The organism is Cardiobacterium hominis (genome assembly GCF_900637305.1).
Classification (GTDB): domain Bacteria; phylum Pseudomonadota; class Gammaproteobacteria; order Cardiobacteriales; family Cardiobacteriaceae; genus Cardiobacterium; species Cardiobacterium hominis.
The window spans coordinates 2,224,508-2,339,850 of record NZ_LR134365.1; the positions used below are offsets into that span (position 1 = coordinate 2,224,508).

Annotated in this window: 81 protein-coding genes (2 of these 81 running past the window's edge); 45 read left to right on the forward strand and 36 right to left on the reverse strand. The window is 58.7% G+C overall.

Annotated elements, in window-relative coordinates; translation table 11 throughout:
* Positions 1 to 316: the end of an excinuclease ABC subunit UvrB gene (uvrB, locus tag EL199_RS10840; protein ID WP_048716926.1), read on the forward strand. It extends 1,685 nt beyond the left edge of the window; the window shows 316 of its 2,001 coding nt (coding positions 1,686–2,001); its start codon lies off the left edge, out of view; its stop codon occupies positions 314 to 316.
* A 299-nt stretch (positions 317 to 615) separates the two neighbouring features.
* Here the strand turns inward: uvrB and EL199_RS10845 are convergent, their stop codons facing one another.
* From EL199_RS10845 to rpsB, 15 genes are all read right to left on the reverse strand, one after another.
* Positions 616 to 2,091, reverse strand: coding sequence for a DASS family sodium-coupled anion symporter (locus EL199_RS10845; RefSeq protein ID WP_004141400.1), 1,476 nt, complete (start codon positions 2,089 to 2,091; stop codon positions 616 to 618).
* A 453-nt stretch (positions 2,092 to 2,544) separates the two neighbouring features.
* Positions 2,545 to 4,368, reverse strand: a complete 1,824-nt coding sequence (typA, locus tag EL199_RS10850) for a translational GTPase TypA (protein WP_004141397.1) — start codon at positions 4,366 to 4,368, stop codon at positions 2,545 to 2,547.
* An 87-nt stretch (positions 4,369 to 4,455) separates the two neighbouring features.
* Positions 4,456 to 5,886 (reverse strand): Asp-tRNA(Asn)/Glu-tRNA(Gln) amidotransferase subunit GatB, encoded by a 1,431-nt coding sequence (gene gatB / locus EL199_RS10855; RefSeq protein ID WP_004141395.1) that lies wholly within the window; start codon positions 5,884 to 5,886, stop codon positions 4,456 to 4,458.
* A 68-nt stretch (positions 5,887 to 5,954) separates the two neighbouring features.
* Positions 5,955 to 8,201 carry a type IV pilus secretin PilQ gene (locus EL199_RS10860; protein ID WP_079539998.1) on the reverse strand — a complete coding sequence of 749 codons (2,247 nt, stop codon included), beginning with the start codon at positions 8,199 to 8,201 and terminating at the stop codon, positions 5,955 to 5,957.
* 24 nt (positions 8,202 to 8,225) lie between these two features.
* Positions 8,226 to 8,804: a pilus assembly protein PilP gene (locus EL199_RS10865; protein ID WP_160312203.1), complete on the reverse strand. Its 579-nt coding sequence runs from the start codon at positions 8,802 to 8,804 to the stop codon at positions 8,226 to 8,228.
* On the reverse strand, positions 8,791 to 9,447 hold the full coding sequence (gene pilO, locus EL199_RS10870) for a type IV pilus inner membrane component PilO (protein ID WP_004141389.1): 657 nt from the start codon (positions 9,445 to 9,447) through the stop codon (positions 8,791 to 8,793). Before pilO ends, EL199_RS10865 begins: the two co-directional genes overlap by 14 nt.
* Positions 9,444 to 10,034, reverse strand: a complete 591-nt coding sequence (locus EL199_RS10875; RefSeq protein WP_004141387.1) for a PilN domain-containing protein — start codon at positions 10,032 to 10,034, stop codon at positions 9,444 to 9,446. Before EL199_RS10875 ends, pilO begins: the two co-directional genes overlap by 4 nt.
* On the reverse strand, positions 10,034 to 11,071 hold the full coding sequence (gene pilM / locus EL199_RS10880) for a type IV pilus assembly protein PilM (RefSeq protein WP_004141385.1): 1,038 nt from the start codon (positions 11,069 to 11,071) through the stop codon (positions 10,034 to 10,036). Before pilM ends, EL199_RS10875 begins: the two co-directional genes overlap by 1 nt.
* A gap of 363 nt (positions 11,072 to 11,434) precedes the next feature.
* On the reverse strand, positions 11,435 to 12,790 hold the full coding sequence (rseP, locus tag EL199_RS10885; RefSeq protein ID WP_004141383.1) for an RIP metalloprotease RseP: 1,356 nt from the start codon (positions 12,788 to 12,790) through the stop codon (positions 11,435 to 11,437).
* 29 nt (positions 12,791 to 12,819) lie between these two features.
* Positions 12,820 to 13,653, reverse strand: coding sequence for a phosphatidate cytidylyltransferase (locus EL199_RS10890; protein WP_004141381.1), 834 nt, complete (start codon positions 13,651 to 13,653; stop codon positions 12,820 to 12,822).
* A 15-nt stretch (positions 13,654 to 13,668) separates the two neighbouring features.
* Positions 13,669 to 14,388: a polyprenyl diphosphate synthase gene (uppS, locus tag EL199_RS10895; RefSeq protein WP_004141380.1), complete on the reverse strand. Its 720-nt coding sequence runs from the start codon at positions 14,386 to 14,388 to the stop codon at positions 13,669 to 13,671.
* Complete coding sequence (gene frr, locus EL199_RS10900; RefSeq protein WP_004141378.1) at positions 14,388 to 14,945, reverse strand: ribosome recycling factor; 558 nt, start codon at positions 14,943 to 14,945, stop codon at positions 14,388 to 14,390. The genes uppS and frr overlap by 1 nt, the downstream gene beginning before the upstream one ends.
* A gap of 12 nt (positions 14,946 to 14,957) precedes the next feature.
* Complete coding sequence (gene pyrH / locus EL199_RS10905; protein ID WP_004141377.1) at positions 14,958 to 15,683, reverse strand: UMP kinase; 726 nt, start codon at positions 15,681 to 15,683, stop codon at positions 14,958 to 14,960.
* A gap of 108 nt (positions 15,684 to 15,791) precedes the next feature.
* Entirely contained in the window at positions 15,792 to 16,694 is a 903-nt protein-coding gene (gene tsf / locus EL199_RS10910) for a translation elongation factor Ts (RefSeq protein ID WP_004141376.1), read from the reverse strand.
* 68 nt (positions 16,695 to 16,762) lie between these two features.
* A complete protein-coding gene (rpsB, locus tag EL199_RS10915) occupies positions 16,763 to 17,542 on the reverse strand; it encodes a 30S ribosomal protein S2 (RefSeq protein ID WP_004141375.1) in 780 nt (259 codons plus the stop codon).
* Between the two features lie 152 nt (positions 17,543 to 17,694).
* Between rpsB and map the strand changes: the two genes are divergently transcribed.
* The 6 genes from map to EL199_RS10945 all read left to right on the forward strand — a co-directional run bounded on the left by map (position 17,695) and on the right by EL199_RS10945 (position 24,996).
* Positions 17,695 to 18,492, forward strand: a complete 798-nt coding sequence (gene map / locus EL199_RS10920; RefSeq protein ID WP_004141374.1) for a type I methionyl aminopeptidase — start codon at positions 17,695 to 17,697, stop codon at positions 18,490 to 18,492.
* A gap of 52 nt (positions 18,493 to 18,544) precedes the next feature.
* Positions 18,545 to 18,988, forward strand: coding sequence for a hypothetical protein (locus EL199_RS10925; protein WP_004141373.1), 444 nt, complete (start codon positions 18,545 to 18,547; stop codon positions 18,986 to 18,988).
* Entirely contained in the window at positions 18,988 to 21,903 is a 2,916-nt protein-coding gene (gene glnD, locus EL199_RS10930; protein ID WP_004141371.1) for a [protein-PII] uridylyltransferase, read from the forward strand. Before EL199_RS10925 ends, glnD begins: the two co-directional genes overlap by 1 nt.
* A 102-nt stretch (positions 21,904 to 22,005) precedes the next feature.
* On the forward strand, positions 22,006 to 22,575 hold the full coding sequence (locus EL199_RS10935; RefSeq protein ID WP_004141369.1) for a PAS domain-containing protein: 570 nt from the start codon (positions 22,006 to 22,008) through the stop codon (positions 22,573 to 22,575).
* A gap of 53 nt (positions 22,576 to 22,628) precedes the next feature.
* Positions 22,629 to 23,492 carry an HlyC/CorC family transporter gene (locus EL199_RS10940; RefSeq protein WP_004141367.1) on the forward strand — a complete coding sequence of 288 codons (864 nt, stop codon included), beginning with the start codon at positions 22,629 to 22,631 and terminating at the stop codon, positions 23,490 to 23,492.
* Between the two features lie 94 nt (positions 23,493 to 23,586).
* Positions 23,587 to 24,996 (forward strand): tetratricopeptide repeat protein, encoded by a 1,410-nt coding sequence (locus EL199_RS10945; protein ID WP_004141365.1) that lies wholly within the window; start codon positions 23,587 to 23,589, stop codon positions 24,994 to 24,996.
* A 240-nt stretch (positions 24,997 to 25,236) separates the two neighbouring features.
* Here EL199_RS10945 and EL199_RS10950 read toward each other — a convergent pair whose 3' ends face one another.
* Positions 25,237 to 26,109, reverse strand: a complete 873-nt coding sequence (locus tag EL199_RS10950; RefSeq protein ID WP_004141363.1) for a DMT family transporter — start codon at positions 26,107 to 26,109, stop codon at positions 25,237 to 25,239.
* A 120-nt stretch (positions 26,110 to 26,229) separates the two neighbouring features.
* Here EL199_RS10950 and EL199_RS10955 point away from each other — a divergent pair, with 120 nt between their 5' ends.
* A complete protein-coding gene (locus EL199_RS10955; RefSeq protein WP_040355690.1) occupies positions 26,230 to 26,904 on the forward strand; it encodes an OmpA family protein in 675 nt (224 codons plus the stop codon).
* A gap of 57 nt (positions 26,905 to 26,961) precedes the next feature.
* Here EL199_RS10955 and EL199_RS10960 read toward each other — a convergent pair whose 3' ends face one another.
* Both EL199_RS10960 and glmU read right to left on the reverse strand, forming a co-directional pair.
* Complete coding sequence (locus tag EL199_RS10960) at positions 26,962 to 28,464, reverse strand: amino acid permease (protein ID WP_079540642.1); 1,503 nt, start codon at positions 28,462 to 28,464, stop codon at positions 26,962 to 26,964.
* A 150-nt stretch (positions 28,465 to 28,614) separates the two neighbouring features.
* Positions 28,615 to 29,988 (reverse strand): bifunctional UDP-N-acetylglucosamine diphosphorylase/glucosamine-1-phosphate N-acetyltransferase GlmU, encoded by a 1,374-nt coding sequence (gene glmU, locus EL199_RS10965; protein ID WP_004141357.1) that lies wholly within the window; start codon positions 29,986 to 29,988, stop codon positions 28,615 to 28,617.
* Between the two features lie 172 nt (positions 29,989 to 30,160).
* Between glmU and EL199_RS10970 the strand changes: the two genes are divergently transcribed.
* Complete coding sequence (locus EL199_RS10970; RefSeq protein ID WP_040355454.1) at positions 30,161 to 31,717, forward strand: glycerol-3-phosphate dehydrogenase/oxidase; 1,557 nt, start codon at positions 30,161 to 30,163, stop codon at positions 31,715 to 31,717.
* A 457-nt stretch (positions 31,718 to 32,174) separates the two neighbouring features.
* Here EL199_RS10970 and EL199_RS10975 read toward each other — a convergent pair whose 3' ends face one another.
* The 6 genes from EL199_RS10975 to EL199_RS11000 form a co-directional block, all read right to left on the reverse strand.
* Positions 32,175 to 32,678, reverse strand: a complete 504-nt coding sequence (locus tag EL199_RS10975; RefSeq protein WP_004141351.1) for a MarR family winged helix-turn-helix transcriptional regulator — start codon at positions 32,676 to 32,678, stop codon at positions 32,175 to 32,177.
* 325 nt (positions 32,679 to 33,003) lie between these two features.
* On the reverse strand, positions 33,004 to 34,203 hold the full coding sequence (locus EL199_RS10980) for a glycerophosphodiester phosphodiesterase family protein (protein WP_004141347.1): 1,200 nt from the start codon (positions 34,201 to 34,203) through the stop codon (positions 33,004 to 33,006).
* A gap of 182 nt (positions 34,204 to 34,385) precedes the next feature.
* Positions 34,386 to 35,849, reverse strand: a complete 1,464-nt coding sequence (gene glpT, locus EL199_RS10985) for a glycerol-3-phosphate transporter (protein ID WP_004141345.1) — start codon at positions 35,847 to 35,849, stop codon at positions 34,386 to 34,388.
* Between the two features lie 371 nt (positions 35,850 to 36,220).
* Positions 36,221 to 37,384, reverse strand: a complete 1,164-nt coding sequence (locus tag EL199_RS10990) for a cytochrome-c peroxidase (RefSeq protein WP_004141343.1) — start codon at positions 37,382 to 37,384, stop codon at positions 36,221 to 36,223.
* 302 nt (positions 37,385 to 37,686) lie between these two features.
* Entirely contained in the window at positions 37,687 to 40,167 is a 2,481-nt protein-coding gene (locus tag EL199_RS10995; protein ID WP_004141341.1) for a molybdopterin guanine dinucleotide-containing S/N-oxide reductase, read from the reverse strand.
* Entirely contained in the window at positions 40,164 to 41,309 is a 1,146-nt protein-coding gene (locus EL199_RS11000) for a NapC/NirT family cytochrome c (protein ID WP_040355452.1), read from the reverse strand. The genes EL199_RS10995 and EL199_RS11000 overlap by 4 nt, the downstream gene beginning before the upstream one ends.
* Before the next feature lie 258 nt (positions 41,310 to 41,567).
* Between EL199_RS11000 and moeA the strand changes: the two genes are divergently transcribed.
* From moeA to epmA, 17 genes are all read left to right on the forward strand, one after another.
* Positions 41,568 to 42,764, forward strand: a complete 1,197-nt coding sequence (gene moeA, locus EL199_RS11005) for a molybdopterin molybdotransferase MoeA (RefSeq protein ID WP_004141336.1) — start codon at positions 41,568 to 41,570, stop codon at positions 42,762 to 42,764.
* Entirely contained in the window at positions 42,764 to 43,735 is a 972-nt protein-coding gene (moaA, locus tag EL199_RS11010) for a GTP 3',8-cyclase MoaA (protein ID WP_004141335.1), read from the forward strand. Before moeA ends, moaA begins: the two co-directional genes overlap by 1 nt.
* A gap of 73 nt (positions 43,736 to 43,808) precedes the next feature.
* Positions 43,809 to 44,342 (forward strand): molybdenum cofactor biosynthesis protein B, encoded by a 534-nt coding sequence (gene moaB / locus EL199_RS11015; protein ID WP_004141334.1) that lies wholly within the window; start codon positions 43,809 to 43,811, stop codon positions 44,340 to 44,342.
* Positions 44,343 to 44,361: 19 nt separating this feature from the next.
* Entirely contained in the window at positions 44,362 to 45,756 is a 1,395-nt protein-coding gene (locus EL199_RS11020) for a pentapeptide repeat-containing protein (RefSeq protein WP_004141333.1), read from the forward strand.
* The gene (mobA, locus tag EL199_RS11025; protein ID WP_004141332.1) at positions 45,749 to 46,336 is read left to right on the forward strand and encodes a molybdenum cofactor guanylyltransferase; all 588 of its coding nucleotides are present in this window, start codon (positions 45,749 to 45,751) and stop codon (positions 46,334 to 46,336) included. Before EL199_RS11020 ends, mobA begins: the two co-directional genes overlap by 8 nt.
* The gene (gene moaC, locus EL199_RS11030; RefSeq protein WP_004141331.1) at positions 46,317 to 46,808 is read left to right on the forward strand and encodes a cyclic pyranopterin monophosphate synthase MoaC; all 492 of its coding nucleotides are present in this window, start codon (positions 46,317 to 46,319) and stop codon (positions 46,806 to 46,808) included. Before mobA ends, moaC begins: the two co-directional genes overlap by 20 nt.
* Positions 46,805 to 47,044 (forward strand): MoaD/ThiS family protein, encoded by a 240-nt coding sequence (locus EL199_RS11035; RefSeq protein ID WP_004141329.1) that lies wholly within the window; start codon positions 46,805 to 46,807, stop codon positions 47,042 to 47,044. The genes moaC and EL199_RS11035 overlap by 4 nt, the downstream gene beginning before the upstream one ends.
* A gap of 3 nt (positions 47,045 to 47,047) precedes the next feature.
* On the forward strand, positions 47,048 to 47,470 hold the full coding sequence (locus tag EL199_RS11040; protein WP_004141327.1) for a molybdenum cofactor biosynthesis protein MoaE: 423 nt from the start codon (positions 47,048 to 47,050) through the stop codon (positions 47,468 to 47,470).
* A 2-nt stretch (positions 47,471 to 47,472) separates the two neighbouring features.
* Entirely contained in the window at positions 47,473 to 48,510 is a 1,038-nt protein-coding gene (locus tag EL199_RS11045) for a HesA/MoeB/ThiF family protein (protein ID WP_004141325.1), read from the forward strand.
* 37 nt (positions 48,511 to 48,547) lie between these two features.
* On the forward strand, positions 48,548 to 49,225 hold the full coding sequence (gene modB / locus EL199_RS11050) for a molybdate ABC transporter permease subunit (RefSeq protein ID WP_004141323.1): 678 nt from the start codon (positions 48,548 to 48,550) through the stop codon (positions 49,223 to 49,225).
* The gene (locus EL199_RS11055) at positions 49,222 to 50,640 is read left to right on the forward strand and encodes a TOBE domain-containing protein (protein ID WP_004141322.1); all 1,419 of its coding nucleotides are present in this window, start codon (positions 49,222 to 49,224) and stop codon (positions 50,638 to 50,640) included. The genes modB and EL199_RS11055 overlap by 4 nt, the downstream gene beginning before the upstream one ends.
* A gap of 38 nt (positions 50,641 to 50,678) precedes the next feature.
* A complete protein-coding gene (gene modA, locus EL199_RS11060) occupies positions 50,679 to 51,431 on the forward strand; it encodes a molybdate ABC transporter substrate-binding protein (RefSeq protein ID WP_004141320.1) in 753 nt (250 codons plus the stop codon).
* 228 nt (positions 51,432 to 51,659) lie between these two features.
* Positions 51,660 to 53,414: a biosynthetic-type acetolactate synthase large subunit gene (gene ilvB, locus EL199_RS11065; RefSeq protein WP_004141318.1), complete on the forward strand. Its 1,755-nt coding sequence runs from the start codon at positions 51,660 to 51,662 to the stop codon at positions 53,412 to 53,414.
* Positions 53,411 to 53,917 carry an acetolactate synthase small subunit gene (gene ilvN, locus EL199_RS11070; RefSeq protein ID WP_004141316.1) on the forward strand — a complete coding sequence of 169 codons (507 nt, stop codon included), beginning with the start codon at positions 53,411 to 53,413 and terminating at the stop codon, positions 53,915 to 53,917. Before ilvB ends, ilvN begins: the two co-directional genes overlap by 4 nt.
* Positions 53,917 to 54,930, forward strand: a complete 1,014-nt coding sequence (locus tag EL199_RS11075) for a PDDEXK nuclease domain-containing protein (protein ID WP_004141314.1) — start codon at positions 53,917 to 53,919, stop codon at positions 54,928 to 54,930. The genes ilvN and EL199_RS11075 overlap by 1 nt, the downstream gene beginning before the upstream one ends.
* 31 nt (positions 54,931 to 54,961) lie before the next feature.
* The gene (gene ilvC / locus EL199_RS11080) at positions 54,962 to 55,975 is read left to right on the forward strand and encodes a ketol-acid reductoisomerase (protein WP_004141313.1); all 1,014 of its coding nucleotides are present in this window, start codon (positions 54,962 to 54,964) and stop codon (positions 55,973 to 55,975) included.
* A gap of 56 nt (positions 55,976 to 56,031) precedes the next feature.
* The gene (gene epmA, locus EL199_RS11085; RefSeq protein WP_126316080.1) at positions 56,032 to 56,931 is read left to right on the forward strand and encodes an EF-P lysine aminoacylase EpmA; all 900 of its coding nucleotides are present in this window, start codon (positions 56,032 to 56,034) and stop codon (positions 56,929 to 56,931) included.
* 427 nt (positions 56,932 to 57,358) lie between these two features.
* On the opposite strand, the gene EL199_RS12860 is transcribed toward epmA, so the two are convergent.
* The 9 genes from EL199_RS12860 to EL199_RS11150 all read right to left on the reverse strand — a co-directional run bounded on the left by EL199_RS12860 (position 57,359) and on the right by EL199_RS11150 (position 94,606).
* Positions 57,359 to 64,828 (reverse strand): glycosyl hydrolase, encoded by a 7,470-nt coding sequence (locus EL199_RS12860; RefSeq protein ID WP_170166216.1) that lies wholly within the window; start codon positions 64,826 to 64,828, stop codon positions 57,359 to 57,361.
* Positions 64,829 to 65,248: 420 nt separating this feature from the next.
* Complete coding sequence (locus tag EL199_RS11110) at positions 65,249 to 76,237, reverse strand: Ig-like domain-containing protein (protein WP_126316081.1); 10,989 nt, start codon at positions 76,235 to 76,237, stop codon at positions 65,249 to 65,251.
* A 91-nt stretch (positions 76,238 to 76,328) separates the two neighbouring features.
* Complete coding sequence (locus EL199_RS11115) at positions 76,329 to 85,913, reverse strand: hypothetical protein (RefSeq protein ID WP_126316082.1); 9,585 nt, start codon at positions 85,911 to 85,913, stop codon at positions 76,329 to 76,331.
* An 87-nt stretch (positions 85,914 to 86,000) separates the two neighbouring features.
* Positions 86,001 to 87,998 (reverse strand): Ig-like domain-containing protein, encoded by a 1,998-nt coding sequence (locus EL199_RS11120; protein ID WP_050768137.1) that lies wholly within the window; start codon positions 87,996 to 87,998, stop codon positions 86,001 to 86,003.
* Positions 87,999 to 88,094: 96 nt separating this feature from the next.
* Positions 88,095 to 89,156, reverse strand: a complete 1,062-nt coding sequence (gene dinB / locus EL199_RS11125) for a DNA polymerase IV (protein WP_004143322.1) — start codon at positions 89,154 to 89,156, stop codon at positions 88,095 to 88,097.
* 369 nt (positions 89,157 to 89,525) lie between these two features.
* On the reverse strand, positions 89,526 to 91,928 hold the full coding sequence (gene gyrB, locus EL199_RS11135; RefSeq protein WP_004143321.1) for a DNA topoisomerase (ATP-hydrolyzing) subunit B: 2,403 nt from the start codon (positions 91,926 to 91,928) through the stop codon (positions 89,526 to 89,528).
* A gap of 148 nt (positions 91,929 to 92,076) precedes the next feature.
* A complete protein-coding gene (locus EL199_RS11140) occupies positions 92,077 to 93,450 on the reverse strand; it encodes an anaerobic C4-dicarboxylate transporter (RefSeq protein ID WP_004143320.1) in 1,374 nt (457 codons plus the stop codon).
* A gap of 90 nt (positions 93,451 to 93,540) precedes the next feature.
* The gene (locus EL199_RS11145; RefSeq protein ID WP_004143319.1) at positions 93,541 to 93,831 is read right to left on the reverse strand and encodes a hypothetical protein; all 291 of its coding nucleotides are present in this window, start codon (positions 93,829 to 93,831) and stop codon (positions 93,541 to 93,543) included.
* A gap of 169 nt (positions 93,832 to 94,000) precedes the next feature.
* Positions 94,001 to 94,606, reverse strand: coding sequence for an RNA pyrophosphohydrolase (locus EL199_RS11150; protein ID WP_004143318.1), 606 nt, complete (start codon positions 94,604 to 94,606; stop codon positions 94,001 to 94,003).
* A 116-nt stretch (positions 94,607 to 94,722) separates the two neighbouring features.
* Between EL199_RS11150 and EL199_RS11155 the strand changes: the two genes are divergently transcribed.
* On the forward strand, positions 94,723 to 94,908 hold the full coding sequence (locus tag EL199_RS11155; protein ID WP_004143316.1) for a (2Fe-2S)-binding protein: 186 nt from the start codon (positions 94,723 to 94,725) through the stop codon (positions 94,906 to 94,908).
* Between the two features lie 45 nt (positions 94,909 to 94,953).
* Here the strand turns inward: EL199_RS11155 and plsY are convergent, their stop codons facing one another.
* Positions 94,954 to 95,613, reverse strand: coding sequence for a glycerol-3-phosphate 1-O-acyltransferase PlsY (gene plsY / locus EL199_RS11160; RefSeq protein WP_004143314.1), 660 nt, complete (start codon positions 95,611 to 95,613; stop codon positions 94,954 to 94,956).
* A 44-nt stretch (positions 95,614 to 95,657) separates the two neighbouring features.
* Between plsY and EL199_RS11165 the strand changes: the two genes are divergently transcribed.
* From EL199_RS11165 to EL199_RS11250, 18 genes are all read left to right on the forward strand, one after another.
* The gene (locus EL199_RS11165) at positions 95,658 to 96,020 is read left to right on the forward strand and encodes a dihydroneopterin aldolase (protein WP_004143312.1); all 363 of its coding nucleotides are present in this window, start codon (positions 95,658 to 95,660) and stop codon (positions 96,018 to 96,020) included.
* Between the two features lie 9 nt (positions 96,021 to 96,029).
* Positions 96,030 to 96,368 carry a hypothetical protein gene (locus EL199_RS11170; RefSeq protein ID WP_004143310.1) on the forward strand — a complete coding sequence of 113 codons (339 nt, stop codon included), beginning with the start codon at positions 96,030 to 96,032 and terminating at the stop codon, positions 96,366 to 96,368.
* Entirely contained in the window at positions 96,326 to 98,122 is a 1,797-nt protein-coding gene (gene aspS / locus EL199_RS11175) for an aspartate--tRNA ligase (protein WP_040356123.1), read from the forward strand. Before EL199_RS11170 ends, aspS begins: the two co-directional genes overlap by 43 nt.
* 51 nt (positions 98,123 to 98,173) lie before the next feature.
* Positions 98,174 to 99,844: a coiled-coil domain-containing protein gene (locus tag EL199_RS12865; protein WP_004143307.1), complete on the forward strand. Its 1,671-nt coding sequence runs from the start codon at positions 98,174 to 98,176 to the stop codon at positions 99,842 to 99,844.
* A gap of 15 nt (positions 99,845 to 99,859) precedes the next feature.
* A complete protein-coding gene (locus EL199_RS11185; protein ID WP_004143305.1) occupies positions 99,860 to 100,231 on the forward strand; it encodes a hypothetical protein in 372 nt (123 codons plus the stop codon).
* A 139-nt stretch (positions 100,232 to 100,370) separates the two neighbouring features.
* Positions 100,371 to 100,820: a tetratricopeptide repeat protein gene (locus EL199_RS11190; RefSeq protein ID WP_004143303.1), complete on the forward strand. Its 450-nt coding sequence runs from the start codon at positions 100,371 to 100,373 to the stop codon at positions 100,818 to 100,820.
* A 9-nt stretch (positions 100,821 to 100,829) separates the two neighbouring features.
* Entirely contained in the window at positions 100,830 to 101,543 is a 714-nt protein-coding gene (dnaQ, locus tag EL199_RS11195; RefSeq protein ID WP_040356118.1) for a DNA polymerase III subunit epsilon, read from the forward strand.
* A gap of 2 nt (positions 101,544 to 101,545) precedes the next feature.
* Entirely contained in the window at positions 101,546 to 102,223 is a 678-nt protein-coding gene (locus tag EL199_RS11200; RefSeq protein WP_004143299.1) for a hypothetical protein, read from the forward strand.
* Positions 102,224 to 102,354: 131 nt separating this feature from the next.
* Positions 102,355 to 103,215: a 5-bromo-4-chloroindolyl phosphate hydrolysis family protein gene (locus EL199_RS11205; protein WP_004143297.1), complete on the forward strand. Its 861-nt coding sequence runs from the start codon at positions 102,355 to 102,357 to the stop codon at positions 103,213 to 103,215.
* Positions 103,212 to 104,321, forward strand: a complete 1,110-nt coding sequence (locus EL199_RS11210; RefSeq protein WP_004143296.1) for a toxic anion resistance protein — start codon at positions 103,212 to 103,214, stop codon at positions 104,319 to 104,321. The genes EL199_RS11205 and EL199_RS11210 overlap by 4 nt, the downstream gene beginning before the upstream one ends.
* Positions 104,318 to 105,238, forward strand: a complete 921-nt coding sequence (locus EL199_RS11215; protein ID WP_004143294.1) for an SPFH domain-containing protein — start codon at positions 104,318 to 104,320, stop codon at positions 105,236 to 105,238. Before EL199_RS11210 ends, EL199_RS11215 begins: the two co-directional genes overlap by 4 nt.
* A 223-nt stretch (positions 105,239 to 105,461) precedes the next feature.
* Entirely contained in the window at positions 105,462 to 107,180 is a 1,719-nt protein-coding gene (locus tag EL199_RS11220) for a lytic transglycosylase domain-containing protein (RefSeq protein ID WP_232008300.1), read from the forward strand.
* Between the two features lie 65 nt (positions 107,181 to 107,245).
* A complete protein-coding gene (locus tag EL199_RS11225; protein WP_004143291.1) occupies positions 107,246 to 108,085 on the forward strand; it encodes a lytic transglycosylase domain-containing protein in 840 nt (279 codons plus the stop codon).
* 7 nt (positions 108,086 to 108,092) lie between these two features.
* A complete protein-coding gene (locus EL199_RS11230) occupies positions 108,093 to 109,961 on the forward strand; it encodes a transglycosylase SLT domain-containing protein (protein WP_004143290.1) in 1,869 nt (622 codons plus the stop codon).
* 55 nt (positions 109,962 to 110,016) lie between these two features.
* Complete coding sequence (locus EL199_RS11235) at positions 110,017 to 110,907, forward strand: hypothetical protein (RefSeq protein ID WP_004143289.1); 891 nt, start codon at positions 110,017 to 110,019, stop codon at positions 110,905 to 110,907.
* Positions 110,904 to 111,218, forward strand: a complete 315-nt coding sequence (locus tag EL199_RS11240; protein ID WP_004143288.1) for a hypothetical protein — start codon at positions 110,904 to 110,906, stop codon at positions 111,216 to 111,218. Before EL199_RS11235 ends, EL199_RS11240 begins: the two co-directional genes overlap by 4 nt.
* A gap of 72 nt (positions 111,219 to 111,290) precedes the next feature.
* The gene (locus EL199_RS11245) at positions 111,291 to 111,692 is read left to right on the forward strand and encodes an MliC family protein (protein ID WP_004143287.1); all 402 of its coding nucleotides are present in this window, start codon (positions 111,291 to 111,293) and stop codon (positions 111,690 to 111,692) included.
* A 320-nt stretch (positions 111,693 to 112,012) separates the two neighbouring features.
* Complete coding sequence (locus EL199_RS11250) at positions 112,013 to 113,236, forward strand: DUF711 family protein (RefSeq protein ID WP_004143286.1); 1,224 nt, start codon at positions 112,013 to 112,015, stop codon at positions 113,234 to 113,236.
* 44 nt (positions 113,237 to 113,280) lie between these two features.
* On the opposite strand, the gene EL199_RS11255 is transcribed toward EL199_RS11250, so the two are convergent.
* Complete coding sequence (locus EL199_RS11255) at positions 113,281 to 114,348, reverse strand: ADP-ribosylglycohydrolase family protein (RefSeq protein ID WP_004143284.1); 1,068 nt, start codon at positions 114,346 to 114,348, stop codon at positions 113,281 to 113,283.
* A 357-nt stretch (positions 114,349 to 114,705) separates the two neighbouring features.
* Positions 114,706 to 115,343, reverse strand: partial view of an ATP-binding protein gene (locus EL199_RS11260; RefSeq protein WP_004143279.1) — the 3' end only. The gene runs 1,702 nt beyond the window's last position; 638 of the gene's 2,340 nt are visible here — the last part of the coding sequence; its start codon lies off the right edge, out of view; the stop codon is at positions 114,706 to 114,708.

The window sequence follows — 115,343 nt, forward strand, 5'->3', positions numbered from 1 at the left end:
AGCGATGGACGAGACCGCGCGCCGCCGCGAAAAACAACAACAATACAACGAAGCGCACGGCATCACCCCGCAGACCATCCGCAAAAAAATCACCGATGTCATGGAAGGCGCGCACGTCGCCATCAAGGCGAAAAAAGCGCACCGCGAACGCGAGCGCGAAGAAATGCCGGCAGACCCGAAAGCGGCGGCGAAACTCATCAAACAGCTGGAAAAACAAATGTTGGAGCACGCGAAAAACCTCGAATTCGAGGCCGCCGCCGCCCTGCGCGACCGCATCAAGCATATTGAGCAGAGCGCCTATATCGACAATGCCTGAACATATTAACCATCCGCTTGGGGCGTGTTTACAACTGGTCGTAACACGATAATTTCATCCGTAGGTTGGGTTAGCGGGGTACGCGCGTGACCCAACCCACAAAGCCTCACGGCTAGCCCCGAAAGCCTCATACGGTGTTGCGCCGTCTCGCCGTACAACCGCTTACTGTCTTCGACCGCGCGCCTTGTCTGAGGCTTTCGGTGTATCGCTATATAACCCGCCGCCCGTTTGCAGCGCGGGTTTGCGTGACCACACGCACAAAAAAGCCGGGACAATCCCGGCTTTTTCGCATCCTACCATCAGTAATAGCCCATAACCTTCCACCAGACGAGGCCGACGGCGATCCACACGGTGAAATTGACGATGCTGGTGACAAAGCCCGCCTTCCACCATTCGCCGAGGGTGGCGTAGTTGGAGCTGAAGATGACTGGCGCGGTACCGGTGGCATAGTGGGTCAGGCTCATCATCAGGTTGCCAGCGGCGGCGAGAATGAGGCCAAAGAGCAGCGGCGGCGCGCCGAGGGCGATGCCCGCACCATAGAAAGCGACGAGCATGGCGGAGATGTGCGCGGTGGTGCTGGCGAAGAAGTAATGCGCGTAGAGGTAGATGAGCGCGAGCAGAATCATCGCGGTGTAGCCGCCAAGGCCAAGGGTGGCGATGCCTCCCTGGATCTGATTGGCGAAGTAGCCGATGACGCCGAGCTTGTTGAGAAATTCGGCCATCATCACCAGCGCGCCGAACCAGATGAGCGTATCCCACGAGCTTTTTTCACTGGTGACGTCGCCCCAGTCGAGCACGCCGCTGATGAGGAGGATGGCGACGCCGAGGAAGGCAGTGCTGGTCGGGTTCAGTTTCAACGCTGCCACACCGCTGAGGCGGAAGGGAATATCCGCCCAGAGTGCGAGCAGGAGGATGAAGACGCCGATCATCCACCATTCATCGCGCCGCACCTTGCCGAGTGCAGCAAGTTTTTCGCGGGCGAAGCGGGCCGCGTCCGGCGTTTCCTTGATTTCCGGCGGAAAGAAAAGGTAGAGCAGCAGCGGCATCAGCAGGATGCAGGCCATGCCGGGGATGAACATGGCAACCGCCCAGGTGGTCCAGTCCATGTGGAAATGGGTACCCATGACGTCATTGATGGCGCTGACCACCAGCGGGTTCGGCGCAGTGGCGGTGATAAACATCCCGGAGGTAATGGGGTTGGAGTTGAAGTTCACCAGCGCGAGATAGCGGCCGATTTTGCCCTGCGTGCCTTTTTCTGGCGTGGAATCGAAGGCGGTGGCGATGGACTTCATGATGGGGTGGATGATGCCGCCGCCGCGCGCGGTGTTGGAGGGGGTTATTGGTGCTAGCACCGTTTCGGAAAGTGCGAGGGCGTAGGCGATACCAAGGGTGCGTTTGCCAAAGAGGGCGATGAAGTAATAGCCGATGCGCTCGCCAAGACCGGTCTTAATAACGCCACGCGCAATCAGGATGGAGATGACGATCAGCCAGATGAGCGGGTTGGAGAAGGACGATAGCGCATCCTTGATCGCTTGGTTGGCGGGTTTGGCGGCGTCTGGAGCGACAGTCACGCCGGTAATGGCGACTAGCGCCACGGCGATGATGGAAACCGCGCCAAGCGGCAGCGCCTTGCCGATAATAGCGGCGATGGTGCCGACGAACAACGCCAGCAGATGCCAGCCACCGGGATCAATGCCTTCCGGTACTGGCACAGCGAACCAGATAATGAGGGTGAGGGCGATCGCGGTCAGGGACGGGACGGGTTTGACAGCCATGGTGATTCTCCGGTAGATGAAGAAAACGCATCATAGCAGCTTGTCCAAGGGGGAGGTAAGCGCCGCTCCCGCCGCTTTTGTCATCGCCCTGAACTGTTACCAGGGTGACCGTTACTGGCATTACCGCGCCGCCCACCAAAGCATTAAGCGCATCCGGCATCATTTTTTCGCAAACAATTTGAGGCAGTACACCCCCATTTGCCGACGGGTAGGCGGCCGCCGTCGTGCAAGAAGCGGAAGACGAATGGACAATCTGCCTCATCGGCCATGGTGGTGTAGCCATGCTCAAACCGGAACGCTCCGGCGTCTTAATGGGGCGCACTTACGCGCATCGGTACCGCAAACAGATCATCCAGGCAACGAAATTGGCTATATGGGCTGGGATGACACCGTAATGCCCTCCCCTATACCTAAAATGGCGGGATTGCCCGCCATTGTCGTTTTCTGTTTTCGTTATTTTTTCGCTCGCTTGCGCTCGTTTTCCGTCAGGTATTTTTTGCGGATACGGATGGATTTGGGCGTGACTTCGACCAGTTCGTCGTCGTCAATGAATTCCAGCGCCTGCTCCAGGGTGTTGCGAATCGGCGGGGTGAGGATGAGGTTTTCGTCACTGCCTGCGGCGCGGATGTTGGTCAGCTGTTTGGCTTTGAGCGGGTTGACGGTGAGGTCGTTGTCGCGGCTGTGGATGCCAATGACCATGCCTTCGTATACTTCGTCGCCGTGGCCGATAAAGAGGCGGCCGCGGTCTTGCAGGTTAAAGAGCGCGTAGGCGAGCGCCTTGCCGGTTGCCATCGAGACGAGAACGCCGTTGTGCCGCGTTTTGCCGAGGCCGTCTTTTTTCGGGCCGTAGTGGTCGAAGGTCTGGAATTTGAGGCCACTGCCGGAGGTGAGCGTCATGAATTCAGTTTGGAAGCCGATGAGGCCGCGCGTCGGGATGAGGTATTCGAGGCGGATGCGGCCTTTGCCGTCCGGCACCATGTTGCGCAGTTCGCCTTTGCGCTCGCCCATGCGCTCCATCACCGCCCCTTGGTGTTGTTCGTCCAGATCCAGGACGACGAGTTCGTAGGGTTCATGCGTTTCGCCATCGACTTCTTTGTAGATGACTTCGGGGCGCGAGACGCCCAGTTCGTAGCCTTCGCGCCGCATGGTTTCGATGAGGACAGAGAGGTGCAGTTCGCCGCGGCCGCTGACTTTGAATTTGTCCGGGTCGTCCATTTCTTCGACGCGCAACGCGACGTTGTGGATGAGTTCGCGGTCAAGGCGCTCCTTGATTTGGCGGCTGGTGACGTATTTGCCTTCGCGTCCGGCAAAGGGCGAGTTGTTTACCTGGAAGGTCATGCTCATCGTCGGCTCATCAACGGAGAGGCTTGGCAGCGCTTCGACGTGGTTCGGGTCGCAGAGGGTGTCGGAGATGTAGAGCGGGTCAATGCCGGTGAAGGAGATGATGTCGCCGGCGGCAGCGTTATCGACTTCGACTTTTTCCAGACCAAGGAATTTGAAGATTTGCAGGACGCGACCGCTGCGCACCGCGCCGTCACGGCCGATGATTTTTACCGGGGTGTTGCTGCTGATGCTGCCGCGTTCGATACGGCCGATGCCGATGACACCGGTGTAGCTGGAGTAGTCCAGCGAGGAGATTTGCATGCGGAAGGGCGCGTCGCGGTTCACACTCGGCGGCGGTACGTGCGCCACGATGGCTTCAAAGAGCGGGGTCATGTCGCCCGTGCGGATGTCGGGGTTGTCGCCGGCGTAGCCGTTCAGGCCGGAGGCGTAAACGATGGGGAAATCGAGCTGTTCGTCGGTGGCGCCGAGGCGGTCAAAGAGGTCAAAGGTTTCGTTCAGTACCCAGTCGGCACGCGCGCCGGGGCGGTCGATTTTGTTGATGACGACGATGGGATGCAGTCCCATGTCGAAGGCTTTTTGGGTGACGAAGCGGGTTTGTGGCATCGGGCCGTCCATGGCGTCCACCAGCAGGAGAACGCTGTCAACCATGGAGAGAACGCGCTCGACTTCGCCGCCGAAGTCGGCGTGTCCGGGGGTATCAACGATGTTGATTTGGTAGTCTTTCCAGCGGATGGCGGTGTTTTTCGCCATGATAGTGATGCCGCGTTCGCGTTCGAGGTCCATGGAGTCCATCATGCGTTCGTACACTTCGGCGCGCTCGGCGAGGGTGTCGGATTGGCGGAAGAGTTGGTCAACCAGGGTGGTTTTGCCATGGTCTACGTGGGCGACGATGGCGATGTTGCGGATTTTTTTGACGTCGTGGATATCTGTCACGGTTCACCTTGTTGTGTTCTGTTTTTTGGGCATAAAGAACGCCGCATGGCGCGGCGTGGTATGGCGCGAATTATACGCGCGCGCAGCTTATTGGGCGAGTTTTTCTTGCAAAAGCGCGTTCACCGTTTTCGGGTTGGCCTGGCCTTGCGAACGCTTCAGCACCTGGCCGGTGAGGAAGCCGAGCATTTTCGTCTGCCCGTCGCGGTAGGCGGCGACTTGCTGCGGATGGGCGGCAATAACTTCATCCACCCAGGCGGCAATTTGGCTGTCATCGTTCACTTGTTGCAAGCCTTGCGCAGCGATGAGCGCGTCGGCCGTTTCCGTGCTTTCCCACAGTTGCGGCAGCAGTTTTTTGCCAGCGGCGGCGGAGATGGTGTTGTCCTTGATGCGCAATAGCAGCCCGGCAAAACGCTCGGCGGACAGCGGGATGTCCTGCACGTTGCCGCCGAACTCGTTGTAAAGGCGGGCGAATTCGCCTTGCAGCCAGTTCGCTGCCAGTTTTCCGTCGCCACAGGCAGCGGTCAGCGCGTCGTAATAGTCTGCCATTTCGCGCGTTTGCAGGATGAATTGCGTCGCCTCCGCATCCAGCCCATAGCTTTCCTGATAGCGGGTGGCGCGCGCCTGCGGCAGCTCCGGCAGGGTTTGACGGATTTCCGCAATCCACTCCGGCGCGAGATCAAGCGGCAGCAGGTCAGGGTCGGGAAAATAGCGATAATCGTTGGCCTCTTCCTTGCTGCGCATGGTGCGTGTTTCCATGCGGTCGGGGTCAAAAAGGCGGGTTTCCTGCTCAACCGTGCCGCCGCTTTCCATGATGTCGCTCTGCCGCTCGATTTCGAGGTTGATGGCCTGCTCAACAAAGCGGAAGGAGTTGATGTTTTTCAGCTCAACCCGCGGATTCAGCCCATCGCTGCCCTGCTCGCGGATAGAAACGTTGGCATCGCAACGGAAGGAGCCTTCCTGCATATTACCGTCGCTGATGCCGAGATAACGCACCAAATGGTGTAGTTGCCGCATATAAGCAACCGCCTCGGCGGCAGAACGCAAATCCGGCTCGGAAACCAGCTCAATCAACGGCACGCCAGCGCGGTTCAAGTCAATGCCGGTACGGTCGGAAAACGCATCATGCACCGACTTGCCTGCGTCCTCTTCCAGCTGACCACGGTTAATGCGCACCTCACGCACACCCGCCGCTGTTTCCACGACAATTTTGCCGCCACGAATAATAGCATCATCCAGCTGGCTAATCTGATAACCCTTGGGCAGATCAGGATAAAAGTAGTTCTTGCGCATGAAGAAGGCGTGCGGATTAATCTCCGCGCCAATCGCCAGGCCAAACAGCGTTGCGAACCGTACCGCCTGCGCATTGAGCACCGGCAGCACCCCCGGATAGCCCAGATCAATTTCATTCACGTGGGCATTAGGCTCGGCACCGAAAGCCGCCGAAGATGACGAAAACAGCTTGCTCGCGGTCGCCAGCTGAATGTGCAGCTCCAGACCAATCACGGCTTCATAACGCATACGGGTATCCTCATAAAGAAAGCCCCACCAAGGTGGGGCAAAAATGACATGGAAATTATAAGCACTGACTACCTGTCTCGCAAGCTGGAGAACTTGTCGTTATCTACCAGCTGTTTGTCCACAATACGCGGCGTGACGAAGATTAGCATTTCGTTCTTCTCAAAGGCGCGTGTATTCTTTTTGAAGGCATTGCCAATAACTGGAATATCACCCAAGAGCGGAACTTTTTCTGTCTTGGCAGTTTGTCTTTGTTTATACACACCACCCAAAACAATGGTCTCTCCATTATCCACCAGAACATTGGTTTTCACCCCACTGGTATTTTTGGTGAATGACGTTTGACCAGCAACAGAAACGTTATTACCCAATTCATCATTGTTAATATTCAGTTCCATATCAACCATGTTGTTCGGTGCAATACGCGGTGTCACACTTAAGCGCAGCGCAGCAGTAACTGTTTCCAAGGTCGTAGAGCTGCTGCTGGAAGTGCCATTAGTAGAGTTCTCATTTCGCGTAACGATAGGCACTTCTACACCAGACCAAATTTCTGCTGGCGCGCCATCTTGCGTTACAACACGTGGGCTGGAAACAATTTCTACGCGTCCTTCTGTTTGCAGGGCAGACAATTCAAGATCCACCAAGAAATCACCACTCAAGATGGAAAGACCGTAGCTTGCCGGATTTCCAGAAGTACCACCGATAACAGGCATATTAACACCCAAGCGGTTAGTTAAATCCGGAACAGTTAACGGACGCTCACCATTTACAACACTTTGAGCAAGCACTGATGAAGCAACACTATTACCACTACCTGTAACCAGCTTACTGCTAGAACGATTAATGAATGAAACACCGAAGCGAGAACCCAAATCGCGAGCGTAATTGTCTTCTGTCAACACAATACGAGAATCAATAAGCACCTGTTTAACTGGCTTATCTAGCTCGGCAACCAGATCACGTACTGCCTGAATTTTTTCTGGGATATCATTGACAATCAGAGTATTTGTTCTTTCATCAACTGAGACAGAGCCCTTTTCAGAAAGAATAGAGTCCACATTAGTAGATAATCCATTTGCTGTCGTAGAACGAACATTATTCTTTGCTTCATCAATCAATTTTTTCAGATCGGTAGCACGTGCAAATTGTACTTGAATGCGGTCAATACGCGTCGGAGTCAATTGCTTTTTCTCTTCTAATGTACGAAGAATAGTCAGTTCAGAAGTTCTTAACTCTTCTAGTGTGGCGACATAAATAACATCACCGCTCTGCCGCTTATCCAGACCCTTCGTTTTCATAATAATATCCAAGGCCTGATCCCAAGGTACATTATCCAGACGAAGCGTAATATTACCCGTAACACCATCACTAACGACAATATTATTACGTGTAAATTCTGCAATAATTTGCAATACCGCACGAACCTCAATATCCTGGAAATTTAAAGAAAGGGGTTCACCTTTATAGTGCTTACCGCTGCCAAAACCTAACATTTCTTGTACTTTACGGTCCTGAGCACTTTGTGCAGGCTTCATAATTTCAATCGTATAAGTATTGCCACTCTGATAGCTGACAAATTCAAAAGGATTTCCTGCCATGTTTAGAGAAACCGTAGCTCCACCATTTCCTTTCTTAATTTCAGCATAACTTACTGGCGTATTGTAATCGGTAACATCAAGACGTTTTTGTTCACTATTAGCAATCGTAATACCACGAACATCTGCAACTACTTTATTACCATCCTTACGGATATTAACTACCGTATCCGGAGAAGGGAGATTAAAGGTAAAAGCAGCACGACCATTGGAAGTCCTCTTAAATTCTGGAGAAAGCGCGCCTACGGTATTGACTCCCTTGCCAATCGTTGCCGTACCCTTACCAACATTTACCATCTGTGGATTAACAGCACCACGGAATCCTGCTGCAGGCGCAGCCGCTTTTCCAACAGGCGCCTTCATAGCACCTTTTGCGCCCGGCGTCACACTTACAATGACATCTTGCCCCTGCAAACTAACATTGTAATTCATCGGTGATGACAGATTAATAACGGCACGTGTGCGTCCCTGTCCCGGAATGACATCAACATTGTAAATGCCATTAGACGCTACATCTACACCACGAGATTTCATGGATGATGTCGTATTGGGGAAATCCAGAACAATAGAAGAGTCCGTATTAAAAGCAGCAGGTTTGACACCAGCATTCTTGAATACTAATTGATAACCACCAGCTGCACTACCATGTTCTACACCACTGATACTGGCCGCATACAAGCCTGAGGATAACAGCAACAGGCTGCCTGTAATAATGTGTTTCATAATTCCATAACCTCTAATTAAAAATTAATACGTAAAGAGCTCTAAAATAGCCATTCGGTTCTGCCATCCACGCGGAACCCTATATTTTTCACGAACCATAACGTGATCAGGTTTGATAGAAATAATCAGACCATTATTTTTACCTATATATTCACCTTGAACCGTATTCACGACTCCAGCATCCGGTGTTTGAATAAGTGCAGCACGTCTCTGGTTTTTATTCAGAATTGTTCCCACCATCCATAACTGGCTCAAATCATAATTTTCCAAAAAATATTTGGTATGAGGTACTGGCGCACCATCCCCACAGCTATCATCAGCACAGGCATTCTGACTGGAATCTTCAGGAAGTTTCGCATCCACGACAAAAGACTTTAGTTCAAATGGATCTGCTTTATCTGCTGTATATACATAAGGTTTGTATTCCTTATTTGCAGGTAACGGCCCAAGATCCAGGTTCGGAGTTGGTTGGGTCGTCCTGGCCGTATTCTCCATAAACTCAGTAGCCTCCGTCTCAGGATTACTGCCTATAAATCCCATAGAAAGACATGCAACAAATGGTAATATAGCTGCCTTCCGAGGAATGGAATTATTTTTCAACATCGACATTCTCCTTTTTCGCATGTTCCTGCAGAGACTTTAAATCCATTTTTAAGAACTTATCAATATCTTCATTATAGACATAAGTCTGTAATTGGCTATCTACACTCAGCTTATTAGGATCTTTCTCTGCAATTTTGATGGACATATCCGAAACATTCAAAATACGCTGTAAAGCAGAGATTCTTCCTGTGAACAACGCAAAATTTGTGTATTTTGTATCTGTCTTTAATTTTATTGGCTTAACATCATAATAATTTTGCTTAATATCTTTCTCTGGCTGAAAAGTATCAAAAATAATACCATTATCAACACCAGAAATATATACACTATCAATCAGATCAGGCATTTCATCATTAGAAGGAAGATAGTCTAGCAAAGATCTTAATACTCCTACCAATTCTTCAGAACGCTCTTTATATTTTGGCAAATCTTGTTGGTATTGATACAATTCACTATATTCACTCTTTAGTTGAGTAATCTTCATATTATGTGCATCTTGCTGCTCAACCAATGGCTCTCTTACAAATTTATTGTAAAGAAAAGCCGCCACCCCTACGATAACAACCCAACATAAAATTTTGTAGTAAATCGGCCAAGTACCAGGATTACTAGTATCTAACTGTCCAGGCGATACAAATTTCATTTTTGTCCTCCTTCAGAATTGGGGTCACGCTTTACCTCCATATTGATAGTAAATTCCTTAACTTCACTACCTTCTGGAACTTTAAAACTATTATTCCCTTTCGCTGCCGTGATACTATCCACGGATGCCGTTGAAAAATACTGGAATCTTTCCATATTTCGCATAAACTGTGCTACACCGCTATCATTACTAGCAACGCCCGTAATGATGACTTTCCCCGATTTATAATCGATAGAACTTAAAAATACGGTTTCCGGCGTATTCTGCGCAATGTAGTCAAGCATTTCTGTGGCCAAACCGCGCTCGGCTTGAAGTTTTTGGATAACTTCAATTTGTAGATTGACCTGTTTATTGAGCTCTTTTAATCGGTCAACTTCCTGTTTGGCAACAGATAGCTTGGCTTTACCAGCTTCCAAGTTACTGATTGCCGCTTCTTGTTGCTCAATATAACGGTTTTGCAGCCAATAATCAGCGCCCAAGGCTGCCGCACACAGGAGCACAATGCCTACTGTTGCGTAAGCAAAACCCTTTTTCTGCTCTTCGCGGCGTTGTTCGCGCCACGGTTGTAGGTTAAATTTTCTAGCCATTAGTTTGTGCCTTCCATCGCCAAGCCTATTGCCAAGGCATGATTGATTCCAGACTGCAACGCGTCATCAGAGCGCTGAGATCCTGACAATTTGATGTAAGGAGCGAGATTCAGCAATCTGATATTGTGAGATACGTTTGCAGCACCCAATGCATCTACAAAGCCACTGAGTCGTGCGCCACCGCCAGTCAGGTAAATGACTTTGATCGGTTCAGGATTTTCGGTGACGTTGTTGGCTTCATAGAAATCCAGCGCCAGATGCAGCTGTTCGGTGAATGTTTGTACGTAAGGCGTCAGTACCAAGTCTTTATATTCGTCGCCAAAGCTGTGACCAATCTTGCGGTTTTCGGCGGATTCGGCGTCAATGTCAAAGACGTCCATAATAATTTCATTTACGGTATTGCCGCCAATTTGTTGCTCACGGCTAAACAGTAGTTCGCTGCCTTTGCAAACGTAGAAGCGGCTACGGCTGAAGCCGATATCAATCAGCATGATGCGATCATTCTTGCCGACGTCGCTCTTGCTGACGTATTTCAGTACGCGTGTGAACGCAAAGGCATCCACATCTACTTGTGGTTTGCTGAAAGTCTTGGGCAGATTGTTCAGCAATGCGGTTTTTTCATCCGCAACATCGCGGCGCACGACAACTGCCAAGCGCGTTCCTTTTTTGCTGGGTACTTCGTCGAAATCGAAATAGACTTGATCCATGCCGAACGGTATGGCGTCATTCAGTTCGAGTTCTATTGCGCCTTCCAGTTCGTTACCGCGCAAAGAAGCATCTACGTTGACTTCACGCATGATGACGTCGCCGGTATTGACGTGCAAGACGACCTGCCCTTTGTTCACTTTCTGTTTTTTCAGGGTGGCGGCAACGATTTTGCTCAAGGTTACGCGATCGCGCTGCAGGCGGACTTCCGGCGGAATCACTTCGTAAGCGAGGTGGTTCGCTGTAAAGGCTTTGCCTGATTGCTTGATCTGGGCGACCTTGATGCTGTATTGCCCAATATCTACCCCGATAATCTCAGGTTTTCCCAACATATATTTAACTCCTTTTAAGTCTGCCAGAGGCGTTTACCGCGGGAGGCGGGCCGTGCTTCGCGACAGTCTTCAAACGTTCTTATCGAAATCCCATGCTCAATTTAGCCGCTTTCTGAACAAAAATCAATATTCGGTTAGCCTTTTCTTAAGTATTTTGCAATGTAGCCATAATAGCCTTTGAAAATACTGGAAAAACATCGCGTGTCCAGAAAACAACAAATTTTGCGATTGCGCTATTGTAACACAAATTTCATGTTTGTCTGCTTTGCAAGCCTGGCTTTTTCTGCCGTTGCAACGTTTTTGCCCGCACGAAGGCGGGCAAAAGATTAACATTAGGGAAAGATTGAGTATTATCGTCTGTTTTTACAGAAGATATTTCCAGAAGTCTTTGAGAACGACGAACAGCATCAGCGCATAGACCAACGTCGCACCGACGCGTAACGCCCATTTCATCGTCGTTACGGAGAGTGGTTTGCCGCGCACGGTTTCCAGCGCATAGAAGAGCATGTGGCCGCCGTCCAGCATCGGCACCGGCAACAGGTTGATGGCGGCAAGCGAGAGGCTTACGACGCCAAGGAAGTTAAGGAAGATGTCCCAACCATAGCTGAGTGTTTTTCCTGCCGCATCGCCGATAGTGAGCGGCCCGCCGATGTTGTCGAGCGAGATTTTGCCTGCGAACATGCGGCCAAACATGTTGTAGGTCAGGCGGACGTAATAGACGACTTTATCCCAACCGTGGCCAAGCGACGCCCAGAAGCCGTAGCGCTCAACGCTCTGGTAAGCGGAGACGTCCACCCGCTGCCATTTGACGCCGAGGAAGCCGTGTGTTTTGCCTTTTTTGTCTGTGCGCGAGCCGAGCTGCCCATGCAGGGTTTGTTCGCTGTCCGCGCGCATAACGGTAATGCTGATGGTATCGCCGGGCTTTCCTGCCGCGATAACTTTGCCAATGCGAATGAGGTCTTGTGCTTCGCCATTAACGGCGGTGATGCGGTCGCCCTTTTGGATGCCCATCGCTGCTGCCGGACTGTCCGGCACGGTTTCGGCGACTTCGGCAGGCAGCCATTCATCCACAAGGTAGAGGCCGGTTGCTTCGTCCATTTTCAGTTCGTCGCCTGCACGCAAACTGCTGAGATCAAGCACGAGGATGCGTTCTTCTCCGTCGCGCTGGATGACGATATTGACGTCACTGCGGCGCGGCGCGCCCACGAGGGAGATGTGCGCATCGCTGCTCAGTGGGGTGTCTTTGCCTTCGATGGCGCGAATTTGGTCGCCAACTTGTAAGCCCGCGCGGGCAGCGAGACTGTCCGGGGCGACGCGCGCCACTTCCGGGCGCAGGCCTTGTACGCCGTAGAGGTAGAGGGCGGCGAAGGCGAGTACGGCGAAAAGCAGGTTTACCGCTGGCCCGGCAAAGGCGATGAGGAAACGTTGCCAGGCTTTTTTTGCCTGAAAGGTGCGGTGTTTTTCGGCAGCATCGACCGCTTCGTCGCTGCTCTCGCCTAGCATTTGCACGAAGCCGCCGAGTGGAATGGGCGCAAGGGTGTAGAGCGTACCGTCTTTTTTGCCGCGCCAGGTGAGGAACGGTTTACCGAAGCCGAGCGAGAAGCGGAGGATTTTGACGTCAAAGCGGCGCGCCACCCAGAAATGTCCCCATTCGTGGATGGTGACGAGGATGCCGATGGTTATGATGAAGCCGAGTATTCCCCAGAGCATGGGTAGCATGCCTGCGCCTCCTTGTTGCAGTTGATGTTTTAGAAGATATTGGCGTAGAGAAAGCCCGCTGCCCACAGCACCATCGCCGAGAGCCAGCTGTCGATGCGGTCAAGGATGCCACCGTGACCGGGCAGGATGTTGCTGCTGTCCTTGATACCGGCGCGGCGCTTGAGCACGCTTTCCCAGAGGTCGCCGATGGCGGCGTAGATGACCACCACAGCGGTCAGCGGCAGGAAGGCGCAAAGGCTGAGCGGCAGTTTGACGCAAAATGACAGTACCACCGCTGCCAGCATTGCCGCCAGGAAGCCGCCAAGGAAGCCTTCCACGGTTTTTTTCGGGCTGATTTTTTCCGCCAGTTTGCGTTTGCCAAAGCGGCGACCGGCGAAATAGGCGCCGATGTCGCTGCACCAGACGATGATAAAGAGACCGAGCAGACCGCTCCCGCCAATCATGCGCTGGATGGCGACAGTCGCCCAGACGAAGGCCAGCAGCATTATTGAGCCGGCGACGGCAAGCAGGCTGTCAGGCAGGTTCAAACGCTGGTCGCGGCCATAGCGGTAAAGCGCATAGGGAACGGCGAACAGCCAGAGCAGCGCCGCTGCGGCGAGGATGTAAAAGAGCAAACGGCTTTTGGCGACGCCACCCAGGCCGTATTCGAGCAGGAGCAGGCCGAGGGCGGCAATACCCGCATTGATGAGGGCATATTTCCATTGACGGCGCGGCGGCCAGCGCAGCAGACCGCCCCATTCACGTGCGGCGAGCGCCACCAGCGCCAGCCAAAAAAGGTTAAACCAGGCGTCGCTGGCATAGAGGTTTACCCAGAAAAAGAGCGGGGCGATGACCAGCACGGTCAGGATGCGGTAGAGCAGCATGGCGTCTCCTTGCCGTTAAGGTTGCGACAGCGCGCCGAAGCGGCGGTCGCGGTGATGATAGGCGGCAAAGGCCGCGTCCAGTTGTGCCTCGCCGAAGTCCGGCCAGAGCACGTCGGTGAACCACAGTTCGGCGTAGGCGAGTTCCCACAGGTGGAAGTTGCTCAGGCGCATTTCGCCGCTGCTGCGGATGAGCAGGTCGACTGGCGGTAAATCGGGCATCGGGCGGTGTGCGCTGAAGGCGGCTTCGTCAATGGCATCTGCCTGTAATGTGCCGTCTGCGACTGCTTGCGCCAGGCGGCGTGCGGTCTCGCATAACGCCCATTGACCGCTGTAGTTGATGGCAAGGACGACGTCCATGCGTGAGCCGCTGGCAGTCAGCGCTTCGGCATCGTCGATGGCGCTGCGTAGCGAGGCAGAGAGTGCGGTGCGGTCGCCGAGAACACGCAGACGGATGTCGTTTTTCCGCATTTTTTCCGCTTCTTCGCGCAGTGCCGTTTCAATCAGCTCCATCAGGATTTTGACTTCATGCGGCGGACGGCGCCAATTCTCGGTGCTAAAGGCGTAGAGGCTGAGCATTTTCACCCCCGCTTTGGCGCAGGCGGTGACGACACGATCGACTGCCACCCGCCCGGCCTTGTGCCCAAAAGCACGCGGGCGCAGGTGTTGCTGCGCCCAGCGACCATTGCCATCCATGATGATGGCGACGTGAGCAGGCGGGGTACGCGCGGCGCTCATCAAACTTCCATCAATTCCTTTTCTTTTTCGGCAAGGACTTTGTCCACCTGCTCAACGTATTTGTCGGTCAGTTTCTGGATTTCTGCCTCGGCGCGACGTTCGTCGTCTTCGGAGGCCTGTTTGTCGGTGACGAGCTGTTTGACGCTTTGGTTGGCGTCGCGGCGCACATTGCGAATGGCGACTTTCGCCTGTTCGCCTTCGTTACGCACGATTTTCACCAAGTCTTTGCGGCGTTCTTCGGTGAGCGGCGGCAGGTTGATGTGGATGTTTTGTCCGGCGGTGTTCGGCGTCAGGCCAAGGTCGGAGTTAATCAGCGCTTTTTCGATGACGGCGACCATGTTGCGCTCCCACACCTGGATGGTGAGACTGCGGTAGTCGGTGACGGTGACGTTCGCCGCCTGCGACAGCGGCACCATCGAGCCGTAGTATTCGACCTGCACGTGGTCAAGCAGGCTGACGTTCGCCCGCCCGGTGCGGATTTTGCTCAACTCGTGTTCAAGCGACTTGACGGATTTTTCCATGCGCGCAGCGGCGTCTTTCTGGATTGACTGCATCATTAAAAAGGCTCCTTATGCGTGTATCACTGTGCCAACGCCATCGTCGAAGACGGCACGCACGATTTCATCGGGTTTGGTCATGTCAAATACCACCATCGGCATGTCGTTGTCGCGGCACATCACGACGGAGGTCGCGTCCATGACATTGAGGTTTTCGGTGAGTACCTGACGGTAGCTGAGGGCGTCGTATTTTACCGCATCATCAAAGCGTTTGGGGTCTTTGGAATAGACGCCATCGACCTTCGTCGCCTTGAACATCGCGTCCACTTCCAGCTCAATCGCACGCAGACTGGCGGCGCTGTCTGTCGTGAAAAACGGATTGCCGGTACCGGCGGCGCAGATGACCACCCTGCCCTTTTCCAGGTGGCGGATGGCGCGGCGGCGGATGAACGGCTCGCAGACCTGGTCGATAATCAGCGCCGACATCACCCGCACCGGCACGTCAATCTGCTCCAGCGCGTCTTGAATGGCGAGTGCATTCATTAGCGTCGCCAGCATGCCCATGTGGTCGCCGGTAACGCGCTCCATGCCGAGCGCTGCCAGTTGCGCACCGCGGAAAAGGTTGCCGCCGCCGACGACGATGGCGACTTCCACACCCGCATCGACAAGCTGGCGGATTTCGCTGGCGATGCGGCGCACCACTTTGGCATCCAGACCGAAGGCCTGGTCGCCCATCAGCGCCTCGCCGCTCATCTTCAGCAGAATTCTTTTGTATTTAGGGGTTTTGCTTGTGCTCATGTGTGTGTTCTCCGGTAATTGTTATTGGGCGCGCATTATAGTCGCGCCGCCCCGCTTGCGGGCATAAAAAACCGCCGACAAGCGGCGGTTTTGTGGGGCGGTCAGCGCTTAAACGCCTTTGGCCTGCGCCATGACTTCGGCAACGAAATCGGATTCTTCTTTTTCAATGCCTTCGCCCAGCTCGAAGCGGGTGAATTGCACGACGTCAGCGCCTTTTTCTTTCAGCAGCTGCTCAACGGTGATATCCGGGTTCTTGACGAAAGACTGGCCTTTCAGCGTTACTTCACCAAACAGTTTTTTCATCGCACCTTCGACCATTTTCATCGCACCTTCGACCATCTTCTCGATGATGTTCGCCGGTTTGCCACTTTGCTCGGCTTTGGCACGGTGAATTTCGTTTTCCTTGTCGAGGAAATCCTGCGGCAGGGAGGCAGCATCCAGGGAAATCGGATTGCTGGCGGCGATGTGCATGGCGATATCTTTGGCGAGTTCAACGTCGCCAGTGGTGATTTCCACCAGCACGCCGATTTTCTGTCCGTGCAGATAATGGCCGATGACACCGCTACCGGCGGTCAGGGTTACAAAACGGCGGATGGTCATGTTTTCGCCGATTTTTGCTACCAGTTCGCGGCGGCGCTCGTCAGCGGTAACACCCGGTGCGACTTCAGCGGCGTTCAGCGCGTCAATGTCGGCGAGTTTTTGCGTGCGCGCCACTTCGGCAAGGCGGTTGGCAAAACCACGGAACTCGTCACCCATGGCAACGAAGTCGGTTTCGCAGTTGGCTTCGAGGATGGTTGCTTCTTTGGCGTCGTCGCTGATAGAGACGACCAGCGCACCTTCAGCAGCCACGCGGCCGGCTTTCTTGTCGGCCTTGGCCAGACCGGTTTTGCGCATATATTCAACAGCGGCTTCAATATCGCCATTGGTTTCGAGCAGTGCTTTCTTGCACTCCATCATGCCTGCGCCGGTACGTTCGCGCAGCTCTTTCACTAATTGGGCGGAAATGGACATATTCAACTCCTGAAACAAGGACGGCTGCGGTCACGCCGCAGCCTCAATTCATTCAAAAACCGGACAAATTACTCGGCGTCGCCGCTTTCAGCCGGAGTAGCCGGCTCATCAACCGCGACCGCTTCTTCCAGCGCTTTTTCCGCGTTCTCGCCACCACGGGCGGTAACAGAAGCCTTGGCTTCCTCAATGGCGCTGGCGACAGCATCAACGTAGAGGCGGATGGCGCGCACGGAGTCGTCGTTACCCGGAATGATGTAATCAACGCCTTCCAGCTGACTGTTGGTATCTACCACGCCAACGACCGGAATGCCGAGTTTCTTCGCTTCCTGAATGGCGATGTGCTCATGCCCTACGTCAATAACGAACAGTACGTCCGGCAGACGGCGCATATTGCGGATACCGGTGAGCGAGCGGGCGAGCTTGTCGCGTTCACGACCGAGGACGATAACCTCTTTCTTCACCAGCTTCTGGAACGTGCCATCTTCGGCCATGCGTTCAATCGCTTCCAGGCGGTTAATGGACTGGCGGATGGTCTTGAAGTTGGTCATCATCCCGCCGAGCCAACGGAAATTCACATACGGCATGCCACAGCGTGCAGCGGCTTCGCCGACCGCTTCAGAAGCGCTGCGCTTGGTGCCGACGAACATCACACTGCCGCCATTGGCGACGACGGTGCCGACAAAATTCAGGGCGTCATTCAACATCGGTACCGTTTTTTCCAGGTTGATGATGTGAATATCGCCGCGCTTGCCGTAAATATAAGGAGCCATCTTGGGGTTCCAGAAACGGGTACGGTGCCCGAAGTGCGCGCCGGCTTCAAACAGCTCGCGCATGCTTACTTTACTCATTGTTTTTACTCCATAAAGGGTTAGGCCTCCAAACGCGCAAACGCTCCAACCCGCAGGCACCCGGAGCGTCGAAAACAGCGTTTGTGTGATTTAGTTGCCAGAAAGGCGCGCGCTTTATACCATAGCCCGTCATTTTTACCAAACAGAAATCCATGACCATCACCCTGAAAAGCGAGGCCGACCTCGCCAAAATGCGCGTCGCCGGGCGCCTGGCGGCGGACGTGCTTGACATGATTGCTCCTTACATCGTTCCCGGCGTCAGCACCGCCGAACTGGACCGCCGCTGTCACGACTACATCACCAACGTCCAACAGGCCATCCCCGCCTGCCTCAACTACGGCAGCCCGCCCTTCCCTGCCTCGACCTGTATCTCGGTCAATCACGTCATCTGCCACGGCATCCCCTCGGACAAAACCCTGAAAAACGGCGACATCGTCAATATAGACGTCACCGTTATCAAAGACGGCTGGCACGGCGACACCAACCGCACCTACCTCGTTGGCGACGTCGGCGTTCTCGGCCGCCGCCTGGTGGACGTTACCTACGAAGCGATGTGGCGCGGCATCCGCATGGTGCGCCCCGGTGCGACCCTCGGCGACATCGGCCACGCCATCCAGAGCTACGCCGAAGCCGAACGTTTTTCCGTCGTGCGCGAATTCTGCGGGCACGGCATCGGCCGTGGCTTCCACGAAGACCCGCAAGTCGTGCATTTTGGCCAACCGGGCAAAGGCCTCGTCCTCGAAAAAGGCATGACCTTCACCATCGAGCCGATGATAAACGCGGGCAAGCGCGAGCTCAAAGTCCTCGGCGACGGCTGGACCGTCGTCACCCGCGACCGCTCGCTGTCCGCGCAATGGGAACACACCCTCGCCGTCACCGACGACGGCTACGAAATCTTCACCCTCGGCGCCGCCGAACGCGAACACATCTCCCCCATCGGAAAACCATAAAAACCGCATTTACATACAGGGTAGCGACTACCCTGTATGTAAAGACACCCCCATGCCGCGCAAACACATCACCTTCCCGCCGCCCCGATACCCTGAAATAACCAAAGCCGACGACTCCCTACTGCGTCGCATCAGCACTACTGCCGACAGCGGCGACGAAGCCACACGCTACCTGGCCGCCTTGCGCCAAATCATGCAAACACAAAACGGCTACCTCTCCAGCGCCCACCACCAAGACTACTACCCCGGCGACGCCATCGAACTTTGCGCCGAACGCGCCAATGACAACGCCGCAGCCTTTACTCTCTGCCACCTCATCATCATCCAAAGCGCCCTCGCACAAACCTGCCCCTTCACCCTTAGCTACTACTGGGAGCACTACCGGACACAACGCGCACAACTACCACCCCGCCTCCAGGACCAACTCGACACCGCCTACCAACACGCGCACAAACACGGCCTGATCGACGACACCTTCCGTCCCCCCTCACCCTAATGCTCGCCCTCCCACCCGACTGGCAACCCGCCGCCCCTGCCCTTTCGCCGCTCGCAGAAGCCGCGCGCGCCCGCGACTACCTGCGCGAACTGCGCCACGGCCTTGCCGCGCACATCCGCGGGCGCGACTACGACGTACACCGCCTCATCGTGCATTACACCGCGCAGATTGACCGCATCCTCGGCTACCTCTACCAGCGCACCATCGCCAACCCGCGCATCCGCCTCTATGCCATCGGCGGCTACGGCCGCGGCGAACTCTTCCCCGCCTCCGACATCGACCTCCTGCTCCTCACCCCGGACAACCTCACCAACCGCGACACCATCGAAACCTTCATCCAGACACTCTGGCAACTCGGTCTGGACATCGCGCAGCACGTCCACGCTGACCGCGACCTCGCCCCTGCCGCCACCGCCGACATAGACCTCCTCACCAGCCTGCTGGAAAACCGCCAACTGGCGGGCGAGCCGCACCCCATCGACCCCGCCCGTCCGCCGCTCATTGCCAAAACTGCCTACATCCGCCACAAACAACAAGAACAACGCGCGCGCGACGCCAAACAAGAACGCCTCGGCCAACTCGAACCCAACCTGAAAAACAGCAGCGGCGGCCTGCGCGACGAACACATGATTACCTGGCTTTCCGCCTACTGCTACCACGACCGCAGCCACGCCAGCCTCATCGCCAAAAACCTCATGACCCCCGGCGAATCCGCGGGACTGCACGAAAGCCGCGACGCCCTCTGGCGCATCCGCTTCGCCCTGCACCTGGGCGGCGCGCGACAAAAAAACACCCTGGATTTCGAACAACAAAAACGGCTCGCCGCCACCTTCGGCTACCGCGACCAGCGGCACAACCTCGCCATCGAACAACTGATGCAGCACTACTACCAGCACAGCATGCGCATCCGCCGCATCAACCAGCGCGTCGTGAGCCACATCGAAGCCGACCACCAGCCGCCGCAGCCCGCCGTACCGCTAACCCGCGACTACGCCAGCCAGCACGGCAAACTCACCCTGCGCGACCCGGCCAGCTTCACCCAAAACCCCAACCAGCCGTGGGAACTCTTCCAATACCTCCAACAAAACCCGACCATCCGCGAACCGCACCCCGACCTCGTGCGCCACATCCGCCGCCACCGCGACAGCCTCACCAACATCGCGCGCCGCCGCGACGCCGACAACCGCCGCGCCTTCCTCGCCCTGCTCGCCCAACCCGGCAACGTCCACCCCCAACTGGCGCGCATCCACCAATACGGCCTGCTCTACCGCTACATCCCCGCCTTCGCCCACATCACCGGACGGATGCAATACGACCTCTTCCACCAATACACCGTGGACCAGCACACCCTCAAACTCATCGAAACCCTCGACCGCCTCGTCCGTCCCGACCCCGCCTACCCCGAAGCCGCCGAAACCCTGACCCGCCTGAAAAACCCGGCCATCCTCTACCTTGCCGCCCTCTTTCACGACATCGGCAAAGGCTACGACGGCGACCACAGCCAGACCGGCGCACAAATCGCCGACCTCTATGCGCGCGAAAACGACGCCATCCCCCCCGAAGACCGCGCCCTGCTCACCTGGCTCGTCGCCCACCACCTCGACCACAGCCTGACCGCGCAAAAAAAAGACCTCACCGACCCCGACACCATCGCCGCCTACGCCGCGACCATCCCCAGCGCCGAACACCTCGACCACCTCTACCTGCTGACCCTCGCCGACATCAGCGCCACCAACCCCAGCCTCTGGAACACCTGGCGCGCCAGCCTCCTCTACGACCTCTACCAACAAACCCGGCACCAACTCGAACACCACCAGGACAGCCTGCACGCCCGCGAACACCGCGCGCGCGAACAAGCCAAAGCCCAACTCGCCAGCGACGCGCAAACCCTCGAACACCTTTGGGCGCAACTCCCCGAAGCCTACTTTCGCGGCGAAACCGCCGCCGCCATCGCCGCCAAAACCCGCCACCTGCTCGCACGTGCCGACAACACAGAATCCCCTCCCCTGCAAAGCGGGGAAGGGTTGGGGAGGGGATGTGAAAATCGCGAAGCAACCACATCCGAAACCTGCCAGCAAACAGCACCCTCCCCCGTGGGGGAGGGCTGGGGTGGGGGCAGCAAACCATCCGCGCCAGCGACCACATCCGAAGCACGTGCCGACAACACAGCCCCCCCTCCTCTGCGAAGCGGGGAAGGGTTGGGGAGAGTGTGTGAAAATCGCGAAACAACCACATCCGAAACCTGCCAGCAAACAGCACCCTCCCCCGTGGGGGAGGGCTGGGGTGGGGGCAGCAAACCATCCGCGCCAGCGACCTCATCCGAAGCAAACGAACCGCTCCCTCCGCAACCCGGCAAACAACACGCCGTCAGCCTCATTCAGGAACACCCGCCGCGCCTGTTCATCACCAGCCCCAACCCGCCGGACATCCTCCTCGTGCGCATCACCCACTACCTCGAACAACACAACCACAACATCCACGAAGCGCGCCTCTACACCACCGCCGACCACCGCCTCACCCTGCAAGAATACACCCTGAGCGAAAACCCGCCGCCCGCGCCCGAACTCGCCCACGAACTCGAACAACACATCGCCGACAAACAGCCACCACCGCCGCTCGCCCGCCGCCTGCCACGCGAACGCCTCAAACACTTCACCACCCACACCCGCGTCCACATCCAGCCGGAAGGCGACCACACCACCCTCGAACTCACCTGCAAAGACCGGCACGGCCTGCTCTCGCTGATAAGCCGCATCCTGCTCGCGCATGGCGTCCACATCAGCCACGCCAAAATCGGCACCTACGGCGAAAAAGTCGAAGACAGCTTCCACCTCACCGACGCCCGCCACCGTCCGCTCACCGACGCGGCAACCCTTGCCGCCCTGAAACAGGCGCTGCTGGAAGCACTGCAATAAACCGCCCAAACTGGCACAACCGCAGGGCGCAGCCTATAATATGAACAACCCGCAACCACCCGGCAACCCGCCCCTCCGGCAGACAGTTAAAAGGACAGAACGATGCACAGCCCACTCCCCAACATGGCCAAACCCAGCGGCAAATCCACCCGCCACGAAATGGAGTATTACGACGGACACCGCCGCATCGTCTATACCGTGGACGAAGGCTACAGCCAAAACGACGGCACCATCCTCATCTCGCGCACTGATGCCAACGGCATCATCACCCACGCCAACCGCGTATTCGTAGAAGTCAGCGGCTACAGCCAACGCGAACTCATCGGCGCGCCGCACTACATCATCCGCCACCCCGACATGCCCAAAGCCGCCTTCAAAGACCTGTGGGACACCATCCTCAAAGGCGAAGAATGGCACGGCTACGTGAAAAACCTGCGCAAAGACGGACGCTACTACTGGGTGTACGCCACCGCCGCGCCGATTATCAGCAACGGCATGTTCGTCGGCAGCACCTCGGTGCGGCGCAAAGTCGATGACCAAACCATCGCCCAATACGAAGCGCAATACCGCGAAATGCGCAAACACGAAGAACTCTTTGGCTTTGAACCCGAAGAAGAAAAAGCCGCGGCGGGCGTCGGCCTGCTCGGCAAACTGTTCGCCAAGAAAAAATAACCCGCCCCCGCAAAGCCATTACAATACCGGCTCCCTCCACATCCCCAACCACCATGAGCGAAGAACACCCAGAACCCAAGCCCTCGCTCCTTGGCCGCCTGACCGCGCTATGGAGCAACAACGAAGAACCTGACTTTCACGACGCCTTCCACGAACTCATCGCACAGGCGTGTACCAACGGCGACATCGGCGAAGAAACCGCGCAAATGCTCGAACGCCTCACCACCCTGGACGACACCCGCGTGCGCGACATCATGATCCCGCGCGGCCAAATCCTGCTCATCGAAGAAGACTGGAGCCTTGAACAAATCTTCAACGTCATCATCGAATCCGGCCACTCGCGCTACCCCGTCGTCGATGAAACCCACGAACAAATCCGTGGCATCCTCCTCTCCAAAGACCTGCTTCCCTACGCCTTCCGCCAACAACTGCCGAGAGACATCAGTACCCTCCTGCGTCCGGCGACCATCGTCCCCGAAAGCAAACCGCTGGACGCGATGCTGCGCGACTTCAAGACCAACCGCAACCACATGGCGCTCGTCATCGACGAATACGGCAACCTCTCCGGCCTTGTCACCATCGAAGACGTCATCGAAGAGATCGTCGGCGAAATCGATGACGAACACGACGAAATCGCCGACGCCCCCATCAGCGCCAACAGCGACGGCAGCTACCAGGTAAGCGCCCTCACCCCCATCCCCGCCTTCAATGAAGCCTTCGACATGGCGCTCTCCGATGAAGAAGCCGACACCATCGGCGGCTACATCCAGCACATCCTCGGCAAAATGCCGGAAATCGGCGAAACCGCCGCGCTTGGCGACTGGCAGGCAACCGTCAGCAAGGCCAACCAGCGCCAGCTCATCAGCCTGCACCTGCGTCCCCGCCCGACAGAACCGCCATCGGTGCCGGAAGACTGATTCTCCCGCCCCTCCCCGGCGGGGAGCGCATCAGGGCGGTTAAACGCTTGCGGCGTAACCGCCCGATTTTTTTACCACCACTACCCCAACCGCCATGAACGAAAACCTCAACAAACTCAAACGCGCCATCCGCTTTCTTTTCCGCCCCGGCAACGCGCTCTACTGGGGCATCCTCGCCGTCGTCCTCTGCCTGGAAGGCCTGGAAACCCTGAAACACCTCCACACCATGAAAGAAATCTTCCAGGCGCACGGCGTTGCCCTCGACTGCGACCTGAACGAAGTACGCTGCTTCACCGCGATGATGGAAACCTCCAAAGCCATTCCCGCCAACTACGGCATGATCGCGCTGAAAATCATCGCCGGCTTCCTCTTCCTCTGCAAAATGTTCGACGGCATCCTCCGCCTCTCCGAAGGCCTGGAAGACGAACCCGTGCCTTTCGCACCGGTCAGCCTCGTTCCCTTCCTCACCCCGCTCAAATACATCGCCGGCAGCATCCTGCTCGCGCTTGCCACCCTGCCGATCGCCTTCCTGTTTGGCCTGAAAAGCTGGCAACTCTGCCTCATCCTCATCAACAGCCTCTTCATGCCGGCGATGGTGATGAACCTCGTCGGCAACGACAGCATCCTCAGTATGATTAGCCCGCGCGCCTGGATCATCACCATCAACAACATGGGACTGAAAAACTACCTCGCCCTGCTCTTCTTCCCGTTCCTCGTTGCCTTCTCGCTAGCCTTCCTCCTCGGCATCCTGGCCGCCTTGGCGCGCAACGATGGCCTGATTATCATCGGCATGGAAATCGTCGCCGTCCTTGCCGCTGCCCTCGTCTATATGTACATCGGCTACTTCATGCGCGCCGACGTCCCGCAAGGACTGAGCGAAGCCGAACAGCGCGCCCTCTACGAAGCCGACACCTACCGCATGGACGACGACACCAAAAAACAATTCGCGCAAGACCTGCTCGCCGCCGACACCCTGCGCAACGAAGGCGGCTTCGACCAAATGGAAGCCCTGCTCCTGCCCTACGCCACGGCGCAGCACAACATCGCCCAATACTTCCCCGCCTACCGCCGCCTCTACGAACACTACAGCGTGCACCGCCGCCATGACGCGCTGCAAACCCTCGAACAGCGTCTGCTTGAAGCGGCCGCACAAGGCAACGAACGTTGCTACCTCCTCGTGCGCAAAGCGGTAGAAAACATGGCGCTGGACGACCCGGCGCGCCTGCCCGCCGACTGGATACAGCCGCTGGCGCGCATGGCGATTGAGCATAACGACTACGACATCGTTCTCGCGCTCACCCGCAACTTCGCCCAGCGCCACCCCGGCCACAAACACATCCTCGAAAACTACTACTGCGCCGCCCGCGCGCTGGACAAAAAAGGCCAACGCGACAAATCGCTGCACCTCCTGCAACAACTCATCGACCACTACCCCGACCACCCGAAAATCGCGCAAGTGCGCCGCAGCTACGAACTGCTGCAAAAACAGGCGGGACAACCCTAAACCAAAGGCCGGCAATGCCGGCCTTTCTCTTTAAGAACCCGTTTAGAATCATAGAGAAATCACTTTTTCTGCGACCCATGATAGTGAACAGAAGCGAGGCAAACCGCCGATATGCTCCCTCTCCCTGTGGGGGAGGGTTGGGGTGGGGGCAGCAAATGTGAAAAACCGGAATTTCGACTCATCAACAACATCACCCATCCCCTGCCCTTCCCGCTTTTACCCTCAGACTCCAAACAGGTTCTACCGCCTACCGCCCGCCGCTTGCGCGTTGATGCTGAGAATCCCCGCGCCGATGATGACGGCGATGCCTGCAATCTCCTGCCAACTTAGCGTCTCGCCGAAGCGGAAATGGCCAAAGAGGACGGAATAAACCACGGTGAGATAAGACATCGCGGCAATGGTGAATTTCTGCCCGACGGCGTAAGCGCGGGTGATGGCAATCTGCGCGGTGAGGCCGCTCGCGCCGATGCCGAGCAGATACGGCAGGGCGCGCAGCTCGATGCCGTGCCAGCCTTGATAAGTGGCAATCAGCGCGCTCATCAGGGTGCTGACCAGCGAAAAATAAAACACGATGCGCCAGGCGGGTTCGCCGGTGGCGCTCATTTCGCGCAGTTGCAGGTGGGCAAGCCCGGTCGCGGCGGCGCCGACGAGACCGCAGGACAGTCCCCACGCCTGGCCGCTGTTAAAACCGGGGCGCAGCAGGATGGCAACGCCAGAAAGACCAATTACCAGCACGGCGATTGTGCGGCGGGTGATGCGCTCGCGCAGCAGCAGGAAGGAAAAGAGCGCGATGAAAATGGCGGAGCTGTAGCCGAGGGTAACGGCGGTGGCCAGCGGCAGAATAGTCAGCGTATAGAACTGGATGAGGCTCGCGCTTGCGCCGGAGACACTGCGCACCACATGCGCGCGCAGCAATTGGGTGGAAAAACGCTGGCGGCGCAGCAGGGCGTAAGCGCCGAGGGCAAAGACGGCGGGCAGGTTGCGCCAGGTGGCGAGTTCGTTCGACTGGTAGGCGAACAGACGCGCGCTTTCTTTGGTAAGCACGCCCATCAGCGCGAAATTAAAAGTGGCGAACAGCGCCCAGAGGACGCCGCGGGCGGCAGGAGTGAGCATAGGTTTGACGGAAACGTTGGAAAAGCCCGGCATTATAGCGCTGCGCGTGAATGAGCTTTAATGAAGGGGTCGGCGGGAATCGCTATCATGCCGCGGTCGCAATCCAACGGAGAAAAAACCATGAAAAAAAGCAATCTTGGCCTTGTTGCAGGCCTGTCCGCGATGATGATCGCCGGCTGTGAGACCGCTGGCGGCGGTTTCGGCGGCATGGCGAACCAGTCCACCGCGATGGGTACTGCTATCGGCGCACTCGCCGGCGGCGTCGTCGGTCATCAAATTGACGACGACAAAGGCCGCTACATCGGCGCGGTCGCAGGTGCCTTGGCAGGGGCTGCCATCGGTAACTACATGGACCGCCAGCAGGAACAACTGCAACAACAAGTCGCCAACAGCGGCGTGCAGGTTCAGCGCGTCAACGAAAGCACCATCCAGCTCAACATCCAGAGCGAAGTGCTGTTTGACGTTGATAAAGCGGTCATCAAGCCGAACTTCTACCAACCGCTCGGCAGCATCGCGCAAACACTGCAACAATACCCGGAAACCGTCGTCCACGTATACGGCTTCACCGACGGCAGCGGCAGCCCGCAGCACAACCTGCAGCTGTCACAACGCCGTGCGCAGTCCGTCGCGCAATACCTCGCGCAACAGGGCATCAACTCGCAGCGCTTCGTCGTGCAAGGCTACGGCGAACAATACGCCAGCGCCGAGAACAACCCGCAAGACCGCCGCGTCGCCATCTACATCAAGGCGATCGACCAAGCCAACCCACAAGCCGCTTACACCCCGGTGTTCTGATTTCTCACCGCTTGCAAGAAAAAACCCGCCATCCGGCGGGTTTTTTGTGGGCGGTTTTTACTCCGCATCACGACGCAGGTCGATGTCCTGCAACGGGATTTTGTGCGTGCGGTAGCGCAGCTTGTGGTAGAGGTAGAAGGCGAGGAAGACCGGAATGCCCATATAGGTTACGGCGAGACGTTTCCAGTCGAGATCGCCTTTCAGCACCAGGTCGGTGTCCTGGCCGATGATGACCAGCACGCACAGGGTGAGCGCCAAGAGTGGGCCGAAGGGGAACCATTTGGCGCGGTAGCTCAGTTCACTTAACGAGCGGCCTTGTGCGATAAAGGCGCGGCGGAAGCGGTAATGGCTGACGGCGATGCCGAGCCAGGCGATAAAACCAGTCAAGCCAGAGGCGGCGATGATGTATTGGTCAAAAAGGTCTTTGCCGATTCCTTCGTTCAGTTGCAGCAAAAAGAGGGCGAAGATGACGGCGGCAGTGGCGGCAAGGGCAAGCAGAGGCACGCCGCTACTGCGGCTGGTGCGCGCAAATACCGGCCAGGCGAGGCCGTCTTTGCCCATGGCGTAGAGCATGCGCACCGAGGCGTACATGCCGGAGTTACCGGCGGAAAGTACCGAGCTCAAGATGACGGCGTTCATCACGGCAGCGGCAAAGGCAAAGCCGGCGCGCTCAAAAACGAGGGTAAAGGGCGATTTGGCGATGTTTTCCGCACCGGCACCGATGTCCGCGCCCAGCAGTTCTTCACTGGTGTGCGGTATGAGCAGGCCGATGACGAGGATGGCGAGGATGTAGAAGATGAGGATGCGCCAGAAGATTTGCTTGACCGCTTTCGGGATGCTTTTTTCCGGGTTTTCCGTTTCGCCGGCGGTCACGCCGATGAGTTCTGTCCCCTGGAAGGAGAAACCGGCGATGAGGAAGACGCCGAGGATGGTGAGGAAATGCCCGCCCGCGCCGTTGCCGAGGAAGGGGCCGTCGCCCGCGGTGAAGTTGCTGAAACCGACGTACGCGCCGCCCATGATGCCGAAGATGGTGAGCGTGCCGATGCAGAGGAAGATGATGACGGTGATGACTTTAATCAGCGCAAACCAGTATTCGGATTCGCCGTAGGCGCGCACGGAAAAGGCATTGAGCGCGCAGATGATGCCAAAGAAGGTGAGGCTCCAGCCCCAGGCGGGCATGAGCGCGCGCAATGGCTCCCAGTAGGTGATGACGACAGCAGCGATGGAGATATCGACCGCGACGGTGATAACCCAGTTAAACCAGTAGTTCCAGCCGAGGGCAAAGCCGAGCGAGGGGTCAACGTAGCGCGAGGCGTAGGTGGCAAATGAGCCGGAGGTGGGCAGCCAGGTCGCCATTTCGCCGAGCGAGGTCATGAGGAAGTACACCATCAGGCCGATGGCGGCATAGGCGACGAGCGCGCCGCCGGGACCCGCGCTGTGGATGGCGGTGCCGCTGGCCATGAAAAGGCCGGTGCCGATGCAGCCGCCGATGGCAATCATCGACAGGTGGCGGGTTTTCAGGTGGCGTTTCACCTGAGTACTGGGGGAGGGTGTTGTCATGGTGTCCTTCTTTGAAGTGGATGAAATTTACATACACCACGAGCGCTCAGGTGTATGTAAACGGGGTCGTGGAATGTCATTCGGATTCATGCGGGCGCGGATGCCCGAAGTCCCGCTGAACGGCGCCCTCCTCCTGTGGGGGAGGGGGGCTCAATGCCCTTTCTTCACCGGCCGTTGCCAGCCGCTGATGGTTTTCTGCTCGCTACGGGAGAGCGCCAGTTGCTCGTCCGGCACGTCGCGGGTGATGACCGAACCGGCGCCGATGGTCGCGCCATCGCCGATTCTCACCGGGGCAACCAGCGCGCTGTTGGAGCCGATAAAGACGCGGTCGCCGAGGATGGTCTGGTGTTTGTTGGCGCCGTCGTAGTTGCAGGTAATCGTCCCCGCGCCGATATTGACCGCGCTGCCGAGGGTGGCGTCGCCGATGTAGCTTAGATGATTGATTTTGCTGCCACGGCCGACGTGCGCCGCTTTGGTTTCGACGAAATTGCCGATGCGTACGCCTTCGGCGAGTACCGTTTTCGGCCGCAGTCGCGCGAATGGCCCGACCTGCGCGTTCGCGCCCACCTCGCAATGCTCCAGACGCGAATGGCTGTAGATGCGCGCGCCGCTGGCGATGGTGCAATTATCGAGCACGCAGCCGCTTTCAATATAGACGTTGTCGCCGAGGCGCACCGTGCCTTTCAACACAACATTCGCCTCAATCACCACATCGTGCCCGGCGCTGACCGTGCCATGCACATCAATGCGCGCCGGATCAATCAGGGTAACGCCCGCTGCCAGCAGCGCCTGCGCCTGCCGCTGCCGCCACACCGCTTCCGCCTGCGCCTGTTGCGCGCGGGTGTTGATGCCCAGCGTTTCTGCGGTGTCAGTGGCGGGGACGGTCACCACGCGCCAACCAGCGGCGACGTGCAGGGCGATGACATCCGTCAGATAAAACTCGCCGGCGGCATTGTCGTCCTGCAACTGCGGCAAATAGCGGGCGAGGTACTCGTTTTTCACCGCCATCATGCCGGTATTGATTTCGCGGATGGCGCGCTCAGCATCGCTCGCGTCCTTTTCCTCGACGATAGCGGTCATCTCGCCCGCCGCATCGCGCACGATGCGCCCATAGCCGAAGGGGTTATCAGCGACAGCAGTCAAAAGCGCGAAGCCATTGTGCCGCGCCGCATCGAGCAGACGTTGCAGCGTTTCCGCGCGCACCAGCGGCGTATCGCCATAAAGAATCAGCACCAGCTCGGCCTGGGCAATCTCATCCAGCGCCATGCGCACCGCGTGCCCGGTGCCGCGTTGCTCGGTCTGGGCAATCCAGCGCAACTGCGGCCAGGCGGGGGCAATGCAGGCGCGCAACTGCTCGCCCTGATGGCCGTAAATCACCGCGCTGCGCGTCGGCGCGAGCGTTTGCAGCGTCTCCAACAGATGCACAATCATCGCCTTGCCACCGACTGGCTGCAAAACCTTCGGCTGGGCGGAATGCATGCGTTTGCCTTGACCGGCGGCGAGAATGAGCGCGAGCGTTTTCATGTGAATTCCTTGTGGATGCGTTGAAGGGCGCTATTGTAGCGAAAGCGTCTTCATTGTGGCGTTTTAGCCGCCAATTTTTACTTTCTCCGTGATGAATGTGAATGTGAGTGTTAAAATGCACACAGCCCCAGTGATTTTCTGGTGATTTAACTGTTAAATGGAGACTGCTTTTATGAAAAGACAAGAGAATCTCGAACGCGCCAAAAGTTCAGAAACATGGGACGTCGTCGTCATCGGCGGCGGCGCGACCGGCCTTGGCATCGCGGTAGATGCCGCCACGCGCGGATTCTCGACCCTGCTGCTGGAACGCCGCGATTTCGCCAAAGGCACCTCCAGCCGCAGCACCAAACTCGTCCACGGTGGCGTGCGCTACCTCGCCCAAGGCTACGTGGACCTCGTGCGCGAAGCCCTGCGCGAACGCGGACGGCTCGCGAAAAACGCGCCGCACCTCTTCAAAAGCGAAGCCTTTATCATCCCTGGCGAAAAATGGTGGACGGCGCCTTACTACACCTTCGGCCTCTGGCTCTATGACCGCCTCGCCGGCAAACTCGGCATCGGCCACACCCGCTACCTCGGCAAGGGCGAAGCCAACAAACTGCTTCAAGGCGTCAAGCCGGAAAAACTGCGCAACGGCGTCTGCTACTACGACGGCCAGTTCGACGACTCCCGCCTCGCGGTAAACCTCGCACAAACCGCCATCGAACACGGCGCCGCCGTGGTGAACTACTGCGAAGTCATCGGTCTGGAAAAAAACGAAGCGGGCAAAATTTGCGGCGTCAAAATCCGCGACAACCTCGGCGGTGACGAATTTACGGCGAAAGCGCGCTGCGTCGTCAATGCGACCGGGGTGTTTGCCAACGAAATCAACAAAATGGACGACCCGAACGCGCTGGACGGCATCGTGCCGAGCCAGGGCGTACACATCGTCATCGACCGCAAATTCCTGCCGGGCGACTCCGCGCTGATGGTGCCGAAAACCTCTGACGGCCGCGTGCTGTTCGCCGTACCGTGGCACGACAAACTCGTCGTCGGCACCACCGACACCCTCGTCAAAGACGCCGAATACGAACCGCGCCCGCTGGAGCAGGAAGTCGAATTCATCCTGAACACCGCCAAAGACTACCTCGTCAAAGCGCCGACCCGCGCAGATATCCGCAGCGTCTTCGTCGGCCTGCGTCCGCTCGCCGCGCCCAAAGACAGCGGCAAAAGCACCAAAGAAGTCTCACGCAGCCACAAAGTGCACGTCACCCCGTCCGGCATGGTGGACATCATCGGCGGCAAATGGACGACCTACCGGCAAATGGCTGAAGACGCGGTTGATGCCGCTATCAAAGACAAAACCCTGCCGGAAAAACCCTGCCAGACCACCGAACTCAAAATCCACGGCCACGCACCCGCGGACATGAGCCACCACCTCGGCTACTACGGCAGCGACCGCCCGGCGATAGAAGCACTTGCCCAGGCAGACGCCAAAGCGGGCAGCAAAATCCACCCTGACCACCCCTTCCTCTACGCCGAAGCGCTATGGGCGGTGCGCGAAGAAATGGCACAGACGCTGGAAGACGTACTCGCCCGCCGCATCCGCCTGCTCTTCCTCGATGCCCGCGCCGCAGCCGAAGTAGCGGAAGACGTCGCGCGCTACATCGCCGCCGAGCTGGGCAAAGACGAAAACTGGGTACGCGAACAAACGGAAGACTTCCGCAAACTCTGCGCGCAGTATCACTTCTAAACCAACATGCCCTAAAAAAACCGCGCTTCGGCGCGGTTTTTTGCATCTGTAGTAATCAAGAAATTGGTGTCGTCTCTTATGACAATATTTCTAAAATATCCAACAACCCGTCTCATAAAAACGGTACACATTTGTATAGCAATCCTCCGAAAACCTCATATGGTGTTTCATTGCTAGGGGTCATAGAGTTCGCCTCGCGCACCATTGATACGAAACAATATTTCCACGACAGTGCACCGAGGCGCACCCTATGGTGTTGTTTTCGGCGGCGTACCTTGTCTGATGCTCTCGGTGTATCGCTATACAATACAGAGAAAAGAAACAACGCCTATCAATCTTAAGTTCACGCATTAGCATAATTATTATAAGCGACCTGTTTATAAACAATAAAATTCACAGCATCACTATAATAATTATCACGCCATACTATTTCCGTCATCGCAGAAAATAGCGACAATCACGATACATTAATATGATTGAGTATTTTCCCGAGTAGCTTGCGCAACTCGGCATATTCTTCTTCATTCAAAGCATGAATAAATTGGCGTTCAATTTCCAGATGCGTGGGCGCTACTTCCTTAAGCAACTCCAAGCCGGTAGATGTTAATTTTACCAACAGGCTCCGTCGGTCATTGGGATTGGGTGAGCGCTCAATAAGCCCTTTCTTTTCCAGTTGATCGATACGGTTAGTCAATCCTCCCGATGAAATCAGGATAAGGTCTTGCAGTTGTTTCGGCGTTAATTCCTGTTTTTTCTCGCGCGCCAATGCCGCCAGCACATCAAATTCTCCAACCGTCATTTGAAAACGGTCCAGATTTTTATCAACGCTACGCCCGACTATTGAACTTATTCTAACAATACGCCCAATAATTTCTGTTCCTGAGGTATCCAATTGTGGATCAAATTGATGCCACTGATTGATAATATATTGCACCAAGTCAGCGTGTTTTTTGTGAGTCATATAATTTAAAACTCTTCATTGGTAATGAGAAGAACAATATACACCAATTTTTCTGCAATTCAAATCTTACAAAAATATTTTTAGCGAGATATTTTATATATGAAATTCCACAAGGCGACATGAGGATTTCACACAAATATGGCCGTAAACACTCAACCATAAATGACCACATTATTTAAACAATCCATTGTAAATCAATAGAATTTAAAAAAGTGCAATTGTCATGCACGTTCTTTATGAGGAATCTTCCTCATCATAAACGAATGGGAAATAATGCAATAAAAAATCCCCGCGTGATGCGGGGATTTTTGGGGGAGGTTATCGCTTACAGCCCTTTGCAGTTGGCGTAGTAGGTGACGGTTGCCGGCCAGTCGCTGAAGATGCCGCTGATGCCGACGTCTTTGGCGAGCACGTCCAAGTATTTGTAGGTGTCGCCGTCTTTTTTCGCGTGGTTTTCGATACCAGTGAAGTACCAGCCGCCACCGCGGGCAAGCGGGCCGGAGCGTTCCAGCGTCCAGGTGATGAGTTTGAAGCCGTTGTCTTTCGCCGCTTTGGCGTAGTCAGATGGCACCAGTTTGCCGCCCTCGTCTTTCACCAGCATCGGCATCGCCGGCGAGAGGTAGTTCAGCCCGGCTTTTCGCCATTCCGGCATTTCTTTGATGCGCGGGGCGGTATCCAGGGTTTCATCGAGGAAGACGGCCTGTTTGGCGAATTCGCCGCCGTTTTTCAGCCAGTAGCGGATGACTTCCGGCTGGAAGGATTGCGGGTAAACGTCGCTGGCGGGGACGCCGGCGGCAGTGTAGTCGTCCAGCATTTTTTGCGCGTAGTCTTCGAGGGTGAAGCCGTCAAACGGCATCGGCACGACCGGCTCTTTCAGTTCCGGCGTCATTTTCACGCCGAGCTGTTTGAACAGCTCGATGCTTTCTTTGTGCGTCATCAGTTCGCCGTTTTGTGCGTAGAGGTTGGTGCGCCAGTCGGGCGTGCCGTTCATGTATTCCTCCACCGTGCGCGCTTCTTTGTTGCCGCCGTCCATTTTGCCTTTCAGGCTTTTGAATTCGGCAAGGGTGATGTCGGTGGTGCGGCATTCGACTTCGGCTTCTTTTACCAGTTTGCCGTCGGCATCGAATTCTGCCGGTTTGAACGGCACGCTGCATTTGGCGGCAAGCGGCGTGGCGAGGATGTTGGTGGTGTTGTGCAGGTCGTTTTGTGCGTGGCGGCAGACGAGTTCTTTGTCTTTGGTGAAGGCAACGTCGCATTCGAGGATGCCCGCACCTTCACGCGCGCCGGCGAGGTAGGAATCGCGGGTGTGTTCCGGGAACATCAGCGCCGCGCCCCGGTGGCCAATGGCAAATTCGGTTTTTTTCGGCGTTTGTTGCGCACAGGCGAGCAGCTCTTGTTTGAGGGCGCTGTCTTCGAGGTTGTCGATGAGGTAAAAGGGGCGGACACCGTAGGTCAGCGGCTGTTGCTCGGCGTGCGCGCTGGCAGCGAGGGCGGCAAGGATGGTGAGGGTCAGGGTGCGTTTCATGGGTTCTCCCGTGTGTGAATTTCACGGGTATTTTACGGGAATTTTTACGGTTCATGCGGTGAAAAATGTGTTTTATTCACCGTTTTTCACCGTGATTGCCGATTTACATACAGGGTAGCGACTATCGTGTATGTAAAAAAGGGAAGCCGCATGGCTTCCCTTTAAGCGTTGGCGCGTGGTGTTTATTTCACCAGGCGCTCCTGTTCAGGGATTTTCGCTTTGTGCTTGGCTTCTTCCAGCGTGGTAATCAGCAGCAGGATGACAGCGATGATGCTGCCAGCAATCATCACGTAGAAACCATAGTCCCAACCATAGCGCTCAGCGGTGCGGCCGATGACGTAGGAAGCAGCAACGGTACCGCCAAGGTAGCCGAAGAGGCCAGTGAAGCCCGCCGCAGTACCCGCGGCTTTTTTCGGCGCGAGTTCCAGCGCGTGCAGGCCGATGAGCATCACCGGGCCGTAGATAAGGAAACCGACGGTGGTCATCAGGACGAAGTCCATGAGTTGGTAGGGGTTTTTGTACCAGACAACACCTGCGTATTCGGCAACGATATTGCCTTGCGCATCGACCGGGGTCGCCGGGTTCATCCACAGGGCAACGACCGCAAGCGTGGTCAGTATCATGAAAATCACACCGGTGATACCGCGCTTGCCCTTGAAGATTTTGTCCGATACCCAGCCGCACAGCAAGGTGCCGGGAATGGCAGCGAGTTCGTAGATGGTGTAGGCAATCGCGGTACCTTTGAAGTCGAAGTGCTTGACTTCACTCAGATAAACTGGAGACCACTTCAGCACGCCGTAGCGGATGAGGTACACGAAAACGTTGGCAACGGCGATGTACCACAGCAGGCGGTTTTTCAGGACGTAGGTAACGAAGATTTCCTTGGTACTGAGGTTTTTCTCGGCGGTTTTTTCGTCGTAGTCATCGGGGTAGTCGTTTTTCCATTGCTCAATCGGCGGCAGGCCGCAGGATTGCGGGGTGTCTTTCATCGCGAACACGATGAACACGGCAGCGACCATCGCGGCAATGCCAGGGTAATACAGCGCTTGTTGCCAGATGTCTTTGTTGGTCGCCTCAACGCCGTGAGTGCGCGCCCAAATCATGCCTGCCAGCAGCACCAGCGCGCCGGGCGCCATGCCGCCGACGTTGTGCGCGCAGTTCCAGATGGAAACGATGGTGCCGCGTTCGCTTTTTGACCACCAATGCACCATGGTTTTACCACAGGGCGGCCAGCCCATACCTTGGAACCAGCCGTTGAGGAAAATCATGATGAAGGCGATGGTCACGCCGGAGGTTGCCCACGGCGCAAGCCCCATGATGGTCATGCACAGACCGGAGAGGAACAGGCCGCAAGGCAGGAAGTATTTGGGGTTGGCGCGGTCGGAGATGGACGCCATCAAAAATTTGGAAATACCATAGGCGAGGCCGGCAGCGGCGCCGACTTTACCCAAATCCTCTTTGTTGAAAAGACCGGCATCAATCAGGCCTTTTTGCGCGAGGTCAAAGTTGCCACGAGTAAAGTAATAGGCAGCATAGCCGAGGAAGATGCCAATGAATACCTGCCAGCGCAGGCGGCGATAGGTAGGATCAATTTTGTCGGCCGGAAGGCGAGGAATCTCCGGCGACGGTTTGAATATTCCAATCATGGGTGCTCCATTTTATTGAGTTACGATTTTTCGTGCGGCTCACCACAGCCATCCTCCGCACATTCCATAAAGTCTGTATGGAATGCACGGAAATAAGCAGCCATGTTGTGAATCCACATGCGAATTTTAGCCTATTCTCACAGAATATGTGAAGTTCTTTACTATTTCCGTGTGGAGTTTGTGTGGATTGTTGTGGGTAATGACTGTTTTTCAAACAGCATGAGTACGGCAGTTCAGTCAAACTATGTACGATAATTCAAGAAAATAGCAACAAACTGCTTTTCCCAACAAATGCCGTGAGGTCAGAATATAAAAAACGGGATATGTCCTGGTTCTCGTATGATTTATTAAATGTCGTGGCGATAGCGATACTATTGTTGATTCATGCCCGCTGGCGGCAATAGTGATTCGTAGCGGGCGTCAGTGAGTGTGCGCAGGAAGGCTTCCAGCGCGTCAAGGTCGGTATCTGTAAGTGGCGGCGCTTGCAGGCGGACGCTATCAACGGTTTCCGCGACTTCCGGCGCGTCCCAGTTTTTGCCGGTGGCGGGGTTGGTGCGCGCTTGGTTGTAGTGGTCAAAGAAGTGCAGTACGCCGCGCAGGTCGGGGATGACGCCGTTGTGCATGTAGGGCGCGGTGACAGCGATGTTGCGCAGGGTCGGGGTGCGGAATTTGCCATCCAGGCTGGCGTTGCCATCGGTGCGCGGGTTCGCCATCAGGCCGTGGTCGATGTAGTCGGCGGCGCGGCCTGCAAGGCGGATGAGTTCGGGATTGCGCGGCACGCCGATGTTGTAATAGTAGTAGTTGCTGAAGGGTTCTTCGGTGCTGCCCGGCGCTTTGCCGAGGTGGCAACTGGCGCAGTTGCTGCACGCGGGGTCGAAGAAGATTTGTCGCCCGCGTTCTTCCTGCGGGGTGAGCGTCGCTTGGCCTTGCAGGTAGCGGTCGTATTTGCTGTCGTAGCTGCGCAGCGCCGGGCTGCGTTCGTAAGCGGCGATGGTGTTTTGGAGTTCGCTAAAGGCGCGCGCCGTCTGGTAGCCGAGGCCGGGTTTGCCGACGGTGTTGAAGACGGCGCTGCCGTACAGGGCTTTGAGGTTGTAGGCGTACTGTGCGTTTTTTTCGAGGCGGGCGGTAACGGCTAATGCATCCGGCATGTTCATTTCGAAGCTGGTAAAGAGCGGGCCGGTGATTTGTTCTTCAAGGTCGCTCGCGCGGCCGTCCCAGAATTGACCACCGCGATAGAGGCCGCTGTCGGCGTCGTAGTGGAAGCGCGGGCTGTTAGCGGCGTAGGTAACGGGCGGAGCGTTGCGGATGCCGTAGTGCATGCCGCCGCTACCGAGCGACACCATGCCCTTGCCCGCGTTCTGCCGTGGGTCGGCGAAGGCATAAGCGGGCTGGTGGCAGGTGAAACAACCGATGTCCTGCGCTTGTGAGAGGCTGGGGTCAAAGAAGAAGAGTTGTCCCAATTCTTCCGGGGTGAGCAGGGTGGCGGCGGTCGCGCTGGTGGTGATGAGTGCGCTTGCCCAGAGGAGGCGGTTCATGTTGCGGCGGGGTTTTGGGATGTGGTGCGCCGCAGCGCACCTGGGTGTTTTTACGGGTTTCGCTGTTGGGCTAGGGGATGTTGACAATTGAGACGTCCCCCTCCCCTGCAGAGCGAAGCTCGCAGCGGGAGAGGGTCGGGGAGGGGGTGAGCAATCATTGATAAACCAAGATTCCTGTTTTTCAATCGATTGCTACCCTCTCCCCAATCCCTCTCCTAGAGGGACAAGCTTTGCTCGCGTAGCGAGAGAGGGACTCGTTCACCGGATTGTCAACGCTCTAGCTCCTCCATTCATGCAGCGGTTTATATTTCCGCCATTTTCGGCGGGGTGAAGGCGGTGAGCGTTGGCGCGTCGCCCATGTATTTTTCGACGTTCACGACTGCGGTGTAGCCGGTGTTGCCTTGGGCGAGGCGCGAGGTGCCGCGGTCGATGGCAAGGACGTTGCCGCAGCCGTTTTTGCAGAGCGCATTCGGGCTGCCGTCGGCGGGGTCGTACCACGCGCCTTCGTGCAGGGCGACGATGTTTTTTTTGATGCGCTCGCTGATGACGGCGCCTGCCAGTACTTGGCCGCGGCCGTTATAGACGCGCACGAGGTCACCGGTCTGGATGCCGCGCGCGGCGGCGTCTTCCGGGTGTATCCATAGTGGTTCACGGTCGGCGACGGCGTATTGTTCGCGTAGGCTGGTTTGGTTGAGTTGGGAGTGCAGGCGGTAGTGGCTGTGCGGGGTGACGAGTTGTAGCGGGTATTCGGCAGGCGCGTTGCCGAGGTATTCAACGGGTGGCAGCCAGCTCGCGTGCGGCAGGCAGTCGTCGTAGTGCATGGCTTCGATGGTTTTTGAGTAGAGTTCGATTTTGCCAGACGGGGTGCCGAGCGGGTTCAGAATGGGGTCTTCGCGGTAGTCGGCGTAGCGCACGTAGCGGTCGGCTTTGGGGTCACGCGGGTTTTCGTACACTTTGTTTTCTTCCCAGAATTGTTGGAAGAGCGGCATGGCGATGCGCTGTTGGCGCGCGCTTTGTTGGGCTTCGTCGTAGAAGCTTTTGAGCCATTGCATTTCGGTTTTGCCTTCGCTGTAGGCGGCGTCCACGCCGAAGCGTTTGGCGAGGTCGTGGAAGATGTCGTAGTCGTTTTTGGCTTCGCCCTGCGGTTCGACGAGTTTTTTCATCGGCACGATGTGCATGTTGGAGTAGTCGCCGGTCATGGTGAGGTCGTTGCGTTCGTAGCTGGTGGTCGCGGGCAGGACGATGTCGGCGTGTTTGGCGGTCGCGGTCCAGTAGGGTTCGTTGACGATGATGATTTCGGGTTTTTGCCAACCGGCGCGCAGGCGGTTCAGGTCTTGGTGGTGGTGGTAGGGGTTGCCACCGCACCACCAGATCATGCGGATGTGCGGGTAGTTGCGGGTTTGGCCGTTGTAGGCGTATTCGCCGCCGGGGTTGTGCAGGGCGTCGGCGATGCGTGCAACCGGGATGGCGAGTTTGCTCGCGCCGCTTTCGAGCCAGTCGGTGCCGCTGCCTGCCTGGGCGGGTGTGTTGCCGATGTTGGGCAGGATGCCTGAACGGCGAGTGGGCGCGCCGCCGTTGGAGTAGTGGTAGGAGAAGCCGAAACCGCCACCGGGCAGGCCGATTTGCCCGAGGATGGCGCAGAGGGTGACGATCATCCAGTGTACTTGTTCACCGTGATGCTGGCGCTGGATACCCCAGCCCGCCATGATCATGGTGCGGTTTTCGTGGAAGAGTCGCGCCAGCTCGCGGATTTTTTCGGCGGGTACGCCGGTGATGGGCGCCGCCCATTCGGGGGTTTTAGGCATGCCGTCTTTGTCGCCGAATACGTATGCGCGCACGGCGTCATAGCCGACGGTGTATTTTTTGAGGAATTCGGTGTCGTGCCGGTTCTGGCGGATGAGTTCGTGGCAGATGGCGAGCATGAGCGGCACGTCGCTGCTGGGGTTGGTCGGTATCCATTCGCAGCGGTCTTTGCCGAGGAAGTCGGCGGTTTCGGTCCAGGTGGGGTCGATATTGAGGACTTTGATGTCCGGGCGTTCTTTGAGTTTTTTGAGGTAGAGGCGGGCTTGGCCGTCCGAGGCTGACCAGGCGATTTGTGAGCTGTTGTAGAGGTTCATGCCCCAGAGGACGACGACTTTGCTTTCGTCGAGCACGACTTCCCAGCTGGTTTGTTGTTCGTAAACTTCGAGTGTTCCCAGGACGTGCGGCAGGATGACTTGCGCCGCGCCGGTCGAGTAGTCGCCAAGGTGGCCGACGTAGCCGCCCGCGAGGTTCAGGAAGCGCTGCATCAGGGTGTAGGCTTTGTGCAGCACGCCCGCCGAGCGCCAGCCGTAGGAGCCGGCGAAGATGCTTTGCGAGCCGTAGCTGGCGTAGATGCGGCGCAGTTGTTGTTCGATGATGTCGTAGGCGCGCTCCCAGCTGACGGGGACAAAGGCGTCGTCGCCGCGTTTGCCGTCGGGTTGGGTGATGTTGTCGAGGTTATCGAGGAATCCTTTACGGATCATCGGTTGTGTGATGCGGACTTTGTTATAGACCTGGTCGGCGACGACGGTTTGCAGCGGGTTGTCGCCGAGGTCTTCGATGGCGGGCGCGGATGATTGGATTTTGCCGTCTTTGACGACGACAGCGAGCGGCCCCCAGTGCGCGGCGGTGATGATGGTCTGCCCGTCTTTGACGGTTTCGGCGAAGACGCGCGCGCTGAAGGCGGGGGCGACGAGTACGCCGCCAATGGTTGCGCCGGTTTTGAGGAAGTTGCGGCGGCTGGTGCGGTATGTTGTGGTCATGGTTGGCCTCCCTTGACGTCTTTGGCGTGGTTTTGCAGATAGTAGGTGAGCATCAGTTTGCCCGCGTCGTCCATGGAGGTGCGGCTGACCATGCCGTTGACGATGGACGGCCATTGGTTCGCGGTGAAATGTCCGGCGGGGACGACGGCGTGGCAGCCGCCGCAGTAGGCGTTATTAAGCGCGTTGCCGTAATCCCAGAGCGGCTGCGCGTCGGCAAGCAGGTTGGCGTTTTCCACCCAGGCGGTGAGGGTGACGGGTCGCCACTGGCTGCCCGTCTCGGCATCAGTGCTGTATTCGCCGTTCTTCAGGCGGTCGATGGCGTCTTCGGCGACAATCGCGCTGATGATGCGCTTGCCGCTTTGCGCGTAGATGACCTGCGCCGCGCCTTCCTGCTGATAACCGCTGATGGTGACGGCGCGCATATTGCCGTCCGCGCCGGTCACCTGCATCGCGGCGGTCGGCAGAATATTGGCAATTTCCACCGCCTTGTCCTTGTCGGCATAAAGCGGCAGGCGCGCGACCGGATAAAGCGCCTTCGCATCCGTCGGGGTGTGTGCCGCGAGCTCGCTGAGGTGCTTGGCCGCTTCATTCGCGCCTTCAGTAAATTCCGGCGGGAAGTGGGCGATACCACGGTGGCAGTCGATACACGTCTCGCCGCTTTCGCGCGCCGCGCGGTGGCGTTCCGCCGCCTTCTCGCTTTGCGCAAACAAATCCATCGCGCCCGGCGTGTGGCATTGACGGCAAGTCGCCGAATCATCGGCCTTCATCCGCGCCCACACCTGTTTTGCCAACTCGCCGCGTTTCGCCTCGAAAGCGGCCTTGTCCGGCATCCCGCCGCGCATCTCGGCAACCACATCCTGCAGGCCGGTAGTTGCTTTCGTCCAGGCGTAGTTCCAATCGCTATCGTGCGGGATATGACAATCGGCGCAGCCCGCCTGAATACCGTACTTATTGGAAAAATGCTTGCTGCCCTGCCACTCCAGCTTCGGCTGCTCCATCGAATGACAGCTCACACAAAAGCCGGTGGTACTGGTCGCACGCAACGACCAATGCCCGCCATACAACGCGCCCGCACCGAGCAGAATGCCAACCACGAGGATTTTTAACCCCCGCCGTTTACCGGATACAGATTTCTGTGCCATTTTCTTGCCTCATATCAATTATTATCAATTTTCCCCAGTATAAAACGTGACATTCCTCAAGACAAATCCTAAAAAAACGATAAAAAAGGACTGCAACCATCTGATTTCACAAAATAGCTGGTAAAACAAAAACGCACACAAAAACCACATGCGGGCGGTTACAATGCCGCGCCATGCGATACTCCCAGCAAACCGCTTCCCTGCGAAATATCGCGTAACGACAGTCGACTCAAAACCACCACGCATTCAAGGAACCCCATGCAAACCCTCGACGAACTAAACGCGCAAATCGCCGCCACACTCGCACCCATCGCCCGCACCGAAACCGTCGCGCTGGATGACGCCTGCGGCCGCGTCCTCGCCGAAGCCATCACCTCAAACATCGAACTGCCCGTCGCCGACGTCTCCGCGATGGACGGCTACGCCTTCACCGCAAACAGCGGCGACACCCTCACCCTCATCGGCGAATCCATCGCTGGCCGTCCCTTTGCCGGCACCGTCGGCGCGGGCGAATGCGTGCGCATCATGACCGGCGCCGTCGTGCCCACAGGCGCGAACACCGTCGAAATGCAAGAAAACACCACACGCGACGGCGGCCGCATCACCCTCACCCGCCCTACCCCGCCGCGCGCCAACATCCGCTACCGCGGCGAAGAACTACAGCTGGGCGAAACCGTGCTGCAACCCGGCAAAATCCTCAGCGCCGCGGACGTCTTGCTCCTCGCCGCGCTCGGCTGCGCGCGTATCCGCGTTACCGCACCGCTCACCGTCGCCCTGCTTTCCAGCGGTGACGAACTCGTCGCCCCCGGCGAAGCGCTCACCGAAAGCGGGCAAATCTACGACAGCAACCGCGCCCTGCTGAAAGCACTGCTCAAAAGCCTGCCGGTGCGCGTGCACGACCTCGGCATCATCCGCGACGACCCCGCCGCCATCGAAGCCGCCCTACAACAAGCGGCAAACAGCGACGCCATCATCACCAGCGGCGGCGTCTCCGTCGGCGACTACGACTACCTCAAAACCGCCGTCGCCAAACTCGGCAGCGTCCAGGCCTACAAAATCAAAATGAAACCGGGCAAACCCTTCGTCTTCGGCAACATCGGCACAGCCGCCTACTTCGGCCTGCCCGGCAACCCCGTCTCCAGCTTCGTCGGCTTCAGCCAAATCGTCCGCCCGGCGCTGTGGCAGTTGGCGGGCGCAAACCCCTTGCCCGCACCGCTCACCCTGACCGTACCGCTCGCAGCCCCCGTGCGCAAAGCTGTCGGCCGCCGCGACTTCCAGCGCGGCATTCTGGAAAACGGCAGCGTCCGCCCACAAGGCGGGCAAGACTCGCACCGCGTTTACGGCCTTGCCCGCGCCAACTGCCTCATCGACCTGCCTGCCGACAGCGGCGACCAGCCCGCGGGCGCAACCGTTACCGTCTGGCCGTTCCTTGCCAGCCATCGCGGGGGCGACTGATGCTGATAGACCCCTACGCGCGCCGCATCGCCTACCTCCGCCTCTCCGTTACTGACTTCTGCAACTACCGCTGCGTCTACTGCCTGCCGGACGGCTACCAAGGCTGCGGCAGCGCGGACGAACTCAGTCTTGCCGAAATCCGCACCCTTGTCGCCGCCTTTGCCGCCTGCGGCACCGAAAAAATCCGTCTCACCGGCGGCGAACCCACCCTGCGCGCCGACATCGCCGACATCATCCGCATCTGCGCCAGCACCCCCGGCATCCAAAAAGTCGCGCTCACCACCAACGGCCACCGCCTCGCCGAGCACTACCCGGCGCTGCTGGATGCCGGCCTCGACCAAATCAACCTCTCCGTGGACAGTTTCCGCGCTGCCACCTTCCAGCGCCTCACCGGCAAAAACCACCTGCCCGCGCTGCTTGCTACCATCGACGCCCTGCTCGCGCGCGGCTACCACCACCTCAAACTCAACGCCCTGCTGATGCGCGACAGCGCCACCGAACTCTACGAAGACACCCTCGCCTACCTCAAAACCCGCCCGCTAACCATGCGCTACATCGAACTCATGCAAACCGGCGACAACGCCGCGCTCTACCAACGCGCGCACATCAGCGCTGCGCACATCACCGCGCGGCTGCTTGCCGATGGCTGGCAAGAGCGCGAGCGTAGCCCGCTTGCCGGCCCCGCGCGCGAATACCACCACCCCGACTACGCCGGACGCATCGGCATCATCGCCCCCTACGAAAAAACCTTCTGCACAAAATGCAACCGCCTGCGCGTCACCGCACGCGGACAAATGCACCTCTGCCTGTTCGACAGCCTCAACTACGACCTGCGCTCGTGGCTGCGCGCGGGCGACACCGAAGGACTCATCGCCCAACTACACCAACTCATCGCCCACAAACCCGAACGCCACCACCTGCACGAACAAAACCCCGGCATCATGCGCCACCTCGCGCAGATAGGAGGATGACCGCGCAGATTGAGTTAGCGCACAGCGCGTAACCCAACAAACCATAGCTTTTACCACCCAACCGGAAACCCTCATGAGCCACAAAGCCCCCAAACCTTTCTACCCGCTGAACATCGCCATCCTCACCGTCTCCGACACCCGCACGCTCGCTGAAGACACCTCCGGCCAATACCTCGAAGACGCCGTGCGCGCCGCCGGACACCACCTCGCCGCGCGCACCCTGCTCACCGACGACAAATACCACATCCGCGCGCAAGTCGCCGCCTGGATAGCAGATACCAACATCCAAGTCGTGCTGATTACCGGCGGCACCGGCTTCTATGGCCGCGACAACACCCCGGAAGCCGTCGCCGTCCTCTTTGACAAAACCATCGACGGCTTCGGCGAAGCCTTCCGCGCCGCTTCCATCGCCGACATCGGCATGAGCACCCTGCAATCCCGCGCCCTCGCCGGCATGGCAAACCGCACCGCCGTCTTCTGCATGCCCGGCTCAACCGGCGCCTGTAAAACCGCCTGGGAATACGTCCTGAAAGACCAGCTCGACTCCCGCACCCGCCCGTGCAACTTCTATCCGCATCTGACGCGCAGCGATGACAATCAATTATGAACTTACATTTGGAGCGCTAATGAAAGAAAAAAAACGAATAGTCTCTTTATTGAGCATATTTATTATTTTATTATTTTGCTTAATATTTAAATACAATCTAATATTTGATGAATGCAATCGCATATGGAATTGGATTTTATTGCCTATTATTTTGCTTGTTACTCTAATAATTTTTAATTCTCACAACAAAATTAGACCCGTTATTATATTATTAACATCAGGCCTAACAATATTAACTCTATATTTAATAGTAAAATATGGATTCCCACAATTTATAGAGACCAATGTAGAAAAAATTATAGGAGCAAACGGGATATGGACTTTTATGGCATTAATAGTTTCCGCCCCTACTGCATTTGCTATATGGCATTTTAGAGATTCTAATAATATTCAGCAGATAGAAAATGATAGAAAAGATGTAAATTTAAAAGAATTTCAGAAAATTGTAGAATGGGTTGGAAATATAGACTCTAATACTGACACATCTTCTCCTTTGATTGTTTCTTCTGTTTATAACTTACTTCCATTTCTCCGAGGCGATAGAGGAGAAGATTTTATTAGTCCTGCCTTAAACTTGTTGATTTCTGCTTGGTACAAATTACAAGAAAAAAATATTCGGGCAGTGCGAAATCTAAAATTTGATAGTCATTATTTTCCTTTAAAAACAGACCATGGAAACTCACTTGAAGAACTATATGATTTACTAAATAATATTAAAAGCACTAGAGATACCTTTCTAGCCAAAGCAATAACGAAGGTTTTGCTATCAGATGGTGGTGATAATTTAAAAAGAGACCCTAAGATATTTAATAGTTTATGTCTTATTGGAATGGATTTTAATCTGTATGGCTTAGAACATAATAAACTAAAGAATCTATTTGTAAATATAGAAGGAAATTTAGATAACCTAGAGTTACAGGGATGCAACTTAGATAAATTTAATTTCCGTGGCTCAGAGTTAAGACGAGTTTATTTATTAGGCGCTTCATTAAGGGAAGCTATTTTTCAAGATTGTTCAATATTCTTAGATAACCTAATTGGAGCAGATATATCTGGATCAAATTTGATTGACACAACATTTGATCAAGTGATTTTAGGTAAACCATGTACACTTGATCCCCCTAATGATAGGTGGCAAGTAATATGCTATGGAGCATTTATGCTTCATGAAAATTATAACGAAGATAAGTTTTCTTTAGATATGGAAGATATGAAAGGTAGCGGCATTATTTTCCTTAATGCAAAAAGGCAATGGATTCCTAAAAAACACAAAATATATATTGCAAGAAATGTGGGTTCTATCGAAAGATATAGCAATACCTTACAAAGATATACTGTAAACAATAAACTCACTAATGAAAATAATGCTTGTTGGGAAGTAAACCCTAATTGGTGGACACCATACGATGACTGACACCCTCACCCTCCTCTGCGGCGGGCAGTCGCAGCGCATGGGGCGCGACAAAGCCCTGCTCGAATACCACGGCGAAACCCTGCTTGCCCGCCATCTGCGCCTTGCCGACGCGGCAGGCATGTGCGTTTACCTTGCCAGCGGCGGCACCGCTTACCCGCATCCGCCCGCGGTGCAGACGGTCGCCGATGCGCTACCTGAACGTGCCGGGCCGCTATCGGCGCTCGCGGGCGCGCTTACCGCGATTGCAGCGGCAGGCGGCACGGAAACGCTGCTGTTGCCGGTCGATACCTTGGTCACACCCACGATGCTGCGCGATGCGCTCGCCGGCGCGCCGCCCGCGCCGTTCGTCTGCATCGTGCAGGATGGCCAACCGCAGCCGCTTTTCGCCCGTGTATCTACCACGCTGTTGCCGCGCCTGCACGAATGGCTCGAAAGCGGTCTGCGCCGCATGATGCCGCTTGCCGCGCTATCCGGCGTGCGCTACGTCGTCATGCCTGCCGACTGGCCGCAGCCCATCAACTTCAACACCCTCGAAGACTGGCAAACCTTGGAGAACAGCGATGCCCTTCACCCATCTTGACCGCGACGGCAACGCACACATGGTGGACGTTGGCGACAAAAGCGCCAGCCGCCGCGAAGCCACCGCCAGCGCGCGCGTTTCCTTCCCGGCGGACGTCTATGCCGCGCTGCGCGAGAGCGGCGGCGAGACGCGCAAAGGCTCTATAACCGCCACCGCGCAAATCGCGGGCATCATGGCTGCGAAACAGACCGCCAACCTCATCCCGCTCTGCCACCCGCTGCCGCTCGACAAAGTCGCGCTTGAATTCGCCTACGATGACACCGCCTGCGCGCTCGACATTCGCGCCACCTGCCGCGTGACCCACAAAACCGGCGTAGAAATGGAAGCGCTCACCGCTGCCAGCGTCGCCGCGCTCACCATCTACGACATGTGCAAGGCGCTGAGCCACGACATCATCATCGAAAGCGTCCGCCTGCAAGGCAAAAGCGGCGGCAAACGCGACTTCAACCGCGAAACCGGAGCACAGCCATGACCCTCACCATCCTTTATTTCGCCCAACTCGCCGAAGAACGCGGCGCGGCGCAAGAACGCCTCACAGGCGACTATGCCGACCTTGCTGCCCTCTATAACGCCCTGCACGCACAATATCACTTCAGCCTGGCGCAAAACCAACTGCGCGTCGCCCGCAACCAGATGTTTGCCGAGTGGACAGACGCGCCGCAAGACGGCGACGAAATCGCCTTCATCCCGCCGGTATCGGGGGGCTAAACCATGATCTTCCACATCACCGAAACCCCCATCGACACCGCCGCCGCCCGCCTTGCCCTCTGCCAGCCACAATCTGGCGGCTACGTCAGCTTTGAAGGCTGGGTGCGCGACCATCACGCGGGCAAAGCCGTCTCCCACCTCATTTACAGCGCCTATCTCGGCATGGCAGAGCGCGAAGGCACGCGCATCATCAGCGAAGCCAAAGCACAATTCGACATTGACGCCGCTGCCTGCATGCACCGCATCGGCGCCTTGCAAATTGGCGAACTGGCGGTGTGGGTCGGCGTTGCCGCCGGACACCGCGGCGATGCCTTTGCTGCCTGCCGCTACATCATCGACCGCATCAAAGAAACCGTCCCCATCTGGAAAGACGAGTATTACAGCGACGGCAGTCGCGCCTGGGTGCTGAACCACCACTGCGGCTAACCATGCACCCCCCCGATTTCTCCCGCCAGCTCAAAGTCGCCGGCATGACCTCCGCCGCGCAGGAAGCGCTTGCCCGCGCGCGCGTCATCATCTTCGGCGCGGGCGGACTGGCGGCAACTGCCGCGCCCTGGCTTGCTGCCGCCGGCGTCGGACATCTCACCATCGTCGATGCCGACACCATCGCCGCCAGCAACCTGCACCGGCAAACGCCCTACACCTACGCCGACCTCGGCGCAAAAAAAGCGACAACACTCGCCGCTTACTGCCAGGCACGGATGGCAGACGGCGCACAATGCGAGGCCATCGCGCAGACGCTTGACGGCGAGGTGCTGCTTGCCGCCTTGCGCGCGCACGACCTCGCGCTGGATTGCACCGACAGCCGCCACTTCGCCTACCAACTAAACGACGCTGCGCTCATCACCGCCACGCCCGTCGTCTATGCCAACGCCGCCGCGCTCGGCGGGCAACTGTTCACCCTGCACCCATCACGTGATGCGCCCTGCTGGCGTTGCCTCTGGCCGGAAGACATCGCCCCCGGCGGCAACTGCGACGCACTCGGCGTGCTCGGCCCCGTGCCTGCCACCCTCGGCCTATGGCAGGCGCTGGAAGCGCTGAAAATCCTCACCGGCTTTGCCGCGCCACTCGCGGGCGAAGTGCTGCAATACGACTTCGCCAGCATGCGGCAAACCCGCATCCGCGTACCGCGCCGCGCTGCTTGCAACCACCAGCCGCAAACATTCGCCGCCCCCATCCACGCCGAACTCACCACCGCCTTGGCGCAACACTGGCGCATCATCGACATCCGCAGCGCCGCCGAACGCGCCGCCCTCGCCCCGCCCTTTGCCAGCGAGCATATCCCCATGCCGCAACTGCTCGCCGCTCCCGCCGCCTACCTCGACGCAGGCGCGCCCGTGCTGCTCATCTGCGCCAGCGGCCAACGCGCGCAAAACACCGCCCGCACCCTGCGCGCGCAAGGCTACGCGCAGGTTTACGCCTACGGCAAGGCGTGGGCGGAGGCAACAACGCAGGGCGGGTCTTGAGCCACCAAAACCCGCAATCCAGTAGAAACACCAAACCATGCACCCCGTCCTCACCCCGCTTCTGCTCTCGCTCAAAGTTGCCGTCTGCGCCGTCGCCATCAGCCTCGTCCTCGGCGTGCTGTGCGGCTTCCTCCTCGCGCGCTGCCGCTTCCCCGGCCGCGAACTGCTCGATACCCTCCTCACCCTGCCGATGGTGATGCCGCCGACCGTGCTCGGTTTTTATTTGCTTGTCCTCTTTGGCCGCCGCAGCGCCATCGGCGGCTGGTTGAACAGCATCGGCATTGAGCTTGTCTTCACCTGGCAGGGCGCAGTCGTTGCCGCGGCGGTAGTCGCCTTCCCGCTGATTTTCAAACCGGCGCGGGCAGCGTTTGAACAAGTTGAGCCGCAACTGGAAGCGGCGGCACGTTGCCTCGGTCTGTCGTCTGCCGCCGTTTTCTGGCGCGTTACCCTGCCGCTTGCCTGGCGCGGCATTCTTGCGGGAACGCTACTTGCCTTCGCTCGCGCTCTCGGCGAATTCGGCGCGACGCTGATGCTCGCCGGCAGCATCCCCGGCAAGACGCAAACCCTCTCCATCGCCATTTACGAGGCGGTTCAAGCCGGACGCGATAGCGATGCCAACGGCATGGTGCTGCTCATTTCCGCCGTTTGCGTGGCGGTATTGCTCGCCGTCGGCACCCTTGCCAGCGGCAAAATTCCGCGCGGAGGGGTGAAATGAGCCGCTTCGACATCCGCGTGCAAAAATCCCTGCCTGGCGTCCGCCTTGACGCCCATCTGCAAACGGATGCCGCGCGCGTCGTCATCATCGGCGGCAGCGGCAGCGGCAAAACGCTGTTTATGCAGGCCGTCGCCGGCTTGTACCGCCCCGATGGCGGGCATATCCGCATCGGCGAGCGCGTTTTCTACGACGGCACGACCAACCTGCCTACCGCGCGGCGCAACGTCGCCTATCTCTTTCAGGATTACGCCCTCTTTCCGCATCTCACCGTCGCGCAGAACATCGCCTTCGGCCTGCACAGCGGCTGGCGCAACCCCGGCCGCCGCCAACCGCGCGGCGAAGTCGCGGCATGGCTGGAACGGCTGCACATCGCCCACATTGCCAACGCCTACCCGGCGCAACTCTCCGGCGGACAAAAACAGCGCACTGCCCTCGCCCGCGCGCTCATCCGCCGCCCAACGCTGCTCCTGCTTGACGAACCCTTCTCGGCGCTCGATACCGGACTGCGCGCGCAAATGCGGGCGCTCGTCGGCGAATTGCAGCGCGAATACAACGTGCCGCTGCTGCTCATCACCCACGACCCCGCCGACGCCGAAGCGCTTGGCGATGTGGTGTACCAAATGAACCGCCACGGCGAGGAAGCGGGCCTGCAAGCGGTAAGCGCGCCGCCCGTTAGCGCGCCTGCGGCAGAAATCCGCGTGAACGGCATCCCGCTTGCCGAGCCGCACAGCCTGCAACTGCTCGCCGCACTGGCAGAAACCCCTGCCCTTACAACCGTCTGCCAGCGCCTCCATATCCCTGTGAAGCGCGCGCAGGACACCCTGGACGGGCTCAACAACCTCGCCGGCGCCGCCCTCACCCGCTGCGACGGCGACAAAACGCACCTCACCGCAGACGGCCACGCCTGGCTCGCCCGCGTGCGGACACAGGCGGAAACCTTCCGCCAATTCCTTGCAACCCATAACATAAACCCAACGGAGTTACTCGCCATGCACTTTAATATCTCAACCCGCAACCAGCTCAAAGGCACCATCAGCGCCGTGCAGGAAGGCGCGGTCAATAGCGAAATCGCCATCAGCATCGGCGCGCACCCATTAACCGCCATCATCACCCGCGCGAGCGCCGAACGCCTCGGCCTGAAAGCGGGCGTAGAAGCCTATGCGCTCATCAAAGCCAGCGACGTCATGATTGGCAGCGCCGACATCGCCGCGCAAATCTCGGCGCGCAACGCCATCCCCGGCACCATCAGCCGCATCGAAACCGGCGCGGTCAATGACGAAGTAACGCTGGATATCGGCGACGGCAACAGCCTGGTCGCCATCATTACCCGCACGAGCGCCGAACGCCTCGGCTTTCGCGTCGGGCAAAACGCCTGCGCCATCATCAAAGCGTCCAACGTGATGATTGGCTGCTAAACCTCCCTCCCCCACCTCAAACCCATCTGGCGAAACCCATGAAAAAACGCATCCTGACCGCCCTTGCGGCCACCATCGCCCAAGGCGCTTTCGCCACCGACATCACCGTCTCGGCCGCCGCCAGCCTCACCGACGCCTTCGGCGACATCGCCAAGGCCTATCAGGCCAAATACCCCGACGCCAAAATCGACCTCAATTTCGCCGGCTCCGGCGCCCTCTTGCAACAAATCAGCAAAGGCGCGCCGGTGGACGTGTTCGCCTCCGCCTACACCGTCACCATGGACAAAGCCGCCGACTACATCGACCCGGCCACACGACAAAACTTCGTCGAAAACCGCCTCGTCGTCATCATGCCGAAAGACGCGAAATGGGACGGCAAAGACCTCGCCGCGCTGCTGGACGACAAAGCGCTGAAACGCATCGCCATCGCCCACGTTGAAAACGTCCCCGTTGGCCGCTACACCAAAGGCGCGCTGGAAAAAGCCGGCCTGTGGGACAAACTCGGCGAGCGCAACCTGCCGACACAAAACGTGCGCCAGTCGCTGGACTACGTTGCCCGTGGCGAAGCGGATGCCGGATTTGTCTATGCGACCGACGCCGCCATCATGCCGGACAAAGTAAAAATCGTGCTGGAAGTGCCACTGGACAAACCGCTGGTGTACCCCATCGCCGTGCTGAAAAACAGCAAAGCGGCGGACGAATCCAAGCGCTTTGTTGCATTCGTCACCGGCGCAGACGGACAGAAAATCCTGCAAGGTTACGGCTTCAGCGCACCGGCTGCCGCCAAATAATCCCTCACCACGAAAAGCGGCGCTACGGCGCCGTTTTTTAATCCATGACAGACGCTAACGGGCTGTATTCCCAGACATAACGGCAGCCCGCATCCTTGCAGCGCATCTGCCGCTTCAACATCACGCATAGCGACGGCATCACTTTTACCGCAGCGTCTCAAAATGCGCTTGACGCCGCCCAGCCGCTTGCGTACTGTTACCCGCCCGAATCAAGAGCGAGGCAAGGCTATGGCGAAGAAAAAACATCATCTGAATGGTGCAGAAATCATCATCGAGGCGCTGCGAGAGGAGCAGGTTGAATACGTTTTCGGCTATCCCGGCGGCGCCGTGTTGCATATCTACGACGCGATTTACAAACAAAAAGACATCGTGCACGTGCTTTCGCGACACGAACAGGGCGCGATACACGAAGCGGACGGCTATGCGCGCGCTTCCGGCAAAGTCGGCGTGGCCATCGTCACCTCCGGCCCGGGGCTGACCAACGCCGTCACCGGCATCGCCACCGCCCACGCCGATTCCATCCCGCTCGTCGTCTTCTCCGGCCAGGTGCCGTCGGCGTTAATCGGTAACGACGCCTTTCAGGAAGTGGATGCGGTTGGCATCACCCGCCCCTGCGTCAAACACAGCTTCCTCGTCAAAGACGTGAACGACTTCGCGCCGACCATCAAAAAAGCCTTCCACATCGCACGCAGCGGTCGCCCCGGCCCGGTGCTGATTGACGTACCGAAAGACATTACCGGCACATTCACGACCTTTTCCTACCCGGAAGGTATCGAAATGCGCTCCTATCAGCCGACCGTCGAAGGCCACGTCGGACAAATCAAACGCGCCCTGAAATCGCTGAAAAAAGCCGAAAGACCGATGCTCTATTTCGGTGGCGGCGTCATTCTTGATAACGCGGCGGAACAACTGACCGAAGTCGCGCGCCGCCTCAATCTGCCCGTTACCGCAACGCTGATGGGGCTTGGCGGCTATCCCGGCAATGACCCGCAATTCCTCGGCATGCTCGGCATGCACGGCACTTACGAGGCGAACCTGGCGACGCACCATTGCGACGTATTATTCGCGGTGGGCGCGCGTTTTGATGACCGCGTGACTGGCGACTTGAAAAAATTCTGCCCACAGGCGGAAATCATCCACGTCGATATTGATCCCTCTTCCATTGCGAAAAACGTGGTCGTGCATATCCCCATCGTCGGCTCGGTGCGCGCGGTATTAAGAGAAATGCTGCGGCAAATGGGCGATGAAAAAGCGGACAAGGCACAAACGGCTGCCTGGTGGCAACAAATCGAACAATGGCGCGCGGTTAATTCATTGCATTATGCGAAAAGCGAAGATCGCATCAAACCGCAGCAAGTCATCGAAACACTTTATAAACTCACCGGCGGCAATGCCGTGATTGCCTCTGACGTCGGCCAACACCAAATGTGGGTCGCACAATATTTCCCCTTTCACGAGCCGCGCCGTTGGATCAATTCCGGCGGCCTCGGCACCATGGGATTTGGTTATCCGGCGGCAATTGGCGCGAAAGTCGCCCGCCCCAATGAAGACGTCTTCTGTATTACCGGCGACGGCTCCATTCAAATGATGATTCAGGAAATGACCACCGCGCTGCAATACCATATTCCGGTCAAAATCCTGTGCCTTAACAACGGCTATCTCGGCATGGTGCGGCAATGGCAAGAATTCTTCTACGACAAACGCTATTCCATGAGCTATATGGAATCACTGCCCGATTTCGTCAAACTTGCCGAAGCCTATGGCCATAGCGGCGTGCGTATCGAAAAACCGCAAGAACTGGAAAGCAAACTGCGCGAAGTCATCGCCATGAAAGACAAAACCGTCTTTGTCGATATTATTACCGACCCGACCGAAAACGTTTATCCGATGATTCCCGCAGGTGGCGGTCAGGCAGAAATGATTTTGGGGCCGAGTTGCAGCCTCAACCAAGATGGCGACAGTCAGGAAATGGTGCTGGTATGAATAACAAAAGACACGTAATCTCCCTCTTGATGGAAAACAAGGCCGGCGCGCTTTCGCGCGTGGTCGGACTCTTTTCCGCGCGCGGTTTTAACATTGAAAACCTGAACGTCGCCCCGACGCAAGATGAAACCGTTTCCCGCCTGACGCTCGTCACCTATTGCGATGAAAAACTGATTGAGCAAATCAACAAGCAGCTCAATAAACTGATCGAAGTTATCAAGCTGGTAAACCTCACCGATGCCGAATTTGTCGATCGGGAAATGCTGCTCATCAAAATCAATGTCGATGCCAAACAGCGCGGCCATTACTTACAATTGGCAGAAGCCTTCCGCGCGCGCGTCATTGCCATTACCCCGACGACCGTTATCTTTGAAGTCACCGGCTCGCAGCGCAAACTCGATGCCTTCATTGACGTATTGGAATCGGACATTATCGTCGAAATGGCACGCACCGGCATGACCGGCCTCGCCGCGACCGGTTCGGGGAAATGCCTGGAATTGTAATGCTCGCGGATAACAGCTTAATCCACGACATCAAAACCATCATCGCCCAATCGCGTGAGCAAGCGGTGCGCGCGGTCAATCACGAGCGCACCGTGATGTACTGGCATATTGGTCAGCGGATTTTTGAAGAAGAACAGCGCGGTAAAGAACGGGCGGATTATGGCGCGTATCTGGTGCAGATGATTGCCGAGCGCTTGCAGCCGGAATTCGGCAGCGGCTTTTCCAAGCGGCAGATTGAGCGCTGTCGTCAATTTTATCGCGCATTTCCAATTGCGTCCGCACTGCGGACGCAATTGAGCTGGACGCAGTACAAGATGCTGTTATCCATTGATAACGAAGACAAAAGAGAATTCTACATTGCCGAAAGCGTGAAGAATAACTGGACTTCGCGCCAGCTGGAGCGGCAAATCAACAGCCAGCTATACGAACGTCTGCTACTTAGCAATGACAAGCAAAGCGTGCTTGCTGTCGCCCGCAACGAACGCCAGCCGGTCAATCCCAAAGAAATCATCAAAGATCCGATGGTGCTCGAATTCCTCGGTTTACAGCGCGAGGCGGCCTATTACGAAAAAGATTTGGAAGGCGCGATTATCAGCCATTTGCAGGATTTTCTGCTGGAACTCGGCAACGGTTTTACCTTTGTCTCGCGGCAAAAGCGCTTGCATCTCGATGGTGATGACTTCTTTGCCGATCTTGTTTTCTATAACCGCCTGCTGCAATGCTTCGTTATTATCGAAATCAAGACGCACAAACTGACGCATCAGGATATCGGCCAGCTGCAAATGTATGTGAATTATTATGACCGCATGGAAAAGCAGCCGCATGAAAATCCGACTATCGGCATCCTGCTGTGCGCCGATAAAAACGATGCCGTCGTCAAATTCAGCCTGCCGGAAAACCAGCAACAAATCATTGCCAGCCAATACCGTCTCTATCTGCCCTCGGAAGAAATCCTGCTGGCAGAAATGCACAAAGAAATCGCCGAATTCGAGCAGCGCGAAACCCTTTCCTAATTCCTAACCCTTCACAAACACAGGAGCAACAATGAAAGTCTATTACGACAAAGACGCCGACATGAGCGTACTGCAAGGCAAAACCGTCGCCATCATCGGCTACGGCTCGCAGGGCCACGCCCACGCCAACAACCTGAACGAAAGCGGCGTGAACGTCGTCGTCGGTCTGCGCGAAGGCGGCGCCAGCTGGAAAAAAGCGGTCAATGCCGGCCTTGCCGTCAAACCGGTGAAAGAAGCGGTCAAAGGCGCGGACGTCGTCATGATTCTGCTGCCGGATGAAAACATCGCCGAGGTTTACCGCGACATCGAAGCGGACATCAAAAAAGGCGCCGCGCTCGCCTTCGCCCACGGTTTCAACATTCACTACGGCCAAGTCGCGCCGCGCGCCGATTTGGACGTCATCATGATTGCGCCGAAAGCCCCCGGCCACACCGTGCGCTCCACCTATCAGGGCGGTGGCGGCGTGCCGCATCTCATCGCCGTTCACCAGAACGAAAGCGGCAAGGCGCGCGACATTGCGCTTGCCTACGCGGTTGCCAACGGCGGCGGCAAAGCGGGCATCATCGAAACCAGCTTCAAAGAAGAAACCGAAACCGACCTTTTTGGCGAACAGGCCGTACTCTGCGGCGGTACCGTCGAGCTCATCAAAGCCGGTTTTGAAACGCTGGTCAATGCCGGTTACGCGCCGGAAATGGCCTACTTTGAATGCCTGCACGAGCTCAAACTCATCGTCGATCTCATCTACGAAGGCGGCATTGCCAACATGAACTACTCCATCTCCAACAACGCCGAATACGGCGAATACGTTACCGGCCCGCAAGTCATCAACGACGAAAGCCGCTACGCGATGGAAGAATGCCTGCGCAACATCCAAAACGGCGAATACGCCAAACGCTTCATCAGCGAATACAAAGTGGGCGCGCCGTCCATGACCGCCCGCCGCCGCCAAAATGCCGAACACCAAATCGAGATCGTCGGCGCCAAACTGCGCGAGATGATGCCGTGGATTAAGGCGAACCGCCTCGTTGATCAGGAGAAAAACTAAAATCCTGCGCCAAAACCGCCGCCGTCCCGCACGGCGGCTTTTTCATGGAAAGCCCTATGCGTCATCTCATCACCCGCCGCGCCCGATTCCTCGCCGCCATTCGCGCCTTTTTCGCCGCGCGCGGCGTGCTGGAAGTCGATACTGCGCAACTGCGCCCCTGCGGCGTTACCGACCCGCAGCTGGTCTCACTCGCCGCCAGCGGCGGCTATCTGCAAACCTCGCCCGAATACGCGATGAAAATCCTGCTCGCGCAAGGCGCGGGCGATATTTACCAGCTGGCGCACGTCTTTCGCGGCGAAGAACAGGGGCGCAAGCACCGGCGCGAATTCATGCTGCTCGAATGGTACCGCACAGGCTACGACCACCTGCGCCTGATGGACGAAGTCGCCGACCTCGTGCGCGAACTGCTGCCCGCCTGCCGCGCCTGGCAGATACGGCGCACGCCCTATGCCGAGGCCTTCCGCCAGCATCTTGATGCCGACATTGAGCGCCTGGACGACCACGGCCTGCGCGCCCTCTGCACCGCGCGCCTGCCGGAAAGCGCAGACTGGCAACTCTCGCGCGACGCCATGCTTGACCTGCTCTTCACCCATTACGTTGAGCCCGGACTGGGGCGCGGCACGCTGGAATTTCTCTGCGATTATCCGCCCTCACAGGCGGCACTTGCCCGCATCATTGACGGCAAAGCCGCCCGCTTTGAGCTTTATATCAATGGATTGGAACTGTGCAACGGCTTCTGGGAGCTCAGCGACGCCCGCGAACAGCGCGCCCGTTTCCTCGCCGACAACAGCGAACGCGCGCAGCTCGGCCTGCCGGAAATGCCGCTCGATGAAGCCTTTCTCGCCGCGCTTGAGCGTGGCCTGCCGGACTCTGCCGGTGTCGCCCTCGGTGTGGACCGCCTGCTGATGCTCGCCTGCGGCGCCGCGCATATTGATGAGGTGATGTTGCCTGCCTGAGCGGAAGGCGCGCGCCCCAGCCAAAACGGGTTGAACAACACCCACGCCCCTGCACTAGGTCGCATCATTGGGCGCGGTCATGCAACGCAAAAAGTTCGCGCCGCTGGTGCGGCGCTAGGTTAGGGTTAGGGGCTGTTGACAATTGAGACATCTCCCTCCCCTGCAGGGCGAAGCCCGCAGCGGGCGGGTACCCATGCAAAATGCGTCCGCATTTTGCATGGGGCCCGGGGGAGGGTCAGGGCTCCCCATGAAAAAGGCGGACGCCTTTTTCATGGGAACCCGGGGAGGGGGTGAGCGATGTTGTTGATGAATCGAAATTCCGGTTTTTCACGCTTGCTGCCCTCACCCCAACCCCTCTCTCGTCCTACGGACGAGCAATGCTTGTCCCACCGGGAGAGGGGCTTATCCGTTGAAATGCAAACAGACCCTAGAGGATGGTGACGGCATTGAGGATTTCTTCGGTGTTGAAGTAGTGGCCGTCGTGGGCGTGGAGGTGCACGGTGTTGCTGTAGGTTTGTGCGCCGTGCGTGGCTTTGATGGTCAGGTTTTGGGTCGCCGGATCAAAGTCAACGCTTTCAACTTGCCAGCCCGCACCGTGTTTGAGCACGATGCGGTCGCCTTCGCCGGGGTTGTAGTCGGTGATGGTGCTCGCGCCTTGCCAGTGCAGGGTGTCGCCGCCGTCCAGCAGGTAGGCGAAGGTGTCCGCGGCAGCGCCGCCTTCTTGCAGCGTCGTGCCGTGGGTGGCAACGAGGGTGTCATCGCCGCTGCCGCCGTGTTGTTCATGTGCGCCCTGGTGTTGGGTCGCGGCGAGCAGTTCACGGCTGTGTTCGCCGAGGTATTGCAAGAGTTCGGCGTTATCGAGGCTGACGAGTTTGGCGTAGGTCGCAGGATCTATGCCATCGCCGATGTGGAGGGACGCCGTGCTGTTATCGTCCTGTGCGTGCGCTATCGCGTGGTTTGCGTCATGCGCCGCGTTATCCGCGCCCGCAGCCGCGCCGTCGTCGTGCTGGAGTTGGGGCTCGTGGTGTTCGAGCGGGGCGCTGTTGGCGCTACCGTCGTGGATAGTGGTGGCGAGGTTTTCTTTGCCGATGTTCGCGCCGTCCGCGTGGGTGATTTTGACGGTGTAGGTTTCGTCGCCTTCTTTTTTGCCGTCGGCGAGCGCTTCGACGGTGAAGTCAGCGCCGCTCTGGCCTTTGGCGATGGTGACGCGCTCGGTGCTGAGTTTGGCGTCGCTGTCGTCGGTCGTGCCGTGCTGGAGGGCGATGTCCACGGTCACGTCTTTTTCCGGCATTTTCGCCAGCGTCAGGCCGTCCAGGAATTTTTTGAAGTCGCCTTCCATTTCGTGCCCCGGCCACGGGGTGTAGCTCTGGAATTTGCCGTTTTCGTCCACGCCCCAATTCGCCCAGGTCATCATGTAGGCGAGTTGTGAGGCGGCGTCGCTGCCTTTGATGGCGCCCAGCAGTTCGCTGAAGAATTGGGTGTTTTCGTTGCCTGCTGGCTGGATGACGCGGTCGTTGTTGAGGCCAAATTCGGTGAATGCCGCCACTTTGCCGTGTTCGCCCGCCAGTTTCGTGACCATTTCGAGGTCGCGCACGGTCTGGCTGCGCCATGCGGCGTCGCTCTGCCGCGCCTGCGGTTCGCTTTGGTAGGCGTCGTAGCCGAAGATGTCCACGTAGTTGTCGCCGGGGTAGGCTTCGAGGTATTTGGCTTTGTCGCCGCCCAGGCTGCCGTTGGGCGAGTAGGCGTAGAGGAGGTTATCGACGCCTTTGTCTTCGAGGTATTTGTGGATGTGTTGCCAAAGTGCCTTGTAGTCGTCGGCGCTCATGTGGCCTTTGCCCCACCAGAACCAGTCGCCGGTGTTTTCGTGCAGCGGACGGAAGATGACCGGCACTTTGCTGCCGTCGGCGCGCACCGCGTTGTTGGCGGCGGTGGCGACGGTATCAAGCCAGTCGTGCAGTTTGCTTTGCAGGTCGCCGCTGATGAGGCGCTGTGCTTCGACTTTGCTGGTGTCAAAGGCGCTGCCGCCCGTCACCGGGTTTTTCAGGTGCGAGGAGAGGGTGACGGTCGCGCCGAGGGAGTCGGCTTCTATGAAGGCTTTGGCCAGCGCTTTGCCGTTTTCTTCCGGCGTTTTACCGTGTTCGGCCGGTTCTTCGTCGGAATCAAAGCCGAAGACGGCAGGGTATTTGCCGCTCATGGCGGCGACGTCGGATTTGCGGCCGTAGCCGTCGTTGGCGCTGTCGCCGCGCGCGCTTTCGTCAATGGCGTGTTGTTGGCCAAAGAGGATTTGTTTGTGCGCGGCGAGGTCTTTCAGTTGTTGTAGCAATGCCGCCGCGCCCGTTGTTTTGCCGACGGGCGAGAGGTCAAGCTCGACGCGGTAATGCGCTGTGCTTCCTTCACTGACTGCGCTCGCGCCGGTGAGGTTGGCGGTGAGGTTGGCAACCGGCGGGGTCGTACCGTCGGTGACCGGCGCGGTCGGCGCGCTGATGACGTGGTTTTCTTCGTGCCCGGCGTGGTCTTTGTAGTACGCCTGCACAGTGATTTTGTGGCCGATGTCGGCTGCTTGCAGGGTGTAGGTTTTGCCTTCTGCGCCGCTAATCAGCGTGCCGTCGCGCAGCCAGGTGTATTGCACGCGGTCAGGGACGCCGTCGGCATCGTTGACGTTCGCGGTGAGGGTCGCCCCCACTTTTGCCTCGCCGTCGAGGGCGACGCTGCCGGGGTGGTTGTCGCCTGCCGCGACGGGGCTGAGGACGCTTTCGCCGCGGCCGCTGTTGTCGGTGTAGTTCGCGCGCACGGTGACTTCTTTGTCGCCATCCTTCAGGGTGTAGCTTTGTCCGGTCGCGCCCGCGATGGGTTGTCCGGCGCTGTACCATTGGTAGGTAATGGTTCCGGCGGCAATGCCGTCTTCATCATGAACTTCGGCGGTGAAGGTGTTGCCATTTGGTTTGAGCGTGATGTGGCCGAGGTGGTTCGCCGTGCCTTCGATGGTCGCCTTGCCGCTGAGGTCAATGTCGTCGGCGAGCACGCGCGCGTCTTCGCTGTAGATGCCGATGCGGCCGTTGCCGTTGTAGGGCTGGTCGTCGTCGGTAACGGTGGCAATCACTTTGCCGTTGATTTTGACTTCGATGGTGCCGCCCTGTTTGCTGATGGTGAACTGTTTGCTGTCGGCAAGCGGCCAGCCTTCGCTACCGGTGGCAAGGAAGCGCTGTCCGCCGGCGTAGGCGGGGTCGCGTTTGCCCAGCTCCCAGCCGTTGGCGCGCGGCACGAAGTAGTAGAAGTGGTCGTTGTCGGTGTAGTTCCAGACGAGCCAGCCGGTTTCCCAGGCGTTCGGGGTCGCGCCTTGGCGCAGTTGTTCCGGGGTGGAAATGGTGCCGCTGAAGGTGAATTCGTCGCCATGCTGCGGGCCGATGACTTCGGTGGATGAGGTTGCCGTTTGTCCGCTTTGTGCTTTTGGCTTCAGCTCCAGCGCGTTGTTGCCGCCGCCGTTATCGACGATTTTCACGTGGCCGTAGCCGCTCTGCACCACGTTCCACTGTCCGAAGGTCGTACCTTGCGGGTATTCGCTGCCGGCCGGGTAGGCGGAGAAGTCGTCGTGGAAGTTGCCGGTCGGCGGGGTCGCGTCTTTTGGCACTTCGCTCTGTGCGCTCACCGGGCTTTCGTTGTGCTGCGCCTTGTCTTGATAGAACGCCTGCACGCTGATTTTGTGCCCGGCGTCGTCGGCGGTGAGCTGGTAACGCTCGCCCGTGCCGCCGCTGATCGGCTGGCCGTCGCGCAGCCACTGGTACTGCACGTCTTTCGGTACGCCATCTTCGTCGGCAACCGCGGCGGTGAGGGTTTCGCCCACTTTCAGCGTGCCGTTGATGCTGACCGTACCCGCGTGGTTCTGCTGCGGTTGCGCCTGTTTGGCGACGACCGCGTCGGTCTCGCTGCTGGTCGGTGCTTCGTCATGCGCAGCGTTGTCTTGGTAGGTCGCGCGTACGCTGATTTTGTGGCCGACGTCATCGCCGCGCAGTACGTAGGTTTTTTGGTGCGCGCCGTCAATCGGCTTGCCGTCGCGCAGCCATTGGTAATGCACGCCGTTCGGGACGCCGTCTTCGTCGGCAACGGTTGCGGTAAGCGAGGTGTCTTCTTTTGCCTCGCCGCTGATGGTGACTGTGCCGGCGTGGTTGGCGGGCGGCGCGCTGCCTTCGTCGTGAATGGTGGTGGTGACGCTGTCTTTGCCCGCCTCTATCTGCCCGCCCTGCGCCTTGCTGATGCGCACGGTGTAGTGCTCGTCGCCCTCTTGTTTGCCATCGGCGATGGCATCGACGGTGAAGGTTGCGCTGTTCTGCCCTTTCGGGATGGTGACGCGCTGCGTGGTGGTTTTCACGTCGCCGTCGTCGGTGCTGCCGTGTTCGATGGTGACGTCCACGCTGATATCGCGCTCGGCGTTGCGCGTCATCGTCATCTGTTTGACGAATTCGCGGAAATTGTCCGCCATTTCATGCCCCGGCCACGGGGTGAAAGCGGAGAACACCGGACTGCCGCCGAAGTTCGCCCAGGTCATCATATAGGCGACTTTCGCCGCATCCGGATTGGCCTTGATCGCTTCCAGCACATCGGTGTACCAGGTGAGATCCTTGTTGCCGTCGGGGTGGATGACCTTGTCGCCCTCACGGCCAAATTCGGCGACCGCCGCCAGCTTGCCGCGCGCTTCTGCCATGCGCGCCAGCATCGCCATGTCTTCCACCAGCTCGCCCGCCCATTTGTCCTTGGCAAGCAGGGCGTTGTTGGTGTCATAAGAATCCATGCTGAGCACATCGACCACGTCGTCGCCCGGATAGAGCAGCTTGTAGCGGCTTTCGTCGCCGTTGAAGTTGCCATTGGGCGCAAAGGCGGTGAGGAATTGACCGTCCAGCCCGTGTTCTTTCAGGTAATTGACGACGTAGCGGAACAACTCTTTGTAAGTCTCGGCGCCGCCGCGCTCGTAATACCACCACGCCCATTCGCCGTTCGCCTCATGCAGCGGGCGGAAAATGAAGGGGATTTTCGTACCGTCATCGCGCACCGCGTGCTTGCCGGTCTCGACAATCGCATCCAGCCAGCCGTTTAACTCCGCATTCTGGTCGCCGCCGGGCAGGAGGCGCTTCAAATCCACCTTGGTGCGGTCAGTCTCGCCGCCGGGCATATCCCAGAAAGCGGACAGCTGCGCGATGCCGCCGACGCCATCAATCTTCTTGATGGCCTCGCCCATGCGCTTGCCGTTCTCCTCATTGGAAAGACCGCGCACCATCGGCGGCTCCATCATGCCCAGACCAATGATGGACGGATAATGCCCGGAGAGCGCATGCACATCCGAATGATGCCCCTCGCTGTTCTCCGGCGAAAACGCCACATCCAGCCCGCGCTGCTGGCCAAAGAGAATGCCCTTGTGGCTTTGCAGATTGTGCAAGAGCTCGGCGGCAGAATTTGCCTGCGGCAGTGCGCGGTGATCGAGGCTGACGGTATAGGTCGCCTTGCCGCCTTCCGTTACCTCCTTGGAACCGGTGAGGGTAATGCCCGGTTCATTCGGCTGCGGCGGGGTGTCTTCGCTGACCGCTGGCGTTTCGGCGCTGGTCGGGGATTCGTGGTTTTTCGCGTTGTCGTCGTAGGTCGCCTGCACCGTAATTTTCGCGCCCTTTTGTGCGGCGGTGAGGGTGAAGGTGCTGTTGGTGGCGCCGTCAATCGCCTTACCGTCGGCATACCACTGGTATTTGACGCCCGTGGCGGGTACGCCGTCTTCATCGCTAACGGTCGCTTTCAGCTCACTACCCACTTTTGCCTCGCCAGAAATAGTGACTTTGCCCGCGTGATTGGGCTGCGGCTGTGGATTGGGCGACGGGTTCGGATTGGGCGATGGGTTCGGGTTCGGCGACGGGTTCGGATTGGGCGATGGATTCGGGTTTGGATTGGGTGATGGATTGGGGTTCGGCGACGGATTCGGGTTTGGATTGGGTGAGGGGTTCGGCGACGGGTTCGGCGCGCTGCTGTCGGCAACGGCGTCGGTGGCGGCGCTGATCGGGGTTTCGTGGTTCTTGGCGTTGTCGTCGTAGGTCGCCTGCACCGTGATTTTTGCGCCCTTTTGTGCGGCGGTGAGGGTGAAGGTGCTGTTGGTGGCGCCGTCAATCGCCTTGCCGTCGGCAAACCATTGGTATTTGACGCCTGTTGTTGGTACGCCGTCATCGTCGGTTACGGTCGCTTTCAGCTCACTGCCGACTTTCGCTTCACCGCTGATGCTCACTTTGCCTGCGTGATTGGGTTGCGGTTGCGGATTGGGTGAGGGGTTCGGCGACGGGTTCGGGTTGGGTGACGGGTTCGGGTTTGGATTGGGTGATGGGTTCGGATTCGGCGCGCTGTTGTCGGCGACGACAGCGGTAGCATCGCTGGTCGGTGTTTCGTGGTTCTTCGCGTTGTCGTCGTAGGTCGCCTGCACCGTGATTTTCGCGCCCTTCTGTGCGGTGGTGAGGGTGAAGGTGCTGTTGGTCGCGCCATCAATGGCTTTGCCATCGGTAAACCACTGGTATTTGACGCCCGTGGCGGGTACGCCGTCTTCATCGCTAACGGTCGCTTTCAGCTCACTACCCACTTTTGCCTCGCCAGAAATAGTGACTTTGCCCGCATGATTGGGTTGCGGTTGCGGATTGGGTGAGGGGTTCGGCGACGGGTTCGGGTTGGGTGACGGGTTCGGGTTTGGATTGGGTGATGGATTGGGGTTGGGTTGCGGGCTCGGCGACGGGTTCGGATTGGGCGATGGGTTCGGATTGGGCGATGGGTTCGGATTCGGCGCGCTGTTATCCGCGACCGCTGCGGTGGCGTCGCTGGTCGGCGATTCATGATTTTTCGCGTTGTCGTCGTAGGTCGCCTGCACCGTGATTTTCGCGCCCTTCTGCGCGGCGGTGAGGGTAAAGGTGCTGTTGGTCGCGCCGTCAATGGCTTTGCCGTCGGCAAACCATTGGTATTTGACGCCTGTAGCGGGTACGCCGTCTTCGTCGGTTACGGTCGCTTTCAGCTCACTGCCGACTTTCGCCTCGCCCGTAATGCTGACTTTGCCCGCGTGGTTGGGCTGCGGCTGCGGATTGGGCGACGGGTTCGGGTTGGGTTGTGGGTTCGGATTGGGATTCGGCGACGGCTGCGGATTCGGCGATGGTTGCGGGTTCGGCGATGGTTGTGGATTCGGCGATGGTTGCGGGTTCGGCGATGGTTGCGGGTTCGGCGATGGTTGCGGGTTCGGCGATGGTTGCGGATTGGGCGACGGATTCGGGTTCGGGTTGTTCGGGTTTTGGTTGTCCGGCGCGTCGGCGGGCGGCGGGAACAGCGGGTAGGTGTTGTTGCCCGGCGTTTTTTGGTCGGGCGGGAGTGGGGCGTGGTTGTCCGGGGTGTCGCCGGGGGCAGGAACGGGCGGGGTGTTGTCGCCCGGCTGCTGCGGTTGCGCGGGCTGGTTTTTGTGGTGTTTGTCGTGGTTGTGCGCGGCGATGGCGATGCCTCCGGCGACGAGGCCGACCGCGCCAATCGTGGCAAGGGTCGCCGGGCTAATGCTGCCGCTGCCTGCGGCGGTGCTGGCGCTGTCGTCGGCGAGGGTCTCGGCAAGGACGTGTTCGGGAGCGACGGCGACCGGGTAGTGGTAGAGGCTGCCGTCCGCCTGGGTGCCGACCAGCGCGCCTTCGCCACGGGTGTAGTAGTGGTCGATGATGATCTCTGGGCGGCTGTCGCCGTCGAGGGAGATGAGGAGGTTGTCGCCGTCGCGCGCGGTGCGGATGTCGGGCAGGCCGTCAATCTGGTAGTAGGCGCCGTTGATGGCTTCGATGTGCTGTTCGCCCGCGCCGTTGAGCGGGTATTGGGCGATGGGGTTGCCGTTGGTGTCTTTGAGGGTGATGGTGTTCATGGACGGTAGTCCTTTGCCGGATGGGGCGGGTTATGTGTGTGGTTGGAGGTGGTCAGGGTTTAGGTCGGGCATTGATGCCCGACGTTTTTGTTGTCGGCCATGTATGGCCGACCTACGGCGGTCAATTTTTATGGTGGGTCAAGACCCACCCTACAAAACTGCGAGGGCGGACAGTGCGGCGGCGGTGATGGATACCGCGCGTGTCGCCCGTAACCCCTCCCCTGCCCTCCCCCACGGGGGAGGGGGTGCGGCGGGTGTTTTGCACATCTGTTCTTGTCCAGGCCAGTCTGGTGCGCCGGGGCGTACCCTACAAACTGCGAGGGCGGACAGTGCGGCGGCGGTGAGGGATTCCGCGCGTGTCGCCCGTAACCCCTCCCCTGCCCTCCCCCACGGGGGCGGGGACATTTCGGCAGCATGGGCTCAGCCGAGGATGGTGACGGCTTTCATGATTTCTTCCACGCCGAAGAGGTGGCCGTCGTGCGACTGGATGTGGATGGCGTTTATGTAGGCCTCTGAGCCTTTGTAAACTTTATATTGCAGGCGCTGGACGTGTGCGTCTGCCACGAATTCGACTTTGTCGAATTGTAGTGTCCAGCCGTCGCCACGCGTCAGCACGATGCGGTCGCCTTCTGCCGGGTTGAAGTCCAGGATTTGGTCGTTGTTCTGGTACGGGAAGCTGTTTTTTCCGTCCATGATGTACACGAAGGTGTCCGCTCCTTTGCCGCCGGCGAGGTGGTCCACGCCGTAGCCGCTGACCAGGATGTCGTCGCCATCGCCGCCGCGCAGCACCGGCGACGGGGTCGGGTTCTGCACGTTTTGCAGGATGTTGTGACCGTGCTGGTCGATGTAGTCGATCAGTTCCTGCCCGTCGAGGCTCACCAGTTTCGCCAGTTCGTCGGGGTTGACGTTCGGGCTGATCAGGACGCCGTTGCCGTGGGTGCTGTCGGCTATCGGGTTCGGCGCGTCGTTGACTTGTCCTGTGCCTGCGCCGCTGTCCAGCAGGTTGCCGTTCGCGTCATGCAGTTCGGCGTTCAGGGTGACGCTGTCGGTCTGCTCGAAGTTGTTGTGGGTCAGGGTCGGTACGTTGATGTGTACTTCGGTTGCGCCTGCCGGCAGGGTGATTTCGTCGCCCGTGATGGGGACTTCCTGGCCGTTGATGCTGGCGGTGGGCTGGGTGTTGCTGTACACGCCCGCGTCTTGTCCTTTGTCGTTCCAGCCAACGGGTGCCCATTCGACGAGTTCCCACGGGAAGTCGTTGATGTTCATGTTGTTGCCGACTTTTTGCGCGATTTCCCCGCCTTCGCGCCACGGGTCTTCTTTGCCGCGCGCGAGATAGTTGTGCGCGCTTTCGGCGTTGAAGGCGAAGTTGTTGAGGTTTTTGTCCGCGCCGTAACCGCCGTAGGTCTGGACGGCTTTGGCGATCATTTTGGTCAGTTCGCCCAGGGGTTGGCCGCCCCGGGTGTAGGTGTCGAGGTCAACGCCCGGTTTGATGCGGAACCATTGGCCTTCGGCCGGGGCGTTCGGGTTTTCATCGGTGCCGTCGCTGTCCTGGGCGGGGAAGGAGATGACGCCTTTTTTGGCATTCGGCAGGGTGACGGAGACGGCGTGGTTGATGCGCCCGGCGAGGATTTCCGAGATACCAATCTGGCTGAGGGGGTTGAGCATGCGGACGACGGCGGAGCCTCCGTGTTCGTGCTGCATCCAGTAGTTTTTCACGCCGAGGTCATCCAGCCCCGCCTGCCCCTGGAAGTATCCGGCAGCGCTGACTTTCCAGCTGCCGTCCGGCTGTTTTACGGCGTAGAAGTATTCGCGCATCAGCCCGGTCGCTTTGTCGTACACGGCGAAGGATTTGTCGCCGCCGCCAGCAGGGGTGGCGTATGCCGGCAGTGGGATTCTGCCGGTGGTGTGGGCTTTGATGTCCGCCGAGGCGTTCACCCGCGCGTCATCGGAGGTGATGGTGGCGTAGTGTTGTTTCGGGTCGGATGAATCCACGATGTAGATGGGGATGTTGTAGCTTTTGTGGTTCAGGCTGGTGACGACGCCGTAGTTGTTTTTGGCCATGCTCGGCGCGTATTGGGTGATTGCCGCGCTGTTATCCGCCAGCGGCATGTTGGCGACGCTGCGGGTGAAGACGGTGCCGTTGCCGAGGTATTCGCCCGGCTGGAAGGGGTCGGCCGTCTGCGCCAGTTTGTCTGCTTCCACGGCGCTGTTGTGGTAGTCGGTGCTGAGTTTCAGCACCTGCCCCGCCTGCGCCGGACTGGCGAGTTTGACGGTGTAAACCAGTTCGTTGCCTTCAATCACCGCGCTGGCATCGCTGACGTCCAGGCCGTTCGTCGCCGGTGGCTGCGGTTTGGCGATGTCGCTCGCGGTACTGGTCGGCGTTTCGTGATGGCTGGCGTTGTCGTCGTAGGTCGCCTGCACGCTGATTTTGTGTCCGGCGTCGTCAGCGGTGAGGGTGTAGTTCTTGCCGGTTGCGCCATCTATCGCCTGGCCGTCGCGCAGCCATTGGTATCTGACGCCATTTTGCGGCACGCCGTCGTCGTCTTTCACATCTGCAACCAGTTCGCTGCCGACTTTGGCGTCGCCGCTGATGGTCACTTTACCTTCGTGATTGGTTTGCGGTTGCGGCGTTGGCCAGTTCGGATCGTCTTTCACCTGCAATGTAAATTCTTTGCTGAAGGTGCCACCTTGACCGTCATCAGCCGTAATAGTGAGCTTAATGGTTGGTTCTTTAGCGAAGTCAAAATGCTGATCGTTTTTTAGCTTGAGTACACCATTTGCCGTTATTTCAAAACGAGCATCGCTCACAGTGTAGCTATGGTAGGACGTATCGGGATCGCTGACGAGGAGTGACCCGATTTTCAGGCCATCTTTACCTTCGATCAATTCATGATTTTGTGATGTATCCAGTTCAATGTCCGTCGGCGGGCGGTTCACGTGATCAATGTCGTCAATACTGGTCGTCATACCGTTCAAATTTTCTCCGGTATAAAGTCCATCAAGAACACCAGCACCATATTCCCCTCTGCCTGATTCGCTACGATCAACTCCAGGGATATTTTCCCGTTGGGTATGGAATCCGGCTTCGCTGTAACGCGCTTGTCCCTGCTGTGCCGCAACAAGTCCGTCAGTATCTTCACTTCCGGTCAGCCATTTCATCTGGAAATGCTCTTTCAGTTCTTGGCTCGGCGTTTTGCTGAAGGTAAGCGGAGATTTAACATTGCCACCGCCAATCATCAGCGCACCACCACCGCTAAAGAGGTCGTTATGTTGTGGAAGCAGGTGATTGGTGATGAGATCAGCACCGCCTTCGTAACCGACGAACCATATTTTGCCTTTGTCGATGTTGTACTTGCTATAGATATCCTCAATTAGCGCACGAAGATATTGCGCATTATCTTCGCCATTTTTGCTCCAGTTCCCTGTCGTACTGTCTGGCGTTTTAACAGATAACAGCAGACCACCACGGTTTGCAGATAGTTCTCCATAATGAGCGAGGCTTGGAGTTCCGTGATATTCCTCTGCACTGTCGCCATGCAGATAGCAAATCAGTCCGTCTGGATGCGCATCGCTATTGCCTACCGCTGAAAGACGATACGTTCCCGTTTGTCCCGCAGCACTGAAGGTGCGTTCCTCGATTATTTGACTTTCTTCTCCACCGCCACCATGTGTCGGATTATCTTCTGACGTGCTGGCAAGCGTTGCTCCTTGAGCATTTTTCAGGTGAATAGTGAAAGCATTCTGGGGAGTGTCTTTTCCATCATGCCGCGTTTCGATGGCAAAAGTCGTACTGGTTTCACCTTTGGGGATAGTAACTGTCAGGGTTTCCGCACGAACATTATTTGCCTTGTCACTTCCGACTTCTACTTCTACCGTGACGTCATGATCTGTCGCCCGGTTCAGGCTGACGGTGTAGTTTGCCGCTTCACCTTCTTTGACACTCGCTACACCTTGCAAGCTGAGTACCGGTTCGCTTTGTGGCGCGGGATTGGCGGCAACGTCGGTCGCGGCGCTTTCCGGGTTTTCGGCGTGGTGCGCGTTGTCTTCGTAGCTCGCTTTTACCGTGATTTTGTGCCCGGCGTCTTCGGCGGTGAGGGTGTAGTTCTTGCCGGTTGCGCCATCTATCGCCTTCCCGTCGCGCAGCCATTGGTATTTGACGCCATCTTGCGGTACGCCGTCGTCGTCTTTCACATCTGCAACCAGTTCGCTGCCGACTTTGGCTTCGCCCGTGATGCTGATGCTGCCCGGTTGATTCGGCGGCGGCGCGGGGATGTCAGTCACCTCGCTCGTCGGGTTTTCATCGTGTCCGGCGTTATCTTTGTAGGTCGCTTGCACGCTGATCTTGTGCCCGGCGTCGTCTTTACTGAGCGTATAGGTGCTGCCGTTGGCTTTGTCGATGGGTTGCCCGTCGCGCAGCCATTGGTATTGCACGTTAGCGGCGTCGAATTTATCGGCATCAGTCACGGTCGCGGTCAGTTCACTGCCCACTTTCGCTTCACCGCTGATGGTAACGGAACCCGGCTGATTGGCGGACTGTGCTGCGACATCAAGGCTGTCGCTGTCGTGGGCTTCATCATGCAGACCGTTATCGCGGTATTCGACATGGACGCTGACTTTTTTGCCTGCGTCTTCAGGGCGCAGGGTGTAGGTTTTTTGTGTCGCCCCCTGCACAGCCACGCCGTCAATCAGCCACTGGTAGCGGATACTACTGTCGGACACGGTATCGGGATCGCTCACGTTCGCGGTAAGGGTACTGCCCACTTTGGCATCGCCGCTAATGGTGACGCTGCCTTCACGATTGGGATAATGCGGATCATCATCCACGCGCAGGGTAAAGGTTTTTTCAACGCTAAGGCCACCTTGATCAGTCGCAGTGATGGTCAGCGTGACTTTTGTTTCCGTCGCATAGTCAATATGCACACCGTCTTTGAGTTTGAGGATGCCGTCAGCCGTGATTTCGAAGCGCTCATCACTCAATGCATAACGGTGGCTGTCTTGAGGATCAGGATCAACAGTCTTCACCATACCGATGGACATACCGTCTTTACCCTCTTTAATGTAGTACTGCTGCTCACCATTGATCAGAGGCAGTCCCTGATCCAGCTGAATGTCTGTCGGGGCATGATTTTCCGTTGAGGGGTAAAGCGGATTATCTTTGACTTGCAGGGTGAAGGCCTTGGTGAAGCTCAAACCGCCTGTATCGGTAGTCGTGATAGTCAGGGTAACGGTCTGTTCGTCGGCGTAATCAATATGCTGCCCGGCTTTCAGCTTCAGGCGCCCCTCTCGGGTTACTTCAAAGCGTTCATCACTGACGGTATAACTGTGTTTGTCCTGCCAATCAGGATCAACGGTGTCCAGCCAACCAATTTCCACACCATCCTTGCCTTCGGCAATGGTCGTTTGGTGTAGCGTGATGTTGGTCGGGGCATGGTTGGTGGCATCAATGTCGCTGACCCTGGTCGTCATTTCCATTGAACCCGTGTTTTTGTTATTGATTTCATCGTAGAAGGCATCATAGATATGGCCGACGGCGCTCATCTTGTCCCCATTCGGTATGGTTTCCTGCTGGGTATGGAAGCCCGCTTGCGCGTATTGTTCCTGCGCATGCTGGGCAGCGGTGACGGTATCGCCATCGGCACTGCCCGCTATCCATTTGAGCTGCAAGTGCTGTTTCAGGCCATCTGTCGGGGGCTTGCCGAAATGTAGCGTGGAGTCTGCCGCACCGCCGCCTATCATCAGTGCGGTGCCGCCGCTGAACAGGTCATTGTGTTCGGGTAACAGGTAGCGGGTAATGAAATCGGCACCGCCGCCGTTGCCCATCAGCAAGACGTCACCTTTATCAAGGTCGTATTTGCTGTATATCTCTTCAAGCAAGGCCCGCAGGTAACGGGCATTTTGTGCACCATTCACGCTCCACGAGCCGCTTGCGCTGTCCGGCGTTTTTACCATCAGCACCGTGGCATCGCCGCGATCTGCAACGTATTCGGAAAAGATAGAAGCATTCTGGCCATAGTCATTGATGGCTTCACCGTGCAGATATAGCACCAGCTTTGGACCGGCACTGAAAAGCCTGTATTCGCCCCTCAGTCCGGCGGCGCTGAAGGTGTTGGTTGCCCAAAACGTGTTTTCCCCACCGCTGCCATGTGTCATGTCTGACGGTGCGGCTGTATTCAGAGTGGCACCTTCGGCATGTTTGATACGGAGTTTGAAATGGCTGCCATTGTCTTCCACGCCGTTATGCGCGGTATCAACGGCAAAAGTCAGGCTGCTTTCGCCTTTGGGAATGGTCAGGGTACGGACTTCATTTTGTACGCCGTGTGTTGTACCGCTGCTTGTTACTTCTACCTCAACTGTCACATCCTGCTCGGCAGGGTGATTGAGCAGCAACTTGTATTGTGCCGCCTCGCCTTCTTTGACAACACTCACCCCCTGCAAGCCAAGAACGGGTGTCCCTTGCGGCTGGGCGGGATAATTGGGGTCATCTTGCACGGAGACGGTGAAGGTTTTACTGAACGTGCCGCCGTGCCCGTCATCCGTGGTCACGCTCAGATTGACGCTTGCTTCCTGGGCAAAGTCGAGATGCTGCCCCGCTTTCAGTTTCAGAGTGCCGTCAGCGGTCACTTCAAAGCGCTCGTCGTTCACGGTATAGGTGGGGACATCGTTGACGTCTTCGTCTGTCGTCGTCAGCTTGCCGATTTCTGCACCGTCTTTGCCTTCTATCACCTGGTTCTGGCTCAGGGTGATGTCGGTCGGCGCGTGGTTAGTGCTGTCCGCTCCCGCTATTTCCGCCGTCGGCATGCTGCTGATGTTTTCGTCGTGTCCGGCGTTGTCTTTGTAGGTCGCCTGCACGCTGATTTTGTGACCTATGTCTTCTTGGGTCAGGGCGTAGGTTTTGCCGCTTTGGCCGTCTATTGCCTGCCCATCGCGCTGCCATTGGTAGGTAATGCCTGTATCCGGCACGCCGTCGGCGTCACTGATTTTCGCCGTCAGGGTTTCGCCTGCTTTGGCGTTGCCGTCGATGGCGATCACACCTTGCTGGTTCACCGGTGGGAGCGGGGTGTCTTTGCCGATATCCAGTTCTGCACTGGTCGGTTTTTCTGTCGTGCCCTTGTTGTCGGTGTATTCGACATGCACGCTGATTTTGTGTCCGGCATCGTCCGGGGTCAGGGTATAGGTCTTGCCATTGGCCTGGGCGATCGGTTGCCCATCACGCTGCCATTGGTAGGTCACGCCTGTATCCGGCACACCGTCTGCATCGCTGATGTTGGCGGTAAGTTCGCTACCGACTTTGCCCTCGCCCGTGATGCTCACCGTGCCTTCGTTGTTGGGCTGCGGTTGCGGGTTCGGGTTCGGATTGGGCGCAGCGCCGTCGGCGACTTCCGCCGTCTTCGCACTTTCTACGGTTTCTGCGGTGCCTTTGCCGTCGGTGTATTCGGCTTTGACGGTTATCGTCTTGCCTTTGTCCGCGTCTTGCAGAGTGTAGCTTGCGCCCTGCCCCACTTCTTTGCCGTCAGCAAACCAGCGGTAGGTGACTGTTCCCATGCCGTCTTCGTCTTTGAGGTCGTTGCTGGCTTTCAGCGTCTCGCCCACTTTTGCCTCGCCGCTGATTTTGACGATGCCTTGCGGTTCGTGGTTGCCCGGCTGTGGCTGCGGGTTGGGGTTAGGGTTGGGCGCAGCGCCGTCGGCGACTTCCGCCGTTTTCGCGCTTTCTACGGTTTCTGCGGTGCCTTTGCCGTCGGTGTATTCGGCTTTGACGGTTATCGTCTTGCCTTTGTCCGCGTCTTGCAGGGTGTAGCTCGCGCCCTGCCCTACTTCTTTACCGTCAGCAAGCCAGCGGTAGGTGACTGTTCCCATCCCGTCTTCATCTTTGAGGTCGTTGCTGGCTTTCAGCGTCTCGCCCACTTTTGCCTCGCCGCTGATTTTGACGGTACCTTGCGGTTCGTGGTTGCCCGGCTGTGGCTGCGGGTTGGGGTTCGGGTTGGGGTTGGGGTTGGGGTTGGGGTTGGGGTTGGGGTTGGGGTTCGGGTTCGGGTTCGGGTTCGGGTTCGGGTTCGGGTTCGGGTTCGGGTTCGGGTTGGGGTTGGGGTTGGGGTTGGGGTTGGGGTTCGGGTTCGGGTTCGGGTTCGGGTTCGGGTTCGGGTTCGGGTTCGGGTTCGGGTTGGGGTTGGGGTTGGGGTTGGGGTTGGGGTTGGGGTTCGGGTTGGGGTTGGGGTTGGGGTTCGGGTTGGGGTTGGGGTTGGGGTTCGGGTTGGGGTTCGGCTGCGGATTCGGGGTACTGCCATCCACGACGGATACGGTCGCTGCACTCTCCACGGATTCGAGGGTGTGTCCGCCGTCAATGTATTCCGCCTTGACGCTGATGGTTTTGCCTCTGTCGCTAGCTTTGACGACATAGGTGTCGCCGGTCTCGACGAGTTTGTCGCCGGAGTACCAGCGGTAGGTAATTTGTCCCAGTCCGTCTTCGTCTTTGAGGTCGTTGCTGGCTTTCAGCGTCTCGCCCACTTTCGCCTCGCCGCTGATTTTGACGGTGCCTTGCGGTTCGTGGTTGCCCGGCTGTGGCTGCGGGTTGGGGTTGGGGTTGGGCGCAGCGCCGTCGGCGACTTCCGCCGTCTTCGCGCTTTCTACAGTTTCTGCGGTGCCTTTGCCGTCGGTGTATTCGGCTTTGACGGTTATCGTCTTGCCTTTGTCCGCATCTTGCAGGGTGTAGCTTGCGCCCTGCCCCACTTCTTTGCCATCAGCAAACCAGCGGTAGGTGACTGTTCCCATCCCGTCTTCGTCTTTGAGGTCGTTGCTGGCTTTCAGCGTCTCGCCCACTTTTGCCTCGCCGCTGATTTTGACGATGCCTTGCGGTTCGTGGTTGCCCGGCTGCGGCTGCGGGTTCGGATTCGGCTGCGGATTGGGCGTCGTGCCGTCGGCGACTTCCGCCGTTTTCGCGCTTTCTACGGTTTCTGCGGTGCCTTTGCCGTCAGTGTATTCGGCTTTGACGGTTATCGTCTTGCCTTTGTCCGCGTCTTGCAGGGTGTAGCTCGCGCCCTGCCCCACTTCTTTGCCATCAGCAAACCAGCGGTAGGTGACTGTTCCCATGCCGTCTTCATCTTTGAGGTCGTTGCTGGCTTTCAGTATCTCGCCCACTTTTGCCTCGCCGCTGATTTTGACGGTGCCTTGCGGTTCGTGGTTGCCCGGCTGTGGTTGCGGGTTGGGGTTAGGGTTGGGATTGGGCGCAGCGCCGTCGGCGACTTCCGCCGTTTTCGCGCTTTCTACGGTTTCTGCTGTGCCTTTGCCGTCGGTGTATTCGGCTTTGACGGTTATCGTCTTGCCTTTGTCCGCGTCTTGCAGGGTGTAGCTCGCGCCCTGCCCCACTTCTTTGCCGTCAGCAAACCAGCGGTAGGTGACTGTTCCCATCCCGTCTTCGTCTTTGAGGTCGTTGCTGGCTTTCAGTGTCTCGCCCACTTTTGCCTCGCCGCTGATTTTGACGGTGCCTTGCGGTTCGTGGTTGCCCGGCTGCGGGTTCGGGTTCGGGTTCGGGTTGGGGTTCGGGTTCGGGTTGGGGTTCGGGTTCGGGTTCGGGTTCGGGTTCGGGTTGGGGTTGGGGTTGGGGTTCGGGTTGGGGTTGGGGTTCGGGTTGGGGTTCGGGTTGGGGTTCGGGTTGGGGTTCGGGTTCGGGTTGGGGTTCGGGTTGGGGTTGGGGTTGGGGTTCGGGTTGGGGTTGGGGTTGGGGTTGGGGTTGGGGTTGGGGTTCGGGTTCGGGTTCGGGTTCGGGTTGGGGTTGGGGTTGGGGTTGGGGTTGGGGTTCGGGGTACTGCCATCCACGACGGATGCGGTCGCTGCACTCGCCACGGATTCGAGGGTGTGTCCGCCGTCAATGTATTCCGCCTTGACGCTGATGGTTTTGCCTCTGTCGCTGGCTTTGACGACATAGGTGTCGCCGGTCTCGACGAGTTTGTCGCCGGAGTACCAGCGGTAGGTAATTTGTCCCAGTCCGTCTTCGTCTTGCAGGGTGTTGGAGGCGGTCAGGGTCTCGCCCACTTTCGCCTCTCCCGTGATGGTGACTTTGCCCACCGGCAGGTGGTTGAGCGGGTTCACCGGCGGCTGCGGGTTGTTCGGGTTGGCCGCTTCGGTCACGCTGTCTTTCATTTTGCTCGACGCGGCCTCGTTGTGCCCTTTTTCATCGGTGTAGGTGACGTGTACGCCGATGGTCTTGCCTTTGTCGCCCGCCTGGATTTCGTATTCTTTGTCGGTCGCGCCTGCGATTTTTTCGCCATTCGCCAGCCATTGGTATTTGACGCCGTCTTTCGGCACGCCGTCTTCGTCTTTGACGTTCGCGCTCAGTTTTTGCCCGATTTTGGCTTCGCCGCCAATTTCTACGCTGCCGGCGTGGTTATCGCCCGCATCGTCGTAGGTGATGCTGACTTTCGCCTTGTTTATGCTCGAGTTGCCGTTGCGGTCTTTCAGGGTGTATTCGACCGGATCGGGATTGCCTTTGGTGAAAGACGGTAGCGGGGTGAAGGTGATGTTGCCGCCGCGGCTGACGCTCCAGGTGCCTTGTTTGTCAACCACGAGGGTGCTGACGGCATCGCCGTCTTTGTTAATCAGTTTGACGCTGTCCGGGTCAATGTCATTCTGTGGGTCGGTGTCGTTTTCGGTGACTTTGATGGTGATGCTTTCCGGCGGGTTGCCGCGTTTTGCGCTCACTTCGTCATCCACCAGCGTCGGTTTGTAGGCGTTCGGATTCGGGTTGGGGATGCCCGGATGGCTGGGGTTCGCCGGGTTAGGGCTGGGCGCGGGATTTGGGTTGCTGGGGCTGGGATTCGGCCCCGGCGCGCCCGGATTGGGGCTCGGTAGTGGTTCCGGCGAAGGGTTAATCGGGGTGTTCGGCTTGGGTTCGGGTTCCGGCACCGGTTTGAACGGCGGCGGTTCTGGTACGGGCGGTGCCGGTTCGGGGGTATGGCTGCCTTTGCCGCTGTCATGGTTGGCAAGGGCGATGCCACCGGCGACGAGCGCAACACCGCCAAGGACGGCGAGCGGGGTGATGGTGGAGGCGGTATCGGCTTCGAGTGTTGCGGCGGCCGCGATTTCTTCGGCGAGTACGTGTTCCGGCACGCTGGCGACGGGGTAGTTAAACAGGCCGCCGTTTTCTTGCAGGCCGACGAGCGCGCCCTGCCCGCCCTGGCTGTAGTAGTTTTCGATGACGAGGTCTGCGCTTTGGTCGCGGTCGAAGGAAATCAGCAGGTCATCCCCCACGCGGTCGGTGATGATGCTGTCCGGTCCAATGCCGGTGGCAAGGTCGGTGATCTGGTAATACGCGCCATTGACCGCCTGGATGTGCTGTGCGGCACCTGCGGTTTCGATGTTGTACTGACCGATTGCGTTGCCGGCGGCGTCTTTGAGGGTGAGGTTGTACTGTGCCATGGGATTTTCCTGTGTTTCCTGTTTGTTGTTTACGCTAAAGCGCCTGCCGCAAGGTCGCGACAGGCGCTTCGTTTAGCTTCCTGTGTTGTTGTTAGATGAGATGGCTGTGGTCATCTTGCGGCAGGTGCGGGGTTTGCGGGACGCTGTACGCGGACGGTTCGTAGCTCGGCTGCGGCGTCTGGATGTCAACGTGCGAGAGGATGTCTTCCGCCGTGAGCGTTTTGCCGTTACCCGACGCGATGTCGATGGTGCGCTCGTGTCCGGCGGCATCCGTGACGTGCAGGTGTTGCCCGCCCGCGTCGCTGCTAACTTCTGCCTTGACGTGGTCGCCGCCCGCCAGGACGATGCGGTCGCCTTCTTGCGGGTTGAAGTCGAGAATGCGGCTGTGTTCGTTCCAGCTCGCCGCGTCGTTGCTGTCCAGCAGGTAGGCGAAGGTATCCGCGCCCGTACCGCCTTCGAGCAGTTGCGCGCCGTGGCCGGCAATCAGCACGTCATCGCCCGCGCCGCCGTGCAGTTCGTGGCTAGTACTGTTTTTGCTCGCCGCGAGCAGTTCGGCGCTGTGTTCGCCTAGGTGGCTGAGGAGCGCCGCGCCGTCGAGGTTCATCAGGCCGCTGTAGGTCGCGACGTCAATGCCGTCGCTGGCCAGTACGTCGTGGCCGTCGCTGCCGTGGTACTGCGCAACGGTACTCGCTTCGTGCAGTGTCTGCGGTGCGCTGTGGTGCAACGCCGCTGCATGCGCGCTGTCGTTATGCGCCGCGTCGTCGCCGCTGTGATGCAGCACCGGGGTATCGTGCTCCAGGTTGGCTTTGTGCGGCTCCGGCGTGTTGGAATGGTTGCTGCCGTCGTCTTTCATCGGGATGTAGCTGAAGGATTCGAGCGTGACTTTTTGCGGTTTGTTCGCCGTCCAGCCACCATCTGTGTTCAGCGTCCACATATTGCTGTGGATTTGTTGCAGGTTCGGCTTGATGATGTCGGTGCTGATTTCCTTGATCGGGAATTCTTCACCGGTGTCGGCGTTGCGCAGGCTCCAGCGGATTTTGGTCGGCGTCCACTCCAGTTTGGCGGTGGCGTGCGTCCAGCTGTCCGGCCAGACGTTTTCCGGCTTGATGCCGACGCCGTGGGTGTTGGTGAACGGGTAATAGGTCGTCAGCCCCTTGAGGGTGTCGGTCCCCCAGCGCGAGATTTCCATCGCGTCAATTTCGCGGTAGCCATCGTCTTTCGCACCATCCGGATAGTTCCAGTCAAAGGTGAAGAAACCGCCAAATACGGTGTATTTGTCAAAGGTGCTGAAGTCACCCTTGAAGGTCATTTCGTAGGTACCGTAGCCCATCGAGCGGGTCGAGATGATTTCGGAGGCTACCGGGGTGTGACCGTCGGCGTTGGTAATGGAAAGGTCAAGGCTGGTGTCGTGCTGCTGCACGTTGTCCTTGGACCATTGTCCATTGGCGTGCGGGCTGCCGTGTTTGAACCAGGCATCGCGCACGACCCATTTGAATCCCGCCCAGTCAATAGTGGACTGGCCGTAATTGTTCTCGTAAGTCGGTGCGGTGCCTTCGGCGGCGACGTTCAGGCTGGAGAGGCTGTCCTTGCTTTCGGCGTGCGCCTTGCCGTCGGTGTAGCTGGCGCGGACGCTGATGTCGTGGCCAACGTCGCCGCTGGTCAGGGTGTACTGGCCGCCGGTCGCGCCGTCAATGTCCTTGCCATCGCGCAGCCATTGGTATTTGACTTCGCCCATGCCGTCTTCATCGGCAAGGGTGTTGCCCGCGTGCAGGGTTTGTCCGGCCTGTACCAGGCCGCTGACGGTCACGGTACCGGTCGGCGCATGGTTTCCACCCGGCGGGTTGTTGTCGGCAGGCACTTCGGTGGCGCTGCTCACCGGGCTTTCCGCGTGTTTGCCGTTGTCTTGGTACTCGGCCTTGACGGTGATTTTGTGTCCGGCATCGTCGGCGGTGAGTTTGTAGCTCGCACCGGTCGCGTCTTTGATGTCCACACCGTCGCGCTGCCACTGGTATTTGATGCCGTCTTGCGGCACGCCGTCTTCGTCGCTGACGGTTGCTTTCAGCTCGCCGCCCACTTTGGCGTCCCCGGTGATGGCAACGGTTCCCGCGTGGTTCGGCTGCACGGGCGGCGGCGGGTTGGTGCCGTCGTTGTTGCCCGCGATGATCGTGCCGGTTTCGCCTTCGTTGAACTCGGAATCGTTGTGCGCTTTGACTTCGCTGCCGTCAGCGACCGCTTTCGCGCCCAGGGTCAGTTTGCCGCTGGCGGCATCGAGGTTGACACTTTCCGGCAAGTCATCCGCGCTTTCCCATTTGCCGCTGTCGTTACGGTTTATTTTCAGCGTGTGCTGTTGTCCGCCATTCTCATCGGTGTACTCCACAACCAGCGCCTTGGTACCAGCAACCGGAGTAATGTCGATACTGCCCGGCTCGCCGCCTGCCGCCATTTGCGGCACGCTCGGCGGGTCGTTGTCGTTGATGGTGGTTTCGACGGTTTTTTCGTCTGCTTTCGGCGTCGCCCCCTGTGCTTCAGTGATTTCCACACGGTAGTTGCGGCCGGGCTGGAAGGTGGCGTTATCGAGCGTTGCTACATCGAAAGTCGCGCCCTGCTGCCCTTTGCTGATGGTGAGGGTGCGGGTTTCGGTCTTGACGTTGCCGTCGTCGGTCGTGCCATGCTGGATACTGACTTTGACGGTGATGTCTGCTTCCGCCGGTTTGCTCAGGCGCAGGGTGTAACCCGCGCTTTGCCCTTCATCGACCGTGCTGTCGCCAATCAGCGAGACTTCCGGCGGGGTCTGCGGTTGCGCGCCGTTGTCGTTATCGCTCACGATGGTGGCGGTATCGCTGCTGCGACTGCCCGCGCTGGCAATAGCGGTCACTTCCGTCTGGTCATCAACGGCACTCGGTGCCAGTTTCACCTTGCCGCTCTGCGCATCCAACGTCGCGCCGCCGGGTAACGGCTCGTTACCGCGGGTGTGCCACGGGCTGCCAACGCCGTCGCGCTCCAAATCCATATGGACTGCATGGCCGTGGTATTTGAAACTGACGCGCATATAGGTCGCCTCATCCGGCGGAGTAGCGCTGACACCGCCCTGCTCGGCGCCCGTGCCTTTCTCCAGCGTCGGCGCCGGGAAAGTGGGTTGCGGCGGCTGCGGCGGCGTGTTGTCAACGACCGCATTCGTCTCGCTGCTTGTCGGCGATTCCGCATGCTTGCCGTTGTCTTCGTAGGTCGCCTTGACGCTAATCTTGTGACCCAGATCGTCGTTGGTCAGCGTGTAGCGGTCTTGCGTCGCGTGGTTGATGGGCGTGCCATCGCGCAGCCATTGATATTTCACATTGGCGCTGTCAAAACCGTCATCGTCTTTCACCGTGGCGGAGAGGGTCTCGCCAACCTTCGCCTCGCCCGTGATGCTGACCGCGCCATCATGATTGGGCTGCGGTTGCGGGTTCGGCGGAGTCTGCGCGTCGGTAACCGCATTCGTCTCGGCACTCGTCGGCGATTCCGCGTGTTTGCCGTTGTCCTCATAGGTCGCCTTGACGCTAATCTTGTGACCGAGGTCGTCGTTGGTCAGCGTGTAGCGGTCTTGCGTCGCGTGGTTGATGGGCGTGCCATCGCGCAGCCATTGATATTTCACATTGGCGCTGTCGAAACCGTCGTCGTCTTTCACCGTAGCGGAGAGGGTTTCGCCAACCTTCGCTTCGCCCGTGATGGTTACGCTGCCCTCGTGGTTGGGCTGCGGTTGCGGGTTCGGAGTGCCATTGTCGCTGTCACTTTCGATGGTCTTGCGCTCGCTGAAGCGGTTCTCTGCGGTTGAGCCCGCAAAGGCGGAAACTTCCGTGTGGTCATCCACCAGCGACGGCGCCAGTTTCACCTTGCCGCTCGTAGCATCCAGCGTCACGCCCGCGGGCAACGCCGCGTTGTTCTGCTCGTGCCACGGACTGCCTACCGCATCGCGCACCAGCGTGATGCTCTGCGCGCTGCCCTGTGATTTGTAGTCAATGCTGAGGTAGTTCGCCTCGTCCGGCGGGGTGATGGTGACGCCGCCCTGTTCTGCATCCGTGCCTTTCTCCAGCGTCGGCTGCGGGAAGAGCTGTTGCGGCGGGTTATCGACGACCGGTACAGTCTCGGCACTCTTGGGTGTCTCGTGATGGTTGGCTTGGTCGTCGTAAGTAGCTTGCACGGAAATCTTGTGCCCCACGTCTTCCGCCTTAAGCAGATAAACCTTGGTTGTTTCCTTGTCGATTGCCACGCCATCGCGGAACCATTGGTACTGCACCTTGTCCGGCGCGGGCAGTCCATCGGTATCATTCAAAGTCGCGGTCAAAAGCATGCCTAGCTTGGCCTCGCCAGAAATAGTGACGGTGCCTTCGTGGTTGCCCGGCTGTGGCGGGTTGACCGGCGGGTAGTTCGGATCATCCTGCACGTTCAGGGTGAAGGTTTTGTTGTAGCTGCCGCCGTGGCCGTCGTCAGTCGTGACTTGCAGCGTGACTTTCGGCTCGGTTGCAAAGTCGAGATGTTTGCCGTCTTTGAGTTTGAGGGTGCCGTCGGCAGTCACTTCAAAGCGGTCGTCGCTTACTTTGTAGGTGTGTTGATCACCCGCGTCCGGGTCGGTCGTCGTCAGTTTGCCGATTGCCGCGCCGTCTTTGCCTTCTGCGACTTTGTCATTGTCGAGGGTGATGTCAGTCGGCGCCTGGTTGGTCGAGCTCTGCGGCTGGACGACTCCGCTTTCGGCGTCGTGGCTTTCTTTGTTGCCCGCGTTGTCGGTGTATTCGGCTTTGACGCTGATTTTGTGTCCTTCGTCTTCGGCGGTCAGGGTGTAGGTTTTGCCGGTTGCATTAGCAATTGGCTGCCCGTCGCGCTGCCATTGGTAGTTGACTTTGGCTTCGTCGAACTGGTCGGCGTCGTGGACTTGTGCGGTTAGGGTTTCGCCTACTTTGGCGTTGCCGCTGATGGCAACGTCGCCTTCGTGGTTCGGTTGCGGTTGTGGCGGGTTGACCGGCGGGTAGTTCGGGTCGTCCTCTACGTTCAGGGTGAAGGTTTTGTTGTAGCTGCCGCCGTGGCCGTCGTCAGTCGTCACTTGCAGCGTGATTTTCGGCTCGGTTGCAAAGTCGAGGTGTTTGCCGTCTTTGAGTTTCAGCGTGCCGTCAGCGGTTACTTCAAAGCGGTCATCGCTCACTTTGTAGGTGTGTTTGTCGCCTGTGTCCGGGTCGGTCGTCGTCAGTTTGCCCACCGTCGCGCCGTCTTTGCCTTCCGCGACTTTGTCATTGTCGAGGCTGATATCGGTCGGCGCGTGGTTGGTCGAGCTCTGCGGCTGGACGATGCCGCTTTCGGCGTCGTGGCTTTCTTTGTTGCCCGCGTTGTCGGTGTATTCGGCTTTGACGCTGATTTTGTGCCCTTCGTCTTCGGCGGTCAGGGTGTAGGTTTTGCCATTGGCACCGGCGATTTCCTTACCGTCGCGCAGCCATTGGTAGCTCACTTTGCTTTCGTCAAAGTTATCCGCGTCATGAACTTCGGCGGTCAGCGTCTCGCCCACTTTGGCGTTGCCGCTGATGGCAACGTCGCCTTCGTGGTTCGGCTGCGGTTGTGGGTTGGGATTCGCCGGGTCAACTACCGGGGCGCTCGCCGCGCTGGTCGGTGCTTCAGAGTGCTGCGCGTTGTCGGTGTAGGTCGCGCGCACGCTGATGGTTTTGCCCGCATCATTTGCGGTCAGCTGGTAGCTGCTGCCGGTTGCACCGGCGATGGCAACACCGTTCGCCAGCCATTGGTACTGCACGTTCGCAGGCACGCCGTCATCGTCGTTAACGGTCGCGGTCAGGGTTTCGCCCACTTTCGCCTCGCCCGTGATGCTGACCGTGCCTTCGTGGTTAGTCGGCGGAACCGGCGGCTGCGGATTCGGATTGGCGGGGTCAACCACCGGCGTGGTCGCCGCGCTGGTCGGTGCTTCGCTGTGTTGCGCGTTGTCGGTGTAGGTCGCGCGCACGCTGATGGTTTTGCCCGCATCATTTGCGGTCAGCTGGTAGCTGCTGCCGGTCGCACCGGTGATGGCAACACCATTCGCCAGCCATTGGTACTGCACGTTGGTCGGGACACCGTCGGCATCATCGACTTTGGCGGTCAGGGTTTCGCCCACTTTCGCCTCGCCCGTGATGCTGACGGTGCCTTCGTGGTTAGTCGGCGGAACCGGCGGCTGCGGGTTCGGATTAGCGGGGTCAACCACCGGTGTGGTCGCCGCGCTGGTCGGTGCCTCAGAGTGTTGCGCGTTGTCGGTGTAGGTCGCGCGTACGCTGATGGTTTTGCCTGCTTCTGCGGCGGTCAGCTGGTAGCTGCTGCCGGTCGCACCGGCGATGGCGACACCATTGGCGAGCCATTGGTAGGTAACGTTTGCCGGTACGCCGTCATCGTCGTTAACGGTCGCGGTCAGTGTCTCACCCACTTTCGCCTCGCCTGTGATGGTGACGGTGCCTTCGTGGTTAGTCGGCGGAACCGGCGGCTGTGGATTTGGGTTCGCCGGGTCAATCACCGGAGTGGTCGCGCTGCTGGTCGGCGCTTCAGAGTGCTGCGCGTTGTCGGTGTAGGTCGCGCGTACGCTGATGGTTTTGCCAGCTTCGGCGGCGGTCAGCTGGTAGCTGCTGCCGGTCGCACCGGCAATGGCGACACCATTCGCCAGCCATTGGTAGGTAACGTTTGCAGGCACCCCGTCATCGTCGTTAACGGTCGCGGTCAGCGTTTCGCCCACTTTCGCCTCGCCCGTGATGCTGACGGTGCCTTCGTGGTTAGTCGGCGGAACCGGCGGCTGTGGATTCGGATTGGCGGGGTCAACCACCGGCGTGGTCGCCACGCTGGTCGGTGCTTCGCTGTGGTTGGCGTTGTCGGTGTAGGTCGCGCGTACGCTGATGGTTTTGCCCGCATCATTTGCGGTCAGCTGGTAGCTGCTGCCGGTTGCGCCTGCGATGGCGACACCATTGGCGAGCCATTGGTACTGCACGTTGGTCGGGACACCGTCGGCATCATCGACTTTGGCGGTCAGGGTCTCGCCCACTTTCGCCTCGCCAGAAATGGTGACGGTGCCTTCGTGGTTGGTTCCAGGCGGGGTTGGCGGCTGCGGGTTCGCTGGGTCAACGACTGGCGTGGTCGCGGCGCTGGTCGGCGCTTCAGAGTGCTGCGCGTTGTCGGTGTAGGTCGCGCGCACCGTGATGGTTTTGCCCGCATCATTTGCGGTCAGCTGGTAGCTGCTGCCGGTTGCACCGGCGATGGCAACACCGTTTGCCAGCCATTGGTAGGTAACGTTTGCAGGCACCCCGTCGTCGTCGTTGACGGTCGCGGTCAGGGTTTCGCCCACTTTCGCCTCGCCTGTGATGGTGACGGTGCCTTCGTGGTTAGTCGGCGGAACCGGCGGCTGCGGGTTCGGATTGGCGGGGTCAACGACTGGCGTGGTGGCCGCGCTGGTCGGTGCTTCGCTGTGGTTGGCGTTGTCGGTGTAGGTCGCGCGTACGCTGATGGTTTTGCCCGCATCATTTGCGCTCAGCTGGTAGCTGCTGCCGGTTGCACCGGCGATGGCAACGCCATTGGCTAGCCATTGGTAGCTAACGTTTGCCGGTACGCCGTCGGCATCATCGACTTTGGCGGTCAGGGTCTCGCCCACTTTCGCCTCGCCCGTGATGCTGACCGTGCCTTCGTGGTTAGTCGGCGGAACCGGCGGCTGCGGGTTCGGATTGGCGGGGTCAACCACCGGCGTGGTGGCGGCACTGGTCGGTGCTTCGCTGTGCTGCGCGTTGTCGGTGTAGGTCGCCCGTACGCTGATGGTTTTGCCAGCTTCGGCGGCGGTCAGCTGGTAGCTGCTGCCGGTCGCACCGGCGATGGCAACGCCATTCGCCAGCCATTGGTAGGTAACGTTTGCCGGTACGCCGTCATCGTCGTTAACGGTCGCGGTCAGTGTCTCACCCACTTTCGCCTCGCCCGTGATGGTGACCGTGCCTTCGTGGTTCGGCTGCGGTTGTGGCGGCTGCGGGTTCGGATTGGCGGGGTCAACCACCGGCGTGGTCGCCGCGCTGGTCGGTGCTTCGCTGTGGTTGGCGTTGTCGGTGTAGGTCGCGCGTACGCTGATGGTTTTGCCTGCTTCTGCGGCGGTCAGCTGGTAGCTGCTGCCGGTTGCACCGGTGATGGCAACACCATTGGCGAGCCATTGGTACTGCACGTTGGTCGGGACACCGTCGGCATCATCGACTTTGGCGGTCAGGGTCTCGCCCACTTTCGCCTCGCCAGAAATGGTGACGGTGCCTTCATGGTTGGTTCCAGGAGGAGTCGGCGGCTGCGGGTTCGGCGTCGGGTAGTTCGGGTCGTCCTGTACGTTCAGGGTGAGGGTTTTGCTTACGGTGCCGCCGTGGCCGTCGTCGCTGGTGATTTGCAGGGTGACGGTTTTTTCGCTCGTGTAGTCAAGGTGCTGCCCGGCTTTGAGTTTGAGGGTGCCGTCGGCGGTGACTTCAAAGCGGCTGTCGCTCACTTTGTAGGTGTGTTTGTCGCCTGCATCCGGGTCGGTCGTGGTCAGTTTGCCGATTGCCGCGCCGTCTTTGCCTTCCGCGACTTCGCTTGCTGAAAGCTGGATGTCGGTCGGCGCGTGGTTTTGTGGCTGCGGCGGCGGGGTGCTGCCGCTGTCACTGACTGGCTGTGTTGCGGTGCTGATGGGGGCTTCGTGGTGGTTGGCCTGGTCGTCGTAGGTCGCCTGCACCGTGATTTTCGCGCCTTTTTGTGCCGCAGTCAGGGTGAAGGTGGCATCGGTCGCGCCCGCTATCGGTTTGCCGTCAGCCAGCCATTGGTATTTCACTTTGGCGCTGTCAAAGCGGTCGTCGTCCTTGACGGTCGCGGTCAGCGTCTCGCCTACTTTGGCGTTGCCGTTGATGGTGACGGTACCCGCTTTGTTTGGCGCGGGTTGTGGGTTCGGGTTCGGGTTCGGGTTCGGGTTGGGGTTGGGGTTGGGGTTGGGGTTGGGGTTGGGGTTGGGTTGCGGGTTCGGGTTGGGTTGCGGGTTCGGGTTGGGGTTGGGTTGCGGGTTGGGGTTGGGTTGCGGGTTGGGGTTGGGTTGCGGGTTGGGATTGGGGTTGGGGTTGGGTTGCGGGTTGGGGTTGGGGTTGGGGTTGGGGTTGGGGTTGGGGTTGGGTTGCGGGTTGGGCGGGTTGTCGTGATGGTCGTTTTTGTGGTGTTTGTCGTGGTTGTGTGCGGCAATGGCGATACCACCGGCAACGAGGCCGACCGCGCCGATGGTGCCGAGGACGCCCAGGGTGGAAGGCCCGCCGCTGCTGCCCGCGGCAACTGCGCCTTCCGCGCCGCTGGTGTAGGCGGGCGCGGTTTCGATGTGCTCAGCCAGCACGTGTTCGGGGGTGACGATGACCGGATAGCGGTAGAGTTCGCCGTTATTCTGCATGCCGACCAGCGCCCCTTCGCCGCGCGCGAAGTAGTCTTTGATGATGAGGTCGGTGCCGCTGCTGTTGTCAAAGGATATAAGCAGGTCATCACCGCTGCGCGCGGTGTCGATGCGGACCGGACCAGTGCCGGTCGCCGCGTCGGTGAATTGGTAGTACGCGCCGTTCACGGCGTCGATTTGTTCGACGCGCGCGGTGTTCAGGTCGTAGTGGGCGATGGTGTGGCCTTCGGCGGTTTTTAGGGTGAGGGCGATGTTGCTCATTTTGGCTTCCTTTCTTGAGGTTTAGGGGTTAGGGGGTTGGCGGGCGTTTTTGTCGCTCTGCGCCTCTCTAGTGGGAGTGGGGCTTGTTTAGAGGATGGTGATGGCATTCATGATTTCATCTACGCCGGAGGCATGACCACCGTGTGAATGGCTTTGTGCGGTGTTGTTGTAGCCTTCGTTGTTGATGATAGGGGTGTTGTTCTGGTCAGGGCTGAAGGTGTCCGCATCTTTGCCGCTTTCCAGGAATTCCACGCCGTTACTGCTGATGAGGGCGTCATCGCCGTCGCTGCCGCGCAGGGTGACGCCGGGGCTTTCGGTTTCCAGTTTTTGCGGGATGTCGTGATCCTGCACCTTGATGTAGTCAAGCGGTGCCTGGCCGTCGTGTTGTACCAATTGGGCGTAGTCGTCCAGATTGATGTTCGGGCTGACCAGTACTCCGCCATCGTGGATTTCGCTCGGCGCGTCGTTTATATGTCCCGTGCTATCGCCGGTTTGGGTGAGGTTGTCGTGTGTCAGCGCCGGCTCTGTGTGCTGGATTTCGTTTGTGCTTTCGGGCGGGGTACTTTCGCCGTGGTGGATGCTGTGTTCGTGGCTGTTGAGGCTGGCGGTAACGCTGCTTCCCGCAGGCGGCGAGTTTTCCAGACTCAGCGGGGTCTCGTAATGGCTGGCAAGTTGGTCGTCATCGCTGTCCATTGAGGTCGGAATCTCGTCCCCTCTGGCATCATCCGTGATACTCATTTTGTCCGCCGGCGTGTGCTTCAGCGGGTGAATGAGCGGTTGTGTATTCGCCTCCTGTACGCTGTCTTTCATTTTGCTGGAAGCAGCCTCTGGGTGCCCTTTTTCATCCTGGTATTCCGCGTGCACGCTGAGGGTTTTGCCTTTGTCGCCCGCCTGGATTTCGTATTCTTTGTCGGTCGCGCCTGGGATTTCTTTGCCATCGGCCAGCCATTGGTATTTGACGCCGTCTTTCGGCACGCCGTCTTCGTCTTTGACGTTCGCGCTTAGTTTTTGGCCGACTTTGGCTTCACCGCCAATTTCTACGCTGCCGGGGTGGTTATTGCCCGCATCGTCGTAGGTGATGCTGACTTTGGCGCGGTTGTAGCTTGGGTTGCCGTTGCGGTCTTTCAGGATGTATTCGACTGGGTCAGGATTGCCCGTGGTGAAGCTCGCCAGCGGGGTGAAGGTGATGTTGCCGCCGCGGCTGACGCTCCAGGTGCCTTGTTTTTCGACCACGAGGGTGCTGACCGCGTTGCCATATTTGTCGATGAGTTTGACGCTGTCCGGATCGATATCGCCTTGCGGGTCGGTATCGTTTTCGGTGACTTTGATGGTGAGGCTTTCCGGCGGCGTGCCGCGTTTTGCCAGAACGGGATCGTCCTTGAGGAAGGGTTTGTAAGCATCCGGGCTCGGGTTGGGAATGCCCGGATTTCCAGGGTTACCGGGATTTCCGGGGTTGGGATTGGGGATGGGTGTCGGCGAGGTTCCCGGATTCGGGCCGGGTGCGCCCGGATTGGGGCTCGGTAGTGGTTCCGGCGAGGGGTTAATCGGGGTATTTGGCTTGGGTTCGGGCTCTGGCATCGGTTTGAAGGGCGGCGGTTCCGGTACGGGCGGTGCCGGGGCGGGCGTGCTGCCGCCTTTGCCGCTATCGTGGCTCGCCAGCGCAACGCCACCCGCTACAAGCGCGACGCCGCCCAGTAAGGCGAGCGGGGTGATGGTGGACGCGGTATCGGCTTCAATCGTGCCCGCGCCTGCGATTTCTTCGGCGAGTATGTGTTCCGGCACGCTGGCGACGGGGTAGCTGATTAGCCCGCCGTCAGCATTGATGCCGACAAGTGCGCCCTGTCCCTGGGTGAAGTAGTTTTCGATGATGAGATTGCTGCCGCTGTCGAAGGTAACGAGCAGGTCGCTGCCCTGTTTGGCGGTCGTGATGTGCTGCGGGCCGAGGCCGGTGGCAAGGTCGGTGAACTGGTAGCTGGCACCGTTAACCGCCTGGATATGTTGCGTTTTCCCTGCTGTATCAAGTTGATATTGGCCAATCACGTCATTGGCTGCATTGTGTATCTCAAGGGTGATTTGTCTGGACATCGCTGCTTCCCTGAATTCCATTACATTTATGCTGCAAAGAGTAGCAATTTTCTTGCCATCATGAAAGGGTAATGTTCTTGTAATGGCTTACCGTCTTCACAGTAATGGTATTTGCCGCGATTGGACGTCTTCTCGCAGGCCGGAATAGGTGATGCCGACGAGGCGCACCGGGCGCGCCGGGGCGATTTCTTGCAGCAGGCGGGCGATCCAGTAGTGCGCGTCTTCTTCGCGGGCAAACGGGGTGGAGAGTGTCTGGCGGCGGGTGGTCTGGCTGAAGTCGCTGTATTTGAGTTTGAGCGTCAAGGTGTGCGGTTGCAGGTGGCGGCGTTGTACGTCGGCAAAGGCTTCGCGGTTTTGCGCGAGCAGCGCCTGGTAGAGTGCGGCGTGGTCTTCGATGTCGCGCGCGAAGGTGGTTTCGCTGCCGATGGATTTGCGTTCGCGCGCGGCTTCTACCGGGCGCAGGTCAATGCCGCGCGCCATGTCGTAATAGAAGTCGCCGTGTTTGCCAAATTCGTGGCGCAGGGTTTCGCGCGAGAGGCGGCGCAGGTCGGCGCCGGTCTGGATGCCCAGCGCGTGCATATGCGCGGCGGTCGCCTTGCCGATGCCGTGAAAGCGCTCAATGGCAAGGCTGGCGACGAAATCCGCGCCTTGCGCCGGGGTGATGACGGCGATGCCGTTCGGTTTGTTCAGGTCGGAGGCGATTTTTGCCAGCATTTTGTTGTAGGAGACGCCCGCCGAGGCGGTAAGCCCGGTCGCGGCGAGGATTTCCGCGCTCAGGCGTTCGGCGATGCGGGTGGCGGAGCCGTTTTCATGCGGGCTGTCGCTGACGTCCAGATAGGCTTCATCGAGCGAAAGGGGTTCGACGGCATCGGTGATGGCGAGCATCAGCGCGCGGATTTGCAGGCTGACAGCGCGGTACACGGCAAAGCGCGGCGGCGCGAGGATGAGCTGCGGGCAGCGCTGCTGCGCGCGGTGGGTGGACATGGCGGAATGGATGCCATAGCGGCGCGCTTCGTAGCTGGCAGCGGCAACCACGCCGCGTTCTTCCGCGGCGCGCGCGACGATAAGCGGCTTACCGCGCCATTCGGGGTGGTCGCGCTGCTCCACCGAGGCGTAGAAGGCGTCCATGTCGATGTGGATGATTTTACGTGGTGACATGGTTGCCAAAGGTTGTTATCGCCATTCCTCTAGGGCGTGTTTGCATTTCCGTGGATAAGCGCCTCTCCCTCTGGGGCAAGTATTGCTCGCGTAGCGACAAGTATTGCTTGCGCAGCAAGAGAGAGGGGGTGAGGGCAGCAATCAATTGAAAAACCGGAATTTCGATTCATCAACAACATCGCCCACCCCCTCCCCAACCCTCCCCCGCTGCGGGCTTCGCCCTGCGGGGGAGGGGGACTCAAATTGCAAACAGCCCCTAACGCCTCATCTGTCGTTACATTTCCTCGCTGGGCAGTTGGGGGAAGCCCGCGTCGTGTAAAGGCGTTCTGTCTTCGTTGATGCGCCTTGTTCCGAGGTTTTAGGTATATGTCAGATGTCGATGTTGGCGCTGTTGGCGTTGTCTTCGATGAAGGCGCGGCGCGGTTCGACTTCCTCTCCCATCAGCGTGGTGAAGATTTCGTCCGCCAGCCGCGCGTCTTTGAGTTGTACTTGCAGCATGCGGCGCACCGCCGGGTCGAGCGTGGTTTCCCACAGTTGTTCGGGGTTCATTTCGCCGAGGCCTTTGTAGCGCTGGATGTCGTAGGCTTTTTTGCCTTCGGCGAGCAGGGCGTTGATGACTTGGTGGAAGTGTTCGACTTCGAGGCGCTCTTTGCTGTTCTGGAAGTAGGCGCCGTCGCCCAGGAGGCCGCGCACTTTTTTGCCGAAGGTGTTGATGTGGCGGTATTCGTTGCTGTCGGCAAAGTTGGGGTCGAAGGTGTTTTGGCTGAGGTTGGCGTGTTGTTCGATGCGCACATTGATGCGTGCGACTTCTCCCGGCAGGATTTCGGCGCGCAGGGCTATGCCCGCTTCTGCAAAGCGGTCCAGTTGGCGCTGGTAGGCGGCGAGCCATTCTTGTAGCGCGTGCGCGTCGGCGAAGGTGGCGTGGGTGAGTTCCGGCGCTTCGATGAGGGCGTGCAGGACGCGGCTGTCGTAGCGGTGCAGGCGTTTGATGAGGTTTTCGATTTGTCCGTGTTCGCGCGCCAGCGCTTCAAAGGCTTCTTTGGTGATGGCGGGCGCGTCGGCGGCGAGATGCAGGTTGGCGTCGTCCAGCGCCTGGGTCAGCAGCAGTTCGTTTAGTTCGTGGTCGTCTTTCAGGTATTGTTTGTTGCGGCCTTTGGTGACTTTGTACAGCGGCGGCTGGGCGATGTAGATATGGCCGCGTTCGACGAGTTCGGGCATTTGCCGGTAGAAGAAGGTGAGCAGCAGTGTGCGGATGTGCGCGCCGTCCACGTCGGCATCGGTCATGATGATGATGCGGTGGTAGCGTAGTTTTTCGGCGTCAAAGTCGTCCTTGCCGATGCCGGTGCCGAGTGCGGTGATGAGGGTGCCGATTTCGGCGGAGCCGAGCATTTTGTCAAAGCGCGCTTTTTCGACGTTCAGGATTTTGCCTTTGAGCGGCAGGATGGCCTGGAATTTGCGGTTGCGTCCCTGTTTGGCAGAGCCGCCCGCTGAGTCGCCTTCCACGATGAAGATTTCGGAGTGCGCCGGGTCTTTTTCCTGGCAGTCGGCGAGTTTGCCGGGCAAGCCTGCGATGTCGAGCGCGTCTTTGCGCCGCGTCATTTCGCGGGCTTTGCGCGCGGCCTCTCTGGCGCGCGCGGCATCGACGATTTTGCCGGCGATGGTTTTGGCTTCACCGGGGTGTTCGAGCAGGTATTCTTTGAGTTTGTCGGCAAGGACGTTTTCTACCGCGCTTTTGACTTCGCTGGAGACGAGTTTGTCTTTGGTCTGCGAGCTGAATTTGGGGTCGTGCACTTTGACGGAGACGATGGCGGTGAGTCCTTCGCGCGAGTCGTCGCCGCTGGTGGCGATTTTGGCTTTTTTCAGCAGGCCTTCTTCTTCCATGTAGGCGTTCAGGGTGCGGGTCATCGCCGCGCGGAAGCCCGCGAGGTGGGTGCCGCCGTCGCGCTGCGGGATGTTGTTGGTAAAGCAGTAGACGTTTTCGGCGTAGCTGTCGTTCCATTGCAGGGCGATTTCGACGGCAACGCCGTCTTTGTCAGCGGCGCAGTAGAAGATGCTGGGGTGAATCGGGGTTTTGTTGCGGTTCTGGTATTCGACGAAGGCTTTGACGCCGCCTTCGTATTGGAAGATTTGGTTTTTGTCGCTGCGTTCGTCGCGCAGTTCGATGCGCACGCCCGCGTTGAGGAAGGAGAGTTCGCGCAGGCGCTGGGCGAGGGTGTCGTAGTCGTAGATGACGGTGCCGAAGGTGTCGCTGCTGGCGAGGAAGTTGATTTCGGTGCCAGTGCTATCGCTGTCGCCGATGATGGCAAGCGGCGCTTGCGGTTCGCCGTGGCGGTAGGTTTGTTGGTGGATGTGGCCGTCGCGCTTGATGGTCATGGTCAGGCGCTCGGAGAGGGCGTTCACCACGGAGACGCCGACGCCGTGCAGGCCGCCGGAGACTTTGTAGGCGTTGTCATCGAATTTGCCGCCTGCGTGCAGGACAGTCATGATGACTTCGGCAGCGCTGCGCCCTTCTTCGGGGTGGATATCGACCGGGATGCCGCGGCCGTTGTCGCGCACGGTGATGGATTCGTCTTGGTGGATGATGACGTTGATTTCGGTGCAGTATCCAGCGAGGGCTTCGTCGATGGCGTTATCGACGACTTCAAAGACCATGTGATGCAGGCCGCTGCCGTCGTCGGTGTTGCCGATGTACATGCCGGGGCGGATGCGTACCGCTTCCAGTCCTTTGAGTACGCGAATGCGGGAGGAGTCGTAGGAGTTATTGTCGCTCATGGGTCTCTCTGGGTCCTTGTATAGAAAGGCGAAATTATAGCATAAGCGGCGGTTTCAGGGCGGGTTTCCAGAGGCATGTGGCGGGGTACGCGCACAAAAAAAAAGAGGGCGTGTTGCCCTCTTTTTTTGCCGTTGGCGCATTGCGCCTTTACATCGCCGGCGCGATGGGGGTGATGATGACTTTGGCAATGGCAAGGCCAACCAGGCAGGCGACGCCGACACCGATGAGGCCGGGTACCATGAAGCTGTGGTTGAAGTAGTATTTGCCGATTTTCGTCGTGCCGGTGACGTCGAAGTTCACCGTGGCGATGTCCGACGGGTAGTTGGGAATGAAGAAGTAGGCATAGGTCGCGGGCATCAGGCCGATGAGAACCGGCGCCGGGATGCCAAGGCTGATGCCGACCGGCAGCAGCATTTTCGCGGTCGCCGCCTGGCTGTTAATCAGCACGGAGACGCCAAAGAGGGCGAAGGCGAAGGTCCACGGCGCGTGTTTGACCATTTCCTGAATGCTGCCCTTGACGTGCGGCATGGCGAAGGAGAAGTAGGTGTCGCTCATCCAGGCGATACCGAAGATGGCAATGGCCGCGACCATGCCGGATTTGAAGACGACGCCGTTCGGCACGGTTTGCACGTGGGTGCGGGTGGCAAGCAGGATGATGCCGCCGAAGCCGAGCATGAACATCTGGATGATGACGCTCATGTCGATCGGTTTTTCCATGCCGGGGATGGTGCGGATGGCAGGCAGCATGGCAACGACAACGATGCTGACCAGCGCGAGGATGAAGAGCAGCACGGAGTTGCGCGCCGCGGGCGGCAGTTCTTCGTTCAGAGTGGTGCTGGTGGTGCTCAGGATGCGGTCGCGCCAGACCGGGTCTTGCATGCGGCGCTGGTATTCCGGGTCGTCTTTCAATTCCTTGCCGCGGCGCAGGCTGTAGAGCGAGAGTGCGAGGGTTCCGGCGAAGGTAGCAGGAATGGTGACGGCGACGATATCCAGCAGCGAGACGTTAGCAAACGCTTCAATGTGCGCGATGTCTTTCAGATAAAGGGCGACGACGGCGGAAATCGGGCTGCCGGTAATGGCGAGCTGCGAGGCAACTGATGCCGCGGCCATCGGGCGTTCCGGACGGATGCCGTTTTTCAGCGCGATATCGCCGATAATCGGCATGATGGAGTAAACCGCGTGCCCGGTGCCGAGCATGATGGTCATGGTGTAGGTGACAATCGGCCCCAGGATGGTGACGCGCTTCGGATTCTTGCGCAGGATGCGTTCGGCGACCTGCAGCATGTATTTCAGACCGCCCGCCGCTTCCAGTACGGAGGCGCAGGTAACGACGGCGAGGATGACGAGCATGACGTCCACCGGTGCCTTGCCCGGCGGCATGCGCAGTACCAGTACCTCGAACATCAAACCGATACCGGACACCACCCCCAGACCGATACCGCCAAAGCGGCTGCCGGCATAGAGGAAGCCCAACAGGAGAAGGAACTCGGCGATAAGCGTGAGTTCAAGTGATAACGACATAGTTGCCTCTTTGAAATGTTGTGGAAAGGAGCGCCTATGATACGCCCGCCACGGGGATTTTTGAGGATTTTTCGCGGCGCCGTGTGGCGTTTAATCGTGTTTGCGCACAATGCGGACGATACGCCGCGCCGGGCGCTGCGGCTGATTGTGCGAAATCTGCGGGTCGTCGATGACTTCAATATTGCCGTTGATACGCACGCGGCGCACCACAAACTGCACATGCCCGCCGCGTGCCTGCATTTGCTCCATATGCGCATACGCCATTTTGGCACCGAGATGCAGGCTGACCACCACCGGCTTTTCATTCACCGCATCGGAATAGAGTGCCAGCACCGCATAAGCGATGTTCTCACGACCGAATATCAAACCTTCAGACAACATGGCGGCATTTATTACAAAAAAATTGCAGGATGGTTAGGATAGCATGAATTACCGGGTGGCAGTGGATATTGCAGCGCCCGCCTGCTTCATCCGCTTACATCATCAAAAGGCCTGTAGCACGTAACAAACGTTGCATAAAGAAAAAACCCCGTCTCCGGGGCTTCCAATCCTAAAACTTCGCGGCAAACGATGGCGCCTTGTGACGCTTGCCCGCCTTGCGTATCGCCTGTGGCGCCGTGGGCGGCAGCGGCTTGCTGAGCGGCACGTCCGGCGGCAGGAGGCGCGCCAGCTCGTCCAGCGCCTGTTTGTACACCTTGCGCTTGAAATGTACCACTTCGCCCGGCGGGGCGTAGTAATCAATCCAGCACCAGTCGTCAAATTCCGGTGGCTGGCTCGATGCATTGAGATTCACCGCCGGATCGCCGCTTTCCAGGCGCAGCAGGAACCATTTTTGTTTTTGCCCGATACATTGCACCATGCCGGGGCGGCGTTTGCGACGGTAACGCACCGGTAGGCGATAATAAAGCCAGTCCGCCGTTTCGCCCAGCAGGGTCACGTCCGCCGGTCGCAACCCCGTCTCCTCGAACAACTCGCGCCACATCGCCTGTTCGCTCGATTCGCCCGCATTGATGCCGCCCTGCGGGAACTGCCAGGAATCCTGCCCGCTCCGCCGCCCCCAGAAAGCCTGGTTGCGCTCGTTGAGCAGCACGATACCGACATTAAAGCGGTAGCCCTGCGCATCGAAAATATTGTTATCTGATTGATCTCTATCCATGCAATATATTGTTTCATAAACGCTGCTTGCGCACAACGCGCCGCCCGGGAAAAAGGTTTTGACGGGTTCGTCGTTTCACGATAAATTAAAACCCATTAACAACCTTTCTCAACACCATGTACGTTTGTATTTGCCAAGGTATTACCGATCGCCAGATTCTAGACGCCATTGAGCGCGGCCACGGCAGCAGCGCCGCTCTTGCCGACGCACTCGGCGCGGGAACATGCTGCGGACGCTGTCAGGACACGGTGGAGTCGCTGGTACAGTCCCGCGCCAAGCCGACGCTCTGGCAAGTCGCCTGAAACCGCTCACAAAAAAGCCCCGCTTGCCGGGGCTTTTCTCATAAATCAATCCTCGTCATTATCGTCGTCGTCATCATCACTAAGCGGTTTACTCTGTCCGAAAGGAATTTCCTCGCCCTTAATCAGGCGCTCAATGTTGGAGCGGTGGCGATAAATCAGCATGCCGACCATGACGAACACCGCCAGCCGCAGATAATCCAGTGGCGCATAGAAAATGGTCGCAATCACGGCGAAGCCGGCAGCAGTCAGCGCGGAGAGCGAGGAAATCTTCGTATTCCAGAAGACCGCCCCCCAGATACCGACGGAAAGCAGCGCCACCACCGGGTTCCAACCGAGCAGCACGCCAAATGCCGTTGCTACGCCTTTACCGCCTTTCAGCTCGAAAAAGATGGGGTAGAGATGGCCGAAAAACGCACCCAGACCAACAAGGATTATCGTCAAATCATCCACGCCCGCCGGGAAGAAGCGCCGCAGGATGGCGAAAAAAACCAGCGGCAAAAAACCCTTGAGACTGTCGCCCGCAAGCGTCAGTGCTGCTGCTTTTTCACCGGCAATACGCAGGACATTGGTCGCACCGGGGTTGCCGGAGCCGAGCGTGCGCGGGTCGCCGTAGCCCATCGCGCGGCAAACGATAACCGCCGATGACAACGAACCGCAGAGATATCCGGCGAATGCGCCAAAAATCCAGAAAAGAAGATGTTGCATAAAACCCCCTGTGCGATAATTCCAGTTTTTCAGCCCGTAACCTTATGAACACACAAGACATCATCTACATCCATGCCATCAAGGTGCGAACCGTTATCGGCATTTTGCCCCATGAGCGCGCCATGAAGCAAACCCTGATTATTGATTGCGAACTCGGCACCGACACCCGTGCCGCCGGGGCAAGCGACGACATCGCCGACGCGCTGAACTACGCCGCCATCTGCGACAGCATCACCGCCTTCGCCGCAAGCGCCAACTACCAGCTGCTCGAAGCCTTTGCCGAAGCGCTTGCCGCCACACTGCTCGAACAATACCCGGCAGAAAACATCCGCCTCGACATCCAGAAACCGGGCGCGCTGGAAGCCACCCGCGAAGTCGGCCTGCGCATATACCGCGCGCGGAAATGAAGCACTATAATGCAGCCGCTTGAAAAACCACGACGCACCAGCCCCTGGCACGCCCTGCTTGCCATAGCCCTCGGCCTGCTCCTTGGCGACCGCAGCGGCGGCATGATCAGCTACTGGCTCGTACCGGAAATCATGCGGCTGGAACTCAACTGGCTGGACTACGCGCAAAAAATCCCGCGCCTCCTGCAAACCGACTTCCCGCCGGGCATCAGGAACACCATCCTGCACGCCAAACTCGCGGGCGCAGCCCTCGGCGCGCTGACCGCGTACACCCTCTACCACACATACCAAAAAAGGAAAAAACCATGTACAGAAAACACTACGCGGCAGACGTCACCGAAACACTAGACGGCCAAACCGTCCAGGTTGCCGGCTGGGTACACCGTCGCCGCGACCACGGCGGCGTTATCTTCATCGACCTGCGCGACCGCAGCGGCCTCGTCCAAATCGTCATCGACCCTGATACCGCAGACGCCTTCGCGCTCGCCGAACAAGTACGCAACGAATACTGCCTTGCCATCGAAGGCCGCGTCCGCCTGCGCCCCGCCGGTACCGAAAACCCCGACCTCGCCAGCGGCAAAATCGAAATCCTCGGCAAACAACTCACCGTCCTCTCCAAATCCGAGCCGCTGCCCTTCCAGCTGGACGAAGACAACGTCTCCGAAGAAATCCGCCTCAAACACCGCACCATCGACCTGCGCCGCGACGTCATGCAAAAAAACCTCATCCTGCGCAGCAAAGTCGCGGCCAGCCTGCGCCGCTACCTGGACGAACACGGCTTCATGGACATCGAAACCCCGATGCTCACCAAAGCGACCCCCGAAGGCGCGCGCGACTACCTCGTGCCCTCGCGCACCCACCCCGGCAAATTCTTCGCCCTGCCGCAATCACCACAACTCTTCAAACAAATGCTGATGATGAGCGGCTTTGACCGCTACTACCAAATCGTCCGTTGCTTCCGCGACGAAGACCTGCGCGCCGACCGCCAGCCCGAATTCACCCAGCTTGACATCGAAACCTCCTTCCTCGAAGAAGAAGACATCTTGCAAATCATGGAGCCGATGATCCGCGGCATCTTCAAAGAGCACCTCGGCGTCGAACTCGCCAACCCCTTCCCGCGCATGACCTACCGCGAAGCCATGCGCCGCTACGCCTCCGACAAACCCGACCTGCGCATCCCGCTCGAACTGGTGGACATAGACGACCTCGTCAAAAACAGCGGCTTCAAAGTATTTGCCAGCGTCGCCGCGCAGGATAACGGCCGCGTCGTCGCCCTGAAAATCCCCGGCGGTGCCAAACTCACCCGCAAAGAAATCGACGACTACACTGCCTACGTCGCCCGCTACGGCGCCAAAGGCCTCGCCTACATCAAAGTCAACGACGCAACCAACGTCGAAGGCCTGCAATCACCCATCGTCAAATTCCTCACCACCGAAGGCGGCGCGGAAGGCGCGATTGCACTCGACATCATCAAACGGGTGGACGCGCAAAACGGCGACCTCATCTTCTTCGGCGCAGACAAAGCCAGCATCGTCAACGACGCTATCGGTGCGCTGCGCATCAAAGTTGGCCACGACCTCAACATGCTCACCTGCGACTGGGCGCCGCTGTGGGTGGTGGACTTCCCGATGTTCGAATACGACGAAAAAGACGGCCGCTGGTACTCCATGCACCACCCCTTCACCCAGCCGAAAACCGCGAACCTCGACGAACTGGACACCAACCCCGGCGACGTCCTCTCGCGTGCCTACGACATGGTGCTGAACGGTACCGAAATCGGCGGCGGCTCCATCCGCATCCACCGCGACGACATGCAACAGCGCGTCTTCAAAAGCCTCGGCATCGGCGCAGAAGAAGCGCAAGAAAAATTCGGCTTCCTGCTGAACGCACTAAAATACGGCTGCCCGCCGCATGGCGGCATCGCCTTTGGCCTTGACCGCCTCATCATGCTGATGGCAGGCGCCAAATCCATCCGCGACGTCATGGCCTTCCCGAAAACCCAAACCGCATGGTGCCCGCTCACCGACGCACCATCCGAAGCCTCGGAAGCACAATTGCGCGAATTGCACATTCGCAAACGGCAGGTCGAAAAGAGCGAATAAAACTACCAATATGGGGCGGTGCAAACCGCCCCAAAACATACGAGCCAAAATATGTCCGAAGTAGTTATCCTTATTATCCTTTTAACTCTGTTTTTATCTCTTATCTCATGGGCGGTAGAAAAAATTAAAAAATCTAAAGTAGCTAAGATAACCAACAATGTTTTGGATGCCCTTTACCACGTTGCCTCAGGAATAAATCATGCCACATCAGAAATGGAGAAAAACGTTTCTGAATGGGCAGAAAAAAAGCGAGCGGAACGAGCGAGTATAGCGCAAACAGAAACTATTAGTAAACCCTCTGTACATACCAATAAAATACCGGAGACAAGAAAGATGAGTGCATGGGATGAATGGAAACTACGCAACAGAGCGAAATTAAATGAGCATCCCTATGATTATGAAGAAATGTTCGTCAATATAGTACTGATGAAAATTGCCGAAATTCAGCCATCCGAGGTTGTTTCCCAATACCATTTTTTAGATAACAATGGTAAGAACAGATATATAGATTTTGTCATAGAGAATAAGGCCAAAAACTGGCTTTTGCCTATTGAGTTAGATGGCTATACAAAAATGCAAATGGGTTATGAAAAATTTGATGATTTCCTTGCGCGCCAAAATGCATTAATTAAGCAGTTTAGTATAGTTTTAAGATATAGCAATAAAAAGTTTCGCGACCATCCTGATTTAGTCATTAGCGAGATTAGGGAAACCTTGAGGTTACAGCAACAAGGAAAAATAATCTCTAAACCAGCCATTGAACGACTTAAGGAAGAAATAGAGAAACTTAAGGCTTTTTTAGCAAAAGCAAAGCAAGAAAACGACAAAAAAATCATAAATATAATTGAAGACCATGAAAAACAAATAAAAATATTTGAAGAAAAAGAACGCAAGCATCAAGAAAAATTGCAAAAAGAGCAAGAAAAACGTGTAGCAGCAGAACGCAAACAGGAAGCGGCCGAGCGTGAGCGGCAAGACTCAATTGTAAGACAAAAAAGAGCAGAAGAAGCAAGGCAAGAAGCATTAGAAAAGCAGCTTGTGGCAGAAACCGAGTGGCGAGAAGCCTCACTTATCGCAATGGAGGCAGAGAAAAAATATCAAGAAGAAAAAAGAAAAAGAGAGCGAATAGAAGAAGAACTTGAAGATGAACTTTGCGACAGGCCTTCTAATAACAATAAATGGCTATACGCTGGATGTTTTCTCTTTGCGGGAATATCACTTACAGCAGCAACTGTATATTTCTTTGAGCGAAAGCCTACTTCTGCATCTCCCCGTATTGAGCAAATTACCAATAGTGAAAAGACAAACCCAATTCCACAGCAATCACCTTTACCCGTAACGGAAAAAACTTCTGCCGCTATACCGGTACCTACACCGCAGCCAGTCGTAATACAGTCGTCTATCCCCGTGCAGACTGTACAGATTGCGCAACCCGTCATGGACTATATTGCGCCTGATGCTGCCAAAAATCATATTGGCGAAATTCATAAAATTTGTGGCAACGTCGTAGAAGTTAAAACCTTTAGTAAAGGCGTTTATCTAAATTTTGAAGAAAAATATCCAAACCAGCATTTTACCGCCGTGATTTGGAAAAATAACAAAGCATTGTTCCATCAATCTGCGCAATTTGGCAATGAGTATATTTGTGTTTCTGGCAAAATTGAAGCATACCACCAGAAACCACAGATCATCATCAAATCCGCATCTCAAATTTACTCATAATTTTTGGAGTACGCCATGAAAAGAAAAATTTTTATTGCCAGTTTGCTGGCTGCAGTCTTTAGCATTTCTGCCTTTGCTGATGGCGAAGCACACATCGAAGCCATAAAAGCGCCTTTCCATGTTGGTAAAACGGTTATGGCGTGTGGCATTTTGGCAGAGGTTAGTCATCAAGAATCCATCCATTTCCTCAATTTCGACAAACCCTTCCCGGAACAAACCTTAGCCATTGTGATTTTTGCTGCCGATTACGCGCCTTTTGAAGCACGGTTAGGCAAATTGGAGCATCATGTTGGCGCACGATTCTGCGCCAGAGGAAAAATCGAAGAATATAACGAGCGTTTACAGATAAAGTTAAAGAATCCGCAGTTTTTACGCTTAATGAAATAAAAAAGCCCCCGGCCTTGTGACCCTGATACGCATATCAGGCAAAACCGGGGGGATTGATGGCGCGCATTATAGCCTGCACGCGCCAACTGTCAACCGTACTGCTTATACCTCACGTTAAATCAACCTATTAAGGAACCCCATGACCGAACTCGATAGTCACTTACACATCCGCATCAGCCGCTTCTGCGAAATCGGCGATACCCTCGCCGAAGAAGGCAAATACAGCGATGCTGTCGCTTCCTACCAATACGCCTGGAACCTCCTCCCCGATCCCAAAGAAAACTGGGCAGCGGCGACATGGATTCTCGTTGCCATCGGCGACGCCCATTTTTTGAACAGTAACTACCCCGCCGCCCTCACCGCCTTGGAACATGCGATGCGCTGCCCGGAAACCATCGGCAATCCCTTCATTCATTTGCGCCTCGGCCAAACCCAATTTGAACTGGGCAATAAAGACCGCGCCGCTGATGAATTGATGCGCGCTTATATGGGCGCCGGTGCAGAAATCTTTGCCGAGGAAGCGCCAAAATATCTGGAATTTCTCGGCACCGTTGCCGAAGGCATCGAAAGTCCCCGCCCGCTGCAATAAGGAAATCCCATGCGTCAAATCATTTTCGATACGGAAACGACGGGCATGAATTTCAACGGCCGCGATAAATCGGAAGGCCATCGCATTATTGAAATCGGCTGCGTTGAACTCATAGACCGCCGCCCGACCGAGCGTTATTTCCACCGCTATCTCAACCCGGAGCAAACCATTGAGGCAGATGCCATCCGCGTACATGGCATTACCAATGAGCGCGTCGCGAACGAGCCAACTTTCGCCGCTGTCCTGCCGGAATTGTTGGAATATCTTGAAGGGGCGGACGAGCTCATCGCGCATAATATGCCGTTCGACCAATCTTTCTTTAACCGCGAATTCAAACTCGCCGGGCTGAAATATAAATTGGAAGACCGCTTCCGCCTGCTCGACACGCTGGATCTCGCGCGCAAGAAAATCAGCGGCATCAGCCGTTTCAGTCTCGACAGTCTTTGTAAATACTACGGCATCGACAACAGCAACCGCACCCTGCACGGCGCGCTGCTCGATTCGCAGTTACTCGCCGAAGTGTATTTGAAACTGACCACCGAACAATCCGGCTTTGATTTCGCCGCACCCGACGCTACGCCCGCGCCGCAACCCGTGGAAACCGTCAGCGTCGCTGCACCTGTACCCGCTGCGCCAAGCCAGCCAGGCGCGTGGCTGGCGATTGCCGTACCCGATGAAGAAGCCGCCGCGCATCGCGCCATCATGGAAAAACTGCGCGGCTGACCATGCCTCCCATCCTCGCCACCCTGAAAACCCTCCCCGCCCGCTACTGGTGCCGCGCCGCCGCCGCACTCATCAGCCTCTACTTCGGCGCGGCTTTCGTCCACGGCGTTCTCTGGCGCGGGCACGTCGCGCTTCTGCCGTGGCTGCTGGCGCTCCTCACCAGCCTCGCACTCGCCGCCCTACCCTGGCTGTGGCTGCGCTACCACGCGCAGCTTTTCCGCGCCCGCACCAGACCGCCGACCATCCACGAACAAACCCTCGCCCGCGCGCACGCCGACCTCGTCGCGCTGCGCGAAAACGCGGTGCAATACCGCAGCCGCGCCGACGGCGAGCGCATCGGCCTGCTTCTCGAACAGCTCTGCAACCACAGCGAGACCTATCTTGAAGGCCTGCGCGGCGATGACGAGCGCATCCGCGCCAACCGCCCACTGCTCACCGTTTACCTGCCTGAACTGGTGTACATCAGCCTGCTCTATCTGCAACTGCCCGCAGCCGAGCTGGGCGAACACAACCGCCGCCAACTGCTGCAACTGGTCGGCGACACGCACGACCTCGTACAAAACGGCCACCAACACCAGCGCGCCCGCACCCTGCGCGACCTCGAAACACGCATGGAAGTCTTGCGCGAGCGCCTGCATCCCCCCGCGACAGAACCCCGGCAAAACGAAGCCAAAAACTGACAAACCCGCTATAATTGCGCGACTTTCCACCACATTAACGAAACCGCCATGACCACCTTCGCCCGCGCACTCGGCCTACTACTGCTTGCCAGCGCCATCTTCGTTCCCGCCTGCATGAGCCTGTTCCGCTGATGAACCGCAAAGACGCGCAAAAAATCCTGAAACAACAATACCTCGGCATCCGTGGCGCTGCCCTGTACGCGCTGCAACTGCCGCTGTGGCTGGCCATCCCGGTGAACCTCATCCGCGGCAAACTGCTTGGCGTCGCAACCGCGGCCGTTGCCATCGGCCTGCTCTGCTACGCCGCCGCCCTCACCCGCCAACACTTCCAGTCGCGCCGCAACAACTACATCAAAACCGGCAGCGACCACGCCGACGTCGATAACCGCCCCTACGCCCTCGCCTTCACCGCGCTTGCCGCCGCGACCACCGCCTTCAGCGTCCGCCCCGGCATCGCCTTCGCCCTCATCAGCGCGCTGCTCGCCGCCGCCGGATACTACCTGGGCTACATCCACGACAGCCGCCCGGAAGACGCCTACCAGGCACCGCCGCGCCACATCCCCGACCACCTGAATGCCACCCTGCGCGACATGCTGAGCGGCGGCTTTGAAGCCGTCGAAACCCTCGAAAAATACACCGTCCGCCTGCAGAGCCTCGCCAGCGAAGCCAACATCGCCGCACAAATGGCGCGCGTCACCGCCCAGGCGCGCAGCATCATCGCCCACATCGGCAAAGAACCGGAGCGCATCCGCGCCGCGCGCAGCTTCCTCGTCGTCCACCTGCACGAACTGCGCCGCATCGCCGCCGCCTACCTCGCCGACATCGGCAACCCCGACCACGGCCGCCAACAAATCCGCTTCCACAACCTGCTGGCCGACAGCGAACACAGCTTCACCGCCCAACACCTGCAACTGACCAACCAGCAACAGGAACAACTCGACACCCAAATCCAGGTCCTGCGCGACCAACTCAAAACCGGAAACCAGCCATGAACGACACCAGCCGCACCGAACTCGCCCCCGCAACCATCACCGAAACCGCAGCCACCACCCTGCCCGCCCACCTCGAACCGGCGCGCGTCCAACAACTCGCACAAACCCTGAACATCGCCGACACCAACAGCATCCTCAACTTCGGCGCGGCCGCCCAAAAACAACTGACCACCGTCGCCGACACCATGCTCACCGACATCAAAAGCGAAGATGCGGGCAAAGCGGGCGAACTCCTCTCCAACATGGTCAACCTCCTGCGCGGCTTCCAGGGCGCCGAACTCAAAGTCCAGGAAAAACCCTCGCTGTTCGCGCGCCTGCTCGGCAAAGCCAAACCGCTCACCACCTTCCTGCAAAAATTCGACACCATCAGCGAACAACTCGACCAAATCAGCAACGCACTTGAAAGCCACAAACAAAAACTGCTGGTGGACATCAAATCGCTGGACAAACTCTACGACGCCAACCTCGACTACTACCGCGAACTCGAATACCACATCGCCGCTGCCGAAACCGTCCTTGCCGACGCCGACCACAGCACCCTACCGGCACTCGCCAAAACCGCCGAAGACGGCGAAATGGAAAGCGCACAACGCCTGCGCGACGCCCAAATGCAGCGCGACGAACTCGACCGCCGCCTGCACGACCTGCGCCTGACCAAACAAGTCTCCATGCAGGCACTGCCGAGCATCCGCATGGTGCAAGAAAACAACAAAGGCCTCGTCAGCAAAATCAACACAACCCTCGTCAACACCGTACCGCTGTGGCGCCAACAACTCGCCCAATCCATCGCCATCTACCGCTCCGGCGAAGCGGCCATCGCGCTCAAACAAAGCAGCGACCTCACCAACGAACTACTCACCGCCAACGCCGAAAACCTCAAACAGGCGAACCGCGAAAGCCGCACCCAATTGGAGCGCGGCGTCTTTGACATCGGCGCGGTCGAAAAAGCCAACCAAATGCTCATCGAAACCATCGAAGAAAGCATCCAAATCCACGAAGCCGGGCGCAAACAACGACAAGAAGCCGCCGCCAAACTACAAGCCGCCGAAGAAGCCCTCAAACACAGCCTCAAAGCCGCCGCCCAAAAACCCGGAGGCCCCGCATGATCAAAAACCTGCTCGCGCGCCTCCTTGCCAACCTCAAACCGGGCAACCTCGGCCTGCGCCCGCACACCCTCTCCGCCAACTTCGCGCCAGACAGCCTCATCGCCCACCGCAGCCAGCACAACCTGCTCGAGCGCAGCATCCTGCACCTCGCGCCGGGCGAAGCCGCCTACCTCATCATCAACGGCCAATACACCCCGGTGTACGAAGCGGGCGACTACCCGCTGGATCCGGACAACATCCCGCAAACCGAAACCGCCGACATCCTCTACCTCAACACCGCCGCCACCGCGCGCCGCCCGTGGCAAAGCGCCTACCAACCCTCACAGCGCCGCCTTGACCAGCCGCTGACCGGCCAATACACCCTCAGCATCCACGACCCCGAAACCGTCTGCCGCACCATCATCGAAAACCAGACCCTCGAACTCGACGACGACTACCTCGACCAAATCATCAGCTACACCATCGACCAAAGCCTCATCCACGAACAAGTCAGCGCGGACGACATCGACTACCAAACCGAAGCCCTGCAAAACTTCCTCAAAGCCTGGCTACGCCCCCAACTCAAACCGCTCGGCCTCACCCTGCACGACCTGCGCATCGCCCGCCGCGCCAACCCGCCGCGCCCACAGCCAGCGCCCCAACCCATAGCCACCCCCGCCTACGCCCGCGAAAGCGCCGCCCCTACCGCCGCCAAAACCGCCGCACCGCCCCCCAAACCCGAGGCGCCGCGCCCGCCGCTCGGCCAGGACAAAATCTTCTACCGCGTCCAGCACGGCCAACAAATCGGCCCGCTGAGCGCCAACGACATCCAGAAACTCGTGGACGAAGGCCAAATACTCGCCAAAGACCTGCTCTGGCAAAAAGGCATGACCGCCTGGCTGCCCGCCGACGCCTTCAACCTCTTCAACTGGGACTGAACCACAAGGAAACACCATGCCCGGACGCAACCAAGCACCCCAATATACATACACATTGAGCGCTCACCCGTATATAAAACCAACGGCTTTCCAATCACCCGCCCAAAAGGCCCCCTCCCCCTGTGGGGGAGGGCTGGGGTGGGGTTCGTCCGCATACCTCGCTGCCCAATCGCCCACCGATCTTCCCCTCTCCCCTGCGCAGCGGGGGAGGGACGGGGAGGGGGTGACCAAAACCCGCGCAGCGACCGCATTCACCCGCCCCCTGCTCGCCTGCCTCCTCCTTGCCGGCGCCGTCTGCTACCCGGCGCACGCGCAGGACGCCACCGCCGGCCTCTACATCTGCCCCGCCCCCGGCGGCATGAACAACATCGTCAGCAAGCCGACCGGCGACAACTGCCGCCCCTACCAAAAAGGTGCGCTTGGCGGCAATAACCCGGCTCCGGCAGCCGCGCCTGCGCCGCAACCCGTTGCACAACCCACGCCCCTGCCCGTCACCACCCCGAAACCCGCCAAAAACGAAACTGCCAAAGGCGGCTACACCTGGGACGAAGACGACACCCCTGCCAAACCAACCGCCAAAAACAACGAACCCACCAAAGCCCCCGAAGCCCCGGCGAACAACCTCCTCTTCCCGCCCGCCCCGAACTACAGCAGCGACCCGCGCGGCAGCGGCAACTACTACCGCGACCTCGCCATCCGCCCCGGCAAACCGGGCAGCGCAGCCGCCGCCACCCCGGCAGTGGGCGCACCGCCCCCTGCCCCGGCCGAAGAAAAAACCGTCGCCACCATCACCCCGAGCGGCAAACAAATCTGGGTCTGCCCCCAACTGGACGGCACACCCACCATCATCGAAACCGAAACCCCACCGCAGGGCAACTGCCAGCCACTTGGCCGCAAAGGCGGCGAAACCTCCGCCCCGGCGCTGCCCGCACCGAACCGCGGCAAACCGCTGGTAGGCTTCACCCCTGGCGACGGCGAAGAAATCGCGCAAGACATCTACAAATGCTTCGACAACGAAGGCACGCCAAACTTCGTCCCCGCCAACAAACGCGAGCACTACCGCCACTGCACCTTCTTCTCCCGCTCCTACAGCGGCGCCAAACAAGAATTCCGCCAACAGGCAACCCAAAGCCAAAGCCTGGAAGCACTTGCCGCCGCCGGCGTACAAAAAAACACCAATCCGGCGACCAACGGCGGCCCCGGCCTACAATGCACCGGCGCAGGCAGCATCGCCTTCAACGGCGAAACCCGCGAATTCAACTGCGCCACCCGCTCCTTCGACTACACCCCCGGCACCAGCGGCGGCGAAGCGCGCCTCGGCAACCAGCAAACCAACATCGCCGCGCACAACCTTGACTACCTAAACACCCAGGGCAGCTGCGGCGGTACCGTCACCAGCGAAAACGGCCGCGTCTTCCACCTGGAGCCGACCAAAGACTGCCCGCAAAGCTACATCATCGAAGCCGAGCGCATCGCCGCGAAAATCCGCAACGAACTCAACATCAACGTCAGCGGCGCCTTCCGCGAACGCCAGCGCAACCTGAGCGCACAAATCAACCAAATCGCGCGCGAAGTCGGCGTCGAACCGCACTTCGTCCACGCCATCATCTCCGCCGAATCCGCCTACAAACCGGGCGCACGCTCCCACGCCGGTGCGATGGGCCTGATGCAGCTCATGCCGGGCACCGCCCGCCGCTTCGGCGTCACCGACGCCTACAACACCGGACAAAACATCACCGGCGGCGCGACCTACCTCAAATGGCTGCTCAACGAATTTGGCGGCGACATGCAACTGGCGGCCGCGGGCTACAACGCCGGCGAAGGCAACGTGAAAAAATACGGCCGCAAAATCCCGCCGTTCATCGAAACCCGCGCCTACGTGCCGAAAGTCATGGAATACTACCGCCGCTACAAAGCGAACCCGTCCGAGATCGGCCTATGACACGGCAAAAAAACGGCGCCCCTCCCCACAAAAAAAGCCCCTCTCCCTGTGGGAGAGGGGTTGGGGTGAGGGCAGCGGACCATCCCGCTTACGACAAAACCCGCCCTGCGCCAAACACACCCGCAAAAACCCTCACCCTCCTCGCCCTGCTCGCCCTCACCCTGCCCGCGGCCGGCAAAACCTGCGGCACCGTCGTCTACAAAGGCAAAAAAACCAACATCCCGTGCAGCGTCGCCATCCCCAACGGCAAACGCCCGCCGCCGCCCAAACCGACAAGTAACATCGTGCCGCCCATCCAACTGCCCGGCGACCCGCCGCCCGCGCCACAACCCGCCGTCGCGCCTGCACCCGCCGCTCCGGTGGCAACAGGACGCTGTTACGCGACGCTGACCATCAACGGCCAAAAACGCCGCATCCAACAACACTGCCCGCTGCTCGCGCTCAGCCCGCTTGCACCCGTCGCCATCGCCGAACCCAGCGGCGACTTCAAAACCCGACAAGAACAACACAAAGCACTCATCAACCAACTCGCCGCCAAATACCAAATCGACCCCGCGCTCGTCCATGCCGTCGTCAGCGTCGAATCCGGCTACCGCAGCAACGCCGTCTCCGGCAAAGGTGCGGTCGGTCTGATGCAACTCATGCCCGGCACCGCGGGCGACATGAACGTCACCGACCCCTACAACCCGGCGAACAACCTCGAAGGCGGCATCAAATACCTGAGCCAACAACTCTCGCGCTTCCAGAACACCGAACAAGCGCTGGCCGCCTACAACGCGGGGCCACAAAGCCTCCTGCGCTACCGCGGCCAAATCCCGCCGTACAACGAAACACGCCAATACATCCAGCGCGTCATGCACTACAAAAACCGCTACCAGAACGACTGGCAGCAGCACATCAAATAGGAACCCCATGAACAAAACCCTCATCAGCCTCCTCCTCGCCCTCGGCTACCCCGCGCACGCCGAAGAAAACATCCTAGACGCCGAAGCCGCCATCAAAAACGGCGCGCCACTTGCCGCCTACCAACACCTCGCGCCGCACCCGCTCTACCCCTACCTCGAAGCGCGCTACTACCGAGACAACCTTGCCACCACGCCGACCGCAACCCTCGTTGCCTTCCTCCAAAAATACCCGAACGACCCCTTCAGCACCACGCTCGCCAAACAGGCCTACCCCTACTGGGCGGCAGGCGGCGAAAACGACGCCATCATCGCAAGCTACAGCCCCGGCTACGCGGACGAAACCCTCGAATGCCAATACCGCCTGGCGCTCATGAGCCGCGGCAAAACCCGCGAAGCCATAAAAGACAGCGACAAACTGCTCGCCAGCGACAAAAGCCTCAGCGCCGAATGCAACACCCTCTACGACCGCCTCGCGCACAGCGGCCACATCAACCCCGCCCAACACGCCGAACGCTTCCGCCTGGCGATGGCGAACAACAACACCCTCATCGCCTCCTACCTCGCGGGCAACCTGCAAGGCGCGGCCGCCCAAGCCGCACAAACCTGGCTGGACATCGACCAGAACCGCCTGCCCATCGAAAGCGCCTACAGCCTCACCGACCCTGACTGGCGCAGCGCCCTACTCGCCCAACAACTGGGCAAACGCCTGAAAAAAGACCCGCTCGCCTTGGCGCAAGCCACCAACGCCGCGACCATGGGCTACATCAGCCGCCCCAAAGACGCGGGTAAACTCTACAACCCGCTGGTACGCAAACTCGCCCAAGCGGACGACCCGCACACCCTCACCCTGTGGGACGCCATCCCCGCTGGCGAACACGAAGACAACACCACCTACGACCTCATCGCCTACGACCTGCGCCGCGGCGACTGGCGCGGCCTGCCCGCCCACCTCGGCAAGCTCGACAAAGACACCCAAAACAAAGCCGAAATCCAATACTGGATCGGCAAAGCCCTCGAAAAAAGCGGCGACCGCGCGGGCGCGGACAGCCACTACCGCCGCGCCGCCAGCCAGCGCGACTTCTACGGCTTCCTCGCCGCCGAAAAACTCGGCATCGCCCCCCAATACCACGACCGCCCGGTGCGCCGCGACCACCACTACACCACCGTCGTCGGCCGTCCCGCCGCCTACCGCGCGCGCATCTTCCGCAACCTCGGCGACGACGCCCGCGCCAGCCAAGAATGGCAAGCGCTGCTCAAAACCCTGACACCCGCCGAAAGCGCCCAAGCCGCGCTATACGCGAGCGAAATCGGCTGGAGCGTACAAGCCGTCACCACCCTCGGCAAAAGCAAAAACTACGACGCCCTTGCCCTGCGCTTCCCCACCGCCTACGAAACCCGCGTGCGCCAACTGGCAAGCCAACACGGCATCAGCCCGGCAAAAATCTTTGCCATCATCCGCAAAGAAAGCATCTTCCAGCCCGCAATCGCCTCCAAAGCAGGCGCCATCGGCCTGATGCAAATCATGCCCGCCACCGCCAGCCACACCGCCAGCAAAAACGGCATCCCCTACAGCGGCAAATGGCAACTGACCGAACCGGACACCAACCTCGAAATCGGCAGCCAATACCTCACCGACCGCATCAACGAATTCGGCCACCTTGCCTACGCCGCCGCCGCTTACAACGCCGGGCCCTCGCGCGTCAACCAATGGCTTGCCGCCAACCCCGGCCTGCCGCTGGACGAATGGATCGCGCAAATCCCGTTTACCGAAACCCGCGACTACGTCAAGCGCGTTCTCGAATACGAAAAAGTGTACGAATACCGTCTCGGCATGTCGCCCGGCAGCTACGCCAGCGGTGGCGTCCGCCTGTGGTAAAAAACCGTAGGGTGGGGCTTGCCCCACCCAAAACCCGCTCATCATGTAACAAAACATGAAACCCGAAAACCACACTACCGCCCGGGAAAAAACACGGCGCACCACTACCATCACAAAACTCCTGACCAGCCTGCCCATCCTGCTCCTGCTCGCCCTGCAAGGCTACATCGTCGGCCAAAACGACTGGCTCACCCTGCTGCTCATCCTCATAACCGCCCTGTTCATCTGGTATATGACCGCTTCCCTCTGGTACAGCAAAAAACAAATGCTCAACATCTACCTCAAAGAACAATCCCTCCTGCAAAAACTCATCAAAAAAAGAAACACCCCCTGGCAAATACTCGTCTGCACCCTCCTCGCCATCCTGCTAAGCATCCTCTTTACCATCACCACCAAGGGCATCATCCTGAGCCACGGCTACACCATCTTCCTCATCGCCCTGCTCACCTTCAACATCACCTACCAAATCATCCGCAACACAAACGAAAGCGGGAACATCAGCATCGTCGAAAACAACCTCAACGAATACCTGGCAAAACACGGCATCCTCATCATCAAAATCCTTGCCCCCGCCCTGATGCTCAACCTCATCCTGACCCTGCTCTTTAGCGGCTACGACACCGCAGAATTCCTCAATACCAACATCAACTTTGAAAACTTCATCGACTACGCAGAAGCGGACAGCATCATGGCAAACGGCTACAACGCCTACGGCAGAAAAATCATCAACGCCTTCCTCCTGCTCGATAACCTGCGCATCGCCCTGGGCAAATTCATCGCCCAAGACCTCTTTCACATCCACAACTACTGGCTATTTTTCATCATCATCGCCATCTCCAACTTCATGAAACTCATGTTCTTCTCCTGGAGCTACATCCTGCTCTACCTGGGATTTCAAAAAATCCTGCCGCCTTACCGCACACCCCAAAAACAGGAAGCGCCATGAAAACCCTGACCAAACTCATCGCCCTGATCGGCCTCGCCTTTGGCGCCAAAATCGGCTGGGAACATGGCGGCAAAGACATGGCACAAAATGCCGCCTACGAATTTGCCGAAGACAAATTCAAAGGCAGGGCACAACAACAAATCAAAAACCTGCGCAAAGAAATCGCCCAAAAAGACCAATACATCGCCGAACTGACCCAACAACTCAAACAACTGACGAGCGAAAACGAAAAACTACAAAAATACCAACAAGAAGCCGAAAAAAAGAAAGACTCCCTGCACCGCATGTTTGGAGAAGACAACCCCAAATAACTTCCCCCGTATCACCGCATAACAGCCGACACGCCTCGTGCCACCCCAAACCCATAACCCCACAGCATTCCCATGAACACCACAAAAAACCTGCCCGTCATCGCCCTCGCCCTGCTGCTCACCGCCTGCGGTGGCGGCAAACCGCACCCTGTCGCCATCACCCTCGAAAGCGACCAGCCCGAAGACACCGCCCTGCCCTCCCCCGCTCACCACAGCCAGCTCAAACTGCCCATCGGCAACCACTGGAACACCTGGCAATGCCGCGAAGGCAGCTTCGATACCCGCTACCCGGACAGCAGCAAACAGAGCCTGCAACTACGCTACATGAGCGGCGAGCATACCCTCGAACAGCGCCCCGGCGACAACCCCGCCACCTACGAAAACGGGCAAATTGCCTTCTACAGCGACGGCCAAAGCGCCGTCCTCGCCCGCCCCGCCTCCGCCACCGTCCTCCTCACCGGTTGCCGTCCATAACCCCTACGCCCGACAACCAATGCCGAATCCACAACCGAACAGCCCCCTCCCCCGCAGAACGCGCAGCGCTCGCAGCGGGGGAGGGGGTGAGCAATCATTGATGAACCAGAGTTCCGGTTTTTCAATTGTTTGCCGCCCTCCCCCCACTCTCTTGCTTCGCAAGCAATACTTGTCGCTACGCGAGCTGTGCCAGTCCCCAAAGGAGAGGGGCTCGCTCGTCGAATTGTAAACAGCCCCTAGGTGGGGGTAGCGCCCGTGAACCTACCACGATGCCAAAGGATTCCCCCTGACTGCCATCCATTGAAACAAGATCCCTAACCATGAACCTCCACGCCCCTGCCCTCTGTCGCGTCCGCGCCATCACCGCCTTTGTCTCGCTCACCCCCGACCAAACCGCCTGGCAACACGCGCTCACGGACGCCAAGCGCCAATGCGACCGCCTCGCCGCCGCATTTGCCCGCGCGGACTACACCGTCCAATCCGTACGCATCGTCGCCAACCCCTTCGGCGAATACCTCGACACCACAAGCCTCACCGCCGCCAAACAAGGCCTCGCCCACATCCAGCGCATCCTCTCGGCGCTCAACCAAAACGGCCTGCGCATCCGCTTTGCCATTGGCGAAGCCCGCAGCGCCACGGAAATCGCCCTCCTGCCCGAACTCATCCGCGACTACGGCGATCTGGCCAACGCCTGTGTCAACATCGCGGCCGACGCCGACGGCATCCCCGACCACGCACAAATCGCCCGCTGCACCGCCGCCGTGCAAAAAATCGCGCGCATCACCCCGCGCGGCGAAGGCAACTTCAACTTCACCGTCAACTACAACTGCCCGCCGCTCATCCCCTACTTTCCCGCGGGCTACCACCACGACGCGCATGGCAGCCTCGTCGTCGGCCTCGAAACCCCCGACCTGCTCGCCGCCGCCCTGCGCGCGCTCAACGACCAACCTGCTGACCCCGGCGACTACCTGCGCGCCGCCTACCACGCCATGCACCGCGCCCTGCAACACCACAGCGACGCCGTGCAGGCCATCATCGCCGCCACGACACTAGACGACGGCTGGCACTACGCGGGCATGGACACCTCCGCCGCCCCCTCAAAAAACTGCACCTCAATGGCCGAAATCTACCGCCTGCTGCGCGTGCCGCACTTTGGCGCCTCCGGCAGCATTGCCGCCTCCGCCCTGCTCACCCGCGTCTTCAAAACCCTCAACAACGTGCGCGCCATCGGCTTCTCCGGGCTGATGCTCGCCGTCACCGAAGACCAGGGACTGGCTGATGCCAGCCGCGACAACACCTTCGACCTGCGCGCCCTCCTCACCTATAGCAGCGTCTGCGGTATCGGCCTCGATACCGTGCCCATTCCCGGCGACACCCCCGCCGAAAAAATCAACGCCATCATGGCCGACACCGCCGCGATGGCCTACCGCCTGAACAAACCGCTCACCGTGCGCCTCTTTCCCGTCCCCGGCCTGAACGCGGGCGACATCACCCGCTTTACCAGCGACGACCTCTGCAACTGCGCCGTGCTGGCCGTGCCATAACCCACCCCGTCGCCATAAAAAACGCCGGACTTCCCGGCGTTTTTTCATGCCTGCACGGGATAGCGTTCCCGCAACCCTGCGTCGTTCTTGTCGCCGTCGCGCGTCGCGTATAGATCATTCGCGACGGTATCTATCACCCGACGCAGCTCCAGCGGGGTCAGCCATTCCGCGGGGATGGCTTGCACGCCGTGCAGCGCGCCGAGCAGGTTGCCGGCAATGGCGCCGGTGGAATCCGAGTCGCCGTCGTGATTGACCGCGAGGATGACGCCAGCGCGCAGGTCGGCGGCGATCAGCGCGCAGTACACCGCTATCGCCAGCGCTTCTTCGGCAACCCAGCCTTCGCCCAGTCGCGCCACCGCCTGCGCGGGTTCGAGGTCGCTGGCGGCGTACCGCGCTGCGGCAGCGAGCGCGTACAGCGTTTCTTCGTGTCCGGCTTCGGCTTGCAGCAGCGGTTTGGCGCGGGCGAGCGCGGCGGGCAGCGTCATGCCGTCGCAGAGTGCCTGAATGAGTACGGCAAGTACGCCTGCGGTGAGGGTGCCGCTGCGGTGGCCGTGCGTCAGCGCCGCCAGCGCCGTGCCGGTGGCGAGGGTTTGTGCGGGCGACCAGCGCTGCGCCCAGGCGTACAGCCCGACTGGTGCGGCACGCATTACGCCGCCGCAGCCTTTGCTGTGGTTGTCCGCAGGCACGCCGAGCTCAGGCATCGCCATCAGCGCGGTCAGGCAGGTCATGCCCGGCGCGCGGCGGTGATGCAGTTCCGGCTGTTGCCACAGCCAGCCCGCCGGTTCGATGGCGGCAAGCAGCGGTTCGTAAGGCCATTCGTGTTGGGTGCGCAGCCAGCCCAGGTAACTGCGCGCGGTGGCAGCGCCTGTGTCGCCGTCGCCGAGCCAGGCGGTGAGCAGTCCTTCGGCGGTAAACAGCGTCATTTGTGTGTCGTCGGTAATGGCGCCGGGGTAGTCGTAGCCGGGGGCAAAGGTGGTGATGCCCGCCTGGCCAAACCGGCGCAGGATGTCGGCGCGGCGCATGAATTCGACCGGTGCGCCGAGGGCATCGCCTGTGGCGCCGCCGAGCAGGCAGCCACGGAAGCGGTCGATGACGGGGATGGTATGGCTCATGGGTTCTTTTGTTGTTTGTTGTCGTAGGGATAGTACGGGGTTCCGCCCGCGGTTTTGGGCGGGCGGTTTTTTGTTGCGCCAACCGCTTTAGGGCGTGTTTGCATGTCAGCGAATAAGCCCCTCTTTTGCTACGCGAGCTGTTGCCGTCCCTCTGGGACAAGCATTGCTCGTCCGCAGGACGAGAGAGGGGTTGGGGTGAGGGCAGCAATCCATTGAAAAACCGGAATTTCGATTCATCAACAACATCGCCCACACCCTCCCCGACCCTCCCCCGGGCCCCATGCAAAATGCGGACGCATTTTGCATGGGTACCCGCCCGCTGCGCGGGGGAGGGGGACTTAAGATTGCAAACAGCCTTTAGCCCAGCGGCACATACCCCAGCGCGAGGCGTTCGATGGTGATGTCGCTCGCTTTGACGTCGATGTGTTTTTCTTCCAGCGGCAGGGTCGCGGGATCGTATTGTTCGCGCAGGGTTTGCAGTTCTTGGGCAAGCGCCGCTTCCATTTGCGCGATTTGTTCGCCGACCAGGGTTTCGCGCGCGTTGGCGGCGGCGATGTCCTGCCGTTCTTTTTGGATTTTGCTCGCGCTTTTGATGGCGGTCTGGGTTTTGGCAATGGTCGTCGCACTGAGCGCCTTGCGGCCGGTGAAGGCGGAGAGCAGCGCGCCGCCGATGGCAAGGCCGGTTTGCAGCAGGCTTTGGTTGCTTTGGCTTTTTTCGCGTTCGACCGCCGCTTGGGCGGTTTGTTGTTGTTTGGCGAGCGCGGTGTGTTGTTTGGCGTATTTCATCCGCAGCGCGGTGATGGCGGCGTCGCGTTTTTCGTGCGCGGCGGTGGCGAGGCGGTTGCGGAAGCTGGCTTCGTCTTCGCCGGGGTTGCTGTAGGCATCCAGGGTTTTGGAGTGGTAGAGGACGACGCTTTGGTGTTGGCGCAGGTGGGTGGCGAGGGTTTTTTCCCAGTTTTTCCACGCGGCGGGGTCAAGCGCGGCGGCAGGCACGG

Excerpts from the sequence above, each read along its gene's own strand:
- moaC (WP_004141331.1), top strand. The coding sequence starts at position 46,317 with ATGCCCTTCACCCATCTTGACCGCGACGGCAACGCACACATGGTGGAC.
- EL199_RS11075 (WP_004141314.1), top strand. The coding sequence starts at position 53,917 with ATGCTCGCGGATAACAGCTTAATCCACGACATCAAAACCATCATCGCC.
- EL199_RS11120 (WP_050768137.1), bottom strand. The coding sequence starts at position 87,998 with ATGTCCAGACAAATCACCCTTGAGATACACAATGCAGCCAATGACGTG.
- EL199_RS10925 (WP_004141373.1), top strand. The coding sequence starts at position 18,545 with ATGCCGCGCAAACACATCACCTTCCCGCCGCCCCGATACCCTGAAATA.
- EL199_RS11000 (WP_040355452.1), bottom strand. The coding sequence starts at position 41,309 with ATGGCACAGAAATCTGTATCCGGTAAACGGCGGGGGTTAAAAATCCTC.
- EL199_RS10940 (WP_004141367.1), top strand. The coding sequence starts at position 22,629 with ATGAGCGAAGAACACCCAGAACCCAAGCCCTCGCTCCTTGGCCGCCTG.
- EL199_RS11240 (WP_004143288.1), top strand. The coding sequence starts at position 110,904 with ATGAAAACCCTGACCAAACTCATCGCCCTGATCGGCCTCGCCTTTGGC.
- dinB (WP_004143322.1), bottom strand. The coding sequence starts at position 89,156 with ATGTCACCACGTAAAATCATCCACATCGACATGGACGCCTTCTACGCC.
- EL199_RS11110 (WP_126316081.1), bottom strand. The coding sequence starts at position 76,237 with ATGGCACAGTACAACCTCACCCTCAAAGACGCCGCCGGCAACGCAATC.
- EL199_RS11165 (WP_004143312.1), top strand. The coding sequence starts at position 95,658 with ATGAACACACAAGACATCATCTACATCCATGCCATCAAGGTGCGAACC.
- EL199_RS11040 (WP_004141327.1), top strand. The coding sequence starts at position 47,048 with ATGATCTTCCACATCACCGAAACCCCCATCGACACCGCCGCCGCCCGC.
- uppS (WP_004141380.1), bottom strand. The coding sequence starts at position 14,388 with ATGAGCGCCGCGCGTACCCCGCCTGCTCACGTCGCCATCATCATGGAT.
- ilvN (WP_004141316.1), top strand. The coding sequence starts at position 53,411 with ATGAATAACAAAAGACACGTAATCTCCCTCTTGATGGAAAACAAGGCC.
- EL199_RS11140 (WP_004143320.1), bottom strand. The coding sequence starts at position 93,450 with ATGTCGTTATCACTTGAACTCACGCTTATCGCCGAGTTCCTTCTCCTG.
- EL199_RS10845 (WP_004141400.1), bottom strand. The coding sequence starts at position 2,091 with ATGGCTGTCAAACCCGTCCCGTCCCTGACCGCGATCGCCCTCACCCTC.
- ilvC (WP_004141313.1), top strand. The coding sequence starts at position 54,962 with ATGAAAGTCTATTACGACAAAGACGCCGACATGAGCGTACTGCAAGGC.
- EL199_RS10875 (WP_004141387.1), bottom strand. The coding sequence starts at position 10,034 with ATGGCTAGAAAATTTAACCTACAACCGTGGCGCGAACAACGCCGCGAA.
- glnD (WP_004141371.1), top strand. The coding sequence starts at position 18,988 with ATGCTCGCCCTCCCACCCGACTGGCAACCCGCCGCCCCTGCCCTTTCG.
- EL199_RS10995 (WP_004141341.1), bottom strand. The coding sequence starts at position 40,167 with ATGACCACAACATACCGCACCAGCCGCCGCAACTTCCTCAAAACCGGC.
- modB (WP_004141323.1), top strand. The coding sequence starts at position 48,548 with ATGCACCCCGTCCTCACCCCGCTTCTGCTCTCGCTCAAAGTTGCCGTC.
- EL199_RS10935 (WP_004141369.1), top strand. The coding sequence starts at position 22,006 with ATGCACAGCCCACTCCCCAACATGGCCAAACCCAGCGGCAAATCCACC.
- EL199_RS10865 (WP_160312203.1), bottom strand. The coding sequence starts at position 8,804 with ATGTTGAAAAATAATTCCATTCCTCGGAAGGCAGCTATATTACCATTT.
- EL199_RS10960 (WP_079540642.1), bottom strand. The coding sequence starts at position 28,464 with ATGACAACACCCTCCCCCAGTACTCAGGTGAAACGCCACCTGAAAACC.
- EL199_RS11035 (WP_004141329.1), top strand. The coding sequence starts at position 46,805 with ATGACCCTCACCATCCTTTATTTCGCCCAACTCGCCGAAGAACGCGGC.
- aspS (WP_040356123.1), top strand. The coding sequence starts at position 96,326 with ATGTACAGAAAACACTACGCGGCAGACGTCACCGAAACACTAGACGGC.
- dnaQ (WP_040356118.1), top strand. The coding sequence starts at position 100,830 with ATGCGTCAAATCATTTTCGATACGGAAACGACGGGCATGAATTTCAAC.
- EL199_RS11190 (WP_004143303.1), top strand. The coding sequence starts at position 100,371 with ATGACCGAACTCGATAGTCACTTACACATCCGCATCAGCCGCTTCTGC.
- EL199_RS10955 (WP_040355690.1), top strand. The coding sequence starts at position 26,230 with ATGAAAAAAAGCAATCTTGGCCTTGTTGCAGGCCTGTCCGCGATGATG.
- EL199_RS12865 (WP_004143307.1), top strand. The coding sequence starts at position 98,174 with ATGTCCGAAGTAGTTATCCTTATTATCCTTTTAACTCTGTTTTTATCT.
- EL199_RS11245 (WP_004143287.1), top strand. The coding sequence starts at position 111,291 with ATGAACACCACAAAAAACCTGCCCGTCATCGCCCTCGCCCTGCTGCTC.
- ilvB (WP_004141318.1), top strand. The coding sequence starts at position 51,660 with ATGGCGAAGAAAAAACATCATCTGAATGGTGCAGAAATCATCATCGAG.
- EL199_RS11055 (WP_004141322.1), top strand. The coding sequence starts at position 49,222 with ATGAGCCGCTTCGACATCCGCGTGCAAAAATCCCTGCCTGGCGTCCGC.
- EL199_RS11145 (WP_004143319.1), bottom strand. The coding sequence starts at position 93,831 with ATGTTGTCTGAAGGTTTGATATTCGGTCGTGAGAACATCGCTTATGCG.
- EL199_RS10945 (WP_004141365.1), top strand. The coding sequence starts at position 23,587 with ATGAACGAAAACCTCAACAAACTCAAACGCGCCATCCGCTTTCTTTTC.
- modA (WP_004141320.1), top strand. The coding sequence starts at position 50,679 with ATGAAAAAACGCATCCTGACCGCCCTTGCGGCCACCATCGCCCAAGGC.
- EL199_RS11230 (WP_004143290.1), top strand. The coding sequence starts at position 108,093 with ATGAACAAAACCCTCATCAGCCTCCTCCTCGCCCTCGGCTACCCCGCG.
- rseP (WP_004141383.1), bottom strand. The coding sequence starts at position 12,790 with ATGCTACCCATGCTCTGGGGAATACTCGGCTTCATCATAACCATCGGC.
- EL199_RS11255 (WP_004143284.1), bottom strand. The coding sequence starts at position 114,348 with ATGAGCCATACCATCCCCGTCATCGACCGCTTCCGTGGCTGCCTGCTC.
- EL199_RS11215 (WP_004143294.1), top strand. The coding sequence starts at position 104,318 with ATGATCAAAAACCTGCTCGCGCGCCTCCTTGCCAACCTCAAACCGGGC.
- map (WP_004141374.1), top strand. The coding sequence starts at position 17,695 with ATGACCATCACCCTGAAAAGCGAGGCCGACCTCGCCAAAATGCGCGTC.
- EL199_RS11210 (WP_004143296.1), top strand. The coding sequence starts at position 103,212 with ATGAACGACACCAGCCGCACCGAACTCGCCCCCGCAACCATCACCGAA.
- rpsB (WP_004141375.1), bottom strand. The coding sequence starts at position 17,542 with ATGAGTAAAGTAAGCATGCGCGAGCTGTTTGAAGCCGGCGCGCACTTC.
- mobA (WP_004141332.1), top strand. The coding sequence starts at position 45,749 with ATGACTGACACCCTCACCCTCCTCTGCGGCGGGCAGTCGCAGCGCATG.
- EL199_RS11115 (WP_126316082.1), bottom strand. The coding sequence starts at position 85,913 with ATGAGCAACATCGCCCTCACCCTAAAAACCGCCGAAGGCCACACCATC.
- glmU (WP_004141357.1), bottom strand. The coding sequence starts at position 29,988 with ATGAAAACGCTCGCGCTCATTCTCGCCGCCGGTCAAGGCAAACGCATG.
- epmA (WP_126316080.1), top strand. The coding sequence starts at position 56,032 with ATGCGTCATCTCATCACCCGCCGCGCCCGATTCCTCGCCGCCATTCGC.
- tsf (WP_004141376.1), bottom strand. The coding sequence starts at position 16,694 with ATGTCCATTTCCGCCCAATTAGTGAAAGAGCTGCGCGAACGTACCGGC.
- pilM (WP_004141385.1), bottom strand. The coding sequence starts at position 11,071 with ATGTTGGGAAAACCTGAGATTATCGGGGTAGATATTGGGCAATACAGC.
- EL199_RS10975 (WP_004141351.1), bottom strand. The coding sequence starts at position 32,678 with ATGACTCACAAAAAACACGCTGACTTGGTGCAATATATTATCAATCAG.
- EL199_RS11200 (WP_004143299.1), top strand. The coding sequence starts at position 101,546 with ATGCCTCCCATCCTCGCCACCCTGAAAACCCTCCCCGCCCGCTACTGG.
- EL199_RS11045 (WP_004141325.1), top strand. The coding sequence starts at position 47,473 with ATGCACCCCCCCGATTTCTCCCGCCAGCTCAAAGTCGCCGGCATGACC.
- EL199_RS11250 (WP_004143286.1), top strand. The coding sequence starts at position 112,013 with ATGAACCTCCACGCCCCTGCCCTCTGTCGCGTCCGCGCCATCACCGCC.
- EL199_RS10950 (WP_004141363.1), bottom strand. The coding sequence starts at position 26,109 with ATGCTCACTCCTGCCGCCCGCGGCGTCCTCTGGGCGCTGTTCGCCACT.
- EL199_RS10990 (WP_004141343.1), bottom strand. The coding sequence starts at position 37,384 with ATGAACCGCCTCCTCTGGGCAAGCGCACTCATCACCACCAGCGCGACC.
- EL199_RS11170 (WP_004143310.1), top strand. The coding sequence starts at position 96,030 with ATGCAGCCGCTTGAAAAACCACGACGCACCAGCCCCTGGCACGCCCTG.
- pyrH (WP_004141377.1), bottom strand. The coding sequence starts at position 15,683 with ATGAGCACAAGCAAAACCCCTAAATACAAAAGAATTCTGCTGAAGATG.
- gatB (WP_004141395.1), bottom strand. The coding sequence starts at position 5,886 with ATGCGTTATGAAGCCGTGATTGGTCTGGAGCTGCACATTCAGCTGGCG.
- moaA (WP_004141335.1), top strand. The coding sequence starts at position 42,764 with ATGCTGATAGACCCCTACGCGCGCCGCATCGCCTACCTCCGCCTCTCC.
- EL199_RS10980 (WP_004141347.1), bottom strand. The coding sequence starts at position 34,203 with ATGAAACGCACCCTGACCCTCACCATCCTTGCCGCCCTCGCTGCCAGC.
- EL199_RS10890 (WP_004141381.1), bottom strand. The coding sequence starts at position 13,653 with ATGCTGCTCTACCGCATCCTGACCGTGCTGGTCATCGCCCCGCTCTTT.
- EL199_RS10970 (WP_040355454.1), top strand. The coding sequence starts at position 30,161 with ATGAAAAGACAAGAGAATCTCGAACGCGCCAAAAGTTCAGAAACATGG.
- EL199_RS11235 (WP_004143289.1), top strand. The coding sequence starts at position 110,017 with ATGAAACCCGAAAACCACACTACCGCCCGGGAAAAAACACGGCGCACC.
- pilO (WP_004141389.1), bottom strand. The coding sequence starts at position 9,447 with ATGAAATTTGTATCGCCTGGACAGTTAGATACTAGTAATCCTGGTACT.
- EL199_RS11205 (WP_004143297.1), top strand. The coding sequence starts at position 102,355 with ATGAACCGCAAAGACGCGCAAAAAATCCTGAAACAACAATACCTCGGC.
- frr (WP_004141378.1), bottom strand. The coding sequence starts at position 14,945 with ATGATGCAGTCAATCCAGAAAGACGCCGCTGCGCGCATGGAAAAATCC.
- EL199_RS11020 (WP_004141333.1), top strand. The coding sequence starts at position 44,362 with ATGAAAGAAAAAAAACGAATAGTCTCTTTATTGAGCATATTTATTATT.
- EL199_RS11155 (WP_004143316.1), top strand. The coding sequence starts at position 94,723 with ATGTACGTTTGTATTTGCCAAGGTATTACCGATCGCCAGATTCTAGAC.
- EL199_RS11150 (WP_004143318.1), bottom strand. The coding sequence starts at position 94,606 with ATGGATAGAGATCAATCAGATAACAATATTTTCGATGCGCAGGGCTAC.
- glpT (WP_004141345.1), bottom strand. The coding sequence starts at position 35,849 with ATGATTGGAATATTCAAACCGTCGCCGGAGATTCCTCGCCTTCCGGCC.
- EL199_RS11185 (WP_004143305.1), top strand. The coding sequence starts at position 99,860 with ATGAAAAGAAAAATTTTTATTGCCAGTTTGCTGGCTGCAGTCTTTAGC.
- gyrB (WP_004143321.1), bottom strand. The coding sequence starts at position 91,928 with ATGAGCGACAATAACTCCTACGACTCCTCCCGCATTCGCGTACTCAAA.
- EL199_RS10860 (WP_079539998.1), bottom strand. The coding sequence starts at position 8,201 with ATGAAACACATTATTACAGGCAGCCTGTTGCTGTTATCCTCAGGCTTG.
- EL199_RS12860 (WP_170166216.1), bottom strand. The coding sequence starts at position 64,828 with ATGAACACCATCACCCTCAAAGACACCAACGGCAACCCCATCGCCCAA.
- moaB (WP_004141334.1), top strand. The coding sequence starts at position 43,809 with ATGAGCCACAAAGCCCCCAAACCTTTCTACCCGCTGAACATCGCCATC.
- moeA (WP_004141336.1), top strand. The coding sequence starts at position 41,568 with ATGCAAACCCTCGACGAACTAAACGCGCAAATCGCCGCCACACTCGCA.
- plsY (WP_004143314.1), bottom strand. The coding sequence starts at position 95,613 with ATGCAACATCTTCTTTTCTGGATTTTTGGCGCATTCGCCGGATATCTC.